The sequence below is a fragment of the Bradyrhizobium sp. AUGA SZCCT0182 genome, assembly GCF_018130185.1.
In the GTDB taxonomy this organism is placed as follows: Bacteria; Pseudomonadota; Alphaproteobacteria; order Rhizobiales; family Xanthobacteraceae; genus Bradyrhizobium.
In genome coordinates, this window is the sequence record NZ_JAFCLY010000013.1 from 57,672 (window position 1) to 173,014 (window position 115,343).

Here is a 115,343-nt window from a genome sequence, read left to right on the forward strand (position 1 = left end):
GCGCCTGCCGCCTCGGCGGCTTCGCGTTTGCGCGCGTCGATATCGACCATGATCGCGCCCTTGCCGCCCATCGCCTTCAGCAGCGACAGCGCCATCAGGCCGAGGCCGCCGGCGCCGAAGATCACGATCGGCGTATGCAGGACGTTCTCGACCTTTTTCAGCGCGCTGTAGGTGGTGACACCGGAGCAGGCATAGGGCGCGGCGGTGACGGGATCGAGCCCGTTCAGGTTCAACAGATATTTCGGGTGCGGCACCGTCATGTGATCGGCGTAACCGCCGTCGCAATAGACGCCGAGTGAATTCGGCTTGACGACGCACATGTTCTCGTCGCCGCCGACACAGGTCTCGCATTTGCCGCAACCGAGCCAGGGATAGACCAGCGTGACGTCGCCGACCTTGAGGCCACCGGTCGCGGCCTTGGCGTCGGGACCGAAGGCCAGGATCTCGCCGACGGTCTCATGGCCCATCGTGCGCGGCAGCGAGACGCCGCGGTCTTTCAGCGACAGCGGCTTGCGCCCGTGGCCGAGATCGTAGCCACCTTCCCATATGTGGAGATCGCTGTGGCAGACGCCGGCGGCCTTCACCTTGATCAACACCTGCGACCCCGAGGGCTCCGGCGTCGGATGATCGACCTCTTTCAGGGGGGCGTTGAACTCGGCGACCTGGAAACTCTTCATCGGTTCTCTCCCGTCATTCTTGTTCTTGAGCAGGCATTTTCGAACGGACATTTTCTCAAGATGACATTGCCACGTCCATCCAGTCGAGACAAACGCGACCTTCCGATATTCAGATCAACGGATGATGGCAAGCCACGAACTGCCCCGATGCCACGGCGCGCAGTTCCGGCACCTCGTCGCTGCATCGCTGATCTGATCTGGGGCAGCGGGTCCGAAAACGGCAGCCGGACGGCGGCGAAATCGGCGATGGCGGCTCGCCGATCGGCACGGTCTCGGCAGGGCGGACGTCGGGATCGGGCACCGGGATCGCCTCGATCAAGAGCGCGGTATAGGGGTGCGCCGGTTTTGCAAAAAGTTGCTCGGACGGACCGACCTCGCACAACCGCCCGAGATACATCACCGCGACGCGGTCGCTAACCGCCTTCACGACCGCCAGATCATGCGCGATGAACAGCAGGGTCAAGCCATAGCGCGCCTTCATCTCCTCCAGCAGATTGAGGATCTGCGCCCGGATCGAAACGTCGAGCGCGGAGACCGGCTCGTCGCAGACGATGAATTCCGGATTGAGCACCAGCGCGCGCGCAATGCAGATGCGCTGGCATTGCCCGCCGGAGAATTCATGCGGCAGCCGTCCGACCACCAGCGCCGGATCAAGACCAACGGCGCTGAGCGCTTCGTCGACGAGTTGTTGGCGTTTGGCCGCATCCTTGACGCCCGAAATGATCAGCGGCTCGGCGATGATATCACCGATCCGCCGGCGCGGGTTCAGCGATGCGATCGGGTCCTGGAAGATCAGCTGCACGCGCTGGCGCATCAGGCGCAGCGTATCGCCCTGCATCGCCGTGAGATCCTGGCCGTCGAACAGCACGCGGCCCGATACCGGCCGGCGCAACTGCAGCACCGCACGACCGAGCGTCGACTTGCCGCAACCGGATTCGCCGACCAGCCCGAGCGTTTCGCCGCGGGCGATCTGCAGGGAAACGCCGGATACCGCGTGCACGATCTTGTTGCCGACCGGATATTCGACGACGAGGTTATCGACGTCGAGCAGCGGGTCGTTTGAAACGGCGGGTAAGGCTTGCTGCATCATGCGCCGGCACTCGCGCTTGCGTCGATCGGACGGAAGCAGGCAAATTGGTGACCGGGCGAGTCGGCTTCCTCAAGCCGCGGCTTCTCGACATGGCATTGTGCCCACGCATAGCGGCAGCGCGGCGAGAACGAACAGCCTTTCAGCGGCCGGGTCGGATCGGGTGGACGGCCCGAGATCGCCGGCAGCGGCGTATGTGGCGCGGCGTCGATCTTTGGAAGCGCGGCAAGCAGCGCCTCGGTATAGGGCATCCGCATTTTCTTGAACAAGGCCGGCGTCGGCGCACGCTCCACCACGCGGCCGGCATACATGACCGCGACTTCGTCGGTGCGGCCGGCGACGACGCCGAGGTCATGGGTGATTATGATCATCGCCATATGCCGTCGGCGCTGCTCGCGCGCCAGCAAATCGAGGATCTGGGCCTGGATCGTGACATCGAGCGCGGTGGTCGGCTCGTCCGCGATCAGCAGCTTCGGCTCGCAGGACAGCGCGATCGCGATCGCCACCCGCTGCCGCATGCCGCCCGACAGCTGGTGCGGATACTGCATCAGCCGTTGCTCCGGCGCGGGAATGCCGACCGCGGCGAGCAGTTCGACGCTGCGTTTGGTCGCTGAGGCCATGTCGAGCTCGAGATGCTCCTGCAGCGTCTCGATCAGCTGGGTGCCGATGGTCAGCACCGGATTGAGTGAGGTCATCGGGTCCTGGAACACGACCGCCAGCGAGCGGCCACGCAGCTTGCGCAGTTTCTCCGGTGAGAGCTGCAGCAGATCCTGCCCATCGAACATCACCCGGCCGGAGAGTTTTGCTTTTTTCGGCAGCAGTTGCAGGATCGCTCGCGACAGCATGGTCTTGCCGCAACCGGACTCGCCGACCACGCCGAGCGTCCGACCGGCGCCGACGGTGAGGTCGACACGGTCCACCGCGCGCAGATTGCCGCGCGGCGTCGGCAAATCGACGATGACGTCCTCGACGGAAAGCAGCGTACCCTCTGTCACAGCGCGCCCTGACGAGGATCGGTGAGCGCGCGGAGCGTGTCGCCGACCAGGTTAAAGGACAATACGGTCAGGAACATCGCGATGGCCGGAATGAACGCCAGCCGGGGCGCCATCTCGAGACTTTCGCGGCCCTCCCCGATCATGCTGCCCCAGCTCGATATCGGCGGCGGCACGCCGAGGCCGAGGAACGACAGTGAGCCTTCGGCCACGATGGTAATGGCGACGGCGAGCAGGAAGAACGCAAACAGCGGCAGCATCACGTTGGGCAGCAATTCGCGCAGCAGGATGCGCGTATGCGTCGCGCCAAGCGCCTGTGCCGCGATCACGAATTCGCGGCGCGCCAGTGTCAGCGTTGCCGCCCGCGCCACCCGCATGAAGGCGGGAACGCCGAGCAGGCCGAGAATGAAGGTCAAATGCAGGATCGACTGCCCGAGATAGGCGGTCACGGCCAGCGCCAGGATCAGCGGCGGAAACGCCAGCAGCACGTCCATGCTGCCGACCACCACCGATTCGAACCGGCCGCGGAAATAGCCCGCCAGCATGCCGAGCGCGCCGCCGAAGGTGAGCCCGATGATCGGCGCAAACAGTCCCACAATCAGCGATATCCGCGCACCGTAGATCACGCGGGCGAGTTCGTCGCGGCCAAGGCCGTCGGTGCCAAGCCAGTGCTCTGCCGAGAACGGCGCACGCTTCTCCAGCATGTCCATGTCGGTCGGGCTCGGTAGCGGCAGAACGTCGGCGAAGATCGCCACCGCAAACACGAACATCATCCAGACGATTGCCATCCAGAACAGCGGTCCGAGCCGGCGGCCACGCCGCGCCGGGGCTTCCGCAACTGACGCGTCGATGCCGAGTTCAAGCGTGGCCATGGCGGATCCTCGGATCGAGCATGGCGTAGAGCATATCGACGATGAAGTTGATCAGCACGAACCCTGCGCCGACCAGCAGCACCACGCCCTGCAGAATGATGAGGTCGCGCGTGGTGATGGCGCCGACCAGGAGTCGGCCAATTCCCGGCAGCGCAAAAACCGTCTCGACGATGACGGCGCCGCCGATCAATCGCCCGATATTGATTCCGGTGATCGTGACCAGCGTGAGCGACGAAGGCTTGAGCGCGTGCACGAACAGGATGCGCGATGCCTTCAGGCCTTTGGCCTTGGCCAGCGCGATATAATCTTCCTGCAGGGTTGCGATCATGTCGGAGCGAAGCACGCGCATGATGCCGGGCCATTCGGCGAGCGCCAGCGTCAACGCGGGCAGCACCATGAACCGCAGGTTTTTGGCCGGATCTTCGCCGAAGGGCACGTAGCCCGTCGCCGGCAGCCAGCGCAACTCCACCGCAAACAGATAGATCAGCAGGATCGCCGACAGGAAAGTCGGCACCGACAGCATGCCGAAAGCGGTGCCGGTCATGAAGCGGTCGAACGGCCCCCCGCTGCGCGCCGCGCAAATGATCGCCAGGGGAACGCCGATCGCAAGCGCGATGACCTGGGCCAGGACCATGAGTTCTAGCGAGATCGGAAGCCGCTCGGTAACCGCCTGCAATACGGTTTGTCCGGTGCGGAACGATCGGCCCAGATCGCCTTGGAGGATGTTGCCGAGCCAGCCGAAGTAACGGACCCAGATCGGCTGGTCCAATCCCATTTCCTGACGAAGGGCTGCGACCTTCTCCGGCGTCGCCTGATCGCCGAGGATCGTGTAGGCGAGATCGCCCGGCAGCAGCGACGCGATCAGAAACGTCAGCAGCGATACCGCGATCAGCACCGGCACGAGATACAGGAGCCTTCGCGCGACGAAACCCAGCATGCGCTGTTATTCCAGCCAGACGCGGGATACGTCGACGATTCCGCTGTACATCTTCGGCAAGCCTTTAACCTTCGCGCTCGACATTGCGTAATAGGTGTTCTGGAAAGTCCAGTACCAGATCGCTTCCTTGTTGATGAGCCGGCTGATGGCGCAGTAATCCTCGGCGCGCTTGGCCTGGTCGGCGGTGACGCGCGCGCGGTCCAGCAATTGATCGAGTTCCGGGTTCGAGTAATTGGCCAGCGCAACCGGGCTGCCGGTTCGGAAATTGGCATACATCTGGACGTCGGGATCGGCGAGATCGACGATCCGCCATGGCGTGACCTGGAACTGGCGCATGAAGGCACGTGGCGGGATCGTGGCCTGGTCAACCTGCTCGATTTCCATGTTGGCGCCGACCCGTTTCCAGAACTGCTGCAGCACCTGGCCGGTGGCGCGCCCGCGCGGCGTCGCCGTGACGAGCATCTTGAACTCGACCGGCTTGCCGTATTCCTTGATCAGCGCCTTCGCCTTCTCGGCGTCTTCGGGAAGCGCGCCGTCATCCTTGCACTTCACCCAGGAGCCGTCGCCATAGGGGTTGGTCGCCGGCCTTGCGAGACCATTGGTCAGCGCCTGCGACATCTTCTTGCGGTCGAGCGCCATCACCAGCGCCTGGCGCACGCGCACGTCGTCGAACGGTGCGACTTTTGTGTTGAAGGCGGCGACCGCCGCGCCGGAGCCGGCATAGGTATGCACCGTCAGCTTCGGATCCTTCTGCGCCTTCTGGATATTGTCGGCGTCGGCTTCGTCGTCCCAGACGACATCGGCTTCGCCGGATTGCAGGCTGGCGAAACGCGACTGCGCGTCCGGCAGCGGCTTCAGGACGATGCGATCGAGATAAACGCGGTCCTTGTCCCAGTAGTCCGGGTTCTTCTCAAGCACCAAGCGGTCGCCCGCGGTCCAGGATTTCAATATGAACGGTCCGGTGCCGACCGGATTGCGGTTGTAGTCATCTCCCTTGGCTTTCCACGCCGTCGGTGAATGCACGGAATTGTTCCCGCTTGCGAAGCTCACCAGCGCCGGCATGTTCACCGAAGGGTCCTTCAGATTATAGACCACCGTCAGTTCGTCGGGCGCCTCCACGGAATTGACGAACGAAATGTAAAACGCGCAACGGCACTTGTTGGCGGGATCCTTCTGCCGGTCGACATTGTCCTTGAAGGCTTGTGCATTGAACGGTGTGCCGTCGTGGAATTTGACTCCGGGCCGCAGCTTGAAGGTCCAGGTCTTGAAATCTTCGGTGGACGACCAGGACAGTGCAAGCTTTGGTTGCACGACGCCCTTGTCATCGAGATAGGTGAGGGTGTCGAAGATCGCCGCAGCCGCCGTCAAGGCGGCCGTATCGTACACGCCGACCTTCAGCGGGTCGAAGCCTGCAATATCGAGTTCCAGCCCCATCGTGATGCTGCCGCCCTTCTTCTGGGCGTTGGCGGGAACAGCACAGAGCGAGACCGCAAATCCCGCCACAAGAAATACTCGCGCGAGTGCGCTCGAACGGACCGCAGCTGTCATGGTGCTCCCTCTCAAAGTGTCGTCCGTCCGGTGTTCCGGATCGTCGATGGCTGACGGTAAGATTGTCTGGAATCGCAGCCCCGGGCAAGACCGTTCCCAAAGCGGGATGAAAAGCCGCAGGCTCAAGCCTCGTCGCCGAAGCGCGATTTCCTCAACCGCGCGCCGACTTCGGCGGTTTGCCGGCAAAGGCCGCGATTTCGTCTTCCGACAGGCCGGTCTCTTTCAGATAGGCACGCGTGTGCTCGCCAAGCGTCGACATGCGTTTCGCGGCAGAAACCCTGGCGCCCGACATGCGGAACGGCAGGTTGAGGACCTTGAAGCTGCCGCCGCCATCCTGGACCTCCGCCAACGCGCCGCGATGGGCGATCTGCGGATCCTTCAGCGCCTCGGCCACCGTGCGATAGGCCGATGACGGCACGCCGTGCTCATTGAGCGCGACGAGACACTGCTCGGTCGTCACCGCGCGCGACCACGCCTCGACGCCCTCCATCAGGCTGCCCCAGTTTTCACGGCGATCGGAATATTTCGCAAAGCGCGGGTCGCTGACCCACTCGGGATGACCGATCACCTTCATCAGGCTCTGGAAGGTTTTTTCGCTGGCGATCGCGACCATGACATAACCGTCCGAGGTTTCGATCGGGCCGAACATCGGCCGCTGCGTCGCCTTGACCTCGAATTGCGACCACTGCACTTCGTTCAAGGTCAGGCTCAGCATCGATTCCAGCATCGAAACGTCGATGTGCTGGCCCTTTTCGCTGTGGGCGAGCTGATACAGCGCGGCCGAGATCGCGCCGAACGCGTAGACGCCTGTCAGCACGTCGGCATGATAGATGCCGCAATAGTCCGGCCGGGTGCGCCCGGGCTGATAGGCCAGATGCGCCATTTCATATCCAGAGGCAGCATGGATCACCGGCGCATAGGCCGGCAGTTCGGCCGAGGGCCCGGTCTGGCCGTAGCCGGAGATCGAGCAGTAAATCAGTTTCGGATTGAGGGCGTGCAGTGAAGCGTAATCGAGCTTCAATCGCCGCATCACACCGGGCCGAAAATTCTCGACCAGCACGTCCGCGCCCGCGACCAGCCGGCGAACGGCTTCCACGCCTGCCGGCGATTTCAGGTCGAGCACGAGGCTGTTCTTGCCAACATTGAGCTGCCCGAACGCGGTGCTGCAGTTGTTCCGCACCGGCGGGCGGGTCCGCATCGTCTCGCCTTCGACGGTTTCGATCTTGATGACTTCGGCGCCCATGTCGGCGAGCATCCGCGTGCAGTGGGGTCCGGCGATCGTGGTTGAAAAATCTATAACGCGCAGGCCGGCGAAGCTCCCTGTCAAATTCCCCTCATCTGGATTATCTATAGTCATACTCAAAGCTCCCTCGGCCTTGCGGCTTCTCGTTCGCCTTTGGTTTTCCTGGCGCGGCATGACCCTAAATTGCGCGGCCACGGCATGGAAGCGTTTCTCCAGGAACCACCGTCTATCTGGCGCATTGCCGTAGATGAAAGTTGGACCTTTTCTTGCATAAGTCATAGTTAGGGTTGGTGCGAGGGCGTTCCTTGAAGGTCTTATTCGTAACCACGGAAATGGATGACTTCGTCCGGGTGGGCGGTCTTGCCGCCGTTTCCGCCGCCCTGCCCCGGGCGCTACGCCCGTGGAGCGACGTCCGGATCATGTTGCCCGGCTACCGGGACATCCTCGAACAGTTCACCCACATTGAAATCGTTGGGCAATGCGCGCCTTTGGCCGAGATGCCGGCCTGCTCGCTCGGCCGGGCGTCGACGCGAGACGGCCTGCCAGTTTATGTACTGTTGTGTCCACAACTTTACGACCGGCCGGGTAACCCCTACGGCGACGAATCCGGGCGCGACTGGCCGGATAATGACATCCGCTTCGGACGATTTGCATCTGCCGCAGCCGAGCTCGCCGCAGGCAGTCTGGACAAGAATTGGGCAGCGGATCTGGTCCACGCCAATGACTGGCAGGCCGCACTCGTACCAGCCTACCTCGCCTGGAAAGGCGTCAAGATCCCCTCGATCCTGACCATTCACAACCTGGCCTATCAGGGGCTGTTCCCGCGGGAGTCGCTGCGGCGGATCGGGGCGCCCGAAGCCTCCTTCCACATCGACGGTCTCGAGTTCTACGATCAGATGTCGTTCTTGAAGGGCGGCATCGTTTACGCCTCGCATCTGACCACGGTCAGCGCGACCTACGCGAAAGAGATCACGACGCCCGAGCTTGGCTGCGGGCTCGAGGGCTTGCTGCGGCAACGCTCGGACGCTTCGGAATTGACCGGCATCCTGAACGGCATCGACGAAAGCTGGGATCCGCGCGCCTGCGCGCAACTGGCGCAGCAGTTCGGCGCCGGCGATTGGCAAGGCAAGCAAGCCAACGCCGACTACGTCCGCAAGCAGTTTGGTCTTGCGGTATCGCGCGGTCCGATCTTCGGTCTGGTCGCCCGCCTCGTGCATCAAAAGGGCATCGACCTCGTTCTGTCCGCCGCCGACGCGATCGTCGAGGCCGGCGGACAAATCGTCGTCACCGGCAGCGGTGAGCCGTATATCGAACAAGCGCTGGTCGATGCGCATCGCCGCAGGCCGGACGCGATCGGCGTCGTCATCGGTTTCAACGATGGACAGGCGAGGCGAATTTTCGCCGGCAGCGATTTCACGCTGATGCCTTCGCGGTTCGAACCGTGCGGACTGAGCCAGATGTATGCGCAGCGGTTCGGATCGCTGCCGATCGGTCACCAGACCGGCGGGCTGGCGGAGACCATCAAGGACGGCGAGACCGGCTTCCTGTTCTCGCAGCCTTCGGCGGAGTCCTTCCTCGGCGGCGTGCGCCGCGCGTTCGATGCCTTCACGGCGAAAGACCGCCTCGACCTGATGCGTCGCAGCGCCATGGCGCGGTCCTTTAGCTGGGATCTTTCGGCGTCGCTCTACAGCGCGTTGTACCGCAGGACGGTGGGCTCGCACGCGGCGTGATGCTGGCCCACACAAAACTGTCATGCCCCGCGAAGGCGGGGCATCCACCTCTCCGCTCCATCATCAACGTCTCTGGAATACTGGATCGCCCGCTTTCGCGGGCGATGACGACGGGCGGTGCTCAACTCACCGCTGTCCGCTTCGGCTCGACGATCTCGAACATGCGAGGGAATTCGTCCATCAGCATCATCAATTCGCCAAGCCGCATCGGATTGCCGGTGACCTTGATCGCGCCGCTGCCGACCGCTTCTGGAAACGTCGTCAGCTTGGCGATGACTTCGTCGAGCACGCTGCGCGCCAGCGTGAACGTCGCATCGGCGTCCGCCGCCTGTGCGCCCGCCACGTAAGTCAGCGCGCTGTTCTCCAGATTGAGCACGAAGCTTTCGTTGGTGTCCGTAAAATGCCAATTCAGCACGATACGCTTGCCTTCGGCCTTGGGGCCGTTGAGGCGCACGCCGAGCACGTCCCATAGCTGCTCGGTGCGCAACGCGGCCAGCGTTTCGCGCGGCATCGCCGCGCGTGCCGGCACCTTCGGCATGCCCAGCCGCAATTCCTGCGCACCGAACAGATAGGCGTTGCGCCAGGTCGAACTCTCCGAAGCATAGCCAAGCTGCTCGAGCGTATCGGCCAGCATCGCGCGCGCGGCCTGATTGTCGGGATCGGCGAACACCAGATGGCCGACAACCTGCGCCACAAAGCGAAACTCGCCCTTGGCGAAGTCTTTTCGGGCGCGATCGAGGATCGCCTCCGCACCGCCCATATACTCGACATATTTCCGGCCGGATTCGACCGGCGGCAGCGGATCGAGATTGACCGGATTGGCGTCATACCAGCCAAGATATTTCTGGTAGATCGCCTTCACATTGTGCCTGATATGGCCGTAGTAACCGCGCCCGTGCCAGGCGCCGTCGAGGCTCGCCGGCAGTTTGATCGTCTCGGCGATTTCGGCCGCGGTGAGGCCGTGGTTCATCAGGCGGATGGTCTGGTCATGCGCGAATTTATAAAGATCGCGCTGCTGTCGGATCATGGTGTCGATCCGATCATGGCCCCACACCGGCCAATGGTGCTGGCCGCACATCGCATCGGCCTTGCCGCCCCACATCTGCAGCGCCTCGCCGAGATACTTCGACCACGCCAATGCATCGCGCACATCGGCACCACGGAACGGCAGCAGATTGTGGAAATTATGCGTGCAGTTCTCCGCGAGATTCAAAAGCTTGTAGCGCGGAATGAAGAAATGCATCTCCGCCGGCGCCTCGGAGTTCGGCGCCATCTGGAACTCGAACTCGAGGCCATCGATGGTGCGCTTGTCGCCGGTTGCAATGATCAAATCGGTCGGACGCAGCAGCGCGACCGATCCCGCCGCCATCGACTTGCCGAGACCGCAATCGACCTGCCCCTGCACGCCCTTGGCCAGCAGCGGCCCGAACTGATATTGCGCCCGGCGCAGCATCGCGGGCCCGGCGATGATGTTTTCGGAGACCGCGTGCTCCATGAAGAAATTCGGCGCTAATATCGGCACCCGGCCGCTTGCCAGGATTTCGTCGTCCAGCACGCCGCGCGCCCCGCCCCAATGGTCGGTGTGGGTATGGGTGAAGATCACGGCCACGACCGGGCGCTTGCCCCGGTGCTGGAAGTACAATTCCATCGCGGCGCGGGCGCCCTCGATCGAGGTCAGCGTGTCCACCACGATCACGCCGCTGTCGCCCTCGATCAGCGTCATGTTGGCGATGTCGAGCCCGCGCACCTGATAGACGCCGGGGACCACCTCGAACAGGCCGTGATGCATGTTGAGGCGCGACTGCCGCCACAGGCTCGGATCCACGGTCGCGGGGGCTTCCTCGGCCGAAAGAAAGCCATAGGGCTCGAGGCTCCAGACCACCCTGCCCTGCGGCGAGGTCACCTTCGCGTTTTCGATGGTGCCGAGGAAGCCCCGCGCCGCATCGTCGAAATCGCGCGTGTCCGAAAACGGCAGCGCCTTGAGGGTCGCCGCATGCTGCGCAATGACCGGCGCGGAAGCTTGCTTGGGAGTTTCCTTGCGGACTTCCGCACTTGTTGTTTGGGTCATACTCGTTCACTCCCTCGCGTCGTGACAGAATCCGAAAACAGCTTCAGCGGAACTCCAACCCTTCGAACTCACCATTGCTGCGCCACGTGTCGATATATTTGAAATAGGCCAGCGGGCCTGCCGGATGGCCGACATTCAGCTTGGCCGCCGGACCGGGTTCGCGCCCCTCATTGTTGTAATAGCCGGGGGTGCAGTCCGGCGCGCCGATCATCCGCCCGGCGCCGGTCAACAGCAGTTCGACCCATTTGTCCTCGGCCTGCCTGGTGACTTCGATCTGCCTGAAGCCGTTTTGCTGTGCGTGCCTGACCATGACCGCGATAGTCTTTGCGGCCTCGGTCAGATTGTGCGGCACGTTGGAGATCAGGTTGGCGCCCTGCGTGGGCTGCACGAAAAACGCATTGGGAAAGCCGTGGACATGGATGCCGTGCTTGGTTCGCATGCCCTCGGCCCAATGCTCCGACAGTTTTATGCCGCCCCGGCCCGCCATATCGAAGCCGGAGCGCCGCTTGTATTCGGTGCCGACCTCGAAACCCGAGGCGTAGATGATGCAGTCGAGCTGGTATTCCCTGCCCGCGACGACGACGCCCTTCTCGGTGATTCCATCGACGCCCTTGCCGTCGGTATCGACCAGGTGCGTGCCCGGCGTGTTGAACGCCTGCAGATAGGAATCGTGGAAGCATGGCCGCTTGCAGAGCTGGCGGTACCAGGCCTTGAGCTTTGCCGCGGTCTCGCGGTCATCAACGGTGGTGTCGATCCTGGATCGAATCTCCTCCATCTTCTCGAAGTCGGAGTCCTCAAACGCGGCCAACATCTTGGCCGGAACCCGCTCCTCGCGTGGCAGCTGCATGATCTTGGCCCGGATGCGCCTCGACAGGTCGGTCCAGCCGTCCTGAACCAGATCTTCCTCGGCATTGCCGCCGGCCTGGTTGGCCGTAAAATTTTCCAGCCAGCGCTGCTGCCAGCCGGGCGTGGCAATCCCCGAAAACCATTCCGGATCGATCGCCGCGTTGGCGCGGACGTCGACGGAGGACGGCGTGCGCTGGAAAACGTAGAGTTCTTTGGCCGCGCGCGCCAGATGCGGCACGCACTGCACGGACGTCGCCCCGGTGCCGATGATGCCGACGCGCCTGTCGGCAAGCTTGTCCATGCGCGCGCCCGTGGGATTGCCGCCGGTGTAATCGTAATCCCAGCGGCTGGTGTGAAACGAATGTCCCTTGAAGGCCTCGATGCCCGAAATGCCCGGGAGTTTCGGCACGTGCAGCGGGCCCGTGCCCATGCCGACGAACTGCGCCGTGAAGGCATCGCCGCGGTTGGTGGTGATGATCCAGCGCGAATGCGCTTCATCCCATTTCAGATCGGTGACCTCTGTATGGAACAACGCGTTGTCATAGAGGCCGTATTGCTTTCCGATGCGCCGGCAATGCGCGAGGATTTCCGGCGCGTGCGCGTATTTCTCTGATGGCATGTGCCCGGTTTCTTCGAGCAAGGGCATATAGACCATCGAGGCCGTATCGCATTGCGCGCCGGGATAACGGTTCCAGTACCAGGTGCCGCCGAAATCGCCGCCCTTCTCGATGATGCGGATATCCTTGATCCCGGCTTCCGTCAGCCGCGCGGCGGTGGCAAGGCCCGCAAATCCGCCGCCGATGAAGGCGAAGGTGACATGGTCGGTCTTGGGATCGCGCGGGGTGACGGGCGTATAGGGATCGTCCAGATAATGCGCGAGCTGTCCCTTGACCTCGATGTACTGGTCGTTGCCGTCGGCGCGGAGCCGCTTGTTGCGCTCCTCCATATACTTCGCCCGCAGCTGTTCCTTGTCGAAAGCGCGGCTGCGCAGGTTTTGCGGTTCGTCCGTGACCGTCATCCGAAATTGCCCTGATCTGCTGCAGATATACCCCGTAGCCGACACGCAGTAAGCGTCCGCACGGCGAAAAGATCAACCAGGAGATCAGTAAGGCGTCAGTGCTGCGCCCAGAGATAGGCTGCGGTCGCCGCGAAGCCGAGCGCGGTTCTCACGGCATGCAGCCCTCCCCAATGCACGATCAGTCGGCGCGATTCCGGGCCGGCATCGGTGGCGGCGATCGCATTCAGCCTGCGGTTCGTCGGCATGATTCCGAACAACGTGTAGGGCCAGTTGGCCAGCATGAGAATCGCGCCGACGGTCCAGCGCCAATCGCCGGTCTGCCACGCCGCGGTCAAGCCCAAAATTCCTGATATCACCGCGCAGCTCGCCTGCATCGCAAAGCCGCGCGCATAGCTGGGTTTCCATTGCGTCAGCAGGCTCCTGTCATCAAGCAGCAGACGCGCCGGCTGTTCGGCGAAATTGATGAAGAAGGCCGCGCCGGCGAAGGCCGCGGCGACGACGGTGGCCAGTTGTCCGATGAGCATCATTACGCACTCCGATATTGACAATATGTTGTCATTTCGTATACTCATTGCCAATGAGAAGCAAGCCACATACGCCAGCCGGACAGGCCCTGACCGGGCTGATCCTTGCCATATTCCGGCTCAACGGCCGGCTGTTGCTGGCCGGCGACCGGCTCGTCGCCGGCCTCGAACTCACCAGCGCGCGCTGGCAGGTGCTGGGGGCCATTGCGCTGGCCGAGCGGCCGCAGCCCGTGGCGTGGCTGGCGCGCAACATGGGACTCAACCGTCAGGGTGTTCAGCGCATCGTCAACGAAATGCGGGATGAGGGCCTGCTCGAGCTGCAGCCCAACCCGCATCACCGGCGGGCGCATCTGGTCGTGCTGACCAAGCGGGGAAAGGAAGCGTTTGAGGCTGCGACAAAACTTCAGGTGCCGTGGGTGAATGCGCTCGCCGAAGGCGTCAGCCTGAAGGATCTTGCGACCACGCAGAGGGTGGTTGCGGAGTTATGCGAGCGGCTGGAAGCAGGGCTGAACGATGACGCTAGTGAGAATACCTGAGAAGCCCACCGCGTCATTGCGAGAAGCCAACGGGTCGCGCGAATGCGCGCCCGACGACAGGCTCCGCGACGAAGCAATCCATGCATCAGCTTGCCGCGCCATGGATTGCTTCGCTTCGCTCGCAATGACGATTGGTAAAACCCGGGCGCCTGCCCGTCACTTCTTCACCTTGCTCGCATCCATCTTGATACTCGTGTCGAGCATCTTGGTCGAGAACGCGGTGCCGACCTCGAACGGCTTCTCCATGCCGAGATAGGTCTGCACCAGTTCATAGTCCTTCTTCATCCGCTCGGCGTCGATCCAGCCCAGCGCCTTGGTAGTGGTGAAATCGTCGGTCATCAGGAACTTGATGCGCTCCCACTGGCGTTCCTGGTTCTCCTTGTCGAGCCCCGACGCGGCATCGAGCAGCGCCTTCAGGCAGGGCGCGACGTCGGCGACGCAGGCGGCAAACGCCTTCTGGCTGACCTTGACGAACGCATCTGCAATTTTCGGATTCTTTTCCAGATAGGCGCCGTTGACGATCAGCGAGTTGCCGTACGGGTTGAGCCCGATGTCCTTCCAGTTGACGTAGCCGAGGTCGGCACCGAACTCGATCACCTTGAGATCGTGTTCGTTGTAAAAATCGCTGATGATATCGACCGTATGGCTCTTCAGCGCCGCGATCTTGGCGGTCGGCCCGACATTGACGAAACTGACCGCATCGGGCGCGATGCCGGCGGCCTTGGCGAACGCCGGCCACATCACCCGCGACGCGTCGCCGGGCGGATTGCCGATCTTGTGGCCCGGAAAGTCCTTGGCGCCGTTCACGCCATAGCTCTTCAGCCAGTAGAACGTCTGCCCGGTGTTGGCGTAGATGCTCATCAGCGCCACGACGTCGGCGCCCTTGCTGCGCGCCACCAGCATGGTCGCGAGATCGGCGATGCCGAACGGCGAACCGCCGGAGCCGACCTTCAGCGACGACACGCCGGAACCCTTGCCGGTCTCGATGGTGAGATCGATGCCGGCTTTCTCGTACCAGCCCTGCGCCTTGGCGTAGTAGAACGGCGAATGGTCCGCGGTCGGCGCCCAGTTCAGGATCAGGTTGACGGCCTCGCCGGCATGAGAGGGAGCCGCCTGGACAGCAAGCGCAAGCGCCAGTGACGCAATCTTCAAGCCCTTCATGGCATCTCTCCTGGTTTGCAGACTGGTAATATCCCGGCCTTGTCGTTGCACGCCCGCGACGCTACCAATGCAACAAGGACGAGACGAATTGTCAACTGTTTGGTTGGAAATGCCTATAAGACGAGCTGATAGCACCGGGCCCAAGCGGCGCGATCCGGCGGCGACGCGGGAGAAGCTTCTGACGGCGGCACGCCGTGAATTTGCCGATAGCGGCCTCGCCGGTGCCCGGGTCGACGAGATCGCGGCGCGCGCCGGCGTCAACAAGCAGCTGGTCTATCATTACTTCGGCGACAAGGACGCGCTGTATCTGGCGGTGCTGGAGTGGGTCTATGAGGAAATCCGCGCCCAGGAACGCAAGCTCAACCTCGAAGGCCTGCCGCCGCAGCAGGCCATCAAGCGGCTGATCGAGGCCTCCTTCGACCACCTCGCCGCCCATCCCGACTTCATCGTGCTGCTGAACGACGAAAACCGTGGGGGCGCCCGCCATGTGCGCGGCTCCCGCAAGCTGGCGGCAATGCATTCGCCGCTGGTCAGTATGGTCTCGGCCATCCTGAGCGAAGGTGTCCGCGCCGGCGTGTTCCGCAAGGGGATCAATCCGGTGCATCTCTACATTTCGATCGCCGGGCTGAGCTATTTCTACTTTTCGAACACGCCGACCCTGTCGGCAATCTTCGGCAAGGACCTGTCGAGCCCGACGGCCCGGAAGGCCCGGCGCAAGCATGTGGTCGACCTGGTGATGCAGTCGCTGCGGCCGTAACGTTCGGCGTCATTCCGGGGCGCGTCGAAGACGCGAACCCGGAATCTCGAGATTCCGGGTTCGATGCTTCGCATCGCCCCGGAATGACACCCTCCTAATCAACCAGATGGTTGAAAGCTGGACCGCCCCGCGATAGACTGCCACCGCGCGCCCGGGAACCGGACGCGCCCCAACAAGGAGTACGCAGTGTCTGGCGATGCAGGGCGATCGGCGAGGACGGTGGCGATCATCCTGATCGCGCATCTTGCCGTGATCGTGCTTTGGCAGGTGCTGGTCGACGCCTTCCAGGTGCCGAAATTCATCCTGCCCTCCCCACTTGCCGCGCTCTCGACCCTGACGTCGGCCAAATATGCCTGGCTCTCCAACCTCTGGGTGACGGGCGCCGAAATCCTCGGTGGCTTCTGCCTCGGCGCGCTGGTCGGCGTCATGCTGGCTGTCATGTTCACCTGGTCGCCGCTGATCAGCCTGTTGCTACTGCCGCTGTTCGTCACGCTGAACATGATTCCGAAAGTGGCGCTTGGACCGCTGTTCATCGTCTGGTTCTCCTACGGCATCTTTCCGAACATCCTGATCGCGTTTTCGATCTGCTTCTTCCCGATCCTGCTGACGACCGCGCGGGGGCTGAGCGAGGTCGAGCCCGACCTGCTGGATCTGGTGAAATCGCTGCGCGGCTCGCGCTGGACGCTATTCCGGAAGATCCAGCTGCCGGGCGCGCTGCCTTACGTATTTTCAGGCATGAAGGTCGGCGCCATCCTGGCGGTCGCGGGCGCCATCGTCGGCGAGTTCATCGCCTCGGAGCGCGGGCTCGGCTATCTCATGATCCAGGTGCAGGCCTCACTCGATACACCGGCGATGGTGATGGCCGTCATTCTTCTGACCCTGCTCGGCGTGGCGCTGTACGGCATGGTGCTCGGCCTCGAGCGCCTGTTCGTGGTCCGTGACGTCAGGCTGCAATAAGACAAGGGAACAGGCATGCTGCTGACACGCAACCACCTGCCGGAGACGATTCCGGATATCGCCGCCCTCGACGAACTGCTGTGCCGTCCGAGCCAGGCGCTGATCGACGACCTGCGCAAGGTCGATGGCGACATCATGGTTTTGGGCGTTGCGGGCAAGATGGGGCCGACGCTGGCGGGGCTTGCCAAGGCAGCCGCACCTGACCGGCGGGTTATCGGCGTCGCACGCTTTAGCGATGGCAGCGTCAAGGACTGGCTGCAGGCCCGTGGCGTCGAAACCATTAATTGCGACCTGCTCGATGAGGCCGCCATCAAGGCGCTGCCAAAAATTCAAAACATCATCTTCATGGCAGGGCGCAAGTTCGGCGCCGAGGGCGATCTTTCGCTGACCTGGGCGATGAATGCGCACGTCCCGGCACTGGTGGCGCAGGCCTTTGCCGGCTCGCGGATCGTGGCGTTCTCGACCGGCTGCGTCTATCCCTTCGTACCTGTGAGCGGCAAAGGCGCCGACGAGGACCTTGCGCCAAATCCGCCCGGTGAATACGCGCAATCCTGCGTCGGCCGCGAGCGCATGTTCGAGTATTTCTCGCGCAAGCATTCGACGCCGGGCCGGCTGTTCCGGCTCAACTACGCGATCGACATGCGCTACGGCGTGTTGCACGACATCGCGAGCAAGGTTTTGCGGGGCACGCCGATCGACGTCAGCCTCGGCCATGTCAATTTCATCTGGCAGGGCGATGCGTCGTCGCAGGCGCTGCGCTGCCTCGCGCATTGCGATACGCCGACCTCGCCGATCAATGTCAGCGGCCACGAAATTCTCGCCGTGCGCGACCTCGCCGCCAAATTCGGCCAACGGTTTGGAATTGCGCCCGTCATCACCGGCAAGGAAGAGCCGACGGCGTGGCTGACCAATACGTCGCAAGCCGTAAGTTTGTTCGACCTGCCTGTTGTCGATACCGATCAGTTGATCCGCTGGACCGCCGACTGGGTGTCGCGGTCGATGCCGAGTCTCGGCAAGCCCACCAAGTATGAGGTGCGCGATGGCCGGTACTGAGCACGTCGAGGTCATCGAACTCGGCGTCGGCGATGCACCGGCTGGATTGCTGTTGTCGACGGAGGCGCACTGGAACCAGAACGAGGCCGACTGGCGGTTTTTCCTGAGCAAGGGAATCGTGTTCGGGGTGCGCGACGGCAAGCAACTGGTCGCGACCGCGGCGCTATTGCCCTACTCCGCCGGCAATGCCTGGATCGGCATGGTGCTGGTGACCGCGAGCTGGCGCCGCCGCGGTGTCGCGACCCGGCTGGTCGACGCCTGCCTCAACGCTGCGACAAAGCTCGGCCTCACCACCTGGCTCGACGCGACGCCTGATGGAGCCAACGTATATGGCCCGCTCGGCTTCACACCGACGCTGCAATTGCGGCGGCTGCGGCTGGAAGCTCCGAAAGGCGTGAGCGCCGCACAATCGCTATCGAATTGCAGCGTCGCCGATTTCATCGCGCGCGATGTCAGCGCCATGGGATTTGACCGCGGCGCTCTGCTGACCGAGTTCGGCGGCCGCGCCGGCTCCCGCATGGTATCATCAGGCAACGCCGTTGCGCTGGTCCGTGACGGCCGCACCGCCCGCCATATCGGCCCTGTATTTGCCGAGGCCCACGACAGCGCGCTAACGCTGGTCGATACCATCGTGCGATCCGAGCAAGGCCCGTGGCTGCTTGACGCCGTGCATTCGCAGGACGATTTCCTGCGTGGCCTCACCGAAACCGGCTGGACCATCGAGCGGCCGTTCCAGCGCATGCGGTTCGGCCGCGCCACCATGCTGGCCGCGGAATTGCCGTTCGCGGTTGCCGGCCCGGAATTTGGATAGGAATTTTCATGCACCACAGCGAAATCAAATCCGAGGTACGAAAACTGGTCGCCGACGGCACGGTGATCCCCGCGCATCCGCTGGCGCTTGACGCCAACCGCAAGCTCGACACCAGGCACCAGCGCGCGCTGTCGCGCTACTATATCGATGCCGGCGCCGGTGGCCTTGCGGTGGGTGTGCATACCACGCAGTTCGCGATCCGCGATGTCGGACTCTACAAGCCCGTGCTGGAACTGGCGGCGCAAACCGCGGCCGACTGGACCAAGCGGCCGCTCGCGATGGTCGCGGGCCTCGCCGGTCCGACGCAGCAAGCCGTTGCGGAAGCACAGATTGCGCGTGGCATCGGCTACCACGCCGGCCTCCTCAGCCTCGCCGCGATGAAAGCGGCCTCCGAAGACGAGATCATCGCGCATTGCGAGGCGGTGGCGCGCGAGATTCCGCTGGTCGGCTTCTATCTTCAGCCCGCGGTCGGCGGTGTCATTCTCAGTGCAAACTTCTGGCGGCGGTTTGCGGGAATAGACAATGTCATCGCGATCAAGACCGCGCCGTTCAACCGCTACCGCACCCTCGACGTGCTGCGCGGCGTGGCCGCCGCCGGCGCGCTCGACCGCGTCACGCTCTATACCGGCAATGACGACCATATCCTGCTCGATCTCATGCTGCCGTTCGACTTGCGCGACAAGGGCGTCACCACCCGCGCGTATTTCAAGGGCGGGCTGCTCGGCCACTGGTCGGTGTGGACGGCGGCCGCGATCAAGCAGTTCGAGATGTGCAAGGCCGCGCGCGGCAAGGACGCCGTGCCCGCGGATCTATTGGCGCTCGATGCCCGCGTCACCGATTGCAACAGCGCCTTCTTCGATGTCGCCAATAATTTCCACGGCTGCATCGCCGGCTGCCACGAAATCCTGCGGCGGCAGGGGCTGATGCAGGGCCTGTGGTGCCTCGATCCGGCCGAGGGGCTGAGCCCCGGCCAGATGCAGGAGATCGACCGCGTCTGCCGCGAACACGCCGATCTCTCCGACGACGCCTTTGTCGCCGACCATTTGCAGAAATGGCTGGCATGACGGCGGAAGAGCCCTTCATCAGCCTGCGCAACGTCCGCAAGGTCTACCGCTCGAAAGGTACGGAGTTTCTGGCTGTCTCCGACGTCACCATGGACGTCAGCGAGGGCGAGTTGGTCTCCCTGGTCGGACCATCCGGCTGCGGCAAGACCACGGTGCTGAAAATTCTGGCCGGACTGCACGAGGCCGACGGGGGCACGATCAAGATCGGCAATACCAAAACGCCGTTCGACCCCGCGCGCGATATCGGCATGGTGTTCCAGCAGGCGTTGCTGCTGAAGTGGCGCACCATTCTCGACAACGTGCTGCTGCCGGCCGAAATCGTCGGCCTGCCGATGAAGGCCGCGCGCGCCAGAGCCCGCGATCTGCTCAATCTCGTGGGCCTTGCCGGTTACGAGGACAAGTATCCGCAGCAACTATCCGGCGGCATGCAGCAGCGCACCGCGATCGCACGCGCCTTCATCCACGACCCCAAACTGATCCTGATGGACGAGCCATTCGGCGCGCTGGACGCCCTGACGCGCGAACAGATGAACCTGGAAATGCTGCGGATCTGGCGCGAGAGCGGCAAGACCATCATCTTCGTCACCCACAGCATCCAGGAAGCCGTGTTCCTCGCCTCGCATTGCGCGGTGCTCACCGCAGGCCCGGCACGAATGGCGGAGTATTTCCCGATCGAACTGCCGTTTCCGCGCGATCTGCCGCTCAAGACCACGGATGAGTTTGGCGCCTATGCGCGCCGGATTTACGGGAGTTTGGGGATGGGGCCCAACTGACAGAATCTATCCGCGTCATTGCGAGCGAAGCGAAGCAATCCACCTCTCAGCATGCCGCACTATGGATTGCTTCGCTTCGCTCGCAATGACGGCGGGTAGCACACTGGCTAACCGGCTTTATCAGCCCGTTACTCATACGACACCGGCCCGGTATCTCGATAGGCCCAGCAGCTTTCGCGCGGCAGCGACACCGGCGTCTCGGTGCCGACCTGATGCCGTGCGGCGGTGCCGAGTTCGACCACCTCCAGCCGGCGGCCGAACAATTCGATGCCGTAGGCGGTTTGCGTGCCCTGGTAGCGGCGATCGAGCACGCGGGCGGGGAAAGTATTGGCGCCGTTGTGCTGGCCGATCGTGATGTTCTCCGGCCGCAGCGCGATGCGTACCTTCTGATCCGGATCCAGCGAATGCAGCAAGGCCACCTCGCCGCGGCGTCCGTCGCCGAAATCGACCGTGCCAAATTCGCCGTTGCGCGACACCAGCGTGCCCGGAAGTTCGTTGGTGGCGCCGGTGAAATTGGCGACGAACAGATCCGCCGGCCGGTTATAGATCGCGTCAGGCGTATCCATCTGCAGCAATTTGCCGTCGCGCATCACGCCGATGCGATCGCCGAGCACCACGGCTTCGGCCTGGTCATGGGTCACGTACAGCGCGGTCATGCCGGTCTGCTTGAGGATGACGCGCAGATCGTCGCGCAAGCGTAGCCGCAGCTTGGCGTCGAGATTCGACAACGGCTCGTCGAGCAGCAGCAATTGCGGCCGGTAGACGATGCTGCGCGCCAAGGCGACGCGCTGCATCTGGCCGCCGGACAGCGCCACCACCGGGCGCTCGGCATATTCCGACAGGCCAACCAGCTCGAGGGCTTCATCGACCTTGCGGCGGGCATCGCTGCGCGAGATCTTGCGATGCTTGAGCGGATAGACCACGTTCTGCCGCACCGTCATATGCGGCCACACCGCATAGGACTGAAACACCATGCCGAGTTCGCGCAGGCGCGGCGGCACAAGAATGCCGTTGGCGGGCGCCGACACGATCCGGCCGGCGATACTGATTTCGCCGTCGGTTGGATGTTCCAGCCCCGCAACGCATCGCAACGTCGTGGTCTTGCCGCAACCCGACGGACCGAGCAGCACCACGATCTCGCCGGCCGGCACGGCGAAGCTGACACCGTCGATTGCCGGGCGGCCGACCGCAAACTGCTTGCGCAGGTCGGTTACCTCGAGAGTCGCCGTCATGAAGAAGCCTGCGTCATGCGTAGATCGCTCACTGCCGGTGACCGTAGGTCTTGTCCCATTCCGCTACCCATGGCTCGTGCAGCTTGACGTATTCGTCGAACTTGGGGAACCAGACCTTGACCACCTTGGGATCGAAACCCTCGGGGTAGACCGGCGCCACCTTGAGCGAGGTCAAATTGCCGAGCTCCTTGATCATGAAGGTTTGCCCCTCCTTCGACAGGCACCAGTTCAGGAACAGCTTTGCGGCATTGGGATTGGCGGCAGTCTTGGGAATTCCCGTGGCGTAGGGATTGACCGGGGCGCCTTCGGGCGGGAAGAAAATCTTGATCGGCGCGCCGTCCTTCTGCTTCGGATATATCGCATTGTAGAGCAGCGGCCCCATCGCCACTTCGCCGCGCACCAGCGAGTCCGACATTGGCGCGCCCGACGGATAAAGGATCGGACGGGTCGCCGCCTGCTTGGCCCAATAGTCCTCGCCCAGCACCTGGCGCTCGAACATCACGCGGGTCCAGGTGGTGCCGCCGGACCGGGCGAACACCTGCCCGGTCTGCTTGGCGTATTCCGGCTTGGTCAGGTCCATCCACGACTTCGGCGGATTCTTGACGAGTTCAGTGTTGTAGGCGATCGACCAGACCAGGGTCACGCGCGGCCACAGTTTTGGGGAAATCAGGGAATCGGGATTGTAATCCCCGGCATTCGGCGGCGCGTAGTCCTGGAACAGATCGGCCAAAGGCTGCATCAGCGCGCGATCCGAATGATCGACCACGTCGGCGATCAGCTTGCCAGCAGCGGCCTCGGTCTTGACGCGGGTAATGAGCTGGCCGCCCGGCGCGCGCACCATCTCGACCTTGATCTCGGGAAAACGTTTCTGAAACTCCTTGATCACCTGCTGCTCGACCTCGGCGAAATTCGCCGTGTAGAACACCAGTTTCCCCTCCTTTTTCGCTGCCGCGATCAGTTCGGGCGAACCGAACTCCTGCGCCTGCGATGGTGTGCTCCACAGGATGCCGAGACCGGCGACGCCAGCCAGCGCCATTTTGGTGAAGATCCGTCTGTTCATAGCAATCCTCCCTAAAGTTTTTATCCGGTGCGGGCGACGCCGCTCTGCGTCGCCTCTCGTGACAGCCAGTTGGCGCCGCCGATGAGAACGCCGAGCAGAACCGTCTGCACCAGGCTGAATGCGGCGGTCTTGCCGAGATTTCCGCCTTCGTAATAGTCGAGCAGCAGCACCGACATCACCATGGTGTTGCTGGTGTAGAGAAACAGCGACGAGCCGAGTTCGCGGATCGCCAGCACGAACAACAGCGTCATCGATGCGATCACGCCCGGCCGCGCCAGCGGCAGCACGATGGTCCGGATCGTGGCGAACATCCCCTTGCCGCAGACCCAGGCGGCTTCTTCCAGCTCGCGATGGATCTGCATGAACGAGGTCGACAACGCCTTGACGGTGTCGGGCATGAAGCGCGCGATGAACGCCAGCGCCAGGATCCAGATCGTGCCGTAGAGCCCGCCGGGAATCCCGATCCAGGCCCATAAATAAGCGACACCGACCACGAGGCCGGGAATTGCGACCGGCACGGTCGAGATCAGGTCGATCCAGCGCCGCCCAGTGACCTGCGTGCGGTGAATTGTGTAGCCGATCGCAAACGCCAGCGCGCCGCCGACAACCGCCGTGATCACGCCGACCTCGACCGCATTGTAGATCGACCGCAGCGTCAGCGGATTGTCGAAGATACTGTTGAAATGCACCATCGAGTATTGGCGCATGTCGAACAGGCTGGCGACGTCGCGGATGAACATGAACTTGCGGAACGCCGCCACGATCAACGCGAGCAGTGGCAGCACCACCACGATCAGGAGATAGACGATACCGATGGCGAACGTGAACCAGCGCCAGCGTCCGAGATCGAGGCTGCGCGGGCGGAACGCCTTGCCGGCCACCGTCGTGTAGCTGCGGCCGCTGAGCACCCTGTTCTGCAGGAACACCAGCGCGCCGGTCACCACCATCAGGATGATCGCAACCGCGGCAGCCGTGTTGTAGAGCGGCGGCGACCAATTGGTGAGCTTGAAGATATAAGTCGTCAATAGCGCCAGATTGGTCGACGACCCCAGCACCGCCGGAATGCCGTAGATGCCGAGCATCACGATGAACGACAGCAGCATGCCCGAGATGATCGCCGGCATGATCAGCGGGAACGTCACCGAGAACAATGTCGCGAACGCGCTGGCGCCGGAGATTTCGGCGGCCTCTTCCAGACTCGGGTCCATGTTGCGCAGCGCCGAGGAAGTGAACATGTAGACGTAGGGCGCGTAATAGATGCCGAACACGAACACCAGGCCCCACAGCGAATAGAAATCGACGCGCCAGTCGAGCCCGATCCATTTGAACATGGTGTTGATCAGGCCGGTCTTGGGCGAGCCGAGGATCGCCCATGCCACGCCCGCGACCAGCGGCGGCGCAAACAATGGCAGGATGCTGGCGGCGGCGATAAAGCCCTTGAACGGCGTATTGGTGCGTACCACGATCCAGGAGAACAGCAACCCGATCACGACCGCGATCGCGGTGCCGCCGCCGCAGGCGATCAACGTGTTGACCAGCGCCTCGCCGACATTGGGATTCGCCAGCACCACGAGAAAATTCGCGATCGAAAGATGGCGGAGGCTGATGCCCTCGACCACCGGGTTGGTGTCGGTGAGCGCCCCCAGCAGCAGCATCAGGATCGGATAGATGACGAGAAAGCCGAGAATAACCAGCAGGAGCACAACCCACAGGTTAGCCCACACGCGCCGACGCATCCCCTCACTGGCGCTACGCATGACCTCGCTGCGCCGGTTCGCCTGTCCGTCCAAAGCGCTTCCCCTTGGCCTGCGACCGTCCGTTTTCGGATCTTGCGCCCGCAATGCGAGCCTAGTCGATCAGGCGGCGGGCGGGAAGTAGCAGAAAGTCTGCGGCTCAAAATGCCGCGGAAGCCCGCCTTCGCATACGCATCATGCAACGGCGTGCCTGTGGAACATCTCGCGTCCGTAGTACACGCCCCTGTAAGGGCGTTACCCGCGCCGGCCGTGGAGAGCCCGATCTCGATGTCAGAAGTTGCGACCGCCAAGCCGCCTGCCACGCCCGGTATCGACGGCTTGCCGCCGGAACTCCGGCGCTGGGCGGTCGCGGCGATCTTTACCGCGCTGGCGCTGGCCTCGCTCGATACGGCGATTGCCAACATCGCGCTGCCCGCCATCGCCGCCGACCTCCATGTCAGCCCGGCCGATGTGGTCTGGGTCGTCAATGTCTATCAGATCGCGCTGGTGGCGACGCTGCTGCCGCTCGGCGCGCTCGGCGAAATCGTCGGCCATCAGCGCATCTATATCGGCGGCCTGTTGCTGTTCACAATTGCCTCGATCGGCTGCGCCCTTGCCTGGTCGCTGCCCAGTCTGGTGGCAGCGCGGGCGCTGCAGGGGCTCGGCGCCAGCGGCATCATGGCGGTGAATGCGGCGCTGGTCCGCTACGTCTACCCGACCCATATGCTGGGCCGCGGTTTTGGTCACAACGCGCTGGTGGTCGGCACCGCGTTCACGCTTGGACCGACGATCGCGTCCGGCATTCTGGCGCTGGGTCCCTGGCCGTGGCTGTTCGCGATCAACATTCCGTTCGGCCTGATCGCGGTGTGGATCGGCTTGAAGACGCTGCCGCCGACGCCACGCGCGACGCACGCATTCGATTCTGCGAGCGCGGCGCTGACTACGGGCTGCCTCGGCCTGTTCATCATCGGGATCGGCAGCGCCGCACACAGCGCACCACCGGTGCTGGTAACGGCCGAACTGGTCGGCGCCATCGTCCTCGGCTGGATCATGATGCGGCGGCAGGCGGATCACCCGGCGCCGATGCTGCCGATCGATCTGTTCCGGCGGCCGATGTTTGCGCTATCGGCGGCGACGTCGGTGTGCACCTTTGCGGTTCAGGGCATCGCTTTCGTCTCGCTGCCGTTCTATTTCGAAGACGTGCTGATGCGTACCCAGGTCGAGACCGGTTTCTTCATGACGCCGTGGCCGCTGGTGGTCGCGATCATGGCGCCGATCGGCGGCCGGCTGTCCGACCGCTATCCGGTCGGCATTCTCGGCGGCATTGGCCTCGCCTTGCTATGCGCGGGAATGGTGTTGCTGGCGACGCTGCCGGCGGACCCCGGCGTAGCCAACATCGTCTGGCGCATGGTGGTGTGCGGGATCGGCTTCGGCTTTTTTCAAACTCCCAATTTGCGCGCGCTGATGTCGAGCGCGCCGTCGCATCGAAGCGGCAGCGCCAGCAGCATCGTCGCGACCGCACGGCTGACCGGGCAAACGCTCGGCGCGGCGTTCGCCGCACTGTGCTTTGCGCTCGGCGGCCACGATGGCGCGACGCTTGCTTTGGCACTCGGCGCCGGATTTGCCGCGCTCGGATGCGTGATGAGTTTCCTGCGCCTGGCGGTGAGCGCGCAGCAAGATTGATTGGAGGGAATGTGCCTACCAGGCAGGCAATCCCTAGCCGACCACGGCGAACATGACGGCCATGTGGCGCCCCTGCCCCCACGAAACCCCGGTCCGTCAATTTTCTTCCGCGCTGCAAACGCATTTTCTTGATTTGAACTATTCCAGATTGCGGTCCAGTGTCCCCGCCGGGTTCAATTGATGAATTGAGCTAACAGGGGAAACGCGATGGCAAACCTCACTATCAACGGCAAATCAATCAATGTGGACGTCGAGGACGACACCCCGCTGCTATGGGCGATCCGGGAGAATGTCGGACTGACCGGCACCAAATACGGCTGCGGCATTGCACAATGCGGGGCCTGCACGATCCATATTGACGGCGTCGCAATGCGCTCCTGCGGCATCTCGGTCAGCGAAGCCGTCGGCAAGCAGATCACCACGATCGAAGGTCTGGCCGCCAGCGATGGCGCACTGCACAAGGTGCAGCAGGCCTGGATCAAGAACGACGTGCCGCAATGCGGCTATTGCCAAACCGGCATGATCATGGCGGTGGCGGCGTTGCTCAAGGACAAGCCGAAGCCGACCGACAAGGACATCGACGAAACCATCACCAATATTTGCCGCTGCGGCACCTTCCAACAGGTGCGCGAGGCAATCCACGCCGCCGCGAACGCTTGAGGGGGATGTCATGAACAAGCACATCACGCCCACGCTCAACCGCCGCGCCTTCGTCATTGGCACCGCCGCCGTCGCCGGCGCCGGGCTTTCGGTCGGCATGGATATCCCCTTCGGTGGACCGACCGTGGTTCGCGCCGCCGACGGATCGCCTGAGGTCAACGTCTGGGTGGTGATCCGCCCCGACGACACCGTCGTGATCCGCATCGCCCGCTCGGAGATGGGACAGGGCACACTCACAGGCCTCGCCCAACTCGTCGCCGAAGAGCTCGAATGCGACTGGTCGAAGGTCACCACGGAATATCCGACACCGGGTCAAAGTGTCGCACGCAAGCGGGCCTGGGGCGATTTCTCGACCGGCGGCAGCCGCGGCATCCGCACCTCGCAGGATTATGTCCGCAAGGGCGGCGCCACCGCGCGCATGATGCTGGTCCAGGCCGCGGCCAATGAGTGGAAGGTGCCGGTTTCGGAATGCACCGCCGCCAACAGCACCATCACGCACACACCGACCGGCAAGAAGACGACCTACGGCAAGGTCGTGGAAGCCGCGGCCAAGCTGTCGCCTCCCGCAGATGCCGACGTCAAGCTGAAGGATCCGAAGGACTGGAAAATCGCCGGCAAGGGCGTGTTGCGGCTCGATACCGCCGACAAGACCACCGGCAAGATGATGTATGGCATCGACGTCAAGCTGCCGGGGATGCTGAACGCCGCGCTGAAGGATTGCCCGGTCTTCGGCGGCAAGCTGAAGAGCTATGACGAAGCCAAGGTCATGGGCATGAAGGGCGTCAAGAAGGTGGTGCGGGTCAACGACTCGACCGTCGCCGTCGTCGCCGACACCTGGTGGCACGCCAAGACCGCGCTCGACGCGCTGCCGATCGTCTGGGATGAAGGCGAGAACGCCAAGGTGTCGAGCGAATCGATCGCCAAGTGGCTGGCCGAGGGCCTCGACAATTCGCAGCCCGCTTTTATCGGCAACCAGAACGGCGATGCCAAAGCCGCCATCGCCGGCGCCGCCAAAAAGATCGAGGCGGTGTACAACTATCCCTACCAGAACCACGCCGCGATGGAGCCGCTCAACGCCACCGCGCTTTACACACCCGACAAGTGCGAGGTCTGGACCGGAACGCAGAACGGCGAAGCGGCATTCGCCGCGGTGATGGAAACCTCCGGCCTGCCCGCCGACAAATGCGAGGTTCACAAGCTGATCCTCGGCGGCGGCTTCGGCCGTCGCGGCATGACCGACTATGTCCGACAGGCCGTCTCTATCGCCAAGCAGATGCCGGGCACGCCGATCAAGCTGTTGTGGTCACGCGAAGACGACATGCAGCACGGCACCTATCATCCGGTCACCCAGTGCAAGCTGACCGGCGCCTTCGACAAGGACAACAATCTGACGGCGCTGCATGTCCGGATCTCCGGCCAATCCATCCTCTTCACCGTGCGCCCGGCGGCTCTGGTCAACGGCATGGACACGGCCGCATTCCAGGGCCTCGCGCCCACCGGCGATTGGGCGATCGGATATAGTTTTCCGAACCTGCTGGTCGAACATTCGATGCGCAACCCCCACGTCCCGCCGGGCTTCTGGCGCGGCGTCAACGTCAATCAGAACGCGATCTATCTTGAGTGCTTCATAGACGAGCTGGCACATTCGGTCGGCGAAGACCCGGTCGCGTTCCGGCGCAAGTTGATGGCGAAGCATCCCAAACACCTCGCGGTGCTCAATGCGGTGGCCGAAAAAGTCGGCTGGGACAAGCCGCCGCCAAAGGGCGTGTACCGCGGCATCTGCCAGCACATGGGCTACGGCAGCTACGTCGCCGGTGCCGCCGAAATCTCAGTGACCGACGGCAACAAGATCAAGGTGCACCGTATCGTCGCTTCCACTGATCCTGGCCACGTCGTCAATCCGGCGCAGATCGAGCGCCAGATTGCAGGCTCGTTCGTCTATGGCCTGTCGGCTTTGTTCTACGGCAATTGCACCGTCAAGGACGGCCGCATCGAGCAGTCCAACTTCGACACCTACAATTCGATGCGGATCGCGGAGATGCCGAAGGTGGAGTCGGTCATCGTGCCGAGCGGCGGCTTCTGGGGCGGCGTCGGCGAACCGACGATCTGCGTCGCGGCGCCCGCCGTGCTCAATGCGTATTTCGCGGCTACGGGAAAACGCATCCGCTCGGTGCCACTGAAAGATCAGGATATCAGCTTCGCCTGACAACGCGGGCGGCGGCCTTCACCGGTCGCCGCCCCACCCACCTTTTCGGATGTCAACCGATGAAAGCGTTTTGCGTTGCCATTGGAATTGCAACCGCTGTGGCATGGAGTTCGCCGCTGCTGGCGGCGTCCATCCCTCCGCCTGGTGCGGCGGCCTGTTCCGGCTGCCATGCCGCTGGAACTGTGCCGGCCTCGCCGGTTTCGCGGCTGTACGGCCGTGACGCCGGCGATATCATGACCGCGATGACGGGATTTCGCGACGGTTCGCTTCCCGGCACGGTGATGAACCGCATCGCCAAAGGCTTCTCCGACGACGAGCTGCGCGCGATTGCGGCGTGGCTCGCGGCACAGAAGTAAGGGGGCCGCCATGGGCATCAACCATCGCATGAGCCGCCGGGAATTCGTTGGTGCCGGTGCTGCCGCAGTAACGGCGCTGGCGTTTCCGCTGCCCGCATTCGCACAAGCCGCGGCGCGCGTCATCGTGATCGGCGGCGGCTTCGGCGGCGCGAGCTGCGCCCGCGCATTGAAACAGATCGAGCCGAAGCTGCAGGTCACGCTGGTCGAGCCGAACCGAACCTTCACCGCCTGCCCGTTCAGCAACAACGTGATCGCCGGACTACGTTCGCTCGAGGAACAGCAATTCGGCTATGACAAGATCGCCGTCGGCGGCGTCACCGTGGTGGCGCAGGCGGCAACGGCGATCGATGCAAAGGCACGGACGGTCGGGCTCGCCGACGGCACGTCGCTCGCCTACGACCGGCTGGTGCTGTCTCCCGGCGTCGATCTGCGTTTCGAAGCGCTGCCCGGTTACGACGAAGCTGCCGCCGCAAAGATGCCGCATGCCTGGAAAGCCGGCGAGCAGACGCTGCTGCTGCGCAAGCAACTCGAAGCCATGGACGACGGCGGCCTTGTCGTGATCGCCGCGCCGGCCAATCCGTTCCGCTGCCCGCCGGGACCTTACGAACGCGCCTGTCTGATTGCGCATTACCTGAAGACCAAGAAGCCGCGCTCGAAGCTGATCATCCTCGACGCCAAGGACACCTTCTCCAAGCAGCGCCTGTTCCAGAACGCCTGGAAGGAGCTTTATCCGGGAATGATCGAATGGGTGTCGCTGTCACAGGGCGGCAAGGTGAACTCCGTCGACCCGGCGACCAACACGCTGATTACCGATTTCGGCAACCACACCGCGCAGGTGGCGAACGTCATTCCGCCGCAACGCGCCGGACGCATCGCCACCATCGCTGGCGCGACCGACAATACCGGCTGGTGCGCGATCGATCCCGTCACTTTCGAATCCAAATCGGCGCCGAACATCCACGTCATCGGCGATGCCTGTATTGCCGGCTCGATGCCGAAATCCGCGTTCTCCGCGAATTCCCAGGCCAAGGCTTGCGCGAGCGCGGTCGCCACGCTGATCGCGGGCCGGACGCCCGAGGCACCGAAGCTGATCAACACCTGCTACAGCCTGGCAGCCCCCGGCTACGGCTTCTCGGTCGCCGGCGTCTACCAGCCGAAGAACGGGCTGTTCGCCGACGTCGAAGGCGCCGGCGGCGTCAGCCCGGCGGATGTGCCGCGCGACTTCCGCGCGCGCGAGGCCGACTATGCGAATTCCTGGTTCGCGACCATCACGGCGGAAGTCTTTGGCTAAACTGCGCATGTCGGGTCCGATCCTTGCGGGCGCACTGCTCGCTTTGCCCGGCCTCGCTGCCGCGCAAGAGCTGCGCCGCTACGCCGTGACAGGCGACGCCATTGCGATGTCGCTGACCGGTGCGCCCGGCGATCCCGCGCGCGGGCGGACGACCCTCCTCAACCGCCAAAGCACCTGCATCCTCTGCCACAACGGACCGTTTCCGGAAGAGAAATTTCAGGGCGATCTGGCCCCCAACCTCGCCGGCTCCGGCAGCCGCTGGTCGGAAGGGCAGTTGCGGCTGCGGCTGGTGGACGCGAGCCGCCTCAATGAAGCGACGATCATGCCGTCCTATTATCGCGTGGACGGCCTGCATCGTGTTGGTCCGGTGTGGCGCGGCAAGCCGATCCTGTCGGCGGAACAGATCGAAGATATCGTGGCTTATCTGGTGACGCTGCGCGAATAGGAAGTGACGATGCAACACAAGGATTCCACACGCCGCCAGTTCCTCGGCCTCGCCGGCGGCGCGGCCGTGCTCGGCGCCGTTCCGATCGTGACGGTGCGGCCGAGCGAAGCGACGCCCGCCGAACTCGCATCCGCGATCCGCAGTGTCACCAATGGCGCGCAAGTGCGCACCGGCAAGGTCAAGCTCGACGTGCCGCCGCTGGTCGAGAACGGCAACACCGTGCCGCTGACCGTCAACGTCGCGAGCCCGATGGCGCCGGAGGATCACGTCCGCAGCATCCACATCTTCAACGAGAAGAACCCGCAGCCCAATATCGGCAACTTCCATCTCGGTCCGCATTCCGGCCGCGCGCAGGTGTCCACGCGGATTCGCCTCGCCGACAGCCAGAAGATCGTCGCCATCGCGCGGTTGTCCGACGGCTCGTTCTGGTCGGCCAGCGTCGACGTCGTGGTGACGCTGGCGGCCTGCACTGATGAGGTGATCTGATGGCCTCCGCACTGATCAACGTTCCCGCCAAAGCCAAACGCGGCGATATCATCGTGATCAAGACGCTGATGTCGCACATCATGGAAACCGGCTATCGGCATACCGCCACCGGCGAGGTGGTGCCGCGCGACATCATCACGAGTTTTGCATGCCGCTATAACGGCACCGAGATTTTTCGCGCCGATCTGTTTGCTGCGATCGCCGCCAACCCGTTCATCACCTTCTTCACCACCGCGACAGCGAGCGGCAAGTTCGAGTTCGAATGGATCGGCGATAACGGCTTTTCCGAAACCGCGTCGGCCTCGATCACCGTCGAATGAGATTGGCCGGCCTCATCGTTCTGTCTGCTCTGCTCGCGGTGGATGCCGCCGGCGCTGAAATTCCGCAAGCAGAACGCCGCTCCGGCGCCAGCTTCATGGCGCCGGCCACCAGGGCGATGCAGGACGACGACACGACAAATCCCGGCATGCTGTGGGTGCTCGACGGCGAGAAATTGTGGGCGGGCAAGACGGGCGTTGCAAACAAGGCCTGCGCCGATTGCCATCAGGACGCGCGCGCGAGCATGAGGGGCGTCGCGGCGCATTATCCCGCCTTCGACAAGGCGCTCGGCCGGCCCGTCGATCTCGAACAGCGCATCAATCTGTGCCGCGCCACTCATCAGCAGGCGACGCCGCTTCCTTACGAGAGCCGCGAATTGCTGGCGCTGACCGCCTTTGTGGCGCAGCAATCGCGCGGGGCTGCGATCGAGACCGGTAGCGATCCGCAGCTAGCGCCGTTCGTCGCCAAGGGCCGTGAGCTGTTCATGCAGCGGCAGGGCCAGATCAATCTCGGCTGCACCAATTGCCACGATGAGAATTGGGATAAGCGCCTGGCCGGATCGGCGATCACGCAAGGACACCCGACGGGTTACCCGCTTTATCGGCTGGAGTGGCAATCACTGGGATCGCTGCAGCGCCGGCTGCGCGCCTGCATGACGGGCATCCGCGCGCAGGCCTATGATTACGGCGCGCCTGAACTGGTCGAGCTGGAGCTGTATCTGATGTCGCGGGCCAAGGGCATGCCGCTGGAAGCCCCGGCCATTCGACCCTAGTCATGGGCCCCAAAGGGCCCAGACACAAAAATAGCGAAAACAACCCCATGCAAAGAAAGGATGGGCCCGGTCTCGCAGTCCTCGGTTACCGCTCCGCGAACGCTTTCTCGACCACGAACTGCGCCGCCTCGCCGTGATTGCCTTCGACAAAGCCCTTGCCGCCCAGCAGTGTGCGAGTGTCGGCGACCAGCGCCGGGCTGCCGCAGATCATGACGCGGTCATGCGCGGCTTCGAGCGGGGCAAGCCCGATATCCGCGAACAGCTTGCCGGAATTGATCAGGTCGGTGATGCGGCCGCGGTTGTGGAAGGGATCGCGGGTCACCGTCGGATAATAGATCAACTGGTTGCGCACGAGTTCGCCGATCAGTTCGTCGTTCGGCAGTTCCTTGGTGATCATCTCACCATAGGCGAGTTCGGCGACGCGGCGGCAGCCGTGCAGCAGCACCACCTTCTCGAAGCGCTCATAGGTTTCGGGATCCTTGATCACGCTGAGGAACGGGGCAAGCCCGGTGCCGGTGCCGATCAAATACAGGTTGCGGCCGTCCTGCAGATTGTCGATCACCAGCGTGCCGGTGGCCTTGCGGCTGACGATGATCTCGTCGCCTTCCTTGAGATGCTGGAGGCGCGAGGTCAGCGGCCCGTCCGGCACCTTGATCGAGAAGAATTCGAGCCGGTCCTCATAATTGGCGCTGGCGACGCTGTAGGCGCGCAGCAGCGGCTTCTCGCCGACCTTCAGCCCGATCATGGTGAACTCGCCGTTGCGAAAACGGAACGAGGGATCGCGCGTGGTGGTGAAGGAGAACAGCGTGTCGGTCCAGTGATGGACGCTGAGAACGCTTTCCTGATTGAAATTGCTCATCTTTCGATCCGATTGGAGGCAGATTGCGTCGGCAAAATCATTCGTGTACGATCATTCGTATACGAATGAATAATCCTTCTTGATCCCGCCGTCAAGCCGCGGGCAAGATGGCCGGCAACGCCCCGAAGGCATTGAACAACAAGGAAAATCCGATGGCGCACGACGCACCCCAGGCAAGCGGCCCGAGCAAGCTGGTGATCCGCAATATCGGGCTGCTGCTGTCGGGGATGCTGGAAAAGCCGATCCTGGATGCCGACGCCATCGTGGCCGAGAACGGCAAAATCACCGCGATCGGCCGCCTCAAGGACGTCGACACCGAGGGCGCCACGACCGTCGTCAATGCCAACGGCACCACGGTCGCCCCCGGGCTGATCGACAGCCACGTCCATCCCGTCGCCGGCGACTGGACGCCGCGGCAGAACCAGATGGGCTGGATCGACAGCTATCTGCATGGCGGCGTCACCACGATGATATCAGCCGGTGAAGTCCACATGCCCGGCCGTCCCCGCGACGTCGTCGGCGTCAAGGCGATGGCGATTTTCGCGCAGCGCGCGTTCTGGAATCTGCGGCCCGGCGGCGTGAAGATCCATGCCGGCGCGCCCGTGATCGAAAGCGAGATGGTCGAGGACGATTTCAAGGAGCTCGCCGCGGCCGGCGTCAAGCTGCTCGGCGAGGTCGGCCTCGGTGGCGTCAAGGACGGGCCGACCGCTCGCAAGATGGTGGGATGGGCGCGCAAATACGGCATCCAGAGCACGATCCACACCGGCGGGCCTTCGATCCCAGGTTCCGGCCTGATCGACAAGGACGTGGTGCTGGAAGCCGACACCGATGTGGTCGGCCACATCAATGGCGGCCACACCGCCCTGCCCGACGACCAGATCCGCTGCATCTGCGAGGGCTGCAAGCGCGGCTTGGAGCTGGTTCACAACGGCAACGAACGCTCGGCGCTGTTTACACTGCGCACCGCGCGCGAGATGGGCGACCTCCACCGCGTCATCCTCGGCACCGACGCCCCGGCCGGCTCCGGCGTGCAGCCGCTCGGCATTTTGCGCATGGTGTCGCTGCTGTCATCGCTCGGCGAACTGCCGGCCGAAATCGCCTTCTGCCTCGCCACCGGCAACACCGCCCGAATGCGCGCGCTCGACTGCGGCCTGATCGAGGTCGGCCGCTCCGCCGACTTCGTCATCATGGACATGGCGCAGCATTCACCGGGAAAGAACCTTCTGCACAGCGTGCAGCTCGGCGACCTGCCCGGCATCGGCATGACCATCATCGACGGCATCGTCCGTACCCAGCGCAGCCGCAACACGCCGCCGGCGACACGGCTGCCGGAGATCGTCGGGCATTAGACGCACGCGCCGCGGCAACGTAGAGTCCGTGTAGTGACCAAAGCGACGTTAGCGCCGCGGTCAGGCGCCTCGCGCCCTGGATAAGGTCGCGGACGGCAGCTCTGCGAATTGGCGCCGATAGATTTCCGCGGACCGCCCGAAATGCGTGAAGCCATAAAGCGCGGCCACAGCCGTGACGTTTGTCTGCTGTCCGGGACGCGATAAAGCGCGGCGCGCTGCATGGAGACGAAGTTCGGCGAGCAGCGCTGCTGGCGGACGGCCGAAAGCCTCCACGCAGCTTAAATGAAGCGTTCGTTCTTTTGCGGCAACTGCGATGCAAAGTTCGGTAATGCCTGGCGGATCGTCGAGCCGTCCATGCCGAAGATCAAGAACGGCCCTCGCAACACTTGCGCGGCGGTGCGAGGACTCAATGAGCTCTGCAGTGTCCAGGACAATGTCAAAAATGCCCGTCTCGATCTGCGACAAGCTTTGCCCGCCCAGATGATCATTCGGCTGCGTCCGGAGTCTTTGCAACAGAGACGTAGGGTGCCGGCTACTGTCGAGAAAAAGGAAGGACATTGATATTGACGTATTCAACGGCAGAAAGCGCGATGAGAAAGTGATACAAGCGATATCCCGGCGCAGCGTTTTCATCGGGGCATTTCTCATGATTAGCATTTCCTTCATTCCCGCTGCGAGCGCTCAGAACAGCGACACATGCACGCAAGTCGCCGATGCCTACGGCCGGATCGTCACGACCTGCCGGTAAGGTCTTCTAAACGACAGACAAGAACCGCGGCGCTCTGGAGCTCTGCGGCTTCCTAACCAGCACTCGGCTTAACGAAACGCATTCAGCGTTTCCGAACGGAGGAGGCAAAAATGAAGCTCTCGATTTCGCTGTCAGCGCTGCTGATCGCCGGGTCCATGGTCGCAAGCACTGAACAGGCCAGCGCCGTCGTGTACTGCCAGTACATCTCTTATCCGGCGGGCTGCGTCGTAAGGCCCGGCGTCCGATTGGTGGCGCGCCCGGTCGCACGGGCCGTGGTGACACCCGGTGTCGGTGCCCGAGGTGTCGGAGTGCGTCCGGGCACGCCTATGAACCGTGGTGGTCCGGTGAATCGCGTCGGCAGGCGCTGAGGTCTGCGGGTTGATCTTCCGGAAAGTAGAGATGCGCGCCCGCCGGATCCAGGCCGGTCTGATCCTCGCGATCGGGATCGCCGCATTTTCGCCCGCGGAGGTCAGCGCGGACGAGAACGGTTATTCGTTCTGGTTGCCCGGGCAGTTTGGCAGTCTTGCGGCCGCGCCCGGCGTGCCGGGCTGGGCGATGGCGGAGGTATAATTACCACACCTCGGTTGCGGCTCCCGGCGCCGTCACTGCCGCCCGGCAGATCCAGGTCGGCAGATTTCCCGCAAACGTGAATGTCAGCTTGAATGCAAGTCTGACCGGACATGCGGACGCCATCCTGCTCAACCCCAGCTATACGTTCGCAACGCCCCTGTTCGGCGGCACGGAGTGAGGGCGGAAGACAATCCGGACACTCTGGAAAATCGGCCCTTGATCGCTGGATCGCCATCGCGCCCGGCGGGTCGGGCCAAATTTTGTGATTTCGCCTCCAAAGCCATGAACGAATTGCCGGCCGGTCACGTCAAATGCGGACGGCCTGCGCCGCAGCCTGCTGCGCCGTCCGAGCATTCGAGGGACATTTGAAGAATTTACCGCAAATTGCCGGCGGGGTGGCGGGTGCGGCAGTTGGCTTTGCCGCCACCTTGCTGATCGTCGAACTCGTCGGTTCTGGAAACCGCGCCGACCCCATCGGTTCCGCGCTGCTGGCGGTGTTCGTCTTCGCGCCGGCCGGGGCGATCGCAGGCCTCGTACTCGGTACCAAGCTCGCGATGCGGATGCGCGGAGGCGAGAACACCGGCAGCCTGGCCGGCAACAGCTTGAGGGCATTCGGTGCGCTGATCCTGCTCTGCGCCGCCGCCGGCACGGCATACTACGTCTACGCGGTCACGACAGCCACGCCGTGGCTCAACCCGAACGCCGCCACCCCGCTTCTCCAATTCGAAGTCCGCCTTCCCGCGGGCGCGGCGTTGCCGGCTTCCGCGGCAGACGTCGCGATCGAGTTGCAGACCGATCAGAACAGCATGCCGGGCGCGCCAAGATTCAACCAGTTCCGCCGCGACGGCGAGCGGCCGGTGATCGCAGGCGACGTCGAGCTCGCCTTTCGTACCGCCCATCGCCAACTAGAGGTCAAGATCAAGGGCCAGCCCGCCCGCGTGTACCGCATCGGACTGACCGCCAAGGCGCCGCACGCCGCTCAGCTCGGACCCTGGCAACCGAACGCCGACGGCAGCGAAATCCGCTATCGGGCCAAATGGCCCGGACGCGATTGACCGGCCGCCGCCCCACCTGCCCTCGTCAAATTGCACATCTGAGAATCCATACTCACTATCGTGATTAAGGATTCTCAGATGTGCGATGGCACACCCAATTACGCATCAGATTCTATATTCACCAAAACTTCCCCGGCGATGATTTCAGGGTCTCCAAGATTTAGATCATGCAGGCTTGCTTGAACAAACTCCAGTACCTTCTCGTTCGCCGCATTGGCGCTTTCGCGGTCCTCGAATATCATTACAGCGACACCGACGCCGTCGCCCCCATCCAGTACATAATAGGATCTGAATCCGTGCGATTCCCTTAGCATCTGACCGACGCCGCTTTTGGCGCGGCGAGCAGCATCCGCAACCGAGCGAACCTTGGTGTACTTTCGAATGACTATGTACATGAGGCCACCCATGCTTTCGGTTCCAGCCCCACGCATCAAAGCATATCGGGCCGCTGCTGGACTAGAGCCTTATCGGTTCTGATTGAAGCAGAACCGAAGCTCCAGACTCTTGTTCTGACGCGTTTTCTTCACGCGAACCGGTATCCACTTCGCTCGAAACGCTAGAGCCTGCTTTCGAGATGGGTCAAACAGAGAAGCACTCACTGCGAGCAAATGGCTTCCGGGTTACCCCTGAAAGCGGACGTGGCTCGACGTCGCGGCAATGTCGGCTTTGTGCCACAAGCGGCCCTGAGCATCCGCAGCAAGGTGTGCGGATCGAAGCGCCGTTACTCGATCACGGCATAGCCCCGCGCTAAGATCAACGGCGGAACTTGTCAGCTTGAGTTTTTTCCGCCATCTGTCGCTCCTGACGCCCGAGGATTTGCGATGAGCGACATGCCCGATTTCCACAGTAACAAGGAACCCTTCGAGGTGGTCTTTTCCCCGTGGCGGGAGGATCTCGCAAAGAGGATCATCAAGCGACTGCACGAAAAAGGGGTTCAGGTTTCGTATAGCAAAATGAAGTACAACACGTTTGCCACAGGAGAAATCCTGCCAGACGTGCCACAATCCGTGAGAGGCAAGCATGTCTACTTCCTGCATGACCTACTGGCTGAGGATCCTAACATCGCGCTCATGAGGTATCTCCTCTCGGCCGACGCCCTCACACGTTCTGATGTCGCTTCGATCACCTGCGTCTTCCCGAACATCCCGTATTTGCGCCAGGATCGCCGAGAGCCGGACGACCGCGCGTCGATATCCGCAGCCGTCGTATTGCGACTCATCGAGGAAAGCTCTCCCAGGATCCGTACGATCATCACCTATCACATGCACGCTGCGCAGGAGACGGGATTTGTTCGGCTTCCGATCGCGAACCTGCCGGGCTATGTCGATCACATCCGACATCTCAAGCAGGAACGCGGCGAAGATCTTGGAGATGCGGTAATCGCGGCGCCGGATCTAGGCGCATCGAAATATGCTCGCCGGATCCGTAAAGCGATCGGTTCGCGCTACCAGATCGCGATCGTTGATAAGGAGCGTGATAACGGAGCGACGCGTCCGCTCGACGTCATTGGCGAACCGGTGAAGGGCCGCCGGGTCATCATGTTCGATGACATCATCGATACGGGCGGCTCGATCCTCGGCGCCGCGCAACGCCTTCAGGATGAAGGCGCACTCGACGTCGAAGTCCGGTGCACGCACGGTCTTTTCAATGGCGATGCTATACAGCGGTTCCGTGGCGCTGGGCTCCGCGTCGTCATGCTCGATACGGTTTCGCGCCCGCAGAGTTTCCACGAGAGCGAGCGATCGTGGCTTGCGATCCTTCCCATTGACGACATGCTCGCTGCCGCGATGCACCAGACGATGCAGGTGGCAGGCTCGGTAAGCCAGCTGGTCCGCTAGGGCTTCCGCTGAGGCTTTTGGTTAGTCTCGGCAGCCGCGATCACGTCCTTGAGACTGAAATGTCCGTGCCGGGTTAAAAACGGAAGTCGCGGCCTTGCGGCGGGACGTCTGCTTTGCCCCGGTAAGCGGACACGGCTTTTCGCGCCGTTAAGCCGCGGGTGCCATCTGCTCGCGCAGCGCTCGCTCGCTGTGACGCTGTTCAAGGGCGGCAATGGTCACCTTGAGATTGTCGCGCCGCTCGATCAGCGTCCTCGCCAGTATCGGATATTTGACGTCGGATCGGTCGGAGACCCGGCTGCGCTCTTCTTGGGCTGCGATTTCAAGTTCGATCAGTTGAACGGTGCGAACAAGATCAGCCAACATCTTACCTATTGCTGCGACCTCTCGCACTGCACTTTCGCGCGCTGTCTCAAAACGAGCTTGTATGTTCATTTGCGTGCTCCCAATGGCCTGGTTCGGCACATCTTGTGCATGGATGCCGAACAGCTGACACACCCATCGCAAGCCGTTTGCCAATTACGGCCCGTAAGAACACGGTGACCGGAACCCATCGGCCCCCCCGGGGGCCTTCGGCCTCGCGCGGCCTACATCGGAAAGGAACCTGCACACATAGTTTTCCCCCAGCGGCCCCCGATAAGAGATGGGGTTTTCACAGCGCAATATCCGTCGAGAAATAAGTTCTTGTGATCGGAGTGGATCTTACAACCATGAATATCCGAACCAACTGTTGGTGGAATGTTGTTCCAACCCTGGAGACCCCCGTGGGCGAAGTCATCCGTTTTGTTCCGAAATCCGAACTCGAGCGAGCCCGTTTAATCCGGGAAGCCCGCGCGATCTACGAAAGCATATTCCCATCGGATCATGCCGTCGGCAGCGCGCAGCATGACCGCAGGGAATGAGCGCGCCGGGATTGCGGCGACAGGTGCACTCAATCGACGGTTGGCCGGAAGACCATTGATCGGGCGCCAACGCCGAATTGGTGCACTGTCACCGTAATACAGCGCAATACGTTACTACGCAGCGCAATACCCAACAACAAACACGGGCCATGCGGGCGTTACACCACATGGCCTCTGTTGGGACTGTCCCCGACGGCGAGGGAATTCCATCCTCTATCCAATAAAACGCAGATAGCGTCCGGGCGTTCCGGGCCAGTTATGTTTGGTGGCGCCTTCGGAACTGCAACCTTTTTTGATTACGTGAATTTAGTTCATGGGTCTCGGGGCTTCGCAAGACTGCGAGGCACGCAATGCATGATTTATCGCCAGCCGACGCCTTTCTTGTCGTCGCAACCCTGGGGACCGCTACCCTGATCGAGATCGCTGCGTTCATCCTCATAGGGTTGATCTGAGAGCGTTCCGCGAGCTTACTCTGAAGTTGACATGACGAAGCCAACAAGAGGCCGCCGGCTATAGGCGTGCCCGGTGCGGCTTCGTCAGGCCGACCGTGGGCGCTAATGCAACTCGAAATGAATGTCCGTTCCCGCAAACCCTGTGCGGCGCTAACCCTCATGCGGAATCTGAACAGAAGGGGTAAAATCCCCTAGGGTCCACATCCGAGGAGCATCAACATGAAGCGACACATCCCGGAGGAATTTTTCACCAGGTTGATCGACTGGAGTCCCTTCGTGATCAAGGGCAACGAGGTGCCGCCCCGAGTTCCTGATGAAGATGAGGAAGACGAAGAAGACGAAGAGGACGAAGAAGGCAACGGCGACCAACCACCGGTCGTGCGCGAGCCCGACGAAGACTAGAATAGCCTGCAATTGGCAGTTGGCGTATAGTGCCTCGCATGAGTTGGGATGCGAAAGACATAGCGCTGCTCAAAGAACTCTGGGCCGTCGGACAGAGCGCCGCGCAGATCGCGCGCCGTTTCGGATGTAGCCGAAACGCGGTCTGCGGCAGGCTAACTCGTTTGGGCCTGAAACGCGGTCACAAGCCGCCAACAGCAAAACCCAATATAAGGGCGGTCCCGAAGCGAAGGTCGGTGTTGTTAGCCGACTGTGCCCGACCGGTGGCGAAGGATGTGGTGCGGAAGACAGTAGCGAGGCAGCCCAAGAAATTCAGCAAGCGCGAGCTTTACGCCATGCTAGCTGACGCGGTCAGGAATACGGGCTAGCCCGCCCACCGCGACATCGTTGCGGCGCTGCCTCTGCACCTCGTTCAGTTCGAACGGTTTCCTTGATGCCGGCAATCCCCGATGCACCTGAACGCGCCATGCGGTAATCTGATCTCGCGCCATCGCTCCAACAACCCCATCTGAGGCCACCCGCTGGCCCTCACAGTGTGCTAATCTGAGCGGGCACGATCCCCTGTCTTCGGCCCGGAGCCGTTGCACCGTGACCCATGATCATAACCCGGCATGGAACGAGGATAGCCGCTTCTCCGGTGCCCTCGACGATGTGATCATCATCCCGCTTGTTTCTGTCGCGCTCGCCGCCAACAAAATCCTGCGTTTCATTCTTTCGATCTTGATGCGCCTGCTCGACTACGCCTTCCCGTTGGCAATGCAGGTGGTCTGGCTTCCGCTCTTCGCTGTCAGGGTTCTCGGCAATGTCATCGTTACTGTCATAAACGGCGCATTGCGCTTCCTGCCCCTTTCCGAGACGAAACGTCGACAGTGGGGTACGTCGATCCGCCGGAACTGGTCGTGGCTCCGGCGCAAGATCAGTTATCGGGCGTTCGAACATGCTGTGTACCGCGCCTTTGAAAGCGGCATGGCATGGGTGTTCCGAAAATGCCGGCACCTGACGCCGAACACCGCATTGCTCGTGATCCTGGGCGCGGTGCTTTGGCTCCCGATCTCCTTCGGGGCTGCAACGGCGATGCACGCGGTATTGTTTGCCAAGGTCACGTCCTGGCCAGCCTGGATGCAACTCCTGCATCCGCTCGCAACGGTCATCGCCAAGAGCAAGCTGTTGGTGCTGCCGGTGTACCCGGCAGCCTGGCCACAGGCCCGGAAACATCCGTTCGTGCGGCGCGTATTCAAGAGCTATGAAACCATCAGGCGCCTGTATGTGATCAAAAAGATCGGTTTTCGCTATCGGCAGGCAGAGACCGCCGGCGACGCGGCGGTCGAGAGGCTCGAACGCACCGCCGGCCTCACATCGGCGGTAAGGTGGCTGCGCGGGGTGCATGTCGCCGAACGGTTCGGCGTGGAAAGGCCTACGCAGAAGTTGCGTTCGTTCTTCTCGCGATGGTCGATTCAGTTTTCAGCCGAATACTACGAAGCGAAGGAACGGCAGCCTCAGATATCCCATCATTAAACGGCAGCAAGCTGCGAACGCAGAGATGATCATCCATCTCGCGCGGTCGACGGCCGTGGCTGGCGGCCTGGCCGGCGTCAGGTATCAAAAAGACACGCCGCCGGGATCGAAATGGATCGCCCGGCGGCGCTTATTCCTGAACTGGGACACTAAAATTCCCAGCACTGCATACACTGCACGCCTTGTGCCACAGAGCCATGACATCCGGCCGTGGCTATACCCGCCCTTCCTGAGAAGTCCGCTCATAGGGGCAGATCGGGCCTCTCCGGTCGACGGTCAGAACGATGTGATGGATCCAAAGCCGGCCAACCTCATCGGCGAATGCCGGTCCGGCGCTGGCCGCGCGACGCCACTCCCTAGATCAAGGGCGCGCCTCCCCATCCCGAAGAATTCACGATGCCAGCGCGGTCCGAAGCATCCGCGCGAGATCGGAGCTGAGGTAAGGCTTCGGCAGTAGCAGCACGCCGGCATCGAGCCGGCCATGGTGGACGATGGCGTTCTCGGTATAACCGGACGTGTAAAGCACCTTTAGTCCCGGACGGCGTTTCAGCGCCTCGGTCGCGAGCTGGCGGCCGTTCAGTCCCCCGGGGATTATCACGTCCGTGAACAATAGATCGATGCGTTCGGGACGATCAATGATTGCCAGCGCCTCGGCAGCGTTGCCGGCGGCCTGTGTGTGGTACCCGAAACGGCTGATCTGCGCCACGACGTATTCGCGCACCAACGCGTCGTCCTCGACAATCAGGATGGATTCGTCGCCGTGTTCGCCCCCCGAGTTGCCGGTCTCGGCGGCCAGCGCGTCCGGGAGACCCGCCGCCTGCGGAAGGTAGAGCTTCACGGTGGTGCCGTGGCCCTCTTCGCTGTAGATCTTGATGTGTCCGTTCGACTGTTTGACGAAGCCGTAGACCATGCTGAGACCGAGCCCCGATCCCTTCCCGACCTCCTTGGTGGTGAAGAACGGTTCAAACACCTTGTCGAGCAGGCTGCCGGGAATTCCCTCCCCTGTATCGCTCACCGCGATCATGACGTAGTTGCCCGGATTAACCTCGCTGTTCATGCTGGCGTAGTTCTCGTCGAGCACGACGTTCTTGGTTTCGAGCGTCAGCTTGCCGCCGTTCGGCATGGCGTCACGCGCATTCAGTGCAAGGTTCAGGATCGCAGTCGAGAGCTGGCTGGGATCAATCAGGGCCGGCGCGGAATAGTGCACCAGCATCGATTCGATTTCGATCTGCTCGCTGAGGGTCGGTCGTAGCAACCGTACTGCATCGATGACCAGGACGTTGACGTCAGTGTTGCGCGGCTGCAGCGGTTGTCGACGGGCGAAGGCCAGCAGATGCCGCGTCAGGTCGGCCCCCCTCGCTGCGGCGGCGCTGATCATATCGGTGATCTGGCCGAGATGCGGGCGATCCTTGACCGCCTCGCCGAGGATTTCGATGGTGCCGGTGATCACGGTCAGAATGTTGTTGAAGTCGTGCGCGACACCACCGGTGAGTTGGCCGATGGCTTCCATCTTCTGCGCTTGCCGGACCTGGGCTTCGCTCGCCTCTATCTCCTGAAAACGTTTGACCATGGCCTCGGCCTTGCGCCGTTGTCGGATTTCTTCCTCAAGTGCCGCATTGGCCTGCTGAAGCTGCCTGCGTGTCGGCAGCACCAGGATTCGCGGCAGCATCAGCAGCAGTGCCGCCGTGATCGCGACCGATATCAGCGCCAGGACGCCTTTGGTAACGGCCTCGATGCCGTAGGCCGGCACCCACAAAGTGAGGATCGACAGCAGACGGGTCACCCCGCAGAATGCGGCGAAGATGGCGAATGTCCAGAATACGCCGCGGAACATAACATCGCGGCGTCGCCACACGAAAAACCCGAGGACGAACGCGGTAGCAAAGAAGGCGCCGGCGAGCATGGCGTCGGAAACGGCATTCAGCCAGATCAATTCCGGCTTCCACAGCAGGCACGCGCCATGCGGGGTGAGCGTCGACATGTCCACAATATCCTATTTGAGTTGAGACAATGTTAGAAAGCCCACTCGATAGACCTTTCTCAATTCCTGCCCATTCGCATCAGGGAAGCCGAGCCACCACGCGATGACCGAGCCGCCGAGAACGTCGAGGAAGCGCGCCGGTTCATGGCAACTCCGTCCCGGGCTAAGGCCGATATTTTCGATACTCAGAACGATAGCACGCAGGGGCTCCGCGGCGTGGGAGATAATCCGTGGTGCACCGCCCCCGCGGTCCCACCTTCCCTGTCCTGACCTGCTGATGATGTCGGGTATTGGCGCTTTTTTCGGACCTGAAAGGTCTGGCTGAAGTTGCCCCTTGCTGAGGGCAAAGCGGACTCCAGTTGCACACTCAGACTTATCAGTTTGACCCAAACCGGACATCTCACCTGTCGGCACTTGGATGGCCGACGTGGCTATCGCCGAGTTGGTGGTCACATGCCGTTCGCCAGACAGCCTAAGCCTGCTATAGTTCGGCGATAGCGCGGAGAGCGACCAGCGAGGTCACATGCGGCGACGCCAGTTCATAACTCTTCTGGGCGGAGCGGTGATGTGGCCGTTTACGGCAAGAGCACAACAGCCGGCAAGAATGCCGCGCGTCATAAGTCTCGCCCCGGTCCACGTTGCGTCGCAGGCGGAAGGAACCCGCAGGATTTTGAGGGAGCTCGGCTACGTCGAAGGACGTAATATTCGTCTTGAGTTTCGGGACGCGGCGGGGAATGTTGATGCGCTCCCTCGGCTGGCGCAAGAGTTAGTACGAGAGGGCGGCATCGACGTCATTCTCGCGATAAGCACGCCAGCCGCGCTGGCTGCTTACAAGGCAACTCAAACAATTCCGATTGTCGCGCTCACCGCTGTTGACCCGGTCGGGTCGGGATTGGCGGATAGCCTCGCGCGTCCCGGCCGCAACGTAACCGGTATCGCGGTTTTTTCCGAGGAAACCACAGAAAAGCGCGTCGAACTGATGCGGGAGGTTGTCCCGCGCGCCCTCCGCCTCGGGACGGTGACGACAAAGCTAAGCAGCGGTGCACAGAGCCTGGCACCTGTCCTGGAGACCGGCCGTAAGCTCGGTTTTACGGTCGAGTCCATCAACATCGATGACCCCGCTAATCTTGCGAAGGCTTTAGGCCCGGAAGTCCTTACCAGATTTGACGCCCTCGTGTTTGTCCCAGACGCCTTGATCAGTGCTCACATGGCAGAGGTCATCAAGCTGGTCGGCGCGAGCAACAAACCTGCAATCTTTCCTTCGCCCGACTGGGTCGCTAACGGCGGCTTTATGTCGTTCGGGCCGGACTTCTCCGATGCTAACCGTCAATTGATCTCGCAGCTTGATCGCGTTCTGAAAGGCGCGAAGCCAGGCGACCTGCCTTTCGAACGACCTACCAAGTTCTATCTCCGGATCAATCTCCGCGTCGCAAAAGAACTGGGCATCGAGCTGCCTCCGGCCGTCCTCACGCGCGCCGACGAGGTGATTGAGTGAGCGTGCCGACTTTCGATTGAGGCACCTTTGGGACATGGCGATCACATCGAAGCGGCGGAGCGCGCTCCTCGCCGTCAAAGGACCTACTCGAGACGACGTATTCGATCTCACCGCGCGTCATGCCGATATCCATTAGCGCCCGATCGCTCAGGCTGCACAATTCATCCTGCGAGCGTCCGCGTTGACGCCATTCTTGAAACGCACCCCAACAACTCCTGAGGGCGCTGAAGATGCGCGACGTAGAGTCGGCCGTATGTCCCAATCCGCCTGCACTATGGGTCATGCTCATTGTGGTTCTCCCGGGCAGGTACTGCCCCAGAAGAGGATGCCAAGGCGGGGCACGCCCCGCTTAACATTGGGCTTACATTTACCTCACCAGCGGCTTACTCTTTGCGCTCTAGCGGTGCCGGAGCTCCCGATTGACGATGGGAGCTGTCCCAAGGGAATGGCAGTTTGCGCTATCTTTTCGGGGAGTTCGCATTTGACACCGACCGGCGCGAGCTATGGCGCGGGGCGGACGTCGTCGCCATCGCGCCGCAGGTATTCGACCTGCTCGATTACCTGATCCGCAACAGGGAGCGCGTGGTCAGCAAGGATGACCTCATCAGCGCCATTTGGAACGGGCGTATCGTATCCGATGCAGCACTGACGACCCGCCTTAATATCGCCCGCGGCCTGATCGGCGATACCGGGCATGAACAACGCCTCATCAAGACCCTGCCGCGCAAGGGCTTCCGTTTTGTTGGTCCCGTGCTGGAAACGCAGCCGCCCGCAGGCGGGGCAATTGCCGACATCCCGGTAGAACCGTCGAAGGCCGCCCTTGCGCTTCCCGACAAACCGTCCATCGCGGTACTGCCGTTTCAGAACATGAGCGGCGACCCGGAGCAGGAATACTTCGCTGACGGCATGGCCGAGGACATATTGACGGGGCTTTCGCGGCACCGCTGGCTGTTCGTAATCGCTCGTAACTCAAGCTTCACGTACAAGGGTCGTGCTGTGGATGTCCGCCAGGTCGGGCGCGAGCTTGGCGTACGGTATGTATTGGAGGGGAGCGTCAGGCGAGTCAGTAGCCGAGTCCGGTTCACTGCGCAGCTCGTCGATACGGCCACCGGCAACTATGTGTGGGGCGAAAAGTACGATGGCGAAGCGGAAGACCTGTTCGATTTGCAGGACCGGATCACCGAGGCGGTGGTGGGCATTCTGGAACCCACAATCCAGCTTGCTGAAATCGAGCGCACGCGGCGAAAGCGGCCCGAGAATTTGGGCGCCTACGACTACTATCTGCGCGCCCTGGCGCTGACCGATGCATTCACGCGTGGCGCGGTTCAGGCCATGTTGAGCAACTGCCTCCAGGCGATCACACTTGATCCGACGTTTACTCCGGCCTACGCGCTGGCGGCACGCACTTACATACAGACGTATACGCAAGGTTGGACTGTTGACGAGGCCAGAGAACGTGCCGAGGTTCTCGATCTCGTCGAACGTGGTCTTCGCGCTGACCGCCTCGATCCGGTCATGCTCGGCACTGCCGGTCATTGCTTTGCCTGGTTCGCTCATGACCTTGCGAAAGGTATCGCCTATATCGACGAGGCGCTGTCCGTAAACCCAAACCACGCGCACGCCTACCTGCAAAGCGGCATTGTCAGAACACGGGCTGACGATACCGAACTTGCCATCAAGCACCTCAACCATGCGAGACGCCTCAGCCCGCGGGATTCCCGTGGTTACGCGATCTTTCAGGCGTTGGCGGTGGCAAACCATGTCGGTGGAAACCTCGAAGCGGCACATGACTGGGCCCATCGAGCCGTGCAGCACAATCCGAACTATGTGCCCGGTTGGGCCGCTCTTGCTTCGAGCGCAGCCTCGACTGGCAGAGACGCAGAAGCGAAGATGGCCGCGGAAACGCTGCTCGGGCTCGATCCGCAATTCTCAATAAGCCGGCACATTCGCCGCTATCCGATCAGCAGGCGCGAGAAGTTCGAGCATTATTACGAAGGGCTACGCCGCGCCGGTGTTCCCGATTGACGCAAGCGCAAGCGTGCCCACACTTGTGGCGATTGAACCGACGCCCCCCGTAGTTCTCCGGGTTAGTCACCTTAAGCGACATTGCCTATAAAACGTTCGCGAACAGCTGGGGGATGGACTTCGGTCATCACACCGATGTCCAGGGGTTGTTTGATCACGAGGCCCGGACTCCTAGGCACTCCGGGCCTCGTTTGATCTCCCGCTCGCAGAATACAGCGCTCACCGGCCCGTCGACGCATCCGGCATGATCTGCAGAAGCGGCTCCGGTCCGACCGAAATTTGACCGGTGAATGGCCGGTCGTGCGCAGCGATTAGCAGCACCGAGGCGGCGACCCCGGTCGCGAACAGCGCCATCGCAATCCCCGATGCCAGCCGGTTACCGCAGTGAACGAGCGCGATCACGAAGAGCTCGCAAATCGCCTGCAAATACAGGCTCCACCATTTAACCGGATTGACTTCGGCCTGGCTGATGATGATCCGCTGCCGGCGCGCATCCAGCGCTGTTCCCAATGCGCTGATGATCTCGCGCTGTGCGGTCTGCTGGCCCGCGCCCTGCGGCGACATCGAGACAACGAGTTGCAGCGCCTCGGTGAGCGCGGGAGGAGCTGGCCTCAGCGAGGCTGTCTGCCCCGCCATCATCGGCCATTCAACCTTGGCGGTTTGCTCGATATAGCCGCGAACGAGATCGCGCACCCGGCCCTCCTGTTCGGGCGGCAGGCCGGCGGCGAGCAGCACGATGGCCCGCAGCGCGCTCGCTTCACGGCTCACCGCGGTACTGGCGCGATCATTGTCGCTCCAGACCTGGGCGGCGGTGAAGGCGACGAACAGGCCGAAGATGATGCCCAGCACCGGCAGCATGCCCGGCGAAATCGCCTGGAATGATTTTGCGCGTTCTCCCGTCGCGAGTGCCGCAACCGCTGCGAAGATCATGATGGCGAGCAGATAGGTGAAGGCAAAGATGGAAAGCGCCATCACTGGCACAGGCAGATTGTGCAACCAGTCGCTCATTGCGCTTCCCGCCCCGTGTCCGGATCCAACCCGACGCAACTATGTGAAATTCCCGCCCTACCCGCAATCACCGCATCTCGTTCAACAAATCCGTCAGCATCTCGCGCTCCCTGGCGTTGAGCGACGCCGGCATTTGTCTCGAGATGGCGGGCGCGGGCCGTGCGGCTTCCCGGTCGCCGCGGGATCGGAGCCCGGATCGTTTCTTTCACCTGATAGCATTGAGGTGTATGATCACTACAAGCGAACCCCGCCGGCGGCACAGTCAAGAGGACTCAACGAGCCGGGTTAGTTCTGCTGCATGCCGCTGAGCCATGTTGGTACTGACCAAGGCAAACAGGGAGGCAGTCCGATGACGATGAGACCAGACCCCACGTTTCACGCGTCGCCGAAGCTTGCGATGGAAGCTCCGCCTGAGAACTTCGTCTACACATTGCTGCTCAGCCCGGACTTTTCAAAGCCCGACGCGCTTGCCGTGATCGACGTCAAGCCCGGCTCTCCGCGTTTCGGTCAGGTCGTCCACACCGTGACGATGCCCAACAAGGGCGACGAGTTTCACCATTTCGGATGGAACGCCTGCTCATCAGCCTTGTCGCCGCTCACCGGACACGCCTTTCTCGAGCGCCGCTATCTCATCATCCCCGGTATGCGGTCCTCCCGGATCTACATCGTCGATACCAAACCAGATCCGACCCAGGCGAAGATTCACAAAATCATCGAGCCCGAAGAGGTCTTCAAAAAGACCGGATACTCGCGGCCGCACACGATCCATTGCGGGCCGGATGGCATTTACGTTTCTACGCTCGGCGGCGGCGGCAAGGACGGCACCGATGGACCGCCCGGCATCTTCATCATGGATTGCGAGACATTCGAAGTGCTCGGACGCTGGGAAATCGATCGCGGTCCTCAAGAGAAGCACTATGATTTCTGGTGGAACCTGCCCCGCGACTACATGGTGAGCAGCGAGTGGGCGCTGCCGCCGCAGTTCGAGAACGGAATCGTGCCGGAGGATCTGCTCTCGAACAAATACGGCCATCGAATCCACTTCTGGGACCTGCGGGCCCGGCGAAACGTCCAGACCATCGATCTCGGCGCCAACCATCAAATGGCGCTGGAAGTGCGTCCCGCGCATGATCCCATCAAAGAGTACGGCTTCGTCGGCGTCGTGGTCGACACCACGAATCTGGAAGGTTCGATCTGGACCTGGTGGCGCGAGGGCGGCAAGTTTCACATCGAGAAAACGGCGACGATCCCGCCCGAGCCTGCATCGAAGGAGCAATTGCCGCCGCTGCTGCAGGGCTTTGGCGCCGTGCCGCCGCTGGTGACTGACATCGACCTGTCGATGGATGACAGATTTCTTTACGTCGCTTGCTGGGGCACTGGCGAGATGCGTCAATACGATGTCAGCGATCCCAGAAAGCCCAAGCTTGCCGGATCGGTCCACCTCGGCGGCATCGCACGCCGCACGCCTCATCCGAATGGCAAGGCGTATGCCGGCGGCCCCCAGATGGTCGAGATCAGCCGCGACGGCAAACGCGTCTACTGGACCAACTCGCTCTACTCGACCTGGGACGACCAATTTTATCCCAGCGGAATTCCGGGCGTCGAGGTGATGGCCAATGCAAGCCCGAAAGGCGGCCTCGAACTGGCAAAGGACTTTTGCGTGAGCTTCCCCGACGGATACCGCGCGCATCAGATCAGGCTCGATGGTGGAGACTGTTCGACCGATTCATTCTGCTACCCGTCGGCTTGAATGTGAGCACGGTGGATTGGACACCGGCTTGGCTCTGGCTGGCTGTCATCGCGAGCGGCCTCTACCACGGAGTAAATCCGGGAATGGGATGGCCGCTCGCCGTATCCGCCGGATTAATGGAAAGGACGACGCGTGCGCTCGGCGCCGCGCTGGTGCCGCTGACAGCCGGCCATCTGCTCGCGATGCTGCTGGTGCTCCTACCCTTCGCGCTGCTGGTCAACCTCGTCGAATGGCAGCGCCAGATCCAGATCGGCGCCAGCCTCCTTGTCATCGGGTTCGGTATCTTTCGCCTTGTCGATCGGCGCCATCCAAGAGCGTTGGCGCGGATACGGCCGACGCAACTGGGTCTGTGGTCCTTTGCCGTGGCAATCGCGCACGGCGCGGGGTTGATGCTGGTGCCGATCTATCTCGGGCTCTGCCGCGAGGCCGACCTCGACAAGGGCCACGAGGCAGCTTTGAGCCTCATCAACGCCAATCTCGGTATGGCCGGGCTGGTCGCCGTCGTCCACGCCATCGCGATGATTGCCGCCGGCGGATGCCTGGCGTGGCTGGTGTACCGTTATCTCGGCCTCAAATTCGTATCGCGGAGCTGGTTCAATCTGGATACGTCATGGGCCGTCAGCCTCATCCTGGTCGGAGCGGTTGCACTGGTGCTCAGCCTTGCGGCGTAGCGCGAACGCTGCGGCGTCACTGCGATTCTGACTAAGGCACGCCTCCGCGTCAGCGCAGCTTGTCCAGCAGCGCGATCAGCGTCTCGCGCTCCTTGGCGTCGAGCGGCGCCAGGGTTTCCCGGGTGATCGCGAGCGCATTGGGCGCGGCCTTTTCGGCGAGCTGTTGCCCCGCCCGCGTGAGACTCACCAGCAGGCGGCGGCCGTCCTCCGGATCCGGGCTGGTCTCGGTCAGGCCGCGCGCCGTAAGGCGGTCGATCACGCCCTTGATGGTGGCAACGTCCATCGCGGTCAGCCGGCCCAGGAGATTTTGCGAGCACGGACCGGTCTCGGCCAGCTTCGAAACAGCTGCCCATTGCGTCGGGGTCAGATTGATGCCGATCTCGCGGGCGAAAATCGTCGAATGGCGTTGCCAGACCTGGCGCAGGATGAAGCCGACCTGCTCGTCCAGAATGTAGGACGGCCGCGCAGGCTTGACGCTCCGTTTCGCCGAAACACTCCTGCCCATCTGCACTCTCTCTTCTTGTTTGCCGCCGCCGGTCACAGCGACAGATGCGCGTCGCGGATGTCCGGACGCGCGTCGAGTTCAGCCATCGTGCCGCCGTAGCAGATCTTGCCGCGCTCGATGATGTAGGCGCGGTCGCAGATCAGCCGGGCGAAATGCAAATTCTGTTCGGAGACGAGGATGCTGACGCCCTCCTTCTTCATGGCCAAGATGGCGTCGACCATCTGCTCCACGATCTTCGGCGACAGGCCTTCCGATGGTTCGTCGAGCAGCACGAGGGATGGATTGCCCATCAGCGTCCGCGCGATCGTCAGCATCTGCTGTTCGCCGCCGCTCATACGCCCGCCAGGACGCCCGCGCATCTCGCCAAGGTTCGGAAACAGCGTGAATAGCTTTTCGCGGGTCCAATGCGGCGCATTGGGACGCTTGGGCTGGCGGCCGACTTCGAGATTTTCCTCGACCGTCAGATCCGTGAAGATGCGCCGCTCTTCCGGCACGTAGCCGAGCCCACCGCGCACGATCGCATGCGTCGGTTCGGTGGAGACGTCCCTGCCTTCGAACAGGATACGGCCGGAGCGCTGCTGGACGAGACCGACGATGGAACGGAAGGTGGTGGACTTGCCGGCGCCGTTGCGGCCGAGCAGCGCGACGACCTCGCCTTCGCCAACCTCAAGCGCGATATCGAACAGGATATGCGCCGGGCCATAATAGCTGTTGAGGTCCTGAACCGAGAGCTTCATGCGCCGGCTCCCTCGCGGTGGCGCGAATCATAGACCAGGCCCTCGCCGAGATAGATCGCGCGAACCTGCGGGTTGCCGCGGACCTGCTCCGGCGTGCCCTCGGCAATCAGGCTGCCGCGGTTGAGCACGAGAATGCGGTCGGCATGCTCGAACACCACGTCCATGTCGTGTTCGGTGAAGAGCACGCCGATCGACTTTTCACGGGCGATCTGCGCGGTGAGCCGCATCAGTTCGATGCGCTCGCGCGGCGCCATGCCCGCGGTCGGCTCGTCCATCAACAGAAGCTTTGGCTGGTTGGCGAGCGCGATTGCGAGTTCGAGCCGCTTCAGGTCGCCATAGGCAAGCTCGCCGCAGGGACGCCCGGCATAGGCGCCCATGCCGACGAGGTCGAGCAACCGGCCGGCTTCCTCGCGGGCGTAACGCGCCGTCGAGCCCCAGAGATTGAATAATTGCCGCCCGTACGACACCAGCGCGACCTGCACGTTCTCGCGCACGGTCATGGTCGGGAACGTCGCGGTGATCTGGAAAGTGCGACCGACACCGAGCCGCCAGACCTGGCGCGGCTTTTTGCCGACGGTGTCTTCGCCGAGCAGATTGATCCGGCCGCTGTCGGGGATGTTCTGGCCGTTGAGCATGTCGAAACAGGTGCTCTTGCCTGCGCCATTGGGCCCGATCAACGCCAGGATTTCACCGGCGCGCAGCGCAAACGAAACGCTGCGCACGGCGTGAACCCCGCCATAGGATTTGCTCAGGTTCTCGACCGACAGCAATGTGGGGACCATGCTCATTCGGCGGTCTCGATCCGGGAAGTGGCCAAGGACGACTTAGACGATGATTCAGACGTTGAAGACTTGCGGCGATTGCGGATCGTCTCCAGCACCCCAACGATGCCTTTGGGGAAGGCCACCACGATCAGCACGACGAAGCCGCCGAGCACAAGCTTGGACAAATCGGTCTGGCTCACCAGCCAGATGTTGAGCGCCTTGAAAACGATGGCGCCGACCACGGCGCCGGAGACAGTCTCGACGCCGCCGAGCAGCACCATCACCAGCGCATCGACCGACAGCGAAATGCCGAGGCTGTCGGGGAACACGCTGCCTTTCAGGTACGCGAACAACGCGCCGGCAAATCCGGCGACCGTGCCTGCGATCACAAAGGCGGTCCATTGCACGCGTTTGCCGTTGATGCCGATGGCCTCACTGCGGAGCAGCGAATCCCGCGTCGCGCGCAGCGCGAAACCGAACGGCGAGAACACGATCACCCGCAATATGGCCACCGCGATCGCGGCGATGCCCAGCGACAGCCAGTAAAAACTCGCCGGACCCGCCGCCCATTTCTCCGGCCAGACGCCCAAAATGCCGTTGTCGCCGCCGGTCACCGTGACCCACTGGAACGCGATCGACCAGACGATCTGCGCGAACGCCAGCGTCAACATCGCGAAATAGACGCCGGACAATTGCACGGCGAAGAAGCCGAAGATGGCAGCACCGACCAGACCGAGCAGCGGGCCGACGAGCAGCGACACGATCATCGGTAGCCCCGCCATCTTGGCAAGGAATGCGACGCCGTAGGCGCCAAGCCCGAAATAGGCGGCATGGCCGAACGAGGCGAGCCCGCCGACCGACATCAGGAAATGCAGGCTGGCGGCAAAGATCACGAAGATCGCGATTTCCGAACCGACGGTGAGCGCATAATTGCCGGCGAATAGCGGCAGCATCGCCGCAACCGCAAGTCCGGCGATCGCCAGCCAGCGCTCGTTTGTCGTCAGCGGCCGCCAGGGATTGACTGATAGCCCCGGCGTACGACGCGCGGCGGCTTCCGGCTTGCCGAACAGGCCCCAGGGACGAACGATCAGCACCACCGCCATGACCAGGAATACCAGGATGATCGAAATCTTCGGGAATATCAAAATCCCGAAGGCGTTGAGCTCCGAGACCAGCACCGCGGCCACGAACGCGCCGATGATGCTGCCGAGCCCGCCGATGACAACCACGACGAACACGTCGACGATGATCCGCAGATCGAGCGCGTGATGCACCGCGTCGCGAGGAATCTGCAGCGCGCCGCCCAGCGCGGCGAGAAAGACGCCGAGCGCGAACACGCTGGTGAACAGCCATTTTTGGTTGACGCCCAGCGCTGCGACCATGTCACGGTCCTGCGTCGCCGCGCGCACCAGCACACCCCAGCGGGTACGCTGGAACAGCAGCCAGAGCCCGCCGAGCACGATTGGACTGATCGCGATCAGGAACAAATCGTAGGTCGGAATGTTCTGGCCGAAGAAATCGACCGCGCCCTTGAAGCCCGGCGCGCGGCGGCCGAGGAGATCATCAGGCCCCCAGATCAGCACCACGAGGTCCTCGACCATCAGGGTCAGGCCGAAAGTCGCGAGCAGCTGGAACAGCTCCGGCGCGTGATAGATCCGCCGCAGCAGCACCATTTCGACGATCACGCCGACCACGGCCACGACCAGCGCCGCGACGACGATGCCGCCCCAGAAGCCGAGCGCGCCGGAGAAACGCTCGGTCAACGTGAACGCGACATAGGCGCCGAGCATGTAGAACGCGCCATGGGCGAAATTCACGATCCGCGTCACGCCGAAGATGATCGACAGGCCCGACGCGACCAGAAACAGCGACGCCGCGCTGGCGAGACCGGTCAGGAACTGAACGAAGTAGAAGGCCATGGGCGGTCTGTTGCTCGCGCGTTGGTTAGGTCGTTCTTGCCTACCTCGCCCCGCTTGCGGGGAGAGGTTTGGGATTCGTAGGGCGGGTTAGCGTAGCGTAACCCGCCATTCTGCCGCGCGAGGTGATGGGTTACGCCTGCGGCTACCCCACCCTTACGCACTAACCACGAGCACAAGACTCGCGGTGAGAGCCCCTCACCCCTGCCCTCTAAGAGCGAGCTTCGCTCGTCTCGACCCCGCGAAGAGCGGGGAGAAGGAGAAGATCACAGCCCTCAATCCTTCGGGCGAAGCTTTTCGACTTCGGCATCGCTCGGGAGATAATCCGTGCCCTTGCGATAGACCGAGTTCACCATCACGCCCTTGCCGTCCTTCAGCGCGGTCTTGCCGACGTAAGCACCGAGCGTCGACTGGTGATCGATCTTGCGGAAGGTGATTTCGCCGAACGGTGACGGCATCGACAGCCCTTCGGTCGCGGCGATCAGCTTCTCCGGATCGGTGGAGTTGGCTTTGGCAAGGATCGCTGCAGCCGCCTTGATCGTCTGGTAGCCGACGATCGAGCCGAGGCGCGGATAGTCGTTGAACTTGGCCTGATAGGCTTTCAGGAACTTGTCGTGATCAGGCGTCTTGATGTCGTACCAGGGGTAACCGGTGACGATCCATCCCTCCGGCGTTTCGTCCTTCAGCGGATCGAGATATTCCGGCTCGCCCGTGAGGAAGGACACCACCGAGCGCCCCTTGAACAGGCCTCGCGTATTGCCCTCGCGGACGAGTTTGACGAGGTCCGCGCCGAAGGTGACGTTGAGGATCGCCTCGGGATTGGCGGCGGCAACGGCCTGCACCACCGGACCCGCGTCGATCTTGCCCTGCGGCGGCCACTGCTCGTCGACCCACACGATATCGGGGCGCTTTTCCGACATCAGCTTCTTGAACACGGCAACAGCCGACTGGCCGTATTCATAGTTCGGCGCGATCGTGGCCCAGCGTTTGGCCGGCAGCTTGGCGGCTTCTTCCACCAGCATCGCCGCCTGCATGTAGTTGGAAGGACGCAGGCGGAACGTGTAGCGGTTGCCCTTCGACCAGGTGATGGCGTCGGTCAGCGGCTCTGCCGCGAGAAAGAACACCTTCTTCTGATTTGCAAAATCGCTGACGGCAAGGCCGATGTTGGACAGGAAGGTGCCGGTCAGCATCGCGACGTTCTCGCTCGACACCAGTTCGTTAGCGGCGGTGGTGGCGTCGGCCGGCTTGCCGCCGTCGTCCTTGGAGACGACCACGAGCTTCTTGCCATTGATGCCGCCGGCGGCGTTGACTTCCTCAACCGCGAGCTGCCAGCCCTTGCGGTAGGGTTCGGTGAAGGCGGGCAGCAGCGAATAGCTGTTGATCTCGCCGATCTTGATCTCTCCGCTCTGCGCCAGAGCTGAACTCGCCATGCCCGCAACCGCGATCGCCAATCCCGCTCCCAGCAAATAACTTCGTCGCATACCCTCACCCTCCAATGTTGATGAAATTATCTTAGTCCGTCCTCGCCCTTGACTTCAGCAACCGTCAATCCACCGACCCGCGGCAGTGGCCGGCCGCTGTCGGTGACGGCAACCGCGACCATGATCTCGTTGGCGCGCGGCGCGTCGTTGATCTGCACTTCCATGCCGTCGAAATGGCTGCGCACGAAGGCCGCGTCCTTGTGGCCGAGCGGAATATCCAGCGTGGTGCCCGGACCGCCGCGCTTCTTCGACGACGGGATCAGCGCCGCGCCCTTGCTCAGCACCTTGCGCACCGGCGCGCCCATCTTCGGGTGCAGGATCGCGGCCGCGTGTTCGAGCTCACCGTTTTCGCCGACCGCTGCGGCCTTGCCGTAACTCTGCGCCTTGGCGCCGTCGATCCCAAGCGCCGCCACCGCGCGCTTCGACAACAGTTCGCCAAGTTCCTCGCCGATCGCGATCAGCGGCGAAAGATCCTCGACATATTTTCCGGCGAACGGATTTTCGATGACGGCAATCGCCGCGGCACGCCGCGTCGGCGGCGCGATCGTCTTTCCCATCTCCAGATGGGTTTCCTCGACCACCGTGACGATCTTGCGAATGATGGCGCTCATTGGCCTTTTTCCCACTCAAGCATGAACTGCACTTTCTATCGCGCTTCCGTGATGGGCATGCAACGCAGGCGCCTGGCCACCAGTAGTTCCGACCACGAGCGTTTCGCCAAGCAGGCGTAACGCCGCGCCTTCGATCAACCCGGCTGCGAACAATTGTTGCGCGCGAAGAGCCCCCGCCTCCAGCGCGGCTTCTACATCGCCTTCGGTCAACGGCCCGACGTCGCGGGTGACGAGGCGCAGACCGAGGTCGCTGTCGGGCTGCAATTCATTGGCCGGGCAGCGGACAATCGCGGGATGACCGGGCAGATCCACGGCATTGGCGATGATGGTGGCGGCGGCATCGGCAGTTGAGGCCGTTCGCGCCAGCACGGTGACGGCGTCGGCAATGCCGAGCGAGAAGCTGCGACCATGCCGCCCACTGGTCGCGACGCCCCGGACCGGATCGTCGGCATCGACGATCATCGTGCGCATCAGGCCGTGGCGGTCCGGCCGGTCCATCAGGCCGACGCTGAATTGTTCGCCGCCGGTCAGATGCAGCGCGATGTCACCGCCATTATTGACATAGGCGCGATCGAGACGCGCCGCGCCCAGCATCGCGCCGAGAATCTCTTCCGCAACCGAGCCCGCTACCGCCGCCATCGGCGTGATGAAATGACCTGACGCAAACGGCGCCACCGCCGCATGCATGCGGCGCGCGACGATGCCTTTCAGTGTGCACTGCACAGGATCAGCCGCCTGGCGCAGCGTCGTCAATTCCTCGCAGAGTTCATCGAGCAGACGGGTGAAGCGCCGCGCGGCGGCGTCATAGGCGGCGCGGATCTCCGCCTCCTGCCCCTTGGCCTCGATGATCAGATCGATTGGCCCGTCCTGCAAATGCAGCCGCTTGCCGTCAGGAAGAAGCGCTATTTGCGGCAGGCGTTTCATGCGTGCCGTCCCGGAATGTAGGGCATCGGGCGAACTTCGGTGTTGTCCTTGAGCGAAGCCAGCGGCCGGACATAATCCATGTGGCCGCCGAGCGCAGCATAGTCCGAAAGCCGCAGCGTGAACTCGATCGGCGCCACCAGCGCCGGGGTCGGAACATAGCCAAAGGCCCCCGCCGGCATCTGCGTGACATCGACCATGAAGGTGATGCCGCCCCCCGGCCAGACATAGACAGGCGCGCCGCCGCTGGTGACCCGCGTCAGCGCGTCCTTGACCGACCGCGTCAGCCGCACCGGATTGTCGGTGACACCCGCTCGCAGCGAGCCACCGGCGCCGCCCATGAACAACACCGTGCATAGCGCCGGCTCGCAATTTTCCTGGATACGCTCGACCGAGAGTTTCAGATCGAGCGGCATTTGCGTCTCAACCGGCCTGAGCGCCTCGTCGAGCACGTAATAGGCGGCATGCTCGCCGGTGGTGGACACCATCAGCATGGTCAGGCCCGGCCGCGCCTCCTTCGGATTGAACGGGCCCAGCACGGACAGCGGATCGGAAATTTTGGTGCCGCCCCAGCCGGTGCCGGGCTCGGCGACCTGGAAATAACGGCCCGGCGTCGAGCGCCGGCCCTTCATCTTGATCCCGGTATCGGGAATATCAAGCAGCTTGCCGGCCTGATGCTCCGAGAGAACGCCCGTGATGTGGTCGTCCACGACAACGACCTCATCGACCTTGCCGTGCCATTGCTTGGCGAACATGCCGATCGTGGCCGAGCCGCAGCCGACCCGCATCCGCTCTTCCGCGACGCCGTTGACAACAGGCGGATACCCGGCCTGCACCACCACGGTGGCGCCGCCGTCGATCGTGAGTTCGACCGGCTTGCAATTGGAGAGGTCCATCAGCGCGTCGCAGGTGACGCGCCCTTCTTTCTTGGAACCGCCGGTGAGATGATGCACGCCGCCGAGCGAAAGCATCTGTGAGCCATATTCGCCTGTCGTGACATGGCCGATCGCCTCGCCCTGCGCGCGGACGGTCGCGGTCTCGGGCCCGAGATGGCGGTCGGTGTCGATCTTCACCTTGACGCCGCAATAGCTGAAAATGCCTTCGGTCACGACGGTGACCATGTCGACGCCGTCGATCTCGGACGACACGATGAAGGGGGCCGGTTTGTAATCGGGGTACGTCGTGCCGGCGCCGATCGCAGTCACAAACACATTGGATTCACGGACGAGCTTGCCGTCCCAATCGCCGCCACCGGCCTGGAACGGCACCAGCCGTCCGCCATGCGACACCGTTCGCTCCAGCACGATATGCGGATCGACGCGCACCAGTTCGCCGTCGTGATTGGCGTAGCGATCGCACGCGCCCGCCGCGCCCGGCTTGATGTAGCACATCACCGGACAGGCATCGCAGCGGATCTTGTCGCCACCGGCAGTCGTTGTATCCGTCATCGTGAACAAGCCTGCTCGCTGGGAGGCGCCGATCATACCCGCATTCCCGCGAGACGATCATTTTGTTCGTACACGAACGATGTTGCGCGCGGACGGAGACCCTGTCAAGCGGGCGGAACAGCGAAAAAGCGCGGTTGCCGCATAAAAACTCATTTGCCTCATGCCGTTGTTTATAAAGTGGGCGGCAGTTGGCTCGCGGAACGCACCGCTTGCACGTTTGTATACAAACGGTATCTTCGAAAGACATTCCGCACGATATTTTGCAGCGCAACCGGACTTAGGGTTTCTTGGGGATCAAGGCGCAGAGCATGACGCAGAGCACGATGCGCCTGACCGTCAACGGCAAAAGCTGCGATGTCGACGCCGCGCCCGACACCGCACTGCTCTATGTGCTGCGCAACGACCTCGCCTTGAACGGACCGAAATATGGCTGCGGGCTCGGCGAGTGCGGCGCCTGCGCGGTGCTGATCGACGGCGAAGCGGCGCGTTCCTGTGTGATCCCGATTGAAGGCTGCGCCGGGCGCGACATTGTGACGCTCGAAGGCCTCGGCTCGCGCGAGCACCCCGATCTGGTTCAAGAGGCCTTCATCCGCGAGCAGGCCGCGCAATGCGGCTACTGCCTGAACGGCATGATCATCAGCACCAAGGCGCTGCTCGCGCGTAACGCACATCCTTCCGAGGCCGACGTGCTGGAGGCGCTACGCTACAATCTGTGCCGCTGCGGCGCGCATATCGAAATCATCCGCGCCGCGATGCGGGCCGCGGGCCATGCCGTCGGGGCCCGCGACTGATGGCAACGCCAGACACTCCAGCGAGCAGCGAAGCGCCGGGATCGCTGTCTGTCGTCCGACCGACAGAGCCGGGCGCGTTCGAAACCTTCATCAAGATTACAGCTGATGGTTCGGTCACCGCCTATAACGGCCATGTCGATCTCGGCACCGGAATCCGCACCGCACTCGGACAGATCGTCGCCGAGGAACTCGACGTGTCCTTTGCCCGCGTCGTGGTCGTGCTCGGCGATACCTCTGTTGTACCCAACCAGGGCGCGACGATCGCGAGCGAAACCATCCAGATCACGGCGGTGCCGCTGCGCAAGGCCGCGGCGCAGGCTCGACGATTTTTGGTCGCGCGTGCGGCGGAACGGCTGGAGGTGCCGATCGAGGATCTCTCGATTGAGGATGGATTGATCCGCGGCAAGGACAACCGCACTGTCAGCTATGGCGAATTGATAGCCGAGGATATCATTCGCCTCGAACTCACCGACGACGTTCCGGTGAAAGACGTCAGCGCCTATTCCGTCGTCGGGCAATCGGTGCCCCGCGTGGACTTGCCGGCGAAGGCAACCGGCGAACTGGTCTATGTCCACGACATACGTTTGCCTGGCATGCTGCACGGCCGCGTCGTGCGGCCGCCCTATGCGGGCATCGATGCCGGTCCGTTCGTCGGCACCAGCCTGATCGCGGTTGATGAGGCCTCGGTGCGCGATATTCCGGGGCTGGTGGCCGTGGTCAGAATCGGCGACTTCGTTGGCTTAGTCGCCGAGCGTGAGGAGAACGCGATCAAGGCGGCGGCGCAGCTCAAGGTGAGCTGGAAGCCGGTGCCTGTCCTGCCTGACCTCGACGATCTCCAAACGGCACTGCGCGCCAATCCATCGACGCCGAGGACGCTGATCGACAAGGGCGATGTCGATGCCGCCATCGCGTCCGCCGCCAAGCCGATGGCGCGGACTTATGTCTGGCCGTATCAGATGCACGGCTCGATCGGCCCGTCCTGCGCGGTCGCCGACTATCAGGACGGCGCGATCCGGGTGTGGTCCGGCACGCAGAACCCGCACATCCTGCGCGTCGACCTCGCGCTGCTGATCGAACGGCCGGAGGCCGAAATCGATGTCATCAGGATGGAGGCCGCCGGCTGCTATGGCCGCAACTGCGCCGACGACGTCACCGCCGACGCGCTGCTGCTGTCGCGCGCGGTCGGCCGTCCCGTCCGCGTGCAGTTGACCCGCGAGCAGGAACACGCCTGGGAGCCGAAGGGCACAGGGCAATTGATGGACGTCAGTGGCGGGCTGAACGCCGACGGCAGCGTCGCCGGATATGATTTCGCAACGCGTTATCCGTCCAACGGCGCGCCGACGCTGGCACTGTTGCTCACGGGGCGGATCGCACCGGAGCCCGCCGTGCTCGAAATGGGCGATCGCACCGCGATCCCGCCTTACGATTACGATCACATGCGCGTGGTGGCCCATGACATGCCGCCGATCGTGCGTGCCTCCTGGTTTCGCGGCGTCTCGGCGCTGCCCAATACTTTCGCGCATGAATCTTACATCGACGAGCTCGCCACCGAGGCCGGCGTCGATCCGATCGAATACCGCCTGCGCTATCTGAAGGACGCGCGGGCCGTCGATCTCGTCAACGCGGTGGCCGAGCGCGCGGGATGGAAGCCGCGGCCGGTACGACAGGAGCCCGAAGCCGAGGGCGACATCGTGCGCGGCCGTGGCTTTGCCTATGCGCTCTATGTGCACAGCAAATTCCCCGGCTATGGCGCGGCGTGGTCGGCATGGATCGCCGACGTCGCGGTCAACAAGGCGACCGGCGATGTCAGCGTCACCCGCGTGGTCGCGGGCCAGGATTCCGGACTGATGATCAACCCGGAAGGGGTGCGTCACCAGATCCACGGCAACGTGATCCAGTCGACCAGCCGCGCGCTGATGGAGGAAGTCTCGTTCGACCGCGCACAGGTGACGGCGCGCGAATGGGGCGCCTACCCCATCATCAAATTCCCTGACGTGCCCAAGATTGACGTGCTGATGCTGCCGCGGCAGGACCAGCCGCCGCTCGGCGTCGGCGAATCCGCCTCGGTCCCGAGCGCCGCGGCCATCGCCAACGCGATCTATGATGCGACCGGTGTGCGGTTTCGCGAGTTGCCGTTCACGCCCGAACGAATTTTGCGGGGATTGCACGGCGAAGCGCCGGCAGTACCGGAGGCGTTGCCCGCGCCACGGCCCGCACCTGATCTCACCAAATGGCAGAACCCGTTTGCCGGACGGCGCGGCGTGCTGGCGACGGCGGCGGCGTTATGCGCGGCGGTGATCGGCGTCGGCGCCGCCGTGCTGCCGTGGCGCGCGATCGCGCCGATCGCGCGGCCGGATGCGTCGGTCTATTCGGCGGCGACCATCGCGCGCGGCCAGCAACTCGCGGCGCTCGGCGACTGCGCGGTCTGCCACACCAGCATCAATGGCGTGCTCAATGCCGGCGGCCGGCCGCTGGAAACGCTGTTCGGCACCATCTACAGCACCAACATCACGCCCGATATCGAAACCGGAATCGGCGCGTGGTCCTATCCCGCCTTCGAGCGATCCATGCGCGAAGGCATCCATCGCGATGGCAAGCATCTTTATCCTGCGTTTCCCTATCCGCATTTCGCGAAGACGACCGATGCCGACCTGCAGGCGCTCTATGCTTATCTAATGGCGCAATCGCCGGTGCGCGCGGAAAATCCGGAAAACAAGCTGGCGTTCCCGTTCAACATCCGCCCGCTGCTGGCCGGATGGAACGCGCTATTCCATCAACCAAAACCATTCCAGGCGGATGCGAGCAAATCCGACATATGGAATCGCGGCGCCTATCTGGTCGAAGGCCTCGGCCATTGCAGCGCCTGCCATTCGCCGCGCAACGCGCTGGGTGCAGAGAAGCAAAGTGCTTACCTCGCGGGCGGCTTCGCGGAAGGCTGGGAAGCCCCTGCCCTGACGTCGCTGTCGCAAGCGCCGATCCCCTGGAGCGAGGATGAGCTCTACGCCTATTTGCGAACCGGCGAGTCGCGCTTGCACGGCGTCGCCGCGGGACCGATGGCACCGGTCGTGAAGGAACTCGCCGCGCTGCCCGATCAGGACATCCGCGCCATGGCCGTCTATCTCGGCTCGTTCAACGAGACCGCTACCGATAAGCCCGCACAGGACGCGCTCGCTGCCAAACTCGAGGCCGCGACCAGCACCAGGCTTGTTGCGGCTTCCAGCGTCGGCGCACGGATCTACCAGGGCGCCTGCGCGGTCTGCCACGAGGTCGGCGGCGCGCCCCTGTTCGGCAGCCGGCCGTCGCTGGCGCTGAACAGCAATTTGCACAGCGCGGTGCCTGACAATCTGATCCAGGTGATCCTGCACGGCATCAAAGCCCCCGTGACCAGCGACCTCGGCTATATGCCCGCCTTCAAGGACAGCCTGACCGACGGCCAGGTTGCGGAGCTGGCCGCCTACCTGCGGCGACAATTTGCCCCGGATCGGCCGGGATGGCGCGATATCCACGCAACCGTTGGGCGAATCCGGCAGGAAATGGCGCGCTGAGCTGCCATGCCGCCGTCAAAAACCCACTGGTTGGGCCGTCGCGACCACGATACAGTTCCAGCATGGCAGTCACAGATATTGCATCCCGGACCTACAACCACGGCTGGCGGCTCGATCCAATCGTGCGCAGCCTGCTGGATACCGACTTTTACAAGCTGCTGATGCTGCAGATGATTCGGGAATTCTATCCGGATCAGCAGGTGACGTTTTCGGTGATCAACCGCAGCAAGCATGTGCGGCTGGCCGAGATCATCGATGAGGGCGAGTTGCGCGCCCAACTCGACCACGCCCGCTCCATCCGCTTCACCAAGAAGGAACTGATCTGGCTCGCCGGTAATACGTTCTACGGCAAGACCCAGATGTTCTCCCCGGACTTCATCAACTGGCTCGCCAATTTCCGCCTGCCCGAATACGAGCTGCGCAAGGTGGACGGCCAGTATGAACTGCATTTCCACGGGCCGTGGACCCACACCACGATGTGGGAAATCCCGGCGCTCGCGATCCTGAACGAACTGCGCTCACGCCAGGCCCTGAAAGGCCAGGGGCGGTTCGCGCTCGACGTGCTCTATGCCCGCGCCAAGGCAAAACTCTGGACCAAGGTCGAGCGGCTGCGCAAATTGGAAGGCTTGCGGTTGTCCGACTTCGGCACCCGCCGCCGTCACGGTTTTCTGTGGCAACGCTGGTGCGTCGAGGCGGTCAAGGAAGGCCTCGGCTCCTCCTTCACCGGCACCTCCAACGTGCTGCTCGCCATGGACAATGATCTCGAAGCGATCGGCACCAATGCGCATGAATTGCCGATGGTCGCAGCCGCCCTTGCGAATGACGATACGGAACTGCGCTGGGCGCCCTATCGCATCCTCGATCAATGGCGCCATACCTATGGCGGCAATTTGCTGATTGCCCTGCCCGACGCCTTCGGCACAAAGCCGTTCCTGCGCGATGCGCCGGAATGGGTCGCCGACTGGACCGGCTTTCGCCCCGACAGCGCGCCGCCGATTGCGGCTGGCGAAGACATCATCACGTGGTGGAAGCAGAAGGGCCGTGATCCCCGGGAGAAGCTGCTGGTGTTCTCCGACGGCATGGACGTCGGCTCGATCGAAGAGACCTATCGCCATTTTACCGGACGGGTCCGTGTCAGCTTCGGCTGGGGCACCAACCTCACCAATGATTTCGTCGGCTGCGCGCCGGATGGATCGGCCGATCTCGATCCGATCTCGATCGTCTGCAAGGTAACGTCGGTGGATGGACGGCCGGCCGTCAAACTGTCGGACAATCCGGAAAAGGCGACAGGCTCGCCGTCCGAAGTCGAGCGATACATACGCGTATTCGGAAATGCCGGCCGCGTCCGCGCCGCCGTGCACGTCTGAACCGGCAACACACAATCCCTGGCTACCCAAACGATTTGACGAGGCCCGCATGCCCGCACCCAAGCCGCCTGCCTTTGAAACCCTGAGCCTGCATGCCGGCCAGCGCCCGGATCCCGTCACCGGCGCCCGCGCGGTGCCGATCTATCAGACCACGTCCTACGTGTTCCAGGATTCCGACCATGCCGCCGCGTTGTTCAACCTCGAACGCGCCGGACATATCTACACTCGCATTTCCAATCCGACGACCGCGGTGCTCGAAGAGCGGCTTGCGGCGCTGGAAGCCGGCGTCGGTGCGATCTGCACCGCGAGCGGCATGGCGGCGCTGCATCTGGCGATCGCCACATTGCTCAATGCCGGCGACCATATCGTGGCGTCCTCCTCGCTCTATGGCGGCACCATCAATCTGCTCGCGCACACGCTGCCACGCTTCGGCATCACCACGACATTCGTGAAACCGCGTGCGCTCGACGAGTTCCGCGACGCCATCAAGCCGAACACAAAGCTTGTCATCGGCGAGACCATCGGCAATCCCGGCCTCGAAGTGCTGGATATCCCTGATGTCGCGCAGATCGCCCATGACGCCAAAATTCCGCTGTTGATCGACAACACCTTTGCGACGCCGTTCCTCAGCCGGCCGATCGAACTCGGCGCCGACATCGTGATGAACTCGGCGACCAAATGGATCGGCGGCCACGGCATCGCAATCGGCGGCGTCATCGTCGATGGCGGCCATTTCGATTGGCACGATTCCGGAAAGTTCCCGGTCCTGACCGAGCCCTACGCCGGTTATCACGGCATCGTCTTCGACGAGCAGTTCGGCCAGGCCGCCTTCATCATGCGCGCCCGCACCGAGGGCTTGCGCGATTTCGGTGCGTGCCTGTCGCCGACCAATGCGTTCCAGCTGCTGCAGGGCGTCGAGACGCTGGGCGTTCGCATGGAACGGCATATGAGCAATACGCTCGCGGTGCTGGAATTCCTAAAGGCCAACAAGGCGGTGGAGTGGGTGCTGCATCCCGCGCTGGAAAATCATCCGGACCATCAATTGGCGCTGCGGCTGCTGCCGAAGGGCGCCGGTTCGATCGTCAGCTTCGGCATCAAGGGCGGAAGGCCCGCGGGCAAGAAATTCATCGAGACGCTGCGCATGGTCAGTCACCTCGCCAATGTCGGCGACGCCAAGACGCTGGTGATCCATCCCGCCAGCACCACGCATCAACAGATGGACGCGGCGCAACTCAAGGCCGCCGGCGTCGGCGAGGAACTGGTGCGGTTATCGGTCGGCATTGAAGCCGTGGCTGACATCATCGACGATCTCGGCCAGGCGCTTCGCGCATCGCAGAAGGTGTGAGCCATGCAACTGTCAGTCAAAGGGTCCGATATTTTCGTTGCCACTGGCGGGCGTCCGTTCGATCCGTCGCTGCCCGTGGTGGTGATGCTGCATGGCGCGGGTTTTGATCATTCGACCTGGGCGCTGCACAGCCGGTGGTTCGCCCATCACGGCTACTCGGTATTGGCGCCGGATCTGCCGGGCCATGGCCGGTCGTCCGGCAACGCCTTGCCGACGATATCAGACATGGCCGACTGGACCGCGGCACTGCTGGATGCGGCCGGCGCGTCCAAGGCAAAACTGGTCGGGCATTCCATGGGGTCCCTGATCGCGCTGGAAACTTCGGCACGGCATCCAGACAAGGTTTCTGGCCTCAGCCTGATCGGCACCGCTGCAACGATGACCGTCGGCCCCGATTTGCTCAAGGCCGCGGAGTTCAACAATCCCGATGCGATCGATATGGTCTCGATCTGGGGTCTCGGCTTCAAGGCCGAACTCGGCGGCAGCCTGGCGCCGGGATTATGGATGCATCAGGGCGCGCAGCGGGTGCTGCAGCAGACCCGCCCGGGTGTGCTGTACAACGATCTCAACGCCTGCAATTCGTACGAGGGCGCGCTCGCGGCAGCAGCGGCGGTCAAGGTGCCAGCGACGTTCATTCTCGGCGAGCGCGATATGATGACGCCCGTAAAAGCCGGCAAGACGCTGGCAGCGGCAACGCCGAACGCCCGCGTCGTGGTGCTGCCCGGCGCCGGCCACATGATGATGGCCGAAACCCCGGATGAATTGCTGGCGGCGTTGAGGGGGTAAATTATTCTGACGAAGGTCGCTTCTTCCCTTCTCCCCTTGTGGGAGAAGGTGGCGCGAAGCGCCGGATGAGGGGTTTCTACCCACATTGCGCATCTTGTCGTGAGGAGAGAACCCCTCACCCGTCTTCGCTTCGCGAAGCCACCCTCTCCCACAAGGGGAGAGGGAAGCAGCGTCCGCTGATATTACTGCCTTGCCGCGCGCTTGCGCTCCACCGGATGAATATCCACCGCCCGCAACCTGCCCATGCGGAGCACGTCCATTTCCAGCTTGCGATCGATGCGGTCGCGGTCGAGTGCGCGGATCAGATCGTCGACGCCGTTGATCTCGACGCCATCCAGTTTGATCACGACATCTCCCGGCAACAGGCCGGCCTGTGCCGCAGGGCTATCAATCTCGATCTGCGCCAGCAGCGCGCCCATTGTGTTGTCGACGCCGGCCACCACCGCATGCCGCCGCGGGATCGGCGCGGTCTGGCCGGACACACCGATATAGGCGCGGCGCACATAGCCGTGCCGGATGATCTCCGACAGCACGAACTGCGCGGTGTTGCTGGCGACCGCAAAGCAGATGCCTTGCGCGCCCTGAATGATCGCAGTGTTGATCCCGATCACTTCGGCTGCCGACGACACCAGCGGCCCGCCGGAATTGCCGGGATTGAGCGCAGCGTCGGTCTGGATCACGTCCTCGATGGTCCGCCCGCTCACCGATTGGATCGAGCGGCCCAGCGCCGATACCACACCCGCGGTGACCGTCGACTCAAACCCCAGGGGATTGCCGATCGCGACCACGAGCTGGCCGCGGCGCAGGCTCTTGGAATTGCCGAGCGATGCATACGGCAGGTCCCGTGCGCCGTCGGCGCGCAGCAGAGCCAGATCGGTGTCGGGATCGACGCCAAGCACGTGCGCGGCGGTGACAAAACCTTCGGTATCCCGCAGCCGGATTTCTTTCGACGATCCGACCACGTGGCTGTTGGTCAGCACCAGGCCATCCGGCGAGATCACGATGCCCGACCCGAGTCCGCCGCGCTCCCGCGCGGTGCGCACTTTGGGGCCGGTTTCGACGCGAACGACGGCGGGGCCGACGCGCTCGGTCACGCCGATCACGGCGTTGGAATAGGCGTCCAGCAGGGCCTGGTCGTTATCAAGGGCGTGTTCGGTCGCGCGCGATGACGATCCGTCATCGGCGTTATCTGGGGTAAAATCCAACATGGCGAATTCCTTCGCCCGTCAGATGGTTACGGGATTACCTCGCCGCAAGAGCCTCAACCACCGCGCAAACCTGCCCTGAGGCTTACGTGGCCCGCCGCAAGTTCGGCGGCTTCGCCTTGACCGGATCGAGCAGCGACCAGTCGCCCTGCTCCAGCGTGTAGCCTTGCGGGAAGGGCGCACGAAGCTCCAGCCCGAGCGAGCGCAACACGCGATCGTCGCGGTAATAGCATTGCAGCACGACGCGAACGAGGGTTGCTCCCGCAGCACCACCTGATGCGCGGAACTCCTGCGCCACCGCATCGCGCCGCGCCGGATCAAGCTCGGCAAGCGGCCTGCCGGCAAGCCGCGCGAGATGATCGAGCGCTTGCGCCACCAGCGTGGTGTCGCGCCCGAGCGTCGCCAGCATGTCGGCCTGAACAGCGGGGTCGTCGGCGCCGGGCACCTTGTACTCTTCGCTGGCGGGGACGATCATCGCAGCGACGATGCGGAGATCGTCGCGCTGGGCTGAGGTCAGTTCATTGGGTTCGGACATGGCGGCCTCAGTCGAAGAGATTGGCTAGACGTTGCTTCATCTGGTCGGCGACGTAGAGCGCGATCGCCTGGATGGTCGAGGTCGGGTTCACGCCGCCCGACGTCACGAACACGCTGCCGTCGACGATGAAGAGATTCTTCACATCATGCGACCGGCCCCATTCGTTGACCACCGAGCGCGCCGGATCGGTGCCCATGCGTGCGGTGCCAAGCAGATGCCAGCCGCCCCATGGGATCGGGTCGTTGATGCAGAGGTCCGTGGCACCCGCGGCTTCGAGAATCTCCCTACCCCGCGCCAGTCCGTGCGCCATCATCTTCCGGCTGTTTTCGCTGATCGTGTAGTCGATCTTCGGTGCGGGAATGCCGTGGCTGTCCTTCAGCACGGGATCGAGCGTGACGCGGTTGTGTTCCTCGGGCAGATCCTCGCAAATCGCCGAGACCCCGAGCCGATGGCCATTGAGCTTGCGGAAGACGCGGTGGTGATCGGCGCCCCACGGCAAGATGCCCTTCTGCTCGCTCGCGACGGCTTCGAACACCGGCCCTGCGCCGCGGCCGAACTGGATGCCGTAGCCGCGGACGAAGCCGCGCGAGAGGTCTGTGTCGTAAAACTCCTTGCTCCAGAGGCAGGTCGGCGGCGCGCGGTTACTGTCGGTCGGCTCCTTAACGAAGCCGTAGATTTGCGCATAGGGATGGAACATCAGGTTCTTGCCGACCAGTCCGGAAGAATTCGCAAGCCCGTTCGGAAAACGGCCGGAGACCGAATTCAAGAGCAGCCGCGGCGTGCCGACGCCGTTGCAGGCGATGATCACGACCTCGGCCGGCTGGAACTGCTCGACGCCATCCTTGTCGTAGTAGACGACGCCCGAGGCCATGCCGTGCTCGTTGGTCAGGATCTCGCGCACCCGGCAATGGGTTTTGAGTTCGACGCCGGCGCGGATCGCGTGCGGCCAATAAGTGATGTCGGTAGACGCTTTTGCGCCTTGCGCGCAGGCCGGCGTGCAATGGCCGAGATTGATGCAGCGCGCCCTGCCCTCGTAGTCCATCGTCGCGACCGTGGTATCCGACGGCCACCAGTGCCAGCCGAGCTTGTTCATGGCCTTGCCGATCAGCGGGCCGGAGAGCCCGAGCGGCTGCGGCGGCATCGGCGGGCGCGTCAGCGGCGAACGCGGGTCGCCCGATAGGCCCGAGACGCCCATCATGCGGTCGTTCTCTTCAAAGAACGGGGTGAGCGCGTCGTAATCGATCGGCCAGTCGTCGGCGACGCCGTCCAGCGTCTTCACCTTGAAATCGGACGGATGCAGCCGCGGCCAATGCGCGGTGTACATGACAGTCGAACCGCCGACACCGTTGAAATTCACCACCTTGATCGGCGAATTGTCATCGTTGATCGGGTAGTCCTCGGGCCGGCCGCGGATATTCGGGCTGGTCGACCAGTCGCCGTAAAACTTAGCTTCCCAGTCACGCCCGGTGCTCGGATATTCGGAAGAATTCATCCAGCCGCCCTGGTCGAGGCAGAGAATGTGCATCTTGGTATCGGCGAGGCTCCAGGCGACAGCGGCGCCGGAGGCACCGGCGCCAATGATCAGGACGTCAACGGGATCGTTCATTCCAGTTCCTCTTGTCATTCCGGGGCGCGAAGCGAACCCGGAATCTCGAGATTCCGGGTTCGATGCTTCGCATCGCCCCGGAATGACGAGTTCAATTCACAATCCTTACCGGCAGCGAACGAACGCCGCGGATGAAATTCGAATAGAGCCGCTGCGGCGGCCCTGTGATTTCGAACCTGAGATCTCGTTGCAACACTTCCTCCCAAAGAATGCGGATTTGCTGTTCGGCGAGCCGGTCGCCGACGCAGCGGTGGATGCCGGCGCCGAAGGCGAGATGCTGCCGGGGTTTGGCGCGATCGACAATGAATTCGTCGGGGCGATCGATCTTTTCCTGGTCGCGATTGCCGGAGATGTACCACATCACCACCTTGTCGCCTTTTGCAATTTGGCGGCCGGCCAACTCCACATCGTTGCGCGCGGTGCGGCGCATATGCAGTACCGGCGTGTGGTAGCGGATGGATTCGGAAACGAGGTTGGGAATCAGTTCGCGCCGGCTGCGCACCAATTCGAACTGCTCGGGGTTTTCGACCAGCGCCATCAGCCCGCCGGTCATGGAATTGCGCGTGGTGTCGTTGCCGCCGACGATCAGAAGCGCAATCGTCCCGATGAATTCGCGTGCCTGCAGATTCTGGGTCGCCGGCGAGTGCGCCAGCATCGAGATCAAATCGAAGGTTGGTGCTGCGTTGGCGCGGGCATCCCATAATTTGCGGAAGTATTCGCCCATTTTGGTGAGTTCGGCGATGCGCTCCTCCGCCGAATGCACGACAGCATCCGGCGCTTCGACATTGGCGATCGCAACATCGGACCACCAGGTCAGCCTCTCGCGGTCCTCCCAGGGAAAATCGAACAGCGTCGCCAGCATCATGTTGGTGAGATCGGTCGAAACCCGCGCGACCCAGTCAAACGTCTCGTGGCGCGGCAGCGCGTCCAGCACGTCCGAGGTCCGCTTGCGGATCAGTGCCTCGAGGTTGGCGAGGTTTGACGGCGCCACGATGGGAGTAACGGTGCGGCGATGCGCGGTATGGCCCGGCGGATCCATCCGGATAAAGTTGGCAAACTCCTGGCCGAGCGGCTGATCGGTGATCTGGATACCGCCGAGTTCCGAACTCGACGAATAGTTCTCGTGGTCGAGTTCGACGGTAAAAATGTCGTCGTAGCGCGTTACCGACCAATACGGCCCGAACGGCGAGGCCTCGCAATAATGCACGGGATCGTCGCGGCGCAGCTGGGCGAATAGCGGCCGCCAATTGTCGTCCTGGTACAAATGGGGATCGCTGACGTCGATCGAGGCCAGCTTGCGCAGCGCCTGGGCCATCGTGTCCCTCCCCTGTTTCCGTCGCCGCTTGCCGGGCGCTCCTGCCTTCAACGATAGGGGCAGATATGGCCATGAGTAAAGGCGCGAGAGGCAGCCCGGCGGCAAACCTGCAACCCTGCCACGCGTCCAGGCGGGGTTTGTCCACCGGCGCAAGAACGGATAGTTTTGGTGCCAAGGACATACATTGAGAACAGACTTGGGAGCAACGCCGATTCCGGATCTTGACGTCATCATCATCGGCGCCGGCCTTTCCGGCATGTACCAACTCTACCGGCTGCGCGAACTGGGCTTGCGCGTGCACGTATTCGAGGCGGGCACCGATGTCGGCGGTACCTGGTACTGGAACCGTTATCCCGGAGCACGCTTCGATTCCGAGAGTTATTCCTATGGTTATTCCTTCTCCAAGGAGTTGCTGCAGGAGTGGGACTGGTCCGAGCATTTTGCAGGCCAGCCGGAAACATTGCGCTACTGCAACTATGTCGCCGACAAGTTCGATCTGCGCCGGGACATTCAGTTCGAAAGGCGGGTCAAGGCCGCGCATTACGAGGAAGAAAGCCGGAGCTGGACGATCACGCTGGAAGACGGCAGCCGCTTCAACTCCCGCTTCCTGATCACGGCGATCGGGCCGCTCTCGACGCCTACGCTGCCCCGAATCGAAGGTCTCGGCGATTTCAAGGGCGCATCGTTCCACACCGCGCGCTGGCCCAAAGAACCGGTGGATTTCACCGGCAAGCGCGTCGCTGTCATCGGCACCGGCGCAACCGGCATCCAGACCATCCAGACCATCGCCGGGCAGGTCGGACATCTGACGGTGTTCCAGCGAACGGCGAATTGGGCAGCGCCGCTGCACAACGGCAAGATCGACGCCGAGACGCAGAAGAAAATCAAGGCCGGCTATCCCGAGATATTTGCCCGCTGCCAGGAGACTTTTGCCTGCTTCGTCCACACGCCTGACACGCGCGGCGCGTTCGAGGTGTCCGACGAGGAGCGCGAAGCCAACTATGAGCGGCTCTATGGCGAGCGCGGTTTTGGGATCTGGCAGGGGAATTTCAAGGACATCCTGATCGACCGCAAGGCGAATGCGACGATCAGCGATTTCGTGGCACGGAAAATCCGCCAGCGGGTGAAAAACCCCGAGGTCGCCGAGAAGCTGATTCCGAAGAACCATGGGTTCGGCACACGGCGGCTGCCGCTGGAGACGTTTTACTTCGAGGTCTACAACCAGGACAATGTCGAGCTGGTCGACATCAAGGAGACACCGATCGAGCGGATCACGCCAGCGGGCATCAAGACCAGCGCGAAGGAATTCGAGTTCGACATCATCATCTATGCGACCGGGTTCGACGCGCTCACCGGCAGCTTCGACAAGATCGACTTCCGCGGCGTCAATGAGGCGCGGCTGAAGGAAAAATGGAAGCACGGGCCGCAGACTTACCTAGGCATCATGGTCCACGAATTCCCCAACATGATGATGCTGATGGGGCCGCACACCGCGCTCGGCAACATCCCGCGCAGCATCGAATACAGCGTCGATTGGGTGACCGGGCTGGTACGCTTTGCGATGGATAATAAATTGACGCTGATAGAAGCGACCACCGCCGGCGTGCAGTCATGGACAGATCACGTCAAGGCGCTCGGCGTCGGGCTGTTGTCCAACGAGATCGATTCCTGGATGACTGGCATCAACTCCAACGTCGAAGGCAAGCAAACCCGCATCATCGCCCGCTACAGCGGCAGCGCCCCGGCCTATCGCGCGCGGTGCGATGAGGTGGCGGCGAAGGGATATGATGAGTTGCGGCTGGGGTAGCTTACGCTCCCTCGCCCCGCTCTTGCGGGGAGAGGGTCGGGGTGAGGGGCTCTATCCGCGAACTCGGAGTTCGTTAATGGACCTGTACCCCCTCACCCGGATCGCAAGAGCGATCCGACCTCTCCCCGCAAGCGGGGCGAGGTAAGCAAGAAGTTCTCCCTACCACGCATCGATGCACGGCCGCTTGCGGCCGCTACGCTGTTCCGGCTTCGGCACCGACCTGAGCCCCGCCATGATCCAGTGCCGCGTATCAGCGGGATCGATCACCTCGTCGATTTCGAGCACGGAGGCGATCGAAACCGCCTTGCCGTTGGCATAGAGTTCGGCGACCTTGGCCTTGTAGTATTTCTCGCGCTCTTCGGGATCGGCGATCGCTTCCATTTCCTTGCGGAAGCCGAGCCGAACATAGCCCTCAAGGCCCATGCCGCCGAATTCGCCGGTCGGCCACGCCACCGTGAAGAACGAGGCATGAAAGCCGCCGCCGATCATGGCCTGCGCACCGAGGCCATAACCCTTGCGCAGCACGATGCCGAACAACGGCACCGTGAGGCTGGCGCCGGTCACGAACATCCGCGCCACATGGCGCACGATCGCGGTCTTTTCGGCCTCGGGCCCGACCATGAAACCCGGCGTATCGCACAGCGACACGATCGGAATGTCAAAGGCATCGCACAGCTGCAGGAAACGCGCGGCTTTGTCGCCGGCCGGCGCATCGATGGCACCGCCAAGGTGTTTTGGATTGTTGGCGATCAGCCCGAACGGTTTTCCCTCGATGCGGATGAACGCCGTGATCATGCCGACGCCGAAATCGCGGCGAATTTCGAGTACTGATCCCTCGTCGGCGAGAAGGTCGATCACGGTCCGGATGTCATAGACCCTCAGCCGGTTCTCCGGGATCGCGCGCCGCAGCAGCCGCTGGTCCGGCGCCTTCCAGTCCGTCACCGTGCCCTGGAAATACGACAGATATTTTTGCGCGGCGGAGGTGGCTTCCGCTTCGTCCTCGACCAGGACATCGATCACGCCGTTCGGCGACTGGAACGACGTCGGGCCGACTTCGGCCGGATGATAGACGCCAAGCCCGCCGCCTTCGATCATCGCCGGCCCGCCCATGCCGATCGAAGCGTTTTTGGTGGCAATGATCACGTCGCAGCAGCCGAGCATAGCGGCATTGCCGGCGAAGCAATAGCCGGAGACGACGCCGATGACCGGCACCAGTCCCGACAGTTTTGCGAATTGCACGAAGGACGGCCCGTCGAGACCGGTCATGCCGAGCCGGTCGGTATCGCCGGGACGGCCGCCGCCGCCTTCCGCGTAAAACACCAGCGGCATCCGCCATTGTTCGGCGAGCCCGAGCATGCGGTCGATCTTCTTGTGGTTCATATGGCCCTGGGTGCCGGCCAGCACGGTGTAATCATAGGAGATCACCATGCAGCGCGCGCCTTCCGCGCCGAATTTTTCCGCATTCACGGTGGCGACGCCGGAGATCAGGCCGTCAGCCGGCGTGTTCTGAATGAGGTCGTCGACCTTGCGCCGCCGCCGCTGCGCCGCGATCGCGAGCGAGCCATATTCGACAAAGGACCCCTCATCGACGAGCTGCGCGAGGTTTTCGCGCGCCGTGCGCTGGTTGGTCTTGCGACGGCGCTCGACCGAGGCCGGCCGGTTCTCATCCAGCGTGATGGCGTGACGCGCGATCAGTTCGGCGAGGTCAGGGCGGATGTGGTCGAGATCGACATCCTCTTCCTCCGCCACATCGTGGGCATCAATCTCGGCCGGTTCGAGAAACAGGATGGCCTCATCCTGCATCAGGGTGACGCCGGCGTCGGCAGCAATCTTCGTTACCTTGCCGCCATGCGGCGCGGTCACCAGATGCTCCATCTTCATGGATTCGAGCACCGCGATCTGCTGGCCCGGGCGAACAAGATCGCCTTCCCGCACCTCGATCGCGACAATCGTGCCCTGCAGCGGCGCCGGCACCGGGACGGAGCCGGCCGGACCGGCTGACCCAGCCGAGGCTTCGCGGGCCTCGGGAATGGACACGGCCGCGCCCGCTTCCAGCAGCTCCGGCGCCGAGAGATCGTTCGCCGCGTGCACCAGCGCGGCGACATGGGTATCGATAAAGCCGGTATTGATCCGGTTGGCGACGAAATCCGGATGCGCCAGCACCGCGCCGAGGAACGGGATATTGGTGGCAACGCCGCCAATGCGAAATTCACGCAACGTGCGGGTGGCCTTCTGCACCACGTCGGCCCAATTTGGGCCGGTCGCGCGCACGATGACCTTGGCGAGCAGCGAGTCGAAGGCGGCGCTGGTCTTGTAGCCGGAATAGCCGAACGTATCGACGCGCACGCCGGGCCCGGCCGGCAGGTCAAACATGGAGAGCGTGCCGCCGGTCGGCTTGGTGACGCCGTTCTCGTCCATCACCTCCATGTTGACGCGAAGCTGCATCGCGTAGCCGCGCGGTTTTGGGATGTAGGCCTGCGCGAGGCCGAGCGAGCCCAGCGTGGCGCCGCCGGCAACGGCGAGCTGCGCCTGCACCAGGTCAACGCCGAGCACCTCCTCGGTCACGGTGTGCTCGACCTGAAGCCGCGGATTGGCCTCGATGAACGCAAAAGCCTGCGCATCGCCTTTGGCGTCGCCATCGACCAGGAATTCGAACGTGCCGAGATTGTCGTAGTTCGCGGCCGCCGCGAGTTCCCGGGCGGCGTCAATGATCCGCGTGCGCAGACTGTTGCTCAGGGACGGGCTCGGCGCCACCTCGATCAGCTTCTGGTTGCGGCGCTGGATGGTGCATTCGCGCTCCCACAAATGGCTGATCGCGCCGTGGTGGTCGCCGATGATCTGCACCTCGATATGGCGGGCGTTACGAATCAGGCGCTCGACATAGACGCCGTCGCTGCCGAAGGCCGCTTTGGCCTCGGACTGGCAGCGCGCATAGGCTTCTTCCAGCTTTGCCGCATCGTCCACGATACGCATGCCGCGCCCACCGCCGCCGGCGATGGCCTTGATCATGACGGCGGCCCCAGAGCCCAGGGACGCAAAGAAGGCCTTGGCCTCGTCGAGCGAGGTGGGGCCGCTGGTGCCCTCGATGATGGGCACGCCGGTCTCTTTTGCCAGCGCCTTGGCCTTGGCCTTGTCGCCGAACAGATCCAGCGCCTCCGGCGACGGGCCGACAAAGGTGATGCCCTCTTCCGCACAACGCCGGGCCAGAAAGGTGTTTTCGCTGAGAAAGCCGTAACCGGGATGCAGTGCATCGCAGCCGGTGGCTTTGGCGGCGGCCACGACCGCCTCGATGTCGAGATAGGCCCGCGCGCCCCGCCCCGGGATTTCATGCGCTGCGTCAGCGGAGCGGACATGCAACGACAGCGCGTCGTCGGTGGGGTAGATCGCGACAGTGGCAAGGCCGGTCTCGCCCGCGGCCCGCGCGATACGAATGGCAATCTCGCCGCGATTGGCGATCAGGAGCTTATTGAAGGGCATAAAATGCTTCCGCAAAAGGATTATCGATCCTTCATGGTCGGATCGAGCACGATACGCAAGGACTCTCCCAGCGCATTGAATGCCAACGAGACCACCAGAATGGCAAGCCCCGGGGCATACATCTGCTCCGGCGCGATTTCCATATACTGATAGGCGCGGGCCAGCATGGCGCCCCAGCTCGGGTTTGGCGGCTGGATACCGAGCCCGAGGAAGCTGAGGCTGGCCTCCGCCAGCAGCGCTGCCGCCAGCAAGAGCGTGACCTGCACGATGACAGGCTGCAGGGCGTTCGGCAGCACGTGTTTCCACAGGATATGCCAGGCCGGCGCGCCAAAGCACCTGGAGGCGTCGACATAGAGCTCTTGCCGCACGATCAGCGTCCGCGCCCGGACGATTCGCGCCAGCGCCGGAAACATCACGATCCCCACCGCAATCATGCCGTTGGTGAGGCCGATGCCCAGTGCGCCGGTGACCGCGATCGCCAGCACGATGGCGGGGAATGACAGGAACGTATCGATGATCCGGCTGATGATGTCATCGGTCCAGCCGCCGAAGAATCCGGCGGCCAGGCCGACCGGCAGGCCGATCGCGACCGCGACGCTGACTGCGAGCAGGCTGGCATAGACGGTTGCCGGCGCGCCATAGATCAGCCGGCTGAAGATGTCGCGGCCGAGATCGTCGGTGCCAAGCAGATGTCCAGGCCCCGGCGCCGCCAGCATGTTGTTGGCGTCCTGCGCGGTCGGCAGATAAGGGGCAATCCAGGGCGCGCCGATCGCGACAATCACCAGCACCAGCAGCACCAGGATCGCGAGCGCGGCGCGCAGATCGCCCGCCAGCCAGCGGAAAAACCGCCGCAGCCGGCTCGGCTGGACCAGTCGCTTGGGGGTTTCGAGCGCCAAATCCGTCATTGTTCGATCCGGGGATCAACGGCCGCGCACAGCAAGTCCGCGATCAGGTTCACCAGAATGACCACGATCACCATCGTGAACACCACGCCCTGCACGATCGGAAAATCACGCTGGATGGCGCCGCGCACGATCAGGCTACCGAGGCCCGGAATCGCAAACACGGCTTCGATCACGACGGTCGCCGCCAGCATGCGGTTGACCAGGATGCTGATGATCGTGAACAGATTGACGCTGACATTCTTGAGCCCGTGCTGCCACAGGATCCGGGTCATCGAGAGGCCCTTGGCGTGCAGGGTGCGCACATATTGCGACGACAGCACTTCCAGCAGCGATCCACGCAACTGCCGCGCCACCTCGGCCATGCCGTAGGCGGCAATCGCAATGCCCGGCAGCAGGGCATGCCGGATCGCCTCGATGGGCGAGACGCTGAAGGATTTCGCGCCGGTTGCCGGCAGCCAGTTCAGCTTCAGTGAAATCTCGGCGACCAGGATCATCGCCAGCCAAAAGCCGGGTATTGCGACCCCGAGCGAGGCGATCATGCTGACCGTCTTGTCGACCCAGCCATCGGGCTTGATCGCCGCGATCACGCCCATTGGGATTCCCGTGACCAGTGCCAGCACCAGCGCGATCGCCACAATCAGAAGCGTGTTGGGAAAGGCCCGCGAGATCGAGGTCGCGACCTTCTCGCCCGTCAGCAGCGATTGCGACAGGTCGCCTTGCACGACATTCGCCAGCCACGCGCCGTACTGCACCAGGAACGGCCGGTCGAGGCCGTAGATTTTTCGGATCTCGGTGATGCGGGCGTCGGTGGCGTTGTCGCCGGCCAACGTCACCGCGATGTCGCCGGGCACCAGCTTGAGCAGCGCGAACACCATGAAGGTCGCGAGCAGGATCACGGGCAGCGCCTGCAGCAGGCGGCCGCCGATGACCCTTGTCGGACTTCGTCGCGCCATTCGGTTAGCTTTCCAGCCAGACGTCGTCGTATTTCGGCTTGCCCAGCAGGTTCGGCCTGTAGCCTTGCACCTTCTTGTTCATCGCCACCAGTTCGAACTGGAACGCGAGCGGCGCCACGAAGGCGTTTTCCATCACCAGCCGCTGCACGGTCGCGAACGCCTTGCGGCGCAGCTCGATGTCCTCCGACGCCCGCGACTCCTTGATTGCGGCTTCGAGCTCCGGCGGTACCGCGCCCCGGCCGCCATTGTAATAGGCGTCCTTGGTGAACATCAGCGAATAGGTCAGGCTCGGATCGGGCCGCCCGGTCCAGGCCGCGAGAATGCCGGAGCCGCGCTTCTCGGCGCCGAAGAACGCGGCAGAGGCTTCCGCGATCGGCGCGTTCAAGAAGCGCACATTCATGCCCGCCTTGCGGAACTGTTCGATCAGGATTTCCTGGCGCTGCACCGAATCCTGATCGGGATAGCCGACCAGCTCGATCGGCAAGCCGTCCTTGAAGCCGGCCTCGGCGAGCAGCTTCTTCGCCTTGTCGGGATCGTGAGGATAAAGCCCGGCGACGGACTTGTCGTAGGCCCAATGCGCCTTCGGCAGGTTCATGTAGGCCGGCTCGGCAAGGCTTGCGAGTGCCGCCTTGACGAAGGTTTCGCGATCGATCGCAAAATTGAAGGCCTGGCGCACCTTGATGTTGTCGAACGGCGGTTTTGCCCAGTTCAGGAAAATCTGGAACACGTACAGCGTCGGGCCGTTGAAGATCTTGATGTTGCTGGCGCGCTCCACGATCGCCTTCTGCCGCGGCGGCAACTGGTACATCAAATCGTTCTGGCCGGCGGTGACCGAGCGTGATCCGGTCGTCAATTCCGGAATGATTGAGAACTCGATACCGTCAGGGTAAGGACGGTTCGGCTTCCAGTATTTCTCGTTGCGCTTGATGACGATCTTCTCGCCGTCCGCCCAGCTGACGAAGGCATAGGCGCCGGCGCCGACCGGCGTGCGCGCGACATTGCCGGCCGCACTGGCCTTGACCGCGGCCGGCGATACCATCATGCCGGCACGGTCGGAGAGAATGCCGGGCAATGCTGCGTCAGGTGTGCTCAGTTTCAACGTGACCTGCAACGGACCGGTCACCGCAGCCGATTCCATCGCGGCAAGATCGGCCTTGATGTTGGATTTCGGATCGCTCTTGTTGCGCTCCAGGTTGAACTTGACGGCCTCGGCATCGAGCGGCGTGCCATCGTGGAACGTCACGCCGGAACGGATGTTGAGCACCAGCGTCGTCGGGTCCGAAAAGCTCCAGCTCTCGGCGAGGCCGGGCTTCGGCTTCAGCGTCTCGAAATCCCATTCGGTCAGCGTGTCGTACATCGTGAACAGGAAGGCATGGTCCGAACCGGCGCCGCCGGTGGCGGGGTCAAGGCTCGACGGATTGGCAGGCGCCGAGATGCGCAGGATCCCGCCGCGCTTCGGCGTGCCTTGCGCAAATGCGTGGCCGCCGAGGGTTGCACCAGCCAGCGCGCCCGATATCAGCGCCATTACCTCGCGTCGCGTCGTCTGTGTCATGGCAATTCCTCCGGCGGTTCTTCTGTTAGTTCGGTGAAAAATTCGGGCGGTCGGCGAAATGGCAAGCGACCCAGTGATCGGGCATCAGCTCGCGCCAGTCCGGCGTCTTCTCGGCGCAGACGGCTTGCGCATACTGGCAGCGGGTGCGGAAGCGGCACCCCGATGGCGGGTCGATCGGGCTCGGGATCTCGCCCTGCAGGACGATGCGATTGTTGCCGCGCATGGTCGACGGCAACGGCCGTGGCTCGGCCGACAGCAGCGCCTGGGTATAGGGGTGCAGCGGCCGTTCCGAGACCTTTTCGGTCGGGCCTAGCTCGACGAAACGTCCCAGATACATCACCGCGATCCGCTCGCTGATATGGGACACCACGGCGAGATCGTGGGTGATGAAGACGTAGGTAAGCCCAAGATCGCGCTGCAGTTCGGCGAACAGATTGAGCACGTCGCCGCGGATCGACATGTCGAGCGCCGCTACCACCTCGTCACAGACGATCAGTTTGGGGCGCAGCGTGAGCGCCCGGGCAATCACCACGCGCTGCTTCTGACCGCCGGACAGCTGGTGCGGATAGCGCTCGCCGAGGTCCTGCGGCAGACCGACCCGGTCCATCGCCTCATGCGCCCGCTGCAGCCGCTCGGCCTTCGATCCTGCGCGCGCCAGTTCGAGCGGCTCCAGCACCGACGATAGTATCGTCATGCGCGGGTTCAGCGCGGCATTCGGATCCTGGAAAATGATCTGGTAGTCGCGGCGATGGCTTTGGAACTGCTGCCGCGGCATCGCCAGCGGATCGACGCCATTGTGCAGGATCGCGCCGCCGCTGGGTTTGAGCAGGAACACCAGCGCACGGCCGATCGTGGTCTTGCCCGATCCGGATTCGCCGATGATGCCAAAGGTCTCGCCGCGACGAACGTCAAAACTGACGCCGTCGACCGCCTTCACAATGGCGCGGCGATCGGTGGTCTGAAAGCCGACCTGGAGATCGCGCACCGAGACGATGGCATTATTGGCGGCTTGCGGCGTCATGGGCTGGCCACCATCGCTGCGATCGGTGCCGTCGCAGCGTGCTGCAAGGCACCGGGCAGATCGAGCTCGCGAAAGCGCCAGCAGCGCACCTTGCGGCCATTGCCGGCGTCGAGCAGCGCCTGCTCTTTCTCGCAGCCGGCGACCGCATGCGCGCAGCGTGCCTTGAAACGGCAGCCATTGGGCATGTCCATGATCGACGGCACCCGGCCCGGGATCGACGGCAGCTTGCCGTGCCGCGGGCTCAGATGCGGCAACGAGCGCAACAGGCCCGACGTATAGGGATGCAGCGGCCGGACCAGCGCGTCATCGACCGCGGCGTCCTCGATCACCTCGCCCGCATACATCGTAATCATGCGCGTGCAGGTTTCCGCGACGACACCGAGATCGTGCGTGATCAGCATCAGCGCCGTATTGGAAGTCTCGCTGAGGTCGCGCAACAGTTCCAGGATCTGCGCCTGGACGGTGACGTCGAGTGCCGTGGTCGGCTCGTCCGCGATCAATAGTTGTGGCCCGCAGATCAGGCTTGCTGCGATCATCACGCGCTGGCGCATGCCGCCGGAAAGCTGGTGCGGATAATCGTCGATGCGGCGCTCCGGCGAGGCAATGCCGACCCGGCGCAGCATCTCGAGCGTCCGTTCCCTCGCCTCCTCCTTGGTGACGCCGGTGTGCACCCGCAGCGTCTCGGCGATCTGATGGCCGACTGTGAACACCGGATCGAGCGCACTCATCGGCTCCTGAAAAATCATCGCGATGCGCCGGCCGCGGATCGCCCGCATCTCGCGCGTGCTGCAGGACGCCAGATCGGTTCCGTCGAAGTGGATCGATCCATCGAGCCCGGCAAGGTTGTTCGGCAACAGCCGCAGAATCGAAAGACCGGTGATGGTCTTGCCGCAGCCGCTTTCGCCGACGATGCCGACCCGCTCGCCGGGCGCGATGTCGAAATCGATCTTGCGGGTCGCCTGCCAGACGCCGTGCGAGGTCTTGAAACGGATGCCGAGGCCGCGCACCGACATCAGCGCTTGCGGGCCGCCCGCAACCACTTCCGATCCGCGCTGTGCCGGCTGGGCCGCTGCCATCAGCCCGCCGCCCGCTTCTTCTCTTTCACGAGCTGTTCCTCCATCAGCATCTCGGTTCCAATGATGCCCTCGCGGGCCAGCTGATCGATCTCGGCATCGGAAAGCCCGAGCAGCCCGCCGAGAATTTCCTGATTGTGTTCGCCGAGCGTCGGCGGCGCGCTTCGGATCGGAAACGGCTTTGCGCCCTCACGGAACGGCATCGAGGGTTGCGGATGTTTTCCGATAAAGGCGCGATCGACTTCCTGAATGAAACCGCGCGCATGCAGCTGCGGATCCTGCAGCAGTTCCATCGGCAGCCGCGCGACGCCTGACGCGATGCCCGCTGCCTGCAACGCCTTCATCGCCGATTCCGGGTCGCGCGCCGACGTCCATGCCTTGATAGCGGCCTCGATCTCGCGCTCGATGGCGCGCCGTCCCACCGCCGTCTTCAGCCATGCGTCAGTGGCCCAATCGGCACGGCCGAGCAGTTTTGCAAGTTTTGGCCACATCGCGTCGCTGGAAACCGCGACCACGATCCAGCTGTCGGCGCCGGCGCAGAGGAAGCAGCCATGCGGCACGAAATCCGGATGACGATTGCCGTACCTGACCGGTTCCTTGCCATCGATCGAATGCGCGATGATCCAGGGCGCCGCAAACGGCATCATGCATTCGATCTGCGCGAGATCGATGAACTGGCCCTTGCCGGTGAGCTTGGCGTGGATCAACGCCGTGAGCACCGCGGCGCAGCCGTTCAAGCCGCCGACGGCATCGCCGAACGCGGTGTGGCTCATCACAGGCGGGCCGCCGGGATCGCCGACCACGCTCGGCAGGCCTGAGCCTTGTTCGAGCGTCGAGCCATAGGCGCGGCAATCGCGGTGCACGCTGCCGGCGCCGAAGGCCGACATCGACATCATGACAAGCTTTGGATTGAGCTTGCTCAGCACCTCATAACCGAGCCCGAGCTTCGGCAACACCTCGACGGAGTAATTGTCGACAACAACGTCGGCATCGGCCAGCAGCCGTTTTGCCAGATTGAGGCCCTGCGGACGCGTCAGGTCGAGCGTGATGCCGCGCTTGTTGCGGTTCATGATGCAGTAGCGCACCGATTTCTCGTACATCTGTTCGAGAACATAGGCCGGCCGCCGGTCCACCCCGCGCCACCAATCCGGATATTGCGTGGCCTCGATCTTGATGACGTCGGCGCCGAGATCGGCCAGCGTGCGCGTACAGATCGGGCCGGCCCAACCCATCGAGAAATCGACGACGCGGATGCCTTCCAGCGGCAGGCGGTCTGATCCCTGCTCTGCAGGCACCGGTACCCGTTTCGCAGCCTCGCTGACATGCGCACAGCCGAGCATTTGCTCGCCGATATCGGGAACCGCGCCGCCGCGACGTGGCGGTGTTCCGGTCAAGCGTTGCATCGAGCCTGCCGTAAAGCCGGTTTCGTCGCCGATCATAACCGGCACGATTGCGCCGCGCGCCTTCTTCTCTTCGTCGGCGATGAGGTCGCCGACATCGGGTACCGGCACGATCGGAATCTTGCGGCGCAGGCTCTCGGCGAACCATTCCTGCGCGGTGCGCTGTTTCAGCCGCGGCACGATCTTGCCCTCGATGTCAGCAATATGCTGCAGGCGATCGACGCCCAAGGACAGCGCCGGATCGTCGCGCAATTCCGGCAGCGCCAGCATCTCGCAAAACGACCGCCATTGCGCCGGAGTTACCGTGGTGACGCCGAGCCAGCCTTGCTTGGTTTCGTAGATGCCGGCCGGGAACGTCGGCCAGAACCTGTTAACCCCCATGCGCCGCATGATGTCGCCGTGCACGAACGACTCGAACATGATGTACTCGGTCACCGCGATGCTGGATTCGAAGATGCTCAGGGAGTTCGCCCGTCCCCGACCGTCCTGCATCCGGCCCAGCACCGAGGAAGCCGCCGCGATAAAGCCCCAGAGGCCGGCGAAGATGCCGGTCTGGAAATCCGGCGCATGCATCGGCGGCCCCTCGACCGGCCCGACCAGCTTTACCAGTCCGCTCAACGCGCGAATCGTCGAGTCCGTCGCTTCGAATTTTGCATACGGCCCCTCACGACCGAACCAGCTTATGTCGAGATGAATAAGGCCGGGGTTGCGCTGTTTGATCGCTGCGAGATCGACAGCCGGACAGTTCGCCGCATCGATGTCGCGGCCGTCGAGCAAAATGTCGCACGCCGCGATCAGTTCGGTCAGGCGCGATGAAGCGTCGGCGTCACTGCAATCGAGCGCCACGCTCGACTTGTTGAAATTAAGAAACGCAAACCAGGCGCTGTGACCTTCCGGCGTCAACGGCGCGGTGCGGCGAAGCGGATCACCCGCCGGCGGTTCGATCTTCTGCACGGTCGCACCGAAATCGGCGAACAACCGCGCGCAATAGCTGGTCGCCGCAGCGCTTCCGATCTCGACAATCCGCAGATGCGACAACGCGCCCATCACGCTTCCTCATGGCCAAACGACCGGCGTCATGCGCGCGCCGGTTCAGTTTTTTGTTGCTGACCATGAAACCTTGCCCGCCTGTCGATGCAAGCGGAATTTTCTTCCGTGATACGGAATTGGCGAACGATGCGAAGTGCTTAACTGCAATCCAGTTGCGCTTCGAACCAGTTTTGAAGCGAAGCCGAAAGCGGCGGCAACGCGCGCTGGAAGTTTCCGAATTTACCGGCATTGACGCGGTAGATGCCGCGCAACTCCTTCTCGATCGCGGGAAGGTCGACACCGGTGCAATGGCCTTCGCTGACGATCGTGCGCCCGTCGACAACCACCTCTCGCAACAGCGACGCGTTGCCTCTCGCGAACAGCAGTTCAATCGGATCGACCGGCATGATCTGGTCGCGATCGAGACGGTCGAGATCGATCGTTACGAAGTCTGCCGGAGCGCCGGGCGTCAACGCGCCCGTACCCGGCGCGCCGGTCGCCTTGCGGCCGTTGGCGACGGCAAGGCCGAAAAACTCCGCTGGCGTCCAGGTTCGCTTGAAGCCGAGACCGCCGTGGAACATCTGCACCAGCCGCATCTCGCGCAGCACGTCGTCATCCTCGTCCAGCGCCAGGCCATCGACGCCGACGGCGATGGCGCAGCCGCATTGATGCGCGGCGGCGATCGGCGCGAGGCCCGAGCGCAAATGCATGTTGGAACTGAAATTGGTGACGATGCGCGCTCCGGACGCGGCGATCATCTCGATTTCATCCTGCCGCGCATGAATGCAATGCGCCAGCGTCAGCCGATCCGACAGGAAGCCGATGTCGCGAAGGTAGCGAACGATACCGTCAGGGAAATGCTCATCCGCCCAGGCGCGTTGATAGATGGTTTCCAGCAGGTGCATGTGGATCCGGCGGCCGGTCAGCGCCGAATTTTCCGCTACCGCCTCCAGCAGCGGCTTTGAACACCACTGCACGCCCGCAGGCCCCAACTGCACGTCGACCTTGGGACTTGCAATTGCCGCGGCGATCGCATCGGTCAGCTCGATATAGACCTTGGGCGACATCGGCGCACGGACGAACAATTCCTCGATCGCCTTGCGATCGTCACTGGGTAACACCGACAGTACCGGCTCACTATCGCCATACACGACTGGATTCTGGTCGCGCACCGCAAGGGCGAACGCGATGCGGATGCCGACATCGGAAGCCGCCCGTGCGATCGCCTTGGCTTCGTCGACCAGCGGCATGGTCCCGCTCGGCCGCGTGTAATGCACCATCATCGAAGCGCACCCTGCCCGCGCCGAGCGCGCCAGCGCGGAGGCCGCGGTGAGATAGGGATCAACGGGTGTGCCGAGCGCGGATCGCAGGATCCAGCTTTCCAGCGGCATCCCGATCGCGCCAAAGGACGACGCGGTCGGCCGCGCATGGTCGTGGGCATTGACGAAGGCCGGAAGGATGAGGGAGCGCGGGCCAGTCGCGGGCGGCATTCCCTCATCAATGGAGGTGATCAAACCACCGTCGTGCCGCAGCACGGCGTTTTCGAGCAGACCGCGGTCAGGACCGGAGAACAGGCTGTGGGCGATAACTTCCATAGGCATTCCAACACTCCGTCGTCATTGCGAGCGTAGCGAAGCAATCCATGCTTCCACGCGGGGAAAGATGGACTGCTTCGTCGCTTCGCTCCCTTGCGCAAACGCTTCGCGTTTGTCGCAGGCAATGACGAGCTTAGTTCGCCGTGTACTTTAGCTCCCTTTCCGCGCGCGGCGGCAGGAATTCGCGCGAGAATATTTCCGACGCTGCCGGCGCCCGGGCAAGCTGATAGCCTTCGACGATGATACCGATGGCGCGGGTCATGCGATCGTCCTTGACGTCGCCGACGCCGATTTCCTTCATCTCGGCCGAGACGATCAGCTTGTCGAAGGAATATTGCAGCCGGCGCTTTTCGACGTCGACATTGATCAGATTGTCGTAATTCAGCGCCGCCTTCATGCCGGCGTTCTGGTCCTTTGCAACCGCGATCATTCCCTTGTTGACGGCGCGGACGAGCCCGGCGACCGCCTTTGGATTGGACGCGATCAGCTTGCGGGAGACCATCAGGCCGTTGGAATAGAGATCGAGGCCGTAATCACCGAACGAGAACCATTTATAGTCCTTGTCAGGATCCTGGCGGTTCAGCACGAGGTTGAAATAGCTGGTGATGTTGAACACCAGCGCCGCGTCGATATCGCCCTTGATCAGCATCGGCTCCTGCAGGTTCGGCGCCATGTTGGAGATCTTGATCTTCTCGCCCTCGAGCTTGTTCTTCTGCGCGAACACCGGCAGCAGCCGCGTGGTCGGCGTGCCCTGCGCGCCGCCGAGCGTGCGGCCTTCGAAATCCTTGATGGTGTTGATGCCGCTGGTCTTCTTCGTAACGATTGCAAAGGGCGGCTGGTTCCAGATCTGGTAGACCATCACAGGCGCGTCCTGCGGCTTGGTCGAGGCATTCTGGATGATGGCGTTGACGTCGCCAAAGCCGGCGTCATAAGCGCCCGACATGATGCGCGTCACCGTCGCACCCGAGCCTTCGCCCTGGTCGATCACGACGTTGAGGCCCTCTTCCTTGAAGTAGCCATTGTCCTTGGCATAGAAAAACGCAGCGTCGCTGCCTTGGGTTTTCCAGCCCAGCGTGAACTTGATGGTGGTTTCCTGCGCGTTCGCGGCGCCTGCGAACAAAGCTACTCCCAACAGCGCGGCGCCTATTTTCGTTAACATCGTGAACCTCCTCGAGTGGGTTGGATGGCGGTTGGTGAAATCGTCATGTCGCGATCAGGTCGTTCTTGCGGGTGGCCCAGCCGGTGACGCGGCCCTCGATCAGCGAAAAGATCACGTAGAGCGCGACGCCGAGGCCGGCGAGCACGAACAGGCCGGCGAATACCAACGGCACGTTGAAATTCGAGGACGCAGTCATCATCACGTTGCCGATGCCGCGGTTCGACGCCACGGTCTCGGAGAGAACCGCGCCGACAAAGGCGTAGCTGATCGCAACCTTCAATGACGCAAAGAAGAACGGCATGGTGCGGGGCAGACCGACGTTCCAGAGGATATCGAGCTTGCTGGCGCCAAGCGCTTTCAGCACGTCTTCGAGTTCGGGTTCGGTGGTCGCGAGCCCCGTCGCGATATTGACGACGATCGGAAAGAAGCAGATCGACAGCGCGGTCAGCACCGCCGGCACCGACCCTGAGCCAAACCACAGCACGAAGATCGGAACGACAGCGACTTTGGGGATCGACGAGAATCCGACCAGCAGCGGATAGGCCGTGTCGTATGCCGTCTTGGAAACGCCGATGACGGCGCCGAGCACCACCCCAAGCCCGACGCCGAGCACGAAGCCGATCATCGTCGTCGCCAGCGTCTGCAGGATATGCGGCCACAGCAGCGGGAATTTCTGGTAGAGCGTAACAAAAACCTCCGACGGCCGCGGCAGCACTAGGTCGGACATACCTGTCATCACGCAGAACAATTCCCAGGCGACAAAGAACAGCACGATGAGTGCCGCCGACCAGGCCTTTTGTCTGATATCGCTTGCGGACATGGTCAGGTCGCCCCCTCGGCTGGCGCGCTGCGCGCATCGACGATGAAAGTGCGCAGCTTCTGGTTCAGCGCCACGAAATCTGGCTCAAACGTCATCGCCACCGTGCGCGGGCGGCTGAATGTGACCGGGCTGTCGTCGACGATGCGGCCGGGCCGCGCGCTCATCACGCAGATGCGGCTGGCGAGGAATGCAGCCTCGCGCAGATCGTGCGTCACCAGCAGCACGGTCGCCTTGTGGGTCATCCAGAGCTCTTGCAGGATCGACCACAGTTCCTCGCGCGTGAACTGGTCGAGCGCGCCGAAGGGCTCGTCGAGCAGCAGCATCCGCGGTTCGTGGATCAGCGCGCGGCACAGATTGGCGCGCTGAAGCATGCCGCCGGAGAGCTGCCAGGGAAAACGGCTGCCAAAGCCCTTGAGGCCGACCTGCTCCAGCAGCGCATTGGCCTTGTCGCGGAATTCGGTCTTGCGAAGCTTGCGGAATTGCGAGCGAAACGGCTCGACAATCTTGAGCGGCAGCATGATGTTCCGCTCGATCGTCATCCAGGGCAGCATGGTCGGATTCTGGAACGCCATGCCGACGCGCAGCGCCCGCGCCGCGACTTCCCGGCCACCGACGATGACGACGCCGGTGGTCGGCTGAACCAGCCCGCTGGCCAGCCGCAGGATGGTGGACTTGCCGCAGCCGGATGGCCCCACCAGCGCGACGAACTCGCCGTCGGCAATCCGAAGCGTGGTTTTCGACAGCGCCGGCACGGCGCGGTCGCCACGGCCGAAGGTGACGGAGGCGTCCGACAGCTCAATCGCGATGGGTGCAGCGGGGGCCGAAACCGGCGCGCCGGAGAATTCCGAATCTGGTTGCATGCGCATCATGGCTGGAAGTGCATGCAAGCCGGATGCCAGCAAAACTCGCGTTTGGAATCAATGGGATCGCAAAAAGACGCCCAAACCAGCGGATTCCTTTTAGGCAATTCGGCCGCCAAACTGCATGCAATTCGGGCGCTCAATTGTCTCCCATTTGTGATATGAGGGCGCATTCGAAGCACTCCTTCAGGGATTCGCTCATGGCGCCTCGCTCGGCCGGCAAGAATGCGGAATCATCCGACAAGGTCGGGGTGATCTGCCGCGCGCTTCGCCGCGCCATCATCGAGCAGGCGCTGGAGCCCGGCGCAAAACTGCCTGAGGATTCGCTCGGCGAACGCTTCGGCGTCAGCCGCACCATTGCCCGCCACGCGCTGGGGCAACTCGCCGCGGAAGGCCTCGTCGAACTTCGCCGCAACCGGATCGCTGTCGTGGCGACACCGAGCTGGCAAGAAGCCCGCGACGCCTTTGATATCCGGATCGAGCTCGAACGGCTGGTGGTGCGCCAGCTCGCCGGCAAACTGACAAAGGCCCAGATCGCGACGCTGAACGCCCACGTCGACGCCGAGGATGGCGCCCGCGACGGCACCGATGCGGTATCCATTCGTCTTGCGACCGAATTCCACATCCTGCTCGCGCAGATGACGAACAGCCCGATCCTCGTGCGTTACGTCAGCGAGGTCGCCTATCGCTGCTGCCTCACTCTATCTCTGTACAGCCGGCCGCATTCGTCGGAATGCGCGATCAATGAGCACCGCGCGATTATCGCAGCCCTGGTCAAGGGTGACGAGGCCAAGGTGATGAGCCTGATGCACAGCCATCTGGATTCCGTGGCGAACCGGGCCCTGGTGGCGCCGGCTCCTCAGCGCGGCCGCGATTTGCTGGATATTCTGGCGCCGTACGCCGATGAGGGCGAGAGCGAGCGCGTCGTGAAAATGCCGAAGGTGGTGAGGGCGAGGTAATCGGTTTTTCCGTCATGGCCGGGCATAGCCGTCTAAAGGACGGCGTCGCTTACGCTCGCCTATGCCCGGCCATCCACGACTTTCTTGTTGAGCTGAAGCGAAGACGTGGATGCCCGGGTCAAGCCCGGGCATGACGAGTACTGGGATGCCCTACGCCTCAATCCCTCTCTGAACCAGAATGCGTTCCGCGCTGTCGTTCCAGACATCCATCTTCACGATCTGGCCGCCCCTCACGACAAAGCGATCGACATAGCGGTTGCCCTCGAATGGCGTGCCGTCGATCCATTCGCCGTACAGCGTGCCGATACTGTAGACCACGGTCTCGTCCGCACCCGGGCAGACGTCGAAACGGTCCATCTTCTTCTTGACCCAGCGGTAGCGCGCTGCGTTGAAGCCGGTCGGCCCGCGCGGATGATCGAATTCGCGCCCGCCGGTAAAGGTGATGATGGTGCCCGACTTCATGTAGGCCGCCGCCGCATCCGGATCCGGGATCATCGATGCCGTGAGATAGGCTTCGACCACTTCGGCATCCGAGAGGGGGCGCTTTTCAGCTTTGGCGGAAATGGACATGGCGGCTGCTCCTGATCCCAGAATACTACAATCGGGGCTTCCAATTGCATGCACATATTTTGAACAGTTTGGCCTATAAACTGCACACAATTTGGGGCTGCCTCTAAAGCACTCTTCCGCTAGGCTCCCCTCACCTCAAACCAGCCAAGAAACAGCTAAAGTCCTGATGAGCGCGCGAACCGCCTTCGACCTGATCTTCCGCAACGCCCGGACCCGGGCTTCGGCCACCCCCGTCGATATCGGCGTATCGGAGGGGCGGATCGCCGCCATCGAGGCACATCTGGCCTGCGACGCACCCGAAATCGAGATCGGCGGCAAGCTCGCCCTCCCCGGCTTCGTCGACACCCACATCCATCTCGACAAGGCCTGCCTGCTCGGCCGCTGCGGGCACGACCATGCCACCGTGGGCGAGGCGATCGCTGCGGTTGCCGCCATGAAGCGCGATTTCACCGTCGAGGACGTCTATGCCCGCGGCGCGCGGGTGCTCGAACGCGCCATCGTGCACGGCACCACACGGATGCGCACGCATGTCGAGATCGATCCACGCATCGCGCTGCGCGGCTTCGAGGCGGTCAAGGCACTGAAGCGCGACTATGCCTGGGCGATCGATCTGTCGATCTGCGTGTTCCCGCAGGAAGGCCTGACCAACGATCCCGGCGCGGAAGAACTCCTGATCGCGGCACTGCGCGACGGCGGCGAAGCGATCGGCGGCTGTCCCTATATGGATACCGACCCGAACGCGCATCTCGAAAGAGTGTTCGACCTCGCGCAGCAATTCGACGTCGACGTCGACCTGCATCTCGACTTCGATCTCGATCCATCCTGGTGGCATCTGGAGGAAGTCTGCCGGCAAACCGAGCGGCGCAACTATCATGGCCGTGTCGCAATCGGGCACGCCACCAAACTCTCGGCGTTGCCGCCCGACCGGCTGAAGGCTGCGACCGAACGGCTGGCGAAGGCCGGTGTCGCGGTCACCGTGCTGCCGGCAACCGATCTCTATCTGATGGGCCGCGACGCCACCCACAATGCGCCGCGCGGCCTCACCGTGGCGCACCGGCTGGTCGAGAACGGCGTGCTGTGTTCGGTCGCGACCAACAACGTGCTCAATCCGTTCACGCCGTTCGGCGATGCGTCGCTGCTGCGCATGGCCAATTTCTACGCCAATGTCGCCCACGCCGGAATCAGCGAGTTCGACGCCTGCCTCGATCTGGTGACGGACTTGCCGGCGCGCCTGATGAACCTGCGGGATTACGGCATCGCGCCAGGCAACCCTGCCGATCTTGTCATCCTCGACACCGACACCGGCCCGAACGCGATCGCAGAACTGCCCGACGTGCTGGTGGGCTTCAAGAACGGGCGTCAGGTATTCGAGCGACGCCAACCGACGCTGTTTAGGCCAGCTTAGATTTTCCGTCATGGCCGGGCCGTACACTCCGGGCATGACGAGCAAGGCGCGATTGACGCTCCTGCCAATCCGTTGTTGTTATCGGTCAACGAAAACAACAGCCGGGCAGGAAATCATGACCAAATCATCCAAGATCAGAAGCGTTGAAACGCTCTCCTGCGACGCCGGCTGGCGCAACTATCACTTCGTCAAGATCATGACCGAAGACGGCATCGTCGGCTGGAGCGAGTATGACGAGGGTTTTGGCGCGCCCGGCGTCACGGCGGCGATCGAGCGGCTGTCGGCGCGGGTGGTCAGCAAGAACGCCTTTCAGCACGAGCGGATTTACGCGGAACTGTTTGCCGCAACGCGCCCCGCTGCCGGCGGCGTGGTGGCGCTGGCGCTCGGCGCCATCGAGAACGCGCTGCTCGACGTCAAGGCGAAGGCACTCGGCGTGCCCTGCTATGAACTGCTGGGAGGAAAAATCCGCGACCGCGTCCGGGTCTACTGGTCGCATTGCGCGACCTGGCGCATCAATCATCCTGATTGGTTCAAGCCCGCGATTACTGATCTCGACGGCGTCAAGTCGATAGGCCGCGAAGTCCGCGAAAAGCGCTTCACTGCGCTAAAGACCAACATCTTCGTCTACACCGACGGCAAGCCGCAGGGCTGGCGGCCCGGCTTCGGCTCGCCATTCGAGCCGGAGATCAACGTCGATCGCACGGTGATCCGCAATCTCTGCATGCACCTCGAAGCTATCAGGGACGGCGCCGGGCCCGATGTCGATCTGCTGCTCGACCTCAACTTCAACGCCAAGACCGAGGGCTATCTGAAGATCCTGCGCGCGATCAAGGATATGGACATGTTCTGGGTCGAGATCGACACCTTCAATCCGCAGGCGCTGGGCTATATCCGCCGCCAGAGCCCGCATCCGATCTCATCCTGCGAGACGCTGCTGGGCCTGCGCGAATTCCTGCCCTACTTCAACGAACAGGCAATGGATGTCGCGATCATCGACACGCCGTGGAACGGGGTGTGGCAATCGATGAAGATCGCCGCCACCGCCGAGCATTTCGAGGTCAACGTCGCGCCGCATAATTTCTACGGCCATCTCTGCACCATGATGAACGCGCATTTCTGCGCCGCGGTGCCGAATTTGCGGATCATGGAAACCGACATCGACCGGCTGGCGTGGGACCACGAACTGTTCACCCATCTGCCCGAGATCGTCGACGGCCACCTCGTCATTTCCGATCGGCCGGGCTGGGGCACCGAACCCAACGAGGAAGGCCTGCGCGCCCATCCGGCAAAGAGCAAGGGCGGGTTGTTGAATTACGGGCAGAAGAAGTAGGTCGCAGACTCAATATGTGTCGTCCCGGCCTTGAGCCGGGACCCATACTCCGCGGCCCTCATTGTTGAAACAAGACAACTGACGCCTCCCGTAACAATTGACTTCACGGCGTATGGGTCCCGGCGTTCGCCGGGACGACGACCGAGAGACCGCCAACCTCAATTATCGCCCGGCCTGCTCGCAAACGCGCTTTCGATGACGTCGCCGATCGGCTGCCAGGCGTTGCCGTCGAATTGCACCAGCCGCATCTGCTTGATGGGATGAAAATCCGCAGGTCCCGTGTTGATGGCAATGCCCGGCAGAATGATCGGGCTCTGATAGTTCTTCAGCGACGCGGCCTGCCGCATGATGTTCTCGCGTGACAGGTCGTCGCCGCACTGCGTCAATACCTGGACCAGGGTTTCGGCCGCGGCATAGCCGAAGATGGCGTAACTATCCTCCCTGTCACCATCGGGATAATACTTGTCCATGAATGACAGCCACGCCTTGATCGAAGGGTCTTCCTTCCAGGTGGTGTCGCCGGCGTCCTTGAGGAACGAGGTCGAGATCACGCCGGCGGCGTTCGCAAGCCCGGCAGGTCTCAGCGCATTCGCGATCGAAGCCGCCGCATTGACCAGCACCACCACCGGATACCAACCCAGTTCGGCCGCTCTTCGGATGGCCCGCGCCGAGATTGGCGGTGCGCAATTCAGCACGAGCACTTCGGCCCCGGAATTCTTGAGGATGTCGACCTGCGCATCGATCGACATATCGGCCTCGATGGCGATATCAGCCACGATCATGCGGGCAGTGACGCCGAGCCCTTCCTGCAATCCCCTGAACAGATCGCGTCCGAACTGATCGTTCTGCCAGAGCACCGCGATCTTGCGGCTCGGATAGGAAGCCTGGATATAGTTGGCGTAGATCCGTCCCTCGGCGCGAAACGTCGGCTGCCAGCCCATGGACCACGGAAATCGTTTGGGATGCGCCCACTCCTCGTCACCGGACGCGACAAAGAGTTGCGGCACTTTCTTCTCGTTGAGGTAGGTCCGCGTCGCCAGATTGCTCGGCGTGCCGAACGAGCCAAACATCAGCAGCACGTTCTCCTGCTCCACCAGTTGACTTGTGTGCTCCGCTGCCATCTTCGGATTGGAACTGTCGTCACGGGAGATGAATTTGATCTTGCGACCGTTGATGCCGCCGCGATCATTGATCATGTCGAAATAGGCGGCTTCAGCCCTGCCGATCGCCGCGAACGCGGCCAAGGGTCCGGTATACGGCATGACGTTGCCGATGCGGATTTCGGTATCGGTGACGCCGCCGCCATGGGCCTGTCGCGCCGATATCGGCATGCCGGCGAACAGCGCGGCGGCTAACAGGGCCAGGATAGTTCCAGCTTCTTTTATTGTTTTCATGAACATGGCTTCACGCTAACTCAAGCTTGTGACGCCTAACCCAGCACTTGGGATAATACTGCCCAATCCGGCGCTGTTGAAATCAATTTTTGTGTTCAGCGCAGGGTTATGTCCAGCCACCCGAGCGCATTGACGCTGACGCGGTCGCCGCTATCGACCAGCACCGTGGTGGTTTCCGCCTCAATGATGGCAGGACCGGTCAGGGAATGCCCGGGCTGCAGCGCATCGAGCGCATAGACCGGCACCTCGCGCCAGCCGCCAAAGAACGCCTGACGTTTGCCGCGTGGCGCGCAAACGCCCGCCGACGCCGCCGGGCGCGTGTTCTGATCGTTTGGCGCGACGGCGCCGACCGCCGCGACCCGCGCGTTGACGAACACGACCTCCTGCCCGGGCGAGGCATAGGTATAGAGTTCCTCGTGCTTGCGATGAAAGCGCTGCTCGATCCGATCGACGAGGTCGGCCGCATTCCAGTCAAGACCATCCAGCGAAACGTCGATCTCGAAAATCTGTTCGCCGTAACGCATTTCGGCGGAGCGTTCGATCGACAGCGGCCCGTTGAACCATGAGCGCAGCCGACCGGTAGCCGCCTGCTCCAGTTCGCCGAACAGCTCACGCACTTCGCCGGCGGAAATGCGCGCCGCCCTGCCATAATGCGTGCGGCTCATCTCATAGCGCAGATCGCTGGTCAGCATGCCCCATGCCGACAGCACGGAGGCCACCGTCGGCACGATGATGCGTTTGATCTCCAGTTCGCGCGCAACCTCGGCCGCATGCAAGCCCGCCGCGCCGCCGAAACTCAACAGCGCGAATTTCCGGGGATCGACGCCGCGGCGCAACGTCATCAGGCGGATGCCGTCCGCCATGTTCAAATTGATCATGCGGTAAATGCCCGCGGCGGCCTCGACGCGCGAGAGCTCCATGGATGCGGCGACACGATCGACCGCGGCTTCCGACGCCGCGCGATCGAGCGGGCGCTGCCCGCCCATGAAGGCGGCGGCATCGAGATAACCGAGCACGACATTGGCATCGGTGACGGTCGCGGCCTGCCCGCCATTGCCGTAACAGGCCGGACCCGGAATCGAGCCGGCACTTTCCGGACCGACCCGCAGCGTGCGGCTGCCATCGACGCTGGCGATCGAGCCGCCGCCGGCAGCGATGCTCGCAATATCAAGGCTGCGCAAGGCAATGCGCTGGCCCGCCAGCAGGCCATCGGCGGAGAGCGAGGCCTGTCCGTCCGAAATGAGAGAGATGTCCGTGCTGGTTCCGCCCATGTCGAACGGCACCAGATCGGGAATGCCGAGCAGCTCGGCGCAGCGCCGACCGCCCGACATGCCGCCCGCCGGCCCTGACAGCACCGTGCCCGCGGCGAGGCGCGAGGCTTCCTCGACCGGCGCCATGCCGCCATGCGACAGGATGACGAACAGGCTGCCCTTGAGGCCGGCCTCTTTCAGGCGCCGCTCGAGATTGGTGAGATAGCGCCGCACGATCGGTTCGACATAGGCGTTCACGATCGTGGTCGAGACGCGCTCGTACTCCTTGATCTGCGGCAGCACGTCGCTGGAACGCGACACGCTGACGTCAGGCAGTTCTTTTGCCAGGCGCTCGACCGCGGCAAGTTCGTGGACGGGGTTGAGATAGGAATGCAGAAAGCACACCGCGACCGAGGTCGCGCCCAGTTTCCTGATGCCGGCGATGGCCTCGTCAAGCGAGCGCTCATCAAGCGCAGTCAAAACCTCGCCATTCGCCTTCAGCCGCTCGCGAACGCCAAAACGTCGTTCGCGCGGTACCAAGGGCTCCGGCGGCGGCGAACGCAGATCGTAGCGGTCGGGCTTGAGGCCTTCGCGCATTTCGATGACGTCGCGATGGCCCTCGGTGGTCAAGAGCGCGACCTTGGCGCCCTTGCGCTCCAGCAACGCGTTGGTCGCAACCGTGGTCCCGTGCACCAGCCGATCTGTGGCGGCGAGCATTTCCGCACGCGTCGTGTTCAATCGCCGCGCCAGTTCTTCGAGGCCGGTCATGACGCCGATCGATTGGTCGGCGGGTGTGGATGGCGATTTTGCGAATATGGTTCGCCCGGACGAATCCGTGGCCACTAGGTCGGTATAGGTTCCGCCGACGTCAACTCCGATTGTGTACATCGTCAGCCACGTCGCTCCGCGGAAACACTGGTCAATCCCTGCTCGGCGTCGCGTCGCCGCGCCTCCGCTGATCGCTTGGACGGTGGCCCCCAGCCACCGCCGCCGGACGAGCGTATCTCGAGACAATCGCCGGGATGGAGTTCGATGCCGACTTCCTTGGTGCGCAACACGCGCGGCTCACGTCCCTCGGACAGCAGGCGATAATGATGCGGCTCGCCATCCTCGCCGCCGAGCATGCCGCAGGGACCATGGCGCGCGCCGTCGCCCGCGGTGTTGCCGCGCGACGGCTTTTCGGTCTCCAGCACCAGATCGAGGGCAACGCCGAGACCGCCGCGGAACTGTCCGTCGCCACCGGAGCCCGGGCGGAATTCATGCTGACGGAAGTGCAATGGAAAGCGCGCCTCGGCGACCTCGATACTTCCGAACTTCAATCCACCGACGCTGTGCCATTCCCCGATCGACGAGTAACCGTCGCCGCCGGACGAAGCACCGCCGCCCGGTCGAGCCTGAAACAAATGCCAGATGAACTGCTTTCCGGTACGCGGATCCTCGCCCTGAATCGCGATCCGGAATCTGCGGCTCCATCCAGCCATCGCGCGTTCCGGACAGGAGGCGGACATGGCCTTCACAATCGCTTCGACGATCTCGTTGGAAGGATGGCTCGTGCACAACGTCACCGGCCGGCCCGGATCGGCCCAGACGATCGTCCCCTGCTTGGCGATCACCTTCAGCGGGCGCAGCGCGCCGGTATTCTTGGGGATGTCAGCGTCGATCAGATAAGCAAAGGCCATCGCGACCGCGGCCTGCATGTTGGCATGCGAGGAATTGACAAAACTGGTCGACTGCGGATCGGACTGCGTCAGATCGACCTCGACATCGCTGCCCTTCTTGGTGACCTTGGCCGCGATGCGGATATCCGTGCGTCCATGGCCGTCATCGTCGAGAAACGCCTCGCCGTGGAAGACGCCGTCCTTCCAGGTCGAGACCACGGCGCGGGTCTGCGCTTCGGTTGCATCCAGGATCGCTTCGATCGCCGCTTCGACGACCGGCGCACCGAATTCGCTGAACAGCTTTGCGACGCGACGTTCGCCGAGATGCGCCGCGCCCAGCATCGCGGCAAGGTCGCCGCGAAACTCGCGCGGGTTTCGCACATTCAGCGCCAGCATCTCGAGCAGGTCTTCGCGCGGCCGCCCCGCCTCGGAAAGTCTGATCGGCGGAATGCGCAGGCCCTCCTGCCAGATTTCCGTTGCCCCGGGATTATAGGCGCCATGGGTGGCGCCGCCGATATCGCTTTGGTGGGCGCGCACGATGGTCCACAGCAACCGCTTGTCGCCGTCGAACACCGGCACGAAGACGGTGAGATCAGGCAGATGGCTGCCGCCATAATAGGGATCGTTGAGCAGGAAGACGTCGCCCGGCTTGACGTCCTTGAAGCGCTCCTCCACCGCGATCGTCGCCCATGGCAACGCGCCGACATGCACCGGCAGATGATCGGCCTGGGCGATCAGGCGGGCGCGCGTATCGCAAATCCCTAACGAAAAGTCGCGGCTGGAATTGAGGATCTGCGAATAGGAGGTGCGAAGCATGGCTTCGCCCATCTCTTTTACGATCGAACTGAGCCGATGCTGGACGACGGACCGTGTGATGGGATCGATCTTGGCGGACATTCTTGCCTTGTTGTTCTTGAACCTAGAGCGAGGCCGACACTTCCGATATCGCGCCCGATACGGCATCGATGATCGCATGTATATCGGCATCCGTCATCGGGGTCGACAATGCCATCAATCCATTGCCCGCCGCCAGCACGCCACGATTGAGCAGCGCCTGGTTGAAAACCACCTGACGCCCGGCTTCCGCTTCGGTCGGATAGGCCGAGCGATAGTCGCGCACCGGACGATCGACGAGATGTATCTTCAGCAACGACCCGAGCCCGACGGTGCGGCCGGGAACATTGTGGCGGCGGAACGCCGCGTCGATCCCTGATCGAACCGCCTCCCCCATTGCATCGAGCCGCGCGAACGCCGCCTCGTCCAGCAGTTCCATCGCCGCGATACCGGCGCGCATCGTCACCGGATTGGCGGAGAATGTGCCGCCATGCGGCAGCGCAGGCTTGCCCGGCCGGGGGTCGAACACGGCCATGAATTCCTTGTGGCCGCACACCGCGCCAACCGGAAACCCGCCGCCGATGATTTTTGCGAGCGTGGTCAGATCGGGGTCGATATTGAACAGACCCTGCGCGCCGCGATAGCCGAGACGGAACGTAATCACTTCATCGAAAACGAGCAGCGCGCCGACCTCGCGCGTCACCTTGCGCAAGGCCTCCAGATAGGCCTGATCGGCCGGCGCCAGCCCGGCGCGATTGGGCATGGGATCGACAAGGACGCAGGCGAGTTCAGGGCCATGCTCGCGGATCAGGCTGACCGCGGCCTCGGTGTCGTTGAACGGAATGGTCAAGACATCGGCCAGCACATTGTCGGGCGTGCCTTTGGCGTAGGCGACGGACACCGGCGCGTTGCGGCCCCAGGCTTCCGGCGTCGGATCGAGGCTGACCTCGGCATAATCGTAGGACCCATGATACGCGCCCTCGCATTTTGCAATTTTGGGGCGGCCGGTATGGGCGCGGGCGGCCTTCAGCGCCATCATGACAGCTTCAGTGCCTGAATTGCAGAACCGCACCTGGTCGACCGACGGCAATCGCGCGGCGAGCAGTTCGGCAAGGTCGACCTCGGATTCGGTCGGCATCCCGAACGCCGATCCCAGCGCAAGTTGCGCGGTCGCGGCCTTGATCAACACAGGATGTGCATGGCCGTGAATCTGCGAGGTGAAATTGTTGATGCAATCGATAAACTCGTTGCCATCGAGGTCCCACACCCGACATCCCTCGCCGCGCGCGGCGTAGATCGGATACGGTTTCATGAAGACGGTGGTGCGCGTATTGCCACCGGGCAGGCTCGCCAGTGCGCGGTTGTACATTTTTTGCGACGAGGAATTTGAATCCGGATACATGCGATATTCCACCAGCGCTAGAACTTCAGCCTGATCTTGTAGCCGCTTATGACGGAAACCGGAAACGGTCCGCTAGGTATACAGCAAAAACAGCGTTGTCCCGATGATCAGCGCCGCGGCCATGAACAGCAGCACGGCAGGCAGTCCAAGGAACGCTGCGACCACGCCGGTTGCCGATTGCATCAGCGCCGCTCCCAGGAAGAACGCCAGATTGACCGCTGACAGCGCCTTGCCGGTATTCTGCTGGTCCACGAGTTGCCGCGTCATGCCGAACACCAGCGGCTGGGCCGACATGGCAAAACCGATCAACACCAGCAGGACAATGTCATACTGAGCCGGCATCGCCGCAACGCCGAACAGGACCGAGATCGGAAAATGAGATGCGCCCGCCGCCATCAAGGCGAGCAGCAGCGCCGCCAGGAAATGCGAGGCCGCCAGCACCTCGCGGCGATGGCCAAATCTTCGGTCGAAAATACCGATCAGAGCCGGCCCGATGATCAGCGCCATCGTGAACAGTCCAAGTGCGTTGCCGGCGCCGATCCGGCTGAGCCCCTTGATCTCCATCAGCCACGGCCCGCCCCACAATCCCCGCAACACCAGCACGGCCGCCAGCGAGACCAGCGCAATGGCAATCAGGCCGCGCAGCCGATACGACAGGCCGATGCGCAAGACACTGGCCATCTGCGAGAGCGGCGACGAGCGATCGGCATGCTCAGCCCGCTGGTTCGGCACCAGGGCATAAACGGCCAGTGCGACCACCAGGCCGAAGGCGGCGGAAATCCAGAACCCTGCCCGCCATCCCCAGAGTTCGACGACAACAGCGAGCGGGCTCGACGACAGCAGCATGCCGATATTGCCGATCGACAGGATCAGTCCGGACCACAGGCCGAACCGCCCCGGGGACAATTGCTTTGCGGCCAGCGTCATCGGACACATCAGCATGCCCGAGTTCGCAACCCCGAGCAGGAATTGTCCGAACAGAAAACTCTCCGGCCCGGTTGCCAGGCCCGATGCCAACGCGCCAACGATGGTACCAATCAAGAGACTGAGGGAAACCGGCCGCACGCCGAAACGATCCATCGCGGCGCCGACCGGTATCTGCGATGCCGCGAACGAAAAATGATAGATCGAGGTCAGGCTCGCCAGCACCTGCGGCGACGTTTTGAAATCGGCGGCCATCACGTCGAGGCTGACGGCCGGGATCGTGCGCAGCAGGGTCGACAGCATGTGACCGCAGGCCAGCGCCAGAAGCGCAAAAATCAGTGCGCGGATGTTGACATCCGCGTCGTCGGCCTTGCCGCCGTCCATGTTCCGTTTCTTCCCGGCCTTGTTGCAGCCGGGCCTAACACCGATACGCCGGGAATGCCAACCTCCATTCCCGGCGGGCAGATCAGTGTTTGTGGAACACCAGCGTCCGCAGTTCGATGCTTTCGCGCGGGGGCGCATCGACAGGCGTGGTTGGATCGATGAAGGCGGTGTGCGGCCCGAATCGCGTGCGGCCGTCGGTGGCGGAATCGTAGCACTTGAGCAGCAGCGCCTCGTCCGCGTTCATCTCCGGAATGTAGTACCAGCGATGGTCGGGGTTGTACTTTACCGAATAGGTTTCGCCCTGCCGGTTCGGATAGATCAGGTCGGAGGCGACGAGATCGCCGGGCGCGACGGTCTGGCCATCCAGCATCGCGAGCGGCGCATCGCGCAGCGGTCCGCGGATCGGCCGCCACAGATTGATCACTTGTACCCGGCCCTTCAGGAGTTCGTCCGCCTCGTCAGGCAGATGTTCGCGAACCCGGTTCGCGCCTGACAGTTCGGTCTGGTCGACATGGACGCGCGTGGCCGGCTGGCGCGGGCCGGCGTCCCGCACATCGGCCGCACCCTCCACGCGCTTGCGAACGGTATGGTCGAATATCACGACGCGATCGGCTTTCAGCGTTGCGCGGAGAAAAGCCTCAGCGGCGGGATAGTAGACGTTCCGCACCTCCTTCTCGTCGTAGAAATTCCGGACGCTGGTCGGGTGCCGGACCAGGGCAAAACCCTCGCGGTCCAGCGAAAGACTGCCGGCGATCAGGCGGGCGTCGAAGATCGAAACTTGATGGGGTTCGGGCAGCGCCGTCGATCTGGGCTCGCCCGGCGGCGGATCGAAGGCGTAGGTGCGCGGCTTTCCGGGGGTGGGCGCGAGGTAGTTGAGCTCGCTGGTGACGAAGGGAAGCGACTCGAGTTTTGCTTGCTGCAGGCCCATGGCATTCTCCTGGACTCTATTGTTGGTTCGATTTGATTTTGGCTCGCCGGGCCTCCCCCGCAAGGCCGCGCTGCAAATAGCAAGATTGCCGTTCCCGCAGGTGCGAAGCGCGAAAGATCCTTGTCGCGCGCACCGGCTCTCCCGGATGGATATTTCTGCGCTTCACGGGTTCGTCAGACCGCAAAACGCAAGCCTCGCCATGCCCGGGGAGAACTACCCTCCCGGCCCGTATGGCGTTACAGCACTGAGCGGTGGCAAAGACGCCGCATCCAGGGAGGAAAAAAATGGACGTCACCATGAAGGGCCGCGTTGCCGCCGTCACCGGCGGCAGCAAGGGTATCGGGCTCGCCGTCGCGCGGCGCTTTGCCGAGTCCGGCGCCAAGGTCGCGATCCTGGCGCGCGGCGCACAGGACTTGAAGGCCGCGCGCGAGGCACTCGCCAAGGAAGGCGTCGAGGTTCGCGACTATGTCTGCGACGTCTCGAAGGCGGCGGATATTGCCAAGGCCCATGACAGGATCGCCGCCGATCTCGGCCCGGTCGACGTCCTCGTCAACAATGCCGGCACCTCGCGCGCGATGGCGTTCGAGACCGTGACCGACGAAATGTGGCAGGACGACCTCGACCTGAAACTGTTCGCCGCGATCCGTTTCAGCCGGTTGGTCTGGCCGGGCATGAAGGCGCGCAAATGGGGCCGCATCATCAACGTGCTGAACATCGGAGCCAAGGCGCCGGCTGCCGCGTCAACCCCGACCTCGGTCTCCCGGGCGGCCGGCATGGCGCTGACCAAGGCCATGGCGAACGAAGGCGGCCCGCACAACGTTCTGGTCAATGCGATGCTGGTCGGGCTGATCGTGAGCGATCAATGGGTCAAGCGGCACGCCCAGAAGGCGCCAGATACCGATTTTGACGCTTTCACCCGCGACCTCGCCAAGGGCGTCCCGCTCGGGCGGATGGGCACGGCGGAGGAATTCGCCAACCTCGCCTGCTTCCTCGCCTCGGAGCAGGGATCATACATCACCGGCACGGCCATCAATGTCGATGGCGGCCGGTCGCCGGTGGTCTAGCGGCACCCCGGCTCTGATAGGTTCAGAACCGGAATCCCGGTTTTATTTTGACGCGTTTTCTTTGCGCGAACCGGTGACCACTTCGCTCGAAAACGCTATGGCCCGAGCAAAAAAGGCCTCCGTCGCCGGAGGCCTTTTCGCTATCACACCGCGTCTTTGGCGGCCTTGACCGGGCGGGCGCGGACGATCTTGCGCGCCGGCTTGGCCTTGAACATCATTTCTTCGCCCGTGAAGGGGTTGGTGCCCTTGCGAGCCTTGGTCGCGGGCTTCTTGACCACGACGAACTTGGCGAAGCCGGGGACGAGGAACACCCCGTTCTTCTTCAGCTCCTTGTGACCGACGTCAACGAGCGCGTCCATCACGCCCTTGACTTCCTTCTTCGAAACTTCGGTGGACGTCGCGATCTTCTCGATCAGCTGCGACTTAGACATTTGGGTAGCCATGGTTGCTCCATTTGATTCTGGAAGAGGCACGATATGGCGGAAATTGCCTAAAAAAACAGGCTTTTCGACATTCTGCACAACTATATCGCTATTTGACTTGCACTGATTCGCGGGAAATAGGCTAGTTTTTAAGGCTTTGGCGGTGCATTAAACCGGTTGAATGCGGCGAAATGCCTTGTCAGACAGCCTTTTTCGACGATCTCCGGCCACTCCCCGCGCCTGATCGCCGTCATGGCGAGCGCTGGTTCTGGTGCCGAATAAAACGGCGGCGATCGCAACGCTGATGCGCACGTCCGGATTTCCGGAAGGATTTTCCGAACCGGGCGGCGATTAGAAAATGACTCCAGTTCCCCTTCCATCGTAGCATCGAGGAGAGCCCGCCGCCGGCTGAACGGCGCACCGCCTGATGTACCTTTCGGAGAGTTTCGCATGGATTTGACCCGCCTCGAGATCAATCGCCGCACCGCGCTGCTGACATCAGCCGCGATTGCCGCCAATGTCATCAATCCGATGCGGGCCTTCGCGCAGGAAACGCCGAAGAAGGGCGGCGTGTTCAACGTTCATTACGGCGCCGAGCAGCGCCAGCTCAATCCGAGCATTCAGGCGTCCACCGGCGTCTACATCATCAGCGGCAAGATTCAGGAAAATCTGGTTGACCTCGACACCAACGGCAAACCCGTCGGCGTACTCGCCGAGAGCTGGGAAGCCTCGCCCGACGGCAAGACCGTCACCTTCAAGCTGCGCAAGGGCGTCACCTGGCACGACGGCAAGCCGTTCACTTCGGCCGACGTCGAATTCACCGCCATGAACATGTGGAAGAAGATCCTCAATTACGGCTCGACGCTGCAGCTGTTCCTCACCGCCGTCGACACGCCCGATCCGCAGACCGCAATCTTCCGCTATGAGCGGCCGATGCCGCTCAATTTGCTGCTGCGCGCGCTGCCCGACCTCGGCTACATCTCGGCCAAGCATCTCTACGAGAGCGGCGACATCCGCCCGAACCCGACCAATCTCGCGCCTGTCGGCACCGGCCCGTTCAAGTTCGTCAAGTACGAGCGCGGGCAATATGTCATCGCCGACCGCAACCCGGACTACTGGCGCCCCAACGCGCCCTATCTCGATCGCATCGTCTGGCGCGTGATCACCGATCGCGCCGCGGCGGCGGCGCAGATGGAAGCCGGCGAACTGCATTACAGCCCGTTCTCGGGCCTCACGATCTCGGACATGGCGCGGCTCGCCAAGGACAAGCGCTTCGTCGTTTCGACCAAGGGCAATGAAGGTAACGCCCGCACCAACACGCTCGAGTTCAACTTCCGCCGTAAGGAACTGTCCGACATCAAGGTCCGCCGCGCGATCGCGCACGCGATCAACGTGCCGTTCTTCATCGACAACTTCCTCGGCGACTTCGCCAAGCTCGGCACCGGCCCGATCCCCTCGACGTCGACGGATTTCTATCCCGGACCGAACACGCCGCAATATCCTTACGACAAGCCCAAGGCCGCGGCACTGCTCGACGAGGCCGGCTTCAAGGCAGGCGCTGGCGGCACGCGGTTTTCGCTAAAACTGCTGCCGGCGCCGTGGGGCGAGGACATCTCGCTGTGGTCAACCTTTATCCAGCAATCCCTGGGCGAGATCGGCATACCCGTCGAGATCGTGCGCAACGATGGCGGCGGCTTCCTCAAGCAGGTCTATGACGAGCACGCCTTCGATCTCGCGACCGGCTGGCATCAGTACCGCAACGACCCTGCGGTCTCGACCACGGTCTGGTATCGCTCCGGCCAGCCCAAGGGCGCGCCCTGGACCAACCAGTGGAACTGGACGGACGCAACCGTCGACAAGACCATCGACGATGCGGCCACGGAAGTCGATCCCGCCAAGCGCAAGGCGCTCTACGCCCAGTTCGTCAAGGAAGTGAATACCGAGCTGCCGGTCTGGATGCCGATCGAGCAGATTTTCGTCACCGTGATCTCGGCCAAGGCGCGCAACCACTCCAACACCCCGCGCTGGGGCTCGTCGAGCTGGCACGATCTTTGGCTTTCCTCCTGACATCTTATCGGCAGGCTGGTTCTGATTAAATCAGAACCAGCGTCGCTCTTGTTTTGACGCGTTTTCCTTGCGCGAACCGGTGTCCACCTCGCTTGAAAACGCTATAGATAGGTCCATGCGCATCCTAGGCCTTGCGGGGCGACGGCTCGCCGCCTCGATCCCGACCCTGTTTTTGATCCTGATCGGCGTGTTTCTGCTGCTGCAGTTCGCGCCGGGCGACACCGTCGATGCGATGATGGCGCAGATGGGCGGCGGCGACGCCGCAACCGCGCGCGAGCTGCGCAAATTTTACGGCCTCGACCTCTCGGTGCCGGCCCAGCTCGGCAACTACCTCTGGCGCCTGGTGCGGCTCGATCTCGGCTTCTCTTCGATCTATGGCAAGCCGGTGGCTTCGGTCATCCTGGAGCGGCTGCCGCCGACCATTCTGTTGATGACGGCGTCGCTGTCCTTTGCGTTCTTCTTCGGTCTGTTGTTCGGCGTGATCGCGGCGCGTGGTGTCAACCGCTGGCCGGATACGCTGATCTCAACGCTTGGTCTCGTATTCTACGCCACGCCCTCATTCTGGTTCGGGCTGATGGCGATCGTGGTGTTCTCGGTCTATCTACAGTGGCTGCCGCCCGGAGGTTTTGAGAATATCGGCACAGTGCAAGTAGGCATCTGGCGCACGCTCGACATCGCCCGCCACCTCGTGCTGCCGACACTGACGCTCGGGCTGATCTTCCTGGCCATTTATTTGCGCATCATGCGCGCCTCGATGCTGGAGGTGCTCAACCTCGATTATGTCCGCACCGCCCGCGCCAAGGGCCTCGACGAGACCCGCGTGGTGACGCGGCACGTGTTGCGCAACGCCCTCCTCCCGATGGTGACGCTGATCGGCCTGCAGGCGGGCACGATGCTGGGCGGGTCGGTGGTGGTCGAAAGCGTGTTCTCCTTGCCGGGGCTCGGACGGCTGGCCTACGAGTCAGTCGTGCAGCGCGACCTCAATACGCTGCTGGGAATCGTGTTCGTCTCCGCCCTCCTCGTCATCGTCGTCAACTTCGCCGTCGATCTCCTCTATGCCCGGCTTGACCCGCGCATCTCGGCGGAAGGGTAGAACGATGGATGCGGTCAAACGCTATTTCCGCAGTCCTGCCGCGGTCGCAGGCCTCGTGTTGCTCCTGATCGTGATCGCAATGGCGGTCAGCGCCGGCTGGTTCTATCCGCGCGATCCGCTCGCGCTCGCCGGCCGCCCCCTGATCTGGCCGTTTTCCAATCCGCGCTTCCTGCTCGGCACCGACAATTCCGGCCGCGATATCGCCGCACAGATTCTCTACGGCGCGCGGATTTCACTGCTGATCGGCGGCGTCGCCACGGCGATTGCGATTATGATCGGCATCTTCGTCGGCGCTTTCGCCGGCTATTATGGCGGCTGGGTCGATACCGTGCTGATGCGGATCACCGAGGCCTTCCAGACCTTGCCGAACTTCGTGCTGCTGCTGGTTCTGGTCGCCGTGTTCGGGTCGACGCTGACCACCGTCACCATCGCGGTCGGCGTGGTGTCGTGGCCGGCGCCGGCGCGGCTCACCCGCGCCGAGTTCCTGTCGCTGCGCAATCGCGAATTCGTCCAGGCCGGCCGCACGCTTGGCATGAAGGACATTCAGCTGATCCTCGGCGAAATCCTGCCCAACGCGCTGCCGCCGGTCATTGTCTACGCCAGCGTGGTGATGGCGGTCGCCATCCTGCTCGAAAGCGCGCTGGCGTTCCTGCGCCTGTCCGATCCCAACGTGGCGTCCTGGGGCAACCTGATCGGCCTCGGCCGCGATGTGCTGCGGGTGCAGTGGTATGTTTCGGCGATCCCCGGCATCGCGATCCTGATCACAGTGCTCGCTGTGTCGCTGGTCGGCCAGGGCCTCAACGATGCGCTCAATCCGAGGCTGAAGAGCCGATGAGCGAGCCGCCGAGCACCGTCCTCTCGATCGAGCACCTCGGCGTCCGCCTGCCGGCGGGCGCGGACCGGCGGCACGCATTGTCTGATGTGTCGCTGTCGATCGCATCGGACGAGATCCTCTGCGTGGTCGGCGAATCCGGCTCCGGCAAATCGATGATGGCCAACGCCATCATGCGCCTGCTGCCCAACGACGTGACGATCGACGCCGGCCGGGTGATGTTCGAGGGCCGCGACCTCGCCTCCGCCACCGTCGCCGAAATGCGCCAGGTGCGCGGCGCCGGCATTGCGATGATCTTCCAGGAGCCGATGACCGCGCTCAATCCACTGCGCACCATCGGCGATCAGATCGCCGAGATGTTTTCGATCCACACCGAACTGTCCAAGACCGAAATCGCCGCCAAGGTTTTGGCCCTGCTCGCCGACGTGCGGATCCCTGATCCCAAGGTCGCGGCGAAGGCCTATCCGCACGAATTGTCGGGCGGCCAACGGCAGCGCGCGATGATCGCGATGGCGCTTGCGCTCGACCCAAAGCTTCTGATCGCGGATGAACCGACCACCGCGCTCGATGTCACGACGCAGGCCCAGATCCTGAAGCTGATCCGTGACCTGCAGCAACGCCGCAAGGCCGCGGTGCTGTTCATCACCCATGATTTCGGCGTCGTCGCCGAGATCGCCGACCGCGTCGTGGTGATGCAGCACGGCGCGATCGTGGAACAGGGCCCGGCCACTACGGTGCTGAACGATCCCAGGCATGCCTACACCCAGCAACTCATCGCCGCCGTGCCGCCGCTGAAGGCGCCGCCGCCGCGCGCGCTCGCGGCCGAGAACATTTTGACGATATCGGATGTTTCCAAGACCTACCGCACCGGCGGTTTCCTCGGCCGCGGCGCGCGCGTGACGCCCGCGGTCAAGGACGTGTCGCTCTCCCTGCCCAGAGGCGCGACGCTCGGCATCGTCGGCGAATCCGGATCAGGCAAATCGACGCTGGCGCGCTGCATCGTTCGGCTGATTGATCCGGACAAGGGAGCGATCCTGCTCGAGGGCAATGACTGGGCGAAGATGTCGCGTGAGAACGTCCGCCGCGAGACCCGTCACATCCAGATGGTGTTCCAGGACCCGTTCGCCTCGCTCAATCCGCGCCGCAAGGCGGCCGAACTGGTGGCGCAGGGACCGATCGTGCACGGCACGCCGCGCGCCAAGGCAATCGCGGATGCGCGGGAATTGTTTGCGCTGGTCGGGCTCGATCCTTCCGCCGGCGACCGATTTCCGCATGAATTTTCCGGCGGCCAGCGGCAACGCATTGGTCTTGCGCGTGCGCTCGCGCTCAAGCCGGCCGTGCTGGTCGCGGACGAACCGGTCTCGGCGCTCGATGTCTCGGTGCAGGCGCAGGTGCTAAAGCTGCTCGCCGAATTGCGACAGCGGCTCGGTCTCTCCATCGTCTTCATCACGCATGATCTGCGGGTCGCCGCGCAAATCTGCGATCTCGTCGCCGTGATGAAGGATGGCGCCGTGGTGGAGCAAGGCCTCGCGGGCGAAGTGTTCGGCAACCCGCAGCATCCCTATACGCAGGCGTTGCTGGCTTCGATCCCCGGCGGCGACTTCACGCGCAAGCGCGACGCCCTGATCGTCAGCTAGAACGATCGCTGCTCAGCGGTCACTGCGGCCGGCGCGAGCCGAGAAAATACTCCGCCCATCGGAGCAACTCGAAACGGTCGCCCTTGATCAGCTCCTGCGCGTCACGGCGCCGATAGAGCAGCAGCATCCAGGGTGCGATTTTGCGCAGCACTCCGTGCATCACGAACGGCACCGGTTCCGTGAACGGCAGCGCCAGTTCGCTTTCCGGCACGCCGCGGACCGCCTTTGACAATTCGTTGCCAAGCGGGATCGTCAGCGCGACCGCGCGGCCGTTGCAGCCGGTCCAGCCATAGGCGTTCGGGCCCAACCGATGGATGCGCGGCAAGAAGTCCGCCGTCATCCCGACATAACCGTTCCAGACATAATCGAACGAGACCTCGCCGATCTGTGGCCACAGCCGCTGCAGCCGTTCCGTCACAAGAGCCTTGATCCGTTCGACCTTGTTGCCGGGGCCGAGCACGGCGCCGCCGGTAATCAGGCAATTTCGCGCGTCATAGCGCGCGAAATACAATTCGCCGTGGGTATCGGAGAGCGCTTGCCGGCCGGGGATGATCGTCTTGCGGACATTGTCCGACAGCGGTTGCGTCGACATCTGCCAGGACAGCACCGGCATCACCTCGTGTGCCATGTCGGGCACAAGCGATTTCGAGAATTCACCGCTATAGGCGTTGCTCGCAACCACCAGCGCACGGCCGCTGATCTCGCCCTTTTCGGTCTTTACCACCCAGCGATCGCCGCGACGCTCGAAACTGATTGCCGACGAACGGGCGTAGATACGCGCGCCAAGGGCCAGCACCGCGTGTGCAAGCCCGCGCGCCAGCGCCAGCGGATTGATGTGGCCGCCGGTCTTGTTCCAGAAGCCGCCGTACCATGCATCCGACCCGGTCATGTCGCGCGCCTGCTCACGCGACAGCAGTTCAACCGGCGCGCCGAACTTCGACCATTGCCGCACACGCCGTTCCGCGATCTTGATGCGGCCCGGTGAATGCACCGGCTGCACCCATCCGGCCTCCTCCTGCTCGGCCTCGATCTTGTAACGCCGCGCCACCTCGAACAGCGTGGAGGCGCTGTCGCGCAGCATTCCGACGAAGCGCTCGCCGACCACGCCGTGTTTGGCAATGATGTCTTCCGGGTCGGGCCGCGACAGCGTCGGAATTACCTGGCCGTTGTTACGACCCGACGCGCCCCATCCCGGCTCTGCGGCTTCCACGATCGCGACATCGACGCCGGCCTCGCGCAGATGCAGCGCCGTCGATAGCCCCGTGAAGCCCGCACCGATCACGATCACATCGGCCTGCTGCGTCCCGGTCAATTCCGGAAGCTTAGGCCCTGACGGCGTCACTGCTGCCCACAGCGAAGGCGGCCAGCGGACTTCAGCGCTATTCATCGTGATCCTTTCTTGCGGGCGGCAGATCGAATGGTTAGCTTAGTACGCATCATCAGCCCGGGGAAATAGCAGAGTGGCACTCAAGAACGTCGTCGGAATAGATCACGCCGTGGTCATGGTGAAGGACCTCGACAAATCAGCTGAAAATTACAGGCGGCTCGGCTTTACGGTGTCGCCGCGCGGCACCCACAGCGCGCATATGGGATCGGGCAATTACACCATCATGTTCGACCCTGACTATATCGAATTGCTCGGTGTGCTGACGCCGACAGAACATAATGCTCCGGCGCGGGCGTTTCTGGAGAAGCGCGGCGAGGGTATCGAGCGCATCGCCTTCACCGCGGTGGATTCCGCCGACGGCGCCGAAGAGATTCGCGCGCGCGGCTATCCGCCGGTTGGACCGACCGATTTCGAACGACCGGTGACGATGCCCGATGGCACCGTCTCGGCGGCAAAATTCCGGACCTTCCAGTGGCCAACCGCGGAAGCGCCGGGCGGCGTGCGCATCTTCGCCTGCCAGCACAAGACGCGCGAGACGGTGTGGATTCCCGAACTGATGAAGCATGCCAATGGCGCCAAGCGCCTGCGGCAGGTGCTGATCGTTTCGCCGGAGCCCGCCAACGACGCCGCGCATATGTCGCGCATGATCGATCGCGACGCGAGAACCGAGCAGGACGGCGCCATCGCAGTACCCTCAGGCTCCGATCGCGCCGACTTCGTGTTTCTGACCAGGGATCAACTGAGCAAGCGTTACCCCGAGGTATCGCTGACCGGTCTGCCCGAGCGTGGCGGCGCGGGACTGGTGATTGAGGCCGACGTCACCGCAGCCGAGAAGACGCTTGGCGCAACCGGGGTTCGCAACGGTGGTGGCGGCGTGATCGTGCCACCCGCCGCCGGCAACGGCACCCTGCTCGCCTTCGTCAAGGCGTAGCCGGCAGCGCCGATCTCGCGGCATCGGGAAAGCCGGATCATGGCGAAAGGCAAGGGCGAACCGGACGGCGACACGGCAACGACCCGCCGTGGCCGCCCCCGTTCCGCCGAGACGACCAACGCTATTCTGCAGAGCGCCTACACCCTGATGGCAACCACGGGCCTTGCCGCCACCAGCATCGATGCGGTGGCGCGGGATTCGAACGTCTCGAAGATGACCATCTACAAATGGTGGCCGTCGCGCGAGGCGCTGCTGATTGATGCGTTCCTGAACCATGCTTCCTTGATGCTGCCGCTGCCGAGCATCGGCACGCCGGCAGACCGCCTGAGAAGCCACGCCGCGGCCTATGCGAAGGCGCTGCAGGGTGAGTTCGGCAAGGTACAGCTCGCGGTGATCTCCGAATGCATTTCGAACACCGGGTCGGCGGAAATCTTCTACGAGCGCTATCTGCAATACCGAAGGACAGCCCTGGTTGAACTGATCGCTGCCGGCCAGCAGGATGGCAGCATCGGAGCGGCGGGCGCGCCGGAAGACCTGTATGACGCGATCTACGGCAGCCTGTTCTATCGCTACATCTTCGGCATCAAACCGATCTCGCCGGCGCAAGCCCGCAATCTCGTCGACACCCTGCTGATCATCAAGAGCCGCTGACGCCATCGACGTGCTTGCGCCGCTCGCGGCGGAACCAGGCCCACGTCTCGCGCGTCACGGCCAGATAGCCCTGCCCCCGGAACGCAATCCGGTCGTCGACAATCCGGTTCAATTTTGGCAGCGCATGGAAGGGTATCGACGGGTAGGCGTGATGCTCGACGTGATAGGGCATGTTCCATGCGAACCACTTCATCACGGTGCCGGTATAGGTGGTGCGGGTGTTGTCGAAGGCGCTGCGCGTTCGTTCGCATCCGGTGTGTTCCGCATAGAGGTAGGGCCGCAGGATCAACTGGCCGATCAGCAGCGGAACGATCCAGACCCAGAGCAGAATAGCGGTATGCAGCGCGAGCGAGATGAGCAGCAGCAGCAGCGCATAGCCCGCGAGATAGAGGCGCGCTTCCCGCACGATGATGTGGCGCTTGTTCTCGGGAATCCACGGCAGCGCGACCTTGCCGGTGAGGGCGTGACGCAGCATCAGCGCCTCGCGGCCGGCGATCTGGACAAGGCCGCTATAGGCGATCGCGAGTTGCGTGTCCGAGGCTGGCTTGGGGCCGACGATCAATTCCGGATCCTTGTCGGGATCCTGCGTGTAGCGATGATGGTCCCAGTGAAACAGGCAGTAATATTCGTAGCGATGCGCGATCATGAAGGCCGACAGATGACCGACGACAAGATTCAGCGCGCGACTCCGGAACGCGGTCTTATGGGCGGTCTCGTGCATCGGCATGAACAGGAAGGCCACCAGATAGGCTTGCACGACGATCAGCGGCAAGGCCCACGCCAATCCGTAATTCGAGGAGACCGCCCATATCATGGTCCCGACGATAGCAATTGCGCCGTAATGGCTGACGGTGCGCACGGCGCCTCGAAGATCCGATCGTTCCGAGAGTTCGCGGAGCATCGCGGGACTGAGCGGCTTCTCCCGGAGTTTTGGTTCAACTGACGTCACGATGTTCATGGTTGCAGTCGCCTCGTTGGATGGGTTCTGTTTTTCAACGTTTTAGGAACGCCGATATCTCGGCGTTGATGAATGCGCGATCCGCAGGGTAGTTGATCGGATTTCCGGCGCGGTGACCGTGGATCGACGGAATGGGGTGAAGTTCGGCGGACTTCGCATTTACGAGCTTGCCGATCTCGTCCTCATTGTCGCGCACGTCGAAGTAACGGTCGGTCTGCCCCGGCATCAACAGCACATGCGCCCTGATCGCCGCGAGCGCGCGGGTAATGTCGCCGCCAAATTCCGGGCACCGGCTGATGTCGCCACGCTGCCAGATGCCGATCTGCGCGAGCAGATCGCTGGCGTCGCGCCGTGCGAAGGCTTCATCCCAGGAACGCATCAGATAATCTTCCAGCGAGGTGAATCCTCCCTCGCGCCAGACCTCATCCCTGTAGAAGGCATGCGACATCGCCCAGCCCGCATAGATGCGCCCCATGGCGCGAAGGCCGGCGGAAGGTTTGGCGGTGAAGCGGCCGTCCCTGAAATTGGGGTCCGTGGTCAGCGCGGCCTTCACGCCCTCGAGGAATACGTGATTATAGGGCGAGCACCGCGCGCTGCCGCAGACGATGGCGGCGCGATCCACCATGTCGGGATGGCAGGCCGCCCAATGGTAGGCCTGCATGCCGCCCATCGACCAGCCATAGACCAGCGCGATCTTCGCGATGCCGAATTGCTCCACCAGCAACCGGCGCTGAACCGCGACCGCGTCGTGATAGCTGATCGCCGGAAACGGGGTGATCCCGGAATTCGACGGCGAGGAAGACAGGCCGTTGCCGAACAGATTAGGGATGATGATGAAGTAGCGCTCGGGATCCAGGATGCCGCCGGGCTGGATCAGCCATTCGGTGTCTAAGTGTTGCGCGCTGAACGACGTCGGATAGACAATCACATTGTCCTTCCGCGCATTCAAGCCGCCATAGGTCTTGTAGGCGAGACGCATGGAACGGAACATCACGCCCGACTGAAGCGGGACGTCGCCCGCCTCGAAGACCTGATAGTCGCCGCTGGTCGTCATTTGCCCGGCTCCGGTGCCTCGACTTTAACTGTACTAATAGTACAATATATAGATACGATTGCAAGCCCGCGGTGCGAAGGCGTTTGCCATCGCCGGAACGCGCGTCTTGCCATTGCAAGGAACACGGCTTGACGGTGCGGCCGCAAGCAACGAATTGCTTCGATGGCACG

Annotated in this window: 101 protein-coding genes (1 of these 101 only partly in view); 46 read left to right on the top strand and 55 right to left on the bottom strand. The window is 63.1% G+C overall.

All coding sequences use genetic code 11. The features are described 5' to 3' along the window. The 7 genes from JQ611_RS16010 to JQ611_RS16040 form a co-directional block, all read right to left on the bottom strand. Window positions 1–677: the 5' portion of an alcohol dehydrogenase gene (locus JQ611_RS16010; protein ID WP_212265062.1), read on the bottom strand. Its footprint begins 391 nt before the window's first position; only the first 677 of its 1,068 coding nucleotides appear in the window; the start codon lies at window positions 675–677; its stop codon lies off the left edge, out of view. A 109-nt stretch (window positions 678–786) separates the two neighbouring features. Next, the gene (locus JQ611_RS16015; RefSeq protein WP_212465964.1) at window positions 787–1,767 is read right to left on the bottom strand and encodes an ABC transporter ATP-binding protein; all 981 of its coding nucleotides are present in this window, start codon (window positions 1,765–1,767) and stop codon (window positions 787–789) included. Beyond that, on the bottom strand, window positions 1,764–2,759 hold the full coding sequence (locus tag JQ611_RS16020; RefSeq protein WP_212465965.1) for an ABC transporter ATP-binding protein: 996 nt from the start codon (window positions 2,757–2,759) through the stop codon (window positions 1,764–1,766). Before JQ611_RS16020 ends, JQ611_RS16015 begins: the two co-directional genes overlap by 4 nt. Further along, complete coding sequence (locus tag JQ611_RS16025; protein ID WP_212465966.1) at window positions 2,756–3,628, bottom strand: ABC transporter permease; 873 nt, start codon at window positions 3,626–3,628, stop codon at window positions 2,756–2,758. Before JQ611_RS16025 ends, JQ611_RS16020 begins: the two co-directional genes overlap by 4 nt. After that, a complete protein-coding gene (locus JQ611_RS16030) occupies window positions 3,615–4,565 on the bottom strand; it encodes an ABC transporter permease (RefSeq protein ID WP_212208466.1) in 951 nt (316 codons plus the stop codon). The genes JQ611_RS16025 and JQ611_RS16030 overlap by 14 nt, the downstream gene beginning before the upstream one ends. A gap of 6 nt (window positions 4,566–4,571) precedes the next feature. Further along, complete coding sequence (locus JQ611_RS16035) at window positions 4,572–6,113, bottom strand: ABC transporter substrate-binding protein (RefSeq protein ID WP_212465967.1); 1,542 nt, start codon at window positions 6,111–6,113, stop codon at window positions 4,572–4,574. A gap of 151 nt (window positions 6,114–6,264) precedes the next feature. Continuing rightward, a complete protein-coding gene (locus JQ611_RS16040) occupies window positions 6,265–7,470 on the bottom strand; it encodes a CaiB/BaiF CoA-transferase family protein (protein ID WP_212465968.1) in 1,206 nt (401 codons plus the stop codon). Between the two features lie 191 nt (window positions 7,471–7,661). Here JQ611_RS16040 and glgA point away from each other — a divergent pair, with 191 nt between their 5' ends. Further along, window positions 7,662–9,086, top strand: a complete 1,425-nt coding sequence (glgA, locus tag JQ611_RS16045) for a glycogen synthase GlgA (RefSeq protein WP_212265069.1) — start codon at window positions 7,662–7,664, stop codon at window positions 9,084–9,086. Window positions 9,087–9,207: 121 nt separating this feature from the next. Here glgA and JQ611_RS16050 read toward each other — a convergent pair whose 3' ends face one another. The 3 genes from JQ611_RS16050 to JQ611_RS16060 all read right to left on the bottom strand — a co-directional run bounded on the left by JQ611_RS16050 (window position 9,208) and on the right by JQ611_RS16060 (window position 13,542). Further along, a complete protein-coding gene (locus JQ611_RS16050; RefSeq protein WP_212465969.1) occupies window positions 9,208–11,154 on the bottom strand; it encodes an alkyl/aryl-sulfatase in 1,947 nt (648 codons plus the stop codon). A gap of 43 nt (window positions 11,155–11,197) precedes the next feature. Further along, complete coding sequence (locus JQ611_RS16055) at window positions 11,198–13,018, bottom strand: NAD(P)/FAD-dependent oxidoreductase (RefSeq protein WP_212389099.1); 1,821 nt, start codon at window positions 13,016–13,018, stop codon at window positions 11,198–11,200. Between the two features lie 95 nt (window positions 13,019–13,113). Then, window positions 13,114–13,542 carry a DUF1772 domain-containing protein gene (locus tag JQ611_RS16060; protein ID WP_212389183.1) on the bottom strand — a complete coding sequence of 143 codons (429 nt, stop codon included), beginning with the start codon at window positions 13,540–13,542 and terminating at the stop codon, window positions 13,114–13,116. Between the two features lie 53 nt (window positions 13,543–13,595). Here JQ611_RS16060 and JQ611_RS16065 point away from each other — a divergent pair, with 53 nt between their 5' ends. Then, window positions 13,596–14,078 (top strand): MarR family winged helix-turn-helix transcriptional regulator, encoded by a 483-nt coding sequence (locus tag JQ611_RS16065; RefSeq protein WP_212265072.1) that lies wholly within the window; start codon window positions 13,596–13,598, stop codon window positions 14,076–14,078. Window positions 14,079–14,234: 156 nt separating this feature from the next. Here JQ611_RS16065 and JQ611_RS16070 read toward each other — a convergent pair whose 3' ends face one another. Further along, entirely contained in the window at window positions 14,235–15,239 is a 1,005-nt protein-coding gene (locus JQ611_RS16070) for an ABC transporter substrate-binding protein (protein ID WP_212389098.1), read from the bottom strand. A 109-nt stretch (window positions 15,240–15,348) separates the two neighbouring features. Here JQ611_RS16070 and JQ611_RS16075 point away from each other — a divergent pair, with 109 nt between their 5' ends. The 6 genes from JQ611_RS16075 (at window position 15,349) to JQ611_RS16100 (ending at window position 20,654) form a co-directional block, all read left to right on the top strand. After that, window positions 15,349–15,996 (top strand): TetR/AcrR family transcriptional regulator, encoded by a 648-nt coding sequence (locus JQ611_RS16075; RefSeq protein WP_212389097.1) that lies wholly within the window; start codon window positions 15,349–15,351, stop codon window positions 15,994–15,996. Between the two features lie 186 nt (window positions 15,997–16,182). After that, window positions 16,183–16,953, top strand: coding sequence for an ABC transporter permease (locus JQ611_RS16080; RefSeq protein ID WP_212465970.1), 771 nt, complete (start codon window positions 16,183–16,185; stop codon window positions 16,951–16,953). A gap of 15 nt (window positions 16,954–16,968) precedes the next feature. Then, window positions 16,969–18,006 carry an NAD(P)-dependent oxidoreductase gene (locus JQ611_RS16085; protein ID WP_212465971.1) on the top strand — a complete coding sequence of 346 codons (1,038 nt, stop codon included), beginning with the start codon at window positions 16,969–16,971 and terminating at the stop codon, window positions 18,004–18,006. Then, entirely contained in the window at window positions 17,993–18,817 is an 825-nt protein-coding gene (locus JQ611_RS16090; RefSeq protein WP_212389095.1) for a GNAT family N-acetyltransferase, read from the top strand. Before JQ611_RS16085 ends, JQ611_RS16090 begins: the two co-directional genes overlap by 14 nt. Before the next feature lie 8 nt (window positions 18,818–18,825). Next, the gene (locus JQ611_RS16095; RefSeq protein ID WP_212465972.1) at window positions 18,826–19,881 is read left to right on the top strand and encodes a dihydrodipicolinate synthase family protein; all 1,056 of its coding nucleotides are present in this window, start codon (window positions 18,826–18,828) and stop codon (window positions 19,879–19,881) included. Then, window positions 19,869–20,654, top strand: a complete 786-nt coding sequence (locus JQ611_RS16100) for an ABC transporter ATP-binding protein (RefSeq protein WP_212265078.1) — start codon at window positions 19,869–19,871, stop codon at window positions 20,652–20,654. The genes JQ611_RS16095 and JQ611_RS16100 overlap by 13 nt, the downstream gene beginning before the upstream one ends. Window positions 20,655–20,782: 128 nt before the next feature. On the opposite strand, the gene JQ611_RS16105 is transcribed toward JQ611_RS16100, so the two are convergent. From JQ611_RS16105 to JQ611_RS16115, 3 genes are read right to left on the bottom strand one after another with little or no spacing between them, the layout of a single operon-like run. Then, a complete protein-coding gene (locus tag JQ611_RS16105) occupies window positions 20,783–21,886 on the bottom strand; it encodes an ABC transporter ATP-binding protein (protein ID WP_212265079.1) in 1,104 nt (367 codons plus the stop codon). Between the two features lie 28 nt (window positions 21,887–21,914). After that, window positions 21,915–22,946 carry an ABC transporter substrate-binding protein gene (locus tag JQ611_RS16110; protein ID WP_249133212.1) on the bottom strand — a complete coding sequence of 344 codons (1,032 nt, stop codon included), beginning with the start codon at window positions 22,944–22,946 and terminating at the stop codon, window positions 21,915–21,917. A gap of 20 nt (window positions 22,947–22,966) precedes the next feature. Beyond that, on the bottom strand, window positions 22,967–24,703 hold the full coding sequence (locus tag JQ611_RS16115; RefSeq protein WP_192734851.1) for an iron ABC transporter permease: 1,737 nt from the start codon (window positions 24,701–24,703) through the stop codon (window positions 22,967–22,969). Window positions 24,704–24,967: 264 nt separating this feature from the next. Between JQ611_RS16115 and JQ611_RS16120 the strand changes: the two genes are divergently transcribed. The 9 genes from JQ611_RS16120 (at window position 24,968) to soxA (ending at window position 32,896) form a co-directional block, all read left to right on the top strand. Then, window positions 24,968–26,362 (top strand): MFS transporter, encoded by a 1,395-nt coding sequence (locus JQ611_RS16120; RefSeq protein ID WP_212265080.1) that lies wholly within the window; start codon window positions 24,968–24,970, stop codon window positions 26,360–26,362. Window positions 26,363–26,569: 207 nt separating this feature from the next. Continuing rightward, a complete protein-coding gene (locus JQ611_RS16125; RefSeq protein ID WP_192734853.1) occupies window positions 26,570–27,022 on the top strand; it encodes a (2Fe-2S)-binding protein in 453 nt (150 codons plus the stop codon). A gap of 10 nt (window positions 27,023–27,032) precedes the next feature. Next, window positions 27,033–29,228 carry a molybdopterin cofactor-binding domain-containing protein gene (locus JQ611_RS16130; RefSeq protein WP_212265081.1) on the top strand — a complete coding sequence of 732 codons (2,196 nt, stop codon included), beginning with the start codon at window positions 27,033–27,035 and terminating at the stop codon, window positions 29,226–29,228. A 59-nt stretch (window positions 29,229–29,287) separates the two neighbouring features. Further along, window positions 29,288–29,584, top strand: coding sequence for a cytochrome C (locus JQ611_RS16135; RefSeq protein ID WP_212265082.1), 297 nt, complete (start codon window positions 29,288–29,290; stop codon window positions 29,582–29,584). Between the two features lie 16 nt (window positions 29,585–29,600). Next, on the top strand, window positions 29,601–30,875 hold the full coding sequence (locus JQ611_RS16140) for an FCSD flavin-binding domain-containing protein (RefSeq protein WP_409411278.1): 1,275 nt from the start codon (window positions 29,601–29,603) through the stop codon (window positions 30,873–30,875). A gap of 7 nt (window positions 30,876–30,882) precedes the next feature. Then, window positions 30,883–31,320, top strand: a complete 438-nt coding sequence (gene soxX / locus JQ611_RS16145) for a sulfur oxidation c-type cytochrome SoxX (protein ID WP_212265084.1) — start codon at window positions 30,883–30,885, stop codon at window positions 31,318–31,320. 9 nt (window positions 31,321–31,329) lie between these two features. Further along, on the top strand, window positions 31,330–31,806 hold the full coding sequence (locus JQ611_RS16150) for a SoxY-related AACIE arm protein (protein WP_192734858.1): 477 nt from the start codon (window positions 31,330–31,332) through the stop codon (window positions 31,804–31,806). Next, window positions 31,806–32,126: a thiosulfate oxidation carrier complex protein SoxZ gene (soxZ, locus tag JQ611_RS16155; RefSeq protein ID WP_212465973.1), complete on the top strand. Its 321-nt coding sequence runs from the start codon at window positions 31,806–31,808 to the stop codon at window positions 32,124–32,126. Before JQ611_RS16150 ends, soxZ begins: the two co-directional genes overlap by 1 nt. Then, the gene (soxA, locus tag JQ611_RS16160) at window positions 32,123–32,896 is read left to right on the top strand and encodes a sulfur oxidation c-type cytochrome SoxA (RefSeq protein ID WP_212265086.1); all 774 of its coding nucleotides are present in this window, start codon (window positions 32,123–32,125) and stop codon (window positions 32,894–32,896) included. The genes soxZ and soxA overlap by 4 nt, the downstream gene beginning before the upstream one ends. Window positions 32,897–32,981: 85 nt before the next feature. On the opposite strand, the gene JQ611_RS16165 is transcribed toward soxA, so the two are convergent. Then, window positions 32,982–33,755: a ferredoxin--NADP reductase gene (locus JQ611_RS16165; protein WP_192734861.1), complete on the bottom strand. Its 774-nt coding sequence runs from the start codon at window positions 33,753–33,755 to the stop codon at window positions 32,982–32,984. A gap of 152 nt (window positions 33,756–33,907) precedes the next feature. On the opposite strand from JQ611_RS16165, the gene JQ611_RS16170 reads away from it, so the two are divergent. Continuing rightward, the gene (locus tag JQ611_RS16170) at window positions 33,908–35,104 is read left to right on the top strand and encodes an amidohydrolase family protein (RefSeq protein WP_212265159.1); all 1,197 of its coding nucleotides are present in this window, start codon (window positions 33,908–33,910) and stop codon (window positions 35,102–35,104) included. A gap of 60 nt (window positions 35,105–35,164) precedes the next feature. Here the strand turns inward: JQ611_RS16170 and JQ611_RS16175 are convergent, their stop codons facing one another. Beyond that, entirely contained in the window at window positions 35,165–35,737 is a 573-nt protein-coding gene (locus JQ611_RS16175; RefSeq protein ID WP_212265087.1) for a helix-turn-helix domain-containing protein, read from the bottom strand. Between the two features lie 225 nt (window positions 35,738–35,962). Between JQ611_RS16175 and JQ611_RS16180 the strand changes: the two genes are divergently transcribed. The 3 genes from JQ611_RS16180 (at window position 35,963) to JQ611_RS16190 (ending at window position 37,477) form a co-directional block, all read left to right on the top strand. Continuing rightward, window positions 35,963–36,220 (top strand): hypothetical protein, encoded by a 258-nt coding sequence (locus JQ611_RS16180; protein ID WP_212265088.1) that lies wholly within the window; start codon window positions 35,963–35,965, stop codon window positions 36,218–36,220. A 31-nt stretch (window positions 36,221–36,251) separates the two neighbouring features. Then, window positions 36,252–36,422 carry a hypothetical protein gene (locus JQ611_RS16185; protein WP_212265089.1) on the top strand — a complete coding sequence of 57 codons (171 nt, stop codon included), beginning with the start codon at window positions 36,252–36,254 and terminating at the stop codon, window positions 36,420–36,422. 365 nt (window positions 36,423–36,787) lie between these two features. After that, on the top strand, window positions 36,788–37,477 hold the full coding sequence (locus JQ611_RS16190) for a hypothetical protein (protein WP_212465974.1): 690 nt from the start codon (window positions 36,788–36,790) through the stop codon (window positions 37,475–37,477). Window positions 37,478–37,575: 98 nt separating this feature from the next. Here JQ611_RS16190 and JQ611_RS16195 read toward each other — a convergent pair whose 3' ends face one another. Then, window positions 37,576–37,872: a hypothetical protein gene (locus JQ611_RS16195; protein ID WP_212265160.1), complete on the bottom strand. Its 297-nt coding sequence runs from the start codon at window positions 37,870–37,872 to the stop codon at window positions 37,576–37,578. A gap of 426 nt (window positions 37,873–38,298) precedes the next feature. Here JQ611_RS16195 and JQ611_RS16200 point away from each other — a divergent pair, with 426 nt between their 5' ends. Further along, window positions 38,299–39,315 (top strand): ribose-phosphate pyrophosphokinase, encoded by a 1,017-nt coding sequence (locus JQ611_RS16200; RefSeq protein WP_212465975.1) that lies wholly within the window; start codon window positions 38,299–38,301, stop codon window positions 39,313–39,315. Between the two features lie 147 nt (window positions 39,316–39,462). Here JQ611_RS16200 and JQ611_RS16205 read toward each other — a convergent pair whose 3' ends face one another. Next, on the bottom strand, window positions 39,463–39,831 hold the full coding sequence (locus tag JQ611_RS16205) for a hypothetical protein (protein ID WP_249133213.1): 369 nt from the start codon (window positions 39,829–39,831) through the stop codon (window positions 39,463–39,465). A gap of 245 nt (window positions 39,832–40,076) precedes the next feature. On the opposite strand from JQ611_RS16205, the gene JQ611_RS16210 reads away from it, so the two are divergent. The 4 genes from JQ611_RS16210 to JQ611_RS16225 all read left to right on the top strand — a co-directional run bounded on the left by JQ611_RS16210 (window position 40,077) and on the right by JQ611_RS16225 (window position 42,580). Continuing rightward, on the top strand, window positions 40,077–40,214 hold the full coding sequence (locus tag JQ611_RS16210; RefSeq protein WP_212265092.1) for a hypothetical protein: 138 nt from the start codon (window positions 40,077–40,079) through the stop codon (window positions 40,212–40,214). Window positions 40,215–40,885: 671 nt separating this feature from the next. Continuing rightward, complete coding sequence (locus JQ611_RS16215; protein ID WP_212265093.1) at window positions 40,886–41,068, top strand: hypothetical protein; 183 nt, start codon at window positions 40,886–40,888, stop codon at window positions 41,066–41,068. A 38-nt stretch (window positions 41,069–41,106) separates the two neighbouring features. Continuing rightward, on the top strand, window positions 41,107–41,433 hold the full coding sequence (locus tag JQ611_RS16220) for a GcrA family cell cycle regulator (RefSeq protein WP_212265094.1): 327 nt from the start codon (window positions 41,107–41,109) through the stop codon (window positions 41,431–41,433). A gap of 220 nt (window positions 41,434–41,653) precedes the next feature. Next, window positions 41,654–42,580, top strand: coding sequence for a hypothetical protein (locus JQ611_RS16225; protein WP_249133214.1), 927 nt, complete (start codon window positions 41,654–41,656; stop codon window positions 42,578–42,580). Between the two features lie 391 nt (window positions 42,581–42,971). Here JQ611_RS16225 and JQ611_RS16230 read toward each other — a convergent pair whose 3' ends face one another. Continuing rightward, the gene (locus JQ611_RS16230) at window positions 42,972–44,561 is read right to left on the bottom strand and encodes an ATP-binding protein (RefSeq protein WP_212465976.1); all 1,590 of its coding nucleotides are present in this window, start codon (window positions 44,559–44,561) and stop codon (window positions 42,972–42,974) included. Window positions 44,562–45,165: 604 nt separating this feature from the next. Here JQ611_RS16230 and JQ611_RS16235 point away from each other — a divergent pair. Then, the gene (locus JQ611_RS16235) at window positions 45,166–46,056 is read left to right on the top strand and encodes an ABC transporter substrate-binding protein (RefSeq protein WP_283814726.1); all 891 of its coding nucleotides are present in this window, start codon (window positions 45,166–45,168) and stop codon (window positions 46,054–46,056) included. On the opposite strand, the gene JQ611_RS16240 is transcribed toward JQ611_RS16235, so the two are convergent. Then, window positions 46,028–46,345 (bottom strand): DUF1127 domain-containing protein, encoded by a 318-nt coding sequence (locus JQ611_RS16240; protein WP_312012011.1) that lies wholly within the window; start codon window positions 46,343–46,345, stop codon window positions 46,028–46,030. The two genes, JQ611_RS16235 and JQ611_RS16240, sit on opposite strands and share 29 nt — an antisense overlap. Before the next feature lie 164 nt (window positions 46,346–46,509). On the opposite strand from JQ611_RS16240, the gene JQ611_RS16245 reads away from it, so the two are divergent. Beyond that, entirely contained in the window at window positions 46,510–48,081 is a 1,572-nt protein-coding gene (locus JQ611_RS16245) for a winged helix-turn-helix domain-containing tetratricopeptide repeat protein (protein ID WP_212265097.1), read from the top strand. A 219-nt stretch (window positions 48,082–48,300) separates the two neighbouring features. Here the strand turns inward: JQ611_RS16245 and JQ611_RS16250 are convergent, their stop codons facing one another. Beyond that, complete coding sequence (locus tag JQ611_RS16250) at window positions 48,301–49,089, bottom strand: DUF4239 domain-containing protein (RefSeq protein ID WP_212389081.1); 789 nt, start codon at window positions 49,087–49,089, stop codon at window positions 48,301–48,303. Between the two features lie 349 nt (window positions 49,090–49,438). Between JQ611_RS16250 and JQ611_RS16255 the strand changes: the two genes are divergently transcribed. Further along, on the top strand, window positions 49,439–50,839 hold the full coding sequence (locus JQ611_RS16255) for a selenium-binding protein SBP56-related protein (protein ID WP_212389080.1): 1,401 nt from the start codon (window positions 49,439–49,441) through the stop codon (window positions 50,837–50,839). Window positions 50,840–50,922: 83 nt separating this feature from the next. Further along, window positions 50,923–51,510, top strand: coding sequence for a hypothetical protein (locus tag JQ611_RS16260; RefSeq protein WP_249133215.1), 588 nt, complete (start codon window positions 50,923–50,925; stop codon window positions 51,508–51,510). A 49-nt stretch (window positions 51,511–51,559) separates the two neighbouring features. Here the strand turns inward: JQ611_RS16260 and JQ611_RS16265 are convergent, their stop codons facing one another. From JQ611_RS16265 to JQ611_RS16300, 8 genes are all read right to left on the bottom strand, one after another. Beyond that, window positions 51,560–52,015: a MarR family winged helix-turn-helix transcriptional regulator gene (locus JQ611_RS16265; RefSeq protein ID WP_212265101.1), complete on the bottom strand. Its 456-nt coding sequence runs from the start codon at window positions 52,013–52,015 to the stop codon at window positions 51,560–51,562. 32 nt (window positions 52,016–52,047) lie between these two features. Then, complete coding sequence (locus JQ611_RS16270) at window positions 52,048–52,752, bottom strand: ABC transporter ATP-binding protein (RefSeq protein WP_192734877.1); 705 nt, start codon at window positions 52,750–52,752, stop codon at window positions 52,048–52,050. Then, window positions 52,749–53,540, bottom strand: coding sequence for an ABC transporter ATP-binding protein (locus JQ611_RS16275; RefSeq protein WP_212265102.1), 792 nt, complete (start codon window positions 53,538–53,540; stop codon window positions 52,749–52,751). Before JQ611_RS16275 ends, JQ611_RS16270 begins: the two co-directional genes overlap by 4 nt. Continuing rightward, window positions 53,537–55,435: an ABC transporter permease gene (locus tag JQ611_RS16280; RefSeq protein WP_212389078.1), complete on the bottom strand. Its 1,899-nt coding sequence runs from the start codon at window positions 55,433–55,435 to the stop codon at window positions 53,537–53,539. Before JQ611_RS16280 ends, JQ611_RS16275 begins: the two co-directional genes overlap by 4 nt. 272 nt (window positions 55,436–55,707) lie before the next feature. Beyond that, the gene (locus JQ611_RS16285; RefSeq protein WP_212465977.1) at window positions 55,708–56,913 is read right to left on the bottom strand and encodes an ABC transporter substrate-binding protein; all 1,206 of its coding nucleotides are present in this window, start codon (window positions 56,911–56,913) and stop codon (window positions 55,708–55,710) included. A gap of 26 nt (window positions 56,914–56,939) precedes the next feature. Further along, window positions 56,940–57,524: an amino acid synthesis family protein gene (locus JQ611_RS16290; protein WP_212389076.1), complete on the bottom strand. Its 585-nt coding sequence runs from the start codon at window positions 57,522–57,524 to the stop codon at window positions 56,940–56,942. Window positions 57,525–57,539: 15 nt separating this feature from the next. After that, window positions 57,540–58,448: a UPF0280 family protein gene (locus JQ611_RS16295; protein WP_212465978.1), complete on the bottom strand. Its 909-nt coding sequence runs from the start codon at window positions 58,446–58,448 to the stop codon at window positions 57,540–57,542. Further along, window positions 58,445–59,893 (bottom strand): 6-hydroxynicotinate reductase, encoded by a 1,449-nt coding sequence (locus JQ611_RS16300; protein ID WP_212465979.1) that lies wholly within the window; start codon window positions 59,891–59,893, stop codon window positions 58,445–58,447. Before JQ611_RS16300 ends, JQ611_RS16295 begins: the two co-directional genes overlap by 4 nt. 308 nt (window positions 59,894–60,201) lie before the next feature. Between JQ611_RS16300 and JQ611_RS16305 the strand changes: the two genes are divergently transcribed. From JQ611_RS16305 to JQ611_RS16325, 5 genes are all read left to right on the top strand, one after another. Continuing rightward, the gene (locus JQ611_RS16305; protein WP_212265107.1) at window positions 60,202–60,684 is read left to right on the top strand and encodes a (2Fe-2S)-binding protein; all 483 of its coding nucleotides are present in this window, start codon (window positions 60,202–60,204) and stop codon (window positions 60,682–60,684) included. Then, entirely contained in the window at window positions 60,684–64,229 is a 3,546-nt protein-coding gene (locus JQ611_RS16310; protein ID WP_212465980.1) for a molybdopterin cofactor-binding domain-containing protein, read from the top strand. Before JQ611_RS16305 ends, JQ611_RS16310 begins: the two co-directional genes overlap by 1 nt. A gap of 62 nt (window positions 64,230–64,291) precedes the next feature. Beyond that, window positions 64,292–65,596: a nicotinate phosphoribosyltransferase gene (gene pncB, locus JQ611_RS16315; protein WP_212265109.1), complete on the top strand. Its 1,305-nt coding sequence runs from the start codon at window positions 64,292–64,294 to the stop codon at window positions 65,594–65,596. Between the two features lie 49 nt (window positions 65,597–65,645). Continuing rightward, window positions 65,646–66,941: an O-acetylhomoserine aminocarboxypropyltransferase gene (locus JQ611_RS16320; protein WP_212465981.1), complete on the top strand. Its 1,296-nt coding sequence runs from the start codon at window positions 65,646–65,648 to the stop codon at window positions 66,939–66,941. A 3-nt stretch (window positions 66,942–66,944) separates the two neighbouring features. Beyond that, window positions 66,945–67,727 carry an alpha/beta fold hydrolase gene (locus JQ611_RS16325; protein WP_212465982.1) on the top strand — a complete coding sequence of 261 codons (783 nt, stop codon included), beginning with the start codon at window positions 66,945–66,947 and terminating at the stop codon, window positions 67,725–67,727. Between the two features lie 182 nt (window positions 67,728–67,909). On the opposite strand, the gene JQ611_RS16330 is transcribed toward JQ611_RS16325, so the two are convergent. From JQ611_RS16330 to JQ611_RS16345, 4 genes are all read right to left on the bottom strand, one after another. Beyond that, complete coding sequence (locus JQ611_RS16330) at window positions 67,910–68,935, bottom strand: S1C family serine protease (RefSeq protein WP_212465983.1); 1,026 nt, start codon at window positions 68,933–68,935, stop codon at window positions 67,910–67,912. Window positions 68,936–69,017: 82 nt separating this feature from the next. Then, window positions 69,018–69,467, bottom strand: coding sequence for a hypothetical protein (locus JQ611_RS16335; protein ID WP_212465984.1), 450 nt, complete (start codon window positions 69,465–69,467; stop codon window positions 69,018–69,020). A 7-nt stretch (window positions 69,468–69,474) separates the two neighbouring features. Then, entirely contained in the window at window positions 69,475–71,073 is a 1,599-nt protein-coding gene (locus JQ611_RS16340) for a GMC family oxidoreductase (RefSeq protein WP_212465985.1), read from the bottom strand. Between the two features lie 91 nt (window positions 71,074–71,164). Continuing rightward, window positions 71,165–72,388 (bottom strand): cytochrome P450, encoded by a 1,224-nt coding sequence (locus tag JQ611_RS16345; RefSeq protein WP_212465986.1) that lies wholly within the window; start codon window positions 72,386–72,388, stop codon window positions 71,165–71,167. A gap of 196 nt (window positions 72,389–72,584) precedes the next feature. On the opposite strand from JQ611_RS16345, the gene JQ611_RS16350 reads away from it, so the two are divergent. Further along, window positions 72,585–74,195, top strand: coding sequence for a flavin-containing monooxygenase (locus tag JQ611_RS16350; RefSeq protein ID WP_249133216.1), 1,611 nt, complete (start codon window positions 72,585–72,587; stop codon window positions 74,193–74,195). A gap of 159 nt (window positions 74,196–74,354) precedes the next feature. On the opposite strand, the gene JQ611_RS16355 is transcribed toward JQ611_RS16350, so the two are convergent. From JQ611_RS16355 to JQ611_RS16405, 11 genes are all read right to left on the bottom strand, one after another. Further along, the gene (locus JQ611_RS16355; RefSeq protein WP_212465987.1) at window positions 74,355–77,672 is read right to left on the bottom strand and encodes a carboxyl transferase domain-containing protein; all 3,318 of its coding nucleotides are present in this window, start codon (window positions 77,670–77,672) and stop codon (window positions 74,355–74,357) included. A 20-nt stretch (window positions 77,673–77,692) separates the two neighbouring features. Then, a complete protein-coding gene (locus JQ611_RS16360) occupies window positions 77,693–78,577 on the bottom strand; it encodes an ABC transporter permease (protein ID WP_212265117.1) in 885 nt (294 codons plus the stop codon). Then, window positions 78,574–79,530 (bottom strand): ABC transporter permease, encoded by a 957-nt coding sequence (locus tag JQ611_RS16365; RefSeq protein WP_192734894.1) that lies wholly within the window; start codon window positions 79,528–79,530, stop codon window positions 78,574–78,576. Before JQ611_RS16365 ends, JQ611_RS16360 begins: the two co-directional genes overlap by 4 nt. A gap of 4 nt (window positions 79,531–79,534) precedes the next feature. Continuing rightward, the gene (locus tag JQ611_RS16370) at window positions 79,535–81,082 is read right to left on the bottom strand and encodes an ABC transporter substrate-binding protein (RefSeq protein ID WP_212465988.1); all 1,548 of its coding nucleotides are present in this window, start codon (window positions 81,080–81,082) and stop codon (window positions 79,535–79,537) included. A gap of 25 nt (window positions 81,083–81,107) precedes the next feature. Next, window positions 81,108–82,103: an ABC transporter ATP-binding protein gene (locus tag JQ611_RS16375; RefSeq protein ID WP_212265120.1), complete on the bottom strand. Its 996-nt coding sequence runs from the start codon at window positions 82,101–82,103 to the stop codon at window positions 81,108–81,110. After that, window positions 82,100–83,179, bottom strand: coding sequence for an ABC transporter ATP-binding protein (locus JQ611_RS16380; protein WP_212265121.1), 1,080 nt, complete (start codon window positions 83,177–83,179; stop codon window positions 82,100–82,102). Before JQ611_RS16380 ends, JQ611_RS16375 begins: the two co-directional genes overlap by 4 nt. Further along, window positions 83,179–85,623 (bottom strand): CaiB/BaiF CoA-transferase family protein, encoded by a 2,445-nt coding sequence (locus tag JQ611_RS16385; RefSeq protein ID WP_212465989.1) that lies wholly within the window; start codon window positions 85,621–85,623, stop codon window positions 83,179–83,181. The genes JQ611_RS16380 and JQ611_RS16385 overlap by 1 nt, the downstream gene beginning before the upstream one ends. Before the next feature lie 140 nt (window positions 85,624–85,763). Continuing rightward, entirely contained in the window at window positions 85,764–87,206 is a 1,443-nt protein-coding gene (locus JQ611_RS16390; protein ID WP_212465990.1) for an amidohydrolase family protein, read from the bottom strand. 127 nt (window positions 87,207–87,333) lie between these two features. Beyond that, window positions 87,334–88,359 (bottom strand): ABC transporter substrate-binding protein, encoded by a 1,026-nt coding sequence (locus JQ611_RS16395; protein ID WP_212265124.1) that lies wholly within the window; start codon window positions 88,357–88,359, stop codon window positions 87,334–87,336. 43 nt (window positions 88,360–88,402) lie between these two features. After that, complete coding sequence (locus JQ611_RS16400) at window positions 88,403–89,179, bottom strand: ABC transporter permease (RefSeq protein WP_212389060.1); 777 nt, start codon at window positions 89,177–89,179, stop codon at window positions 88,403–88,405. A gap of 2 nt (window positions 89,180–89,181) precedes the next feature. Then, a complete protein-coding gene (locus JQ611_RS16405) occupies window positions 89,182–90,045 on the bottom strand; it encodes an ABC transporter ATP-binding protein (RefSeq protein WP_212389059.1) in 864 nt (287 codons plus the stop codon). A 194-nt stretch (window positions 90,046–90,239) separates the two neighbouring features. Between JQ611_RS16405 and JQ611_RS16410 the strand changes: the two genes are divergently transcribed. Beyond that, window positions 90,240–90,998, top strand: coding sequence for a GntR family transcriptional regulator (locus JQ611_RS16410; RefSeq protein ID WP_212389058.1), 759 nt, complete (start codon window positions 90,240–90,242; stop codon window positions 90,996–90,998). A gap of 150 nt (window positions 90,999–91,148) precedes the next feature. On the opposite strand, the gene JQ611_RS16415 is transcribed toward JQ611_RS16410, so the two are convergent. Next, on the bottom strand, window positions 91,149–91,568 hold the full coding sequence (locus JQ611_RS16415) for a nuclear transport factor 2 family protein (protein WP_212465991.1): 420 nt from the start codon (window positions 91,566–91,568) through the stop codon (window positions 91,149–91,151). A gap of 166 nt (window positions 91,569–91,734) precedes the next feature. Between JQ611_RS16415 and JQ611_RS16420 the strand changes: the two genes are divergently transcribed. Together JQ611_RS16420 and JQ611_RS16425 are read left to right on the top strand one after the other, a co-directional pair. Next, entirely contained in the window at window positions 91,735–92,973 is a 1,239-nt protein-coding gene (locus JQ611_RS16420) for an amidohydrolase family protein (RefSeq protein ID WP_212465992.1), read from the top strand. Window positions 92,974–93,088: 115 nt separating this feature from the next. Further along, window positions 93,089–94,303: a mandelate racemase/muconate lactonizing enzyme family protein gene (locus JQ611_RS16425; protein ID WP_212465993.1), complete on the top strand. Its 1,215-nt coding sequence runs from the start codon at window positions 93,089–93,091 to the stop codon at window positions 94,301–94,303. Between the two features lie 158 nt (window positions 94,304–94,461). On the opposite strand, the gene JQ611_RS16430 is transcribed toward JQ611_RS16425, so the two are convergent. The 6 genes from JQ611_RS16430 to JQ611_RS16455 form a co-directional block, all read right to left on the bottom strand. Continuing rightward, window positions 94,462–95,697, bottom strand: coding sequence for an ABC transporter substrate-binding protein (locus JQ611_RS16430; RefSeq protein ID WP_212465994.1), 1,236 nt, complete (start codon window positions 95,695–95,697; stop codon window positions 94,462–94,464). A 95-nt stretch (window positions 95,698–95,792) separates the two neighbouring features. Further along, a complete protein-coding gene (locus JQ611_RS16435) occupies window positions 95,793–97,835 on the bottom strand; it encodes a hydantoinase/oxoprolinase family protein (RefSeq protein WP_212389054.1) in 2,043 nt (680 codons plus the stop codon). A 2-nt stretch (window positions 97,836–97,837) separates the two neighbouring features. Next, window positions 97,838–99,502 (bottom strand): hydantoinase B/oxoprolinase family protein, encoded by a 1,665-nt coding sequence (locus JQ611_RS16440; protein WP_212465995.1) that lies wholly within the window; start codon window positions 99,500–99,502, stop codon window positions 97,838–97,840. Window positions 99,503–99,524: 22 nt separating this feature from the next. Further along, the gene (locus tag JQ611_RS16445; protein WP_212465996.1) at window positions 99,525–100,841 is read right to left on the bottom strand and encodes an aspartate aminotransferase family protein; all 1,317 of its coding nucleotides are present in this window, start codon (window positions 100,839–100,841) and stop codon (window positions 99,525–99,527) included. A 72-nt stretch (window positions 100,842–100,913) separates the two neighbouring features. Continuing rightward, a complete protein-coding gene (locus JQ611_RS16450) occupies window positions 100,914–102,149 on the bottom strand; it encodes an MFS transporter (RefSeq protein WP_212465997.1) in 1,236 nt (411 codons plus the stop codon). Between the two features lie 82 nt (window positions 102,150–102,231). Next, a complete protein-coding gene (locus tag JQ611_RS16455; RefSeq protein WP_212465998.1) occupies window positions 102,232–103,077 on the bottom strand; it encodes a CmcJ/NvfI family oxidoreductase in 846 nt (281 codons plus the stop codon). Between the two features lie 284 nt (window positions 103,078–103,361). Here JQ611_RS16455 and JQ611_RS16460 point away from each other — a divergent pair, with 284 nt between their 5' ends. Next, window positions 103,362–104,141, top strand: a complete 780-nt coding sequence (locus tag JQ611_RS16460; RefSeq protein ID WP_212265137.1) for an SDR family oxidoreductase — start codon at window positions 103,362–103,364, stop codon at window positions 104,139–104,141. A 143-nt stretch (window positions 104,142–104,284) separates the two neighbouring features. Here JQ611_RS16460 and JQ611_RS16465 read toward each other — a convergent pair whose 3' ends face one another. Beyond that, window positions 104,285–104,584 carry an HU family DNA-binding protein gene (locus tag JQ611_RS16465; RefSeq protein WP_192734913.1) on the bottom strand — a complete coding sequence of 100 codons (300 nt, stop codon included), beginning with the start codon at window positions 104,582–104,584 and terminating at the stop codon, window positions 104,285–104,287. 429 nt (window positions 104,585–105,013) lie between these two features. On the opposite strand from JQ611_RS16465, the gene JQ611_RS16470 reads away from it, so the two are divergent. The 4 genes from JQ611_RS16470 (at window position 105,014) to JQ611_RS16485 (ending at window position 110,192) form a co-directional block, all read left to right on the top strand. Next, a complete protein-coding gene (locus tag JQ611_RS16470; protein WP_212265138.1) occupies window positions 105,014–106,630 on the top strand; it encodes an ABC transporter substrate-binding protein in 1,617 nt (538 codons plus the stop codon). A gap of 115 nt (window positions 106,631–106,745) precedes the next feature. Next, window positions 106,746–107,723, top strand: a complete 978-nt coding sequence (locus JQ611_RS16475) for an ABC transporter permease (protein WP_212389046.1) — start codon at window positions 106,746–106,748, stop codon at window positions 107,721–107,723. Between the two features lie 4 nt (window positions 107,724–107,727). Then, window positions 107,728–108,558, top strand: a complete 831-nt coding sequence (locus JQ611_RS16480; protein WP_212465999.1) for an ABC transporter permease — start codon at window positions 107,728–107,730, stop codon at window positions 108,556–108,558. Beyond that, complete coding sequence (locus JQ611_RS16485; protein WP_212466000.1) at window positions 108,555–110,192, top strand: ABC transporter ATP-binding protein; 1,638 nt, start codon at window positions 108,555–108,557, stop codon at window positions 110,190–110,192. Before JQ611_RS16480 ends, JQ611_RS16485 begins: the two co-directional genes overlap by 4 nt. A 19-nt stretch (window positions 110,193–110,211) precedes the next feature. Here JQ611_RS16485 and JQ611_RS16490 read toward each other — a convergent pair whose 3' ends face one another. Continuing rightward, window positions 110,212–111,579, bottom strand: a complete 1,368-nt coding sequence (locus JQ611_RS16490; RefSeq protein ID WP_212466001.1) for an FAD-binding oxidoreductase — start codon at window positions 111,577–111,579, stop codon at window positions 110,212–110,214. 73 nt (window positions 111,580–111,652) lie between these two features. Between JQ611_RS16490 and JQ611_RS16495 the strand changes: the two genes are divergently transcribed. Together JQ611_RS16495 and JQ611_RS16500 are read left to right on the top strand one after the other, a co-directional pair. Next, complete coding sequence (locus JQ611_RS16495) at window positions 111,653–112,510, top strand: VOC family protein (RefSeq protein ID WP_212466002.1); 858 nt, start codon at window positions 111,653–111,655, stop codon at window positions 112,508–112,510. Between the two features lie 39 nt (window positions 112,511–112,549). Continuing rightward, window positions 112,550–113,161, top strand: coding sequence for a TetR/AcrR family transcriptional regulator (locus JQ611_RS16500; protein WP_212265143.1), 612 nt, complete (start codon window positions 112,550–112,552; stop codon window positions 113,159–113,161). On the opposite strand, the gene JQ611_RS16505 is transcribed toward JQ611_RS16500, so the two are convergent. Next, the gene (locus JQ611_RS16505; protein ID WP_212466003.1) at window positions 113,148–114,119 is read right to left on the bottom strand and encodes a fatty acid desaturase; all 972 of its coding nucleotides are present in this window, start codon (window positions 114,117–114,119) and stop codon (window positions 113,148–113,150) included. The genes JQ611_RS16500 and JQ611_RS16505 overlap by 14 nt on opposite strands. Window positions 114,120–114,153: 34 nt before the next feature. After that, complete coding sequence (locus JQ611_RS16510; RefSeq protein ID WP_212466004.1) at window positions 114,154–115,173, bottom strand: alpha/beta fold hydrolase; 1,020 nt, start codon at window positions 115,171–115,173, stop codon at window positions 114,154–114,156. Window positions 115,174–115,343: the final 170 nt, after the last annotated feature.

Coding starts and splice junctions, on each gene's coding strand:
- JQ611_RS16400 (WP_212389060.1), bottom strand. CDS start 89,179: ATGTCCGCAAGCGATATCAGACAAAAGGCCTGGTCGGCGGCACTCATC.
- JQ611_RS16030 (WP_212208466.1), bottom strand. CDS start 4,565: ATGCTGGGTTTCGTCGCGCGAAGGCTCCTGTATCTCGTGCCGGTGCTG.
- JQ611_RS16095 (WP_212465972.1), top strand. CDS start 18,826: ATGCACCACAGCGAAATCAAATCCGAGGTACGAAAACTGGTCGCCGAC.
- JQ611_RS16430 (WP_212465994.1), bottom strand. CDS start 95,697: ATGAAAACAATAAAAGAAGCTGGAACTATCCTGGCCCTGTTAGCCGCC.
- JQ611_RS16415 (WP_212465991.1), bottom strand. CDS start 91,568: ATGTCCATTTCCGCCAAAGCTGAAAAGCGCCCCCTCTCGGATGCCGAA.
- JQ611_RS16340 (WP_212465985.1), bottom strand. CDS start 71,073: ATGAACGATCCCGTTGACGTCCTGATCATTGGCGCCGGTGCCTCCGGC.
- JQ611_RS16370 (WP_212465988.1), bottom strand. CDS start 81,082: ATGACACAGACGACGCGACGCGAGGTAATGGCGCTGATATCGGGCGCG.
- JQ611_RS16200 (WP_212465975.1), top strand. CDS start 38,299: ATGAGCGACATGCCCGATTTCCACAGTAACAAGGAACCCTTCGAGGTG.
- JQ611_RS16505 (WP_212466003.1), bottom strand. CDS start 114,119: ATGAACATCGTGACGTCAGTTGAACCAAAACTCCGGGAGAAGCCGCTC.
- JQ611_RS16240 (WP_312012011.1), bottom strand. CDS start 46,345: ATGAGCATGACCCATAGTGCAGGCGGATTGGGACATACGGCCGACTCT.
- JQ611_RS16125 (WP_192734853.1), top strand. CDS start 26,570: ATGGCAAACCTCACTATCAACGGCAAATCAATCAATGTGGACGTCGAG.
- JQ611_RS16185 (WP_212265089.1), top strand. CDS start 36,252: ATGCGCGCCCGCCGGATCCAGGCCGGTCTGATCCTCGCGATCGGGATC.
- JQ611_RS16135 (WP_212265082.1), top strand. CDS start 29,288: ATGAAAGCGTTTTGCGTTGCCATTGGAATTGCAACCGCTGTGGCATGG.
- JQ611_RS16470 (WP_212265138.1), top strand. CDS start 105,014: ATGGATTTGACCCGCCTCGAGATCAATCGCCGCACCGCGCTGCTGACA.
- JQ611_RS16130 (WP_212265081.1), top strand. CDS start 27,033: ATGAACAAGCACATCACGCCCACGCTCAACCGCCGCGCCTTCGTCATT.
- JQ611_RS16265 (WP_212265101.1), bottom strand. CDS start 52,015: ATGGGCAGGAGTGTTTCGGCGAAACGGAGCGTCAAGCCTGCGCGGCCG.
- JQ611_RS16115 (WP_192734851.1), bottom strand. CDS start 24,703: ATGCGTAGCGCCAGTGAGGGGATGCGTCGGCGCGTGTGGGCTAACCTG.
- JQ611_RS16455 (WP_212465998.1), bottom strand. CDS start 103,077: ATGGGCCTGCAGCAAGCAAAACTCGAGTCGCTTCCCTTCGTCACCAGC.
- JQ611_RS16070 (WP_212389098.1), bottom strand. CDS start 15,239: ATGAAGGGCTTGAAGATTGCGTCACTGGCGCTTGCGCTTGCTGTCCAG.
- JQ611_RS16445 (WP_212465996.1), bottom strand. CDS start 100,841: ATGTATCCGGATTCAAATTCCTCGTCGCAAAAAATGTACAACCGCGCA.
- JQ611_RS16360 (WP_212265117.1), bottom strand. CDS start 78,577: ATGACGGATTTGGCGCTCGAAACCCCCAAGCGACTGGTCCAGCCGAGC.
- JQ611_RS16295 (WP_212465978.1), bottom strand. CDS start 58,448: ATGAAACGCCTGCCGCAAATAGCGCTTCTTCCTGACGGCAAGCGGCTG.
- JQ611_RS16055 (WP_212389099.1), bottom strand. CDS start 13,018: ATGACGGTCACGGACGAACCGCAAAACCTGCGCAGCCGCGCTTTCGAC.
- JQ611_RS16310 (WP_212465980.1), top strand. CDS start 60,684: ATGGCAACGCCAGACACTCCAGCGAGCAGCGAAGCGCCGGGATCGCTG.
- JQ611_RS16175 (WP_212265087.1), bottom strand. CDS start 35,737: ATGAAAACGCTGCGCCGGGATATCGCTTGTATCACTTTCTCATCGCGC.
- JQ611_RS16425 (WP_212465993.1), top strand. CDS start 93,089: ATGACCAAATCATCCAAGATCAGAAGCGTTGAAACGCTCTCCTGCGAC.
- JQ611_RS16235 (WP_283814726.1), top strand. CDS start 45,166: ATGCCGCGCGTCATAAGTCTCGCCCCGGTCCACGTTGCGTCGCAGGCG.
- JQ611_RS16075 (WP_212389097.1), top strand. CDS start 15,349: ATGCCTATAAGACGAGCTGATAGCACCGGGCCCAAGCGGCGCGATCCG.
- JQ611_RS16465 (WP_192734913.1), bottom strand. CDS start 104,584: ATGGCTACCCAAATGTCTAAGTCGCAGCTGATCGAGAAGATCGCGACG.
- JQ611_RS16220 (WP_212265094.1), top strand. CDS start 41,107: ATGAGTTGGGATGCGAAAGACATAGCGCTGCTCAAAGAACTCTGGGCC.
- JQ611_RS16375 (WP_212265120.1), bottom strand. CDS start 82,103: ATGACGCCGCAAGCCGCCAATAATGCCATCGTCTCGGTGCGCGATCTC.
- JQ611_RS16025 (WP_212465966.1), bottom strand. CDS start 3,628: ATGGCCACGCTTGAACTCGGCATCGACGCGTCAGTTGCGGAAGCCCCG.
- JQ611_RS16485 (WP_212466000.1), top strand. CDS start 108,555: ATGAGCGAGCCGCCGAGCACCGTCCTCTCGATCGAGCACCTCGGCGTC.
- JQ611_RS16040 (WP_212465968.1), bottom strand. CDS start 7,470: ATGACTATAGATAATCCAGATGAGGGGAATTTGACAGGGAGCTTCGCC.
- JQ611_RS16500 (WP_212265143.1), top strand. CDS start 112,550: ATGGCGAAAGGCAAGGGCGAACCGGACGGCGACACGGCAACGACCCGC.
- JQ611_RS16180 (WP_212265088.1), top strand. CDS start 35,963: ATGAAGCTCTCGATTTCGCTGTCAGCGCTGCTGATCGCCGGGTCCATG.
- JQ611_RS16325 (WP_212465982.1), top strand. CDS start 66,945: ATGCAACTGTCAGTCAAAGGGTCCGATATTTTCGTTGCCACTGGCGGG.
- JQ611_RS16270 (WP_192734877.1), bottom strand. CDS start 52,752: ATGAAGCTCTCGGTTCAGGACCTCAACAGCTATTATGGCCCGGCGCAT.
- JQ611_RS16170 (WP_212265159.1), top strand. CDS start 33,908: ATGGCGCACGACGCACCCCAGGCAAGCGGCCCGAGCAAGCTGGTGATC.
- JQ611_RS16255 (WP_212389080.1), top strand. CDS start 49,439: ATGACGATGAGACCAGACCCCACGTTTCACGCGTCGCCGAAGCTTGCG.
- JQ611_RS16165 (WP_192734861.1), bottom strand. CDS start 33,755: ATGAGCAATTTCAATCAGGAAAGCGTTCTCAGCGTCCATCACTGGACC.
- JQ611_RS16440 (WP_212465995.1), bottom strand. CDS start 99,502: ATGTCCGCCAAGATCGATCCCATCACACGGTCCGTCGTCCAGCATCGG.
- soxX (WP_212265084.1), top strand. CDS start 30,883: ATGTCGGGTCCGATCCTTGCGGGCGCACTGCTCGCTTTGCCCGGCCTC.
- JQ611_RS16065 (WP_212265072.1), top strand. CDS start 13,596: ATGAGAAGCAAGCCACATACGCCAGCCGGACAGGCCCTGACCGGGCTG.
- JQ611_RS16090 (WP_212389095.1), top strand. CDS start 17,993: ATGGCCGGTACTGAGCACGTCGAGGTCATCGAACTCGGCGTCGGCGAT.
- JQ611_RS16335 (WP_212465984.1), bottom strand. CDS start 69,467: ATGTCCGAACCCAATGAACTGACCTCAGCCCAGCGCGACGATCTCCGC.
- pncB (WP_212265109.1), top strand. CDS start 64,292: ATGGCAGTCACAGATATTGCATCCCGGACCTACAACCACGGCTGGCGG.
- JQ611_RS16260 (WP_249133215.1), top strand. CDS start 50,923: ATGGGATGGCCGCTCGCCGTATCCGCCGGATTAATGGAAAGGACGACG.
- JQ611_RS16110 (WP_249133212.1), bottom strand. CDS start 22,946: ATGAACAGACGGATCTTCACCAAAATGGCGCTGGCTGGCGTCGCCGGT.
- JQ611_RS16480 (WP_212465999.1), top strand. CDS start 107,728: ATGGATGCGGTCAAACGCTATTTCCGCAGTCCTGCCGCGGTCGCAGGC.
- JQ611_RS16150 (WP_192734858.1), top strand. CDS start 31,330: ATGCAACACAAGGATTCCACACGCCGCCAGTTCCTCGGCCTCGCCGGC.
- JQ611_RS16280 (WP_212389078.1), bottom strand. CDS start 55,435: ATGGCCTTCTACTTCGTTCAGTTCCTGACCGGTCTCGCCAGCGCGGCG.
- JQ611_RS16395 (WP_212265124.1), bottom strand. CDS start 88,359: ATGTTAACGAAAATAGGCGCCGCGCTGTTGGGAGTAGCTTTGTTCGCA.
- JQ611_RS16015 (WP_212465964.1), bottom strand. CDS start 1,767: ATGATGCAGCAAGCCTTACCCGCCGTTTCAAACGACCCGCTGCTCGAC.
- JQ611_RS16355 (WP_212465987.1), bottom strand. CDS start 77,672: ATGCCCTTCAATAAGCTCCTGATCGCCAATCGCGGCGAGATTGCCATT.
- JQ611_RS16365 (WP_192734894.1), bottom strand. CDS start 79,530: ATGGCGCGACGAAGTCCGACAAGGGTCATCGGCGGCCGCCTGCTGCAG.
- JQ611_RS16385 (WP_212465989.1), bottom strand. CDS start 85,623: ATGGGCGCGTTGTCGCATCTGCGGATTGTCGAGATCGGAAGCGCTGCG.
- JQ611_RS16050 (WP_212465969.1), bottom strand. CDS start 11,154: ATGACCCAAACAACAAGTGCGGAAGTCCGCAAGGAAACTCCCAAGCAA.
- JQ611_RS16420 (WP_212465992.1), top strand. CDS start 91,735: ATGAGCGCGCGAACCGCCTTCGACCTGATCTTCCGCAACGCCCGGACC.
- JQ611_RS16320 (WP_212465981.1), top strand. CDS start 65,646: ATGCCCGCACCCAAGCCGCCTGCCTTTGAAACCCTGAGCCTGCATGCC.
- JQ611_RS16460 (WP_212265137.1), top strand. CDS start 103,362: ATGGACGTCACCATGAAGGGCCGCGTTGCCGCCGTCACCGGCGGCAGC.
- soxZ (WP_212465973.1), top strand. CDS start 31,806: ATGGCCTCCGCACTGATCAACGTTCCCGCCAAAGCCAAACGCGGCGAT.
- JQ611_RS16490 (WP_212466001.1), bottom strand. CDS start 111,579: ATGAATAGCGCTGAAGTCCGCTGGCCGCCTTCGCTGTGGGCAGCAGTG.
- JQ611_RS16120 (WP_212265080.1), top strand. CDS start 24,968: ATGTCAGAAGTTGCGACCGCCAAGCCGCCTGCCACGCCCGGTATCGAC.
- JQ611_RS16195 (WP_212265160.1), bottom strand. CDS start 37,872: ATGTACATAGTCATTCGAAAGTACACCAAGGTTCGCTCGGTTGCGGAT.
- JQ611_RS16410 (WP_212389058.1), top strand. CDS start 90,240: ATGGCGCCTCGCTCGGCCGGCAAGAATGCGGAATCATCCGACAAGGTC.
- JQ611_RS16285 (WP_212465977.1), bottom strand. CDS start 56,913: ATGCGACGAAGTTATTTGCTGGGAGCGGGATTGGCGATCGCGGTTGCG.
- JQ611_RS16275 (WP_212265102.1), bottom strand. CDS start 53,540: ATGAGCATGGTCCCCACATTGCTGTCGGTCGAGAACCTGAGCAAATCC.
- JQ611_RS16100 (WP_212265078.1), top strand. CDS start 19,869: ATGGCTGGCATGACGGCGGAAGAGCCCTTCATCAGCCTGCGCAACGTC.
- JQ611_RS16330 (WP_212465983.1), bottom strand. CDS start 68,935: ATGTTGGATTTTACCCCAGATAACGCCGATGACGGATCGTCATCGCGC.
- JQ611_RS16060 (WP_212389183.1), bottom strand. CDS start 13,542: ATGCTCATCGGACAACTGGCCACCGTCGTCGCCGCGGCCTTCGCCGGC.
- JQ611_RS16380 (WP_212265121.1), bottom strand. CDS start 83,179: ATGGCAGCGGCCCAGCCGGCACAGCGCGGATCGGAAGTGGTTGCGGGC.
- JQ611_RS16475 (WP_212389046.1), top strand. CDS start 106,746: ATGCGCATCCTAGGCCTTGCGGGGCGACGGCTCGCCGCCTCGATCCCG.
- JQ611_RS16230 (WP_212465976.1), bottom strand. CDS start 44,561: ATGTCGACGCTCACCCCGCATGGCGCGTGCCTGCTGTGGAAGCCGGAA.
- JQ611_RS16035 (WP_212465967.1), bottom strand. CDS start 6,113: ATGACAGCTGCGGTCCGTTCGAGCGCACTCGCGCGAGTATTTCTTGTG.
- JQ611_RS16390 (WP_212465990.1), bottom strand. CDS start 87,206: ATGCCTATGGAAGTTATCGCCCACAGCCTGTTCTCCGGTCCTGACCGC.
- JQ611_RS16405 (WP_212389059.1), bottom strand. CDS start 90,045: ATGCGCATGCAACCAGATTCGGAATTCTCCGGCGCGCCGGTTTCGGCC.
- JQ611_RS16510 (WP_212466004.1), bottom strand. CDS start 115,173: ATGACGACCAGCGGCGACTATCAGGTCTTCGAGGCGGGCGACGTCCCG.
- JQ611_RS16215 (WP_212265093.1), top strand. CDS start 40,886: ATGAAGCGACACATCCCGGAGGAATTTTTCACCAGGTTGATCGACTGG.
- JQ611_RS16290 (WP_212389076.1), bottom strand. CDS start 57,524: ATGAGCGCCATCATTCGCAAGATCGTCACGGTGGTCGAGGAAACCCAT.
- JQ611_RS16105 (WP_212265079.1), bottom strand. CDS start 21,886: ATGACGGCGACTCTCGAGGTAACCGACCTGCGCAAGCAGTTTGCGGTC.
- JQ611_RS16085 (WP_212465971.1), top strand. CDS start 16,969: ATGCTGCTGACACGCAACCACCTGCCGGAGACGATTCCGGATATCGCC.
- soxA (WP_212265086.1), top strand. CDS start 32,123: ATGAGATTGGCCGGCCTCATCGTTCTGTCTGCTCTGCTCGCGGTGGAT.
- JQ611_RS16435 (WP_212389054.1), bottom strand. CDS start 97,835: ATGTACACAATCGGAGTTGACGTCGGCGGAACCTATACCGACCTAGTG.
- JQ611_RS16450 (WP_212465997.1), bottom strand. CDS start 102,149: ATGGACGGCGGCAAGGCCGACGACGCGGATGTCAACATCCGCGCACTG.
- JQ611_RS16345 (WP_212465986.1), bottom strand. CDS start 72,388: ATGGCCCAGGCGCTGCGCAAGCTGGCCTCGATCGACGTCAGCGATCCC.
- JQ611_RS16305 (WP_212265107.1), top strand. CDS start 60,202: ATGACGCAGAGCACGATGCGCCTGACCGTCAACGGCAAAAGCTGCGAT.
- JQ611_RS16300 (WP_212465979.1), bottom strand. CDS start 59,893: ATGACGGATACAACGACTGCCGGTGGCGACAAGATCCGCTGCGATGCC.
- JQ611_RS16250 (WP_212389081.1), bottom strand. CDS start 49,089: ATGAGCGACTGGTTGCACAATCTGCCTGTGCCAGTGATGGCGCTTTCC.